Here is a 112,832-nt window from a genome sequence, read left to right as displayed (position 1 = left end):
GCCGGACACGCCGGTGACCACGGTGAACTTGTTGTGCTGGATCGCCAGCGAGACATTCTTGAGGTTGTGCTCGCGGGCGTGGGTGATCTGGATGGTGTTGGGCGCCTGCACCGGCAGGTAGCGTACGCGCGGCTCGGCGGACTTGATCGGCGCCGCATCGAGCCGGTATTCCGCCAGCGCCCGCCCGGTATGCGAACGCGGCTCGGCGATCAGGTCTTCAATCGTGCCGGCAACGAGAATCTCGCCGCCGGCGTCGCCGCCTTCCGGGCCGAGGTCGATCAACCAGTCGGCTGCGCGCATGACGTCCAGATTGTGCTCGACAACCAGCACGGTGTTGCCGGCGTCGACCAGTGCGCGCAAGGCGCGCAGCAGCTTCACGATATCGCCGAAGTGCAGACCCGTAGTCGGTTCATCGAACAGGAACAGGCTGCCTTTGGTGGAGGCTTTCTTCTTCGAGGATTTGGCCGCGTACTCGGCCAGATGCCCGGCAAGCTTGAGGCGCTGCGCTTCGCCGCCGGAGAGCGTGGGCACCGGCTGGCCGAGGGTCAGGTAATCGAGGCCGACATCCACCAGTGGCTGGATGGCGCGCACCAGATCCTTGTCACCAGCAAAGAAGTTCAGCGCATCGGCACAGGTCAGTTCCAGCACCTCGGCGATGTTCTTGCCCTGCAATTGCAGTTCGAGGATTTCGGGGCGATAGCGTTTGCCGTCGCAGTCCGGGCAGCGCAGATACACGTCGGAGAGGAACTGCATCTCGACGTGTTCGAAGCCGTTGCCGCCGCAGGTTGGGCAGCGCCCATCGCCGGAGTTGAAGGAGAAGGTGCCGGCGGTGTAGCCGCGTTGCTCCGCGTCGGGCAGGGCCGCAAAGCGCTTGCGGATCACGTCGAAGGCGCCGACGTAGCTGGCCGGGTTGGAGCGTGTGGTCTTGCCGATCTGGCTTTGATCGACCATGACAATGGCTTCGATCAGGTCTTCGCCGACAAGCTTCGCAAACGCGCCCGGTGCTTCGGTGGCTTCGCCCTTGGCCTTTTTCAGTGCGGGCCACAGCACATCCTGAATCAGGGTGGATTTGCCCGAGCCGGACACGCCGGTGACGCAGACCAAGCGTCCGAGGGGAATGGAGAGGTCGACCTTCTTCAGGTTGTTGGCGCTGGCGCCGAGCAGCTTGAGGCGCGGGGTTTTGACTTCAACTTTCTGGCGCACCAGACCGGCGTCGACCTGCTTGTGACCGCCGAGGTACTGTGCCGTGAGGGTGTCGGTGCGGGCGCGCAGTTCGTCCGGCGTGCCGTTGAAAACGATGTGGCCACCGGCAGCCCCAGGGCCGGGGCCTATGTCGACAATGCGATCTGCATTGAGCATCACTGCCGGGTCGTGCTCCACCACCACCAGCGAGTTGCCCGCGTCACGCAGGCGGCGCATCACGCCGTTGATGCGGTCGATGTCGCGCGGGTGGAGTCCGATGGAGGGCTCGTCGAGCACGAAGAGCGTGTTCACCAGCGAGGTGCCGAGTGCGGTGGTCAGGTTGATGCGCTGCACCTCGCCGCCCGAGAGCGTGCGGCTCTGGCGGTCCAGCGTGAGGTAGCCGAGGCCCACTTCACACAGGTAGCTGAGTCGCCCGCGGATTTCATTCATCACCAGATCGACCGCGTCGCCTGCGCTGCCTTCGATCTGCAGCTCGCGGAAGAAATCGCGCGCGCGTTCGATCGGCAAGCTCATCGCGTCGTGTAGCGACAGGCCGGGCAGGGCTTGCAGCTGCGCGTCGGCCAAGCGCATGCCCTTGGGGCGGAAGCGCCGCCTTTGCGTGCCGAGCGCGGTATCTGCCTGTGCTTTCGAGCCCACGCGCCACAGCAGCGAATCCGTCTTCAGGCGTGCACCGGCGCAGGCCGGGCAGTCGGTGTAGGCACGGTAGCGGCTGAGCAGCACGCGGATGTGCATCTTGTAGGCCTTGGTTTCCAGCCAGTCGAAGAAGCTGCGCACGCCGTACCAGTATTTCGGCCAGGAGCGTTGCCAGCTCTTGAACTCCGGTTCGCCTTCCATGACCCAGTGCCGATGTTCTGCGGGCAGATCGCGCCAGGCGATGTCGGTGGCCACGTCGCGCAGGCGGCACATTTTCATCAGGTCGTCCTGACATTCCTTGTAGCTCTCGCTCTGCCAGGGCTTTACCGCGCCGCCGGCCAGCGTCTTCGATTCGTCCGGCACGATCAGGCCGGGGTCGATGCCGATCACGCGGCCGAAGCCCTTGCAGGTCTCGCAGGCGCCGACGGCGGAGTTGAAGGAGAAGTTGGCCGAGGTGGGCGCGCTGTAGTGGATGTCGCACTCGGCGCAGTGCAGGTCGGCGGAGAATTTCCAGACCTGCCCGGCGGCGGCCTCGATCAGTGCTTCGCCGCCCAGATGCACCTCCAGCTTGCCGTTGCCGAGCTTCAGCGCGGCCTCCAGCGCTTCGGATACGCGAGCCGTCTCCGCATTGCCGAAGCGGAAGCGATCCACCGTCACCAGAATCCGTTTGTCATCCCCGGTGATGCGGGTGAAGCCCTGGCGCTCCAGATGGCCGTGCATTTCTTCGACCGTGAAATTCTCGGGAACCGGCAGGGGCGCGACGATGGCCAGACGCGGGTCCTCATGCTGCGGGCAGCGCGTGGCCAGCGCGGCGAGGATAGTCTGCGGTGTTTCCTTTTCGACTTTTGCGCCGCAGCCCTTGCAATACAGGTGGCTGGCGCGGGCGTAGAGCAGCTTCAGGTAATCGGCCAGCTCGGTCATGGTGCCGACCGTGGAGCGCGAGGTGCGCACCTGATTGCTCTGGTCGATGGCAATTGCCGGTGGCACGCCCTCGATGGCGTCGACCTGCGGCTTGTCCATGCGGTCGAGGAACTGCCGCGCATAGGGCGAGAAGGTCTCGACGTAGCGGCGCTGGCCCTCGGCGTAGAGCGTGTCGAAAACCAGCGAGCTCTTGCCCGAGCCGGAGGGGCCGGTCACCACCACCAGCTCACCGAGCGGGATGTCGAGACTGATGTTCTTGAGATTGTTCTGGCGAGCACCGCGAATGCGGATGCTGGCTTTGTTGTATGGATGCGACATGTCGGGGCTGGGTGGCGCTGTTCTTGTACGTCTGAATTGTGGCAGGAAGCGCCGTCTGGCGCTGCTTGAGTCCATTAATCCTGTGTATGCGCGGATTGGTCTTTTTATTTCGTAAGCGCCGCTGGCGGATTACGAAATTGAGCCCGCTTGCGGCTGCAGGTCAAATCGCCCTGCCTCTGATCAACAGTCGTGCCGCCGCAAGCCGGAACCCCGCGGGGAGCGGATCTGGCCGTATTGCCGGCACGACCGGAGGATCATTCAAATAATGTCAGGAGACTCATCGTGCAGAAAAAACTTATTGCTCTGGCTGTAGCCGGTTTGATGTCCGGCGCCGCTTTTGCCCAGACTTCCGTGACCATTGGCGGCAAGGTGGATGCCGGCTACCAGTTCGGTATGACCCAGAAGGCAGACGGCGTCTGCGGCACTTCCGGCGATTGCGGCGGTAGCACGACCGAACAGCTGACCGATGGCAGCGCTTCCACCTCGCGCATCACGATCGGCGCCAAGGAAACCATCAACAATGATCTGGAAGCCGGGGTCAGCCTTGACATGCGTTTCTCCAACTTCCATGACGGCAAGGGCGTGAACAACAGCACGACTTCGACACTGGCTGGCATCGGCGGTCTGACCTCCAACGACAAAAAAGAGGTCTACCTCAAGAGCAAGCTGCTCGGTGAGCTCCACTGGGGTGTGCAGAATGCCGGTGATGAGTTCTACGTGGCAACCAAGCCTTATATGGTCGAGCCAAAGGATACCGAACTGGTCAAGTACGGCATCTCGGGCTATCGCGCCTCCAGCCTGACCGACCGCACCACCAAGTACATCACCCCAACGCTGAGCATTGGCGATTTCCAGCTGGCTGCGATGAGCACTTACTCGTTTGGTGAGGCCCGCAAGAGTGGCGCCAGCAATGTCGATGGCACCGGCAGCGGGGATGTGTTGGCAGGCGGCATCCAGTGGAAATTCGGCAAGCTGATTGATGGCGGTTATGACCGCTGGACGCGTTACACCAGCAATGCGACGGCAGAAGACGGTTTCCACTTTCAGCGCACCTACTTCAGCCTTTTTCCGTGGGCAGGCCTGAAGATTGCGGGGGTGTATATCAACAACTCAGGCTACGCGGCGGGCAAGCCCTTCCAGGACAAGAACACTAACCTGGTGGTGTCCTACAACTTCAATGCCAAGGCCAACATCGGCTTCGGTTATTCGATCGTGCGTGATGTGGGGGACGAGCGTAACAGCGGCCATGCCTGGCAATTCGGCGGCACCTACTTCCTGAGCAAGAGCGTCTATCTGTACTCGGCGGTGACCAAGACTGACTGGGAGCGGAACCAGGACAAGATCGGTGGCAAGTTCGATGGCACAGCTTCCGGTTTCGGGACTTCATCGACGGCCAGCAAGCTGGACAGCCGCTTGACCAAGATCGGTCTGGTCAAGGAGTTCTGATCCGCACCTAGTCTGCAAAGATTCCTTCACAGTTGAATTCGGGCCTGCCTCACGGTGGGCCTTTTTTTTGTGCTCTGGCAGCGGCTTACTTGCTGAAGGTTTCCCGGGTCTTCTTGCCTACTTCCTTGCCGGCGCTGGCGGCATCGTTGCCGATCTGTTTGCCGATCTCGCCGGCGCCGTGATAGGCCTCGACGGCCGTGTCCTTCACGACCTTGGCCGCCTCCACAGCGCCGTTGGCGACTGTGCTGGCGCCCTTGGAAACCTCACTGCTGGCACTCTTGCTGCCTTCCTTTACCTCTTGTACGGAGCAGGCGGAACACAGCAGCAGGGCGAGAAGGGCTAGGGGGAATCGGTTCATGGCAAATCCAAGGATGAAGCGTTTGACGATTCAAGCATAGACGCGGCATTGAGACATGGGCAGCGGGCAGGCTGCAAGCGTGCCGGATCGACGGCTGGATGGCATTCAGCTGTGCTGATAGCGATGCAGTCGCTCATGCATGCGCGCCTGCAAGCGCCAGCGGGCGGCATCCTCAAGCATGCGGCCAGCCCACAGGTAGACGTTGGCGTCGTGAATCTGCCGGCGCAGGCTGCTCATGCGCTCCCGCTGCTCGGCCGGGTGCATGCACAGGGCTTGTTGCAGCGTGTCGGCGAAGGATTCTGTGTGGTAGGGGTTGATGCTCAAGGCCTCACCGAGTTCGCGCGCAGCGCCAGCGAAACTGGAGAGCACCAGCACGCCCTGTTCGTCGTCGCGGGCGGCAGCGAATTCCTTGCACACCAGATTCATGCCGTCGTGCAGGCTACTCACCACGCACACATCGGCGGCGCCATACAGTGCCCGCACCGCAGCTTGGTCGCGGTGCTCCACGAGTAGCGTGACCGGGGTATAGCCGGGGCGGCCGAAGCGGTTGTTGATCTGCATCGCACGGCGTGCCACGCGTTCGCTGAGCGCGGCGTAATCGGCGAGGCTGCTGCGCGTCGGGGCGGCCAGTTGCAGCAGGCACAGGCGGCCAATCCATTCTGGGTGTTTTTCAAGCAGGCGTTCGAAGGCAATGAACTTCTCCTCGATGCCCTTGGTGTAGTCGAAACGATCGACGCCGAGAATCAGCTTTTGTCCTGCTGTGATGCCCAGGGCTTCGCGGCCGAGCTGCCGTTGGTGGGCGCTGTCCGGCGTGGTGGCGGGCCAGGCGATCGAGATCGGATAGCTGTCGACCAGGGTTTCGCGGCCGGCATGGAACACGCTGGAGCGCTCGGTTTCGAGGCGCGCCTCGAGGAAGCGCTCGACCGTGGCGAGGAAGTTTTGCTGGTGGTGACGGGTCTGGAAGCCGAGGATGGTCGAGCCCAGCAGACCTTGCAAAATCTCGGTGCGCCATGGGCAGATGCCGAAGGCTTCCGGCGTAGGCCAGGGAATGTGCCAGAAGCAAAGGATAGTGGCTTCCGGCAGGCGCTGGCGGATCAGTGCCGGTACCAGGGCCAGCTGGTAATCCTGCACCAGTACCACCGGGTTGTGGCTGCGCGCTTCGGCGATCACGGCATCTGCAAAGCGCTGGTTGACCTGGCGGTAGTGCTGCCAGTCCGCCTCGCGGAATACCGGCCGCACGTGAGCCAGGTGGCACAGAGCCCAGATGCCTTCGTTGGAGAGGCCGTCGTAATAGCCGCGCACCTCTTCCTCGCTGAGCCACAGGCGGCGCAGGCGGTAATCCTGTTGTCCGGGCGGCAGCATCAGGTGGTCTGCCGCGTCGACACATTCACGGTCCGCGTTGCCGCTGCCATGGGCGATCCAGGTGCCGGAGCAGGCCTGCAGCACCGGCTCAAGCGCAGTTACCAGGCCGCTGGCGGGCTGGCGCACGAGCAGGGCGTCGCCAATGCGTTCATGGGTCCACGGTTCGCGGTTGGAAACGACCAGCAGTTCGTCTCCGTGCAGATGGCTGGCGAGCAGGCTGCGCAAGCGTTCCGCGGTCCAGTCGGCGTCGCTGTACTGACCGTGGCGGTAGTGGTCCTCCAGGTCGCGCAGACGGGTGCGCAGATCATCCATGAAGGAGCGGAATTCCGGCGGAGCGGCCAGGGTGTTGCTGGCCGGATTGAGCATTGTGCGCAGGGCCAGGTTCCAGCGCCGCCAGTTGTATTGGGTGAGGAGCACGATCAGCAAGGCGACGGTGAGCCCCATCATGAGCATGAACACCAGCAGGTATTGCTGCGACAAGCGGGTACGGCGCTCAACGAAGGCCAAATCGTGCAGCAGGACCAGATCGGCAATGTGATGCTCTTCGGTGCTGACCGGGAAGATCCCCAGCATGACCTTGCCGAGCGGCAGGGTGAGTTCCACGTTGCCGTTGCGTTGCAGGGCGTGGGCCTGGGCACAGTCGAGGTCGGTCGGAAAATCCTTGGTGCGATGCATCAGCAGGCCATTGGTGCTGCACAGGGCGATGGCGCTCAGGCGTTCGTCGCGGATGGTGCGCTCGAAGAGGGCGTGGATGCGATCCCACTGACCGTTGTCGAGCACCTTGCTGATGGTGTCGGACTGGGCATTGGCAATCAGGTTGCCGCGCAAGCCTAGATCGCGCAGAAACCAGCGCTCGGTGAGCTCTTCGGTCACGTTCATGGCCAGCCAGCCACCAAGGGCGAGGATCAGCAGCAGGGGGGCCAGCAGGCGCAGGTAGAGCCGTAAATGCATCAAGGAAGACGGGCAATGTATTTGTGGCAATACAGTACACTCGCCGGCTGTGTACCTCAACCGGAGTCATGATGAAGACCAAGCGCGTGCGCAACATCCTGCTGGTTCTGGATAGCGCGCAACCTTTCCATCGTGCCGTGATGAGCGGCGTAGGGGCTTTTGTGCGCGGCAGCGAGCTGGACTGGCGCCTGAGCATCAGCAAGCGCCTGCCGGAAGATCTGAGCGGCATGGATGGCCTCATCACGGATGCTGAAACGCCCGGACTTGAACTCGTTCTGCCTCGGATAAGCACGCTGCCGGGGGTGTTCATCGCGAGTGCTGCGAGTGCCGGACTCGCCGCTGCGGAGCCGCGGGTGTGTGCGGATAATGCGGCCATGATCGGATTGGCCATCGCGCATTTGCGGGAAAACGGGGTGCAGTACCTGGCCGGCTTTTCCCTTCTGCGTTATCAGGACATGCCCTGGGCCAGGGAGCGCTTGGAGGGCTTCCGGGCGCAGGCGGGGGCCAATCCGCGCCTGCGTGAAGCGGTTTCGCCACCGGATGGCAGTGCCACCAGCGCGCAGGATCTCGACTGGGTGCGCGCTCTGCCCACCCGCACCGGTGTAGTCGCTGTTAATGATTCGGCGGCGCGGGAGTTGCTGCAGCTGTGCGAGCAGGCGGGGCGCCAGGTTCCGCGCGACATCGCGATCGTCGGGATTGACAATGATCCGCTGGTGGCCGCCCTATCACCGCTGCCGATTTCTTCAGTGACTCAGCCTGCCGAAGAAATTGGGCGCAAGGCCGCAGAGCTGTTGCGCCGGCGCCTGCAGCGCCCGCTGGAGGCGCCGGCCGGGCTGGCCATTGCGCCGCAAGGGGTGCAACTGGCGGCAACCAGCAGCAAGGCCAGCACTCTGGTGAGTGGCGCGCTGGAATTCATCGATGCGCAACTGGGGCGCTGCATCAAGGCGCAGCAGGTGGCGGATTTCATGGGCGTGTCGCGTGCCACCCTGGAGCGCAGCTTCCTGACCCAACTGGGGGTGACCGTGCATGACGAGCTACTGCGTCGGCGCATTGCCCAGGCCAAAAGCATGCTGGCGAGGCGTGAGCTGAGCACCTCGGAGATTGCCCGGCATTGTGGTTTCCGCACCCAGCAGTACATGCACGTGGTGTTCAAACGCGAGATCGGTTTGTCTCCGGCCGAGTTCGCCCTGCATGCGCCACAGGCCGGCGAAGCCCCTGAATAAAGCGGGGTTGTTGTTCTGGTGCAACACCTTGTTGCGCCAGTTCGGGGTTTTCCCCTCCCGGCCGGCTCTCCCGAGCGCTACGAGCAATCCCCGCCAGGCATGGCTTTCAGGTGTGCCCTGACGCGATTTCAAACAGATTGCCCGGCAATAACGAAATTGAGGGGGTGGGGCGCTGCGGGTCAAATCGCCCTGACCTCTGATCAACGTCCGCCCCGCAGCCATGCCGGGGTGGCCCCGCAGGGTGCGGGGATCCAGCCATCGGCGGGGTTCGGCGAGAGAGTCATCCATTCACGTGAGGAGAAATCCATGCAGAAGAAACTCATTGCCCTGGCCGTTGCTGGCCTGATGTCCGGCGCCGCGTTCGCCCAGACTTCCGTGACCATCGGCGGTAAGGTTGATGCCGGTTATCAATTCAAGAAGACCGCCAACGCTGATACCAGCGGCGGCTCCAACGGCGGCAAGACCACCGAAACCCTGTCGGATGGCAGCGCTTCCACCTCGCGCATCACCGTCAGCGCCAAGGAAACCATCAACAAGGATCTGGAAGCCGGTGTCAGCATCGATCTGCGCTTCTCTGATTTCTTCGATGGCAAGGCCACCAACAACAGCACCACCTCCACCGTTGCCGGTGTGGGCGGCCTGACCTCCAACGATAAGAAGGCCGTGTACCTGAAGAGCAACATGCTCGGTCGCGTGCAGTGGGGCGTGCAGAACTTCGGTGACGATTTCTACGTCGCCAGCAAGCCTTACATGGTTGAGCCGAAGGATCTGGAATTCGTCAAGTACGGCATCTCCACCTACCGCATGACCGCGCTGACCAACCGTACCACCCAGTACCTGACCCCGACCCTGAGCCTCGGCTCCTTCAAGATCGGTGGCCAAGCCATCTACGCTATTGGTGATGGCCGTAAGAGCGGTGACAGCAACGTCAACAGCACCAGCAGCGGCGACGTTCTGGGCGGTGGCTTCCAGTTCGCCTTCGGCAAGGTGGTGAACGGCGGTTACGACTATGTGAGCCGTGCCAGCACCGGCGTGACCGATGCAAGCGAAGATGGCATGCGTTTCCAACGCGCCTTCGTGTCGGTGTTCCCGATCGGTGGTCTGAAGCTGGCGGGCACCTACTCCACCCAGAATGGTCGCGCTCGCGCTCTCAACACCGCCTATCAGGACAAGATCACCAACGCCGTCGTGTCGTACAACTTCAACGACAAGGCTTCCGTCGGTGTCGAGTACTCGATCGTGCGTGACGTCGGCAGCAACCGTAACAGCGGCCATGGCTGGATGATGGGCGGCGCCTACTTCCTGACCAAGAGCGTGTATGTCTACGGCGCTGTGCAGAAGAGCGACTGGGAACGCAACGAAAACAGCGTGGGTGGCTATGACGGCACCGCTGCTGGCTTCGGCGCAACCCGTTCCGCTACCAAGCGCGACGAGCGTTACACCCGCGTGGGTTTCGTGAAGGAGTTCTGATCCTTCCTCCGGAAGTGTCAAACGACTTGAAAAGGCAGCCTTCGGGCTGCCTTTTTTTCGGCTGCACGGAGAACACACATGAACACCTACGCCAGGGAAGTGCTGCTGCGGCTGATGCTGCTGGAAGAGCTGCTTGCCGTAGCGGATGACGAGGCTGGACTTGAAGCCATGCTGGCAGGGCTGAGCCGGCTTGATGAGGGGCTGTTACAACGCCTGGAGCGGGATCTCGGCCTGGTGCAGACGGCGCTGGAGCGCTGCTCGCCGGTCTGAAGAGCGCTGTTTCGGCGGGGCTTATGCGGCTATCATCGCCCCATGCCTGCTCTTGACCCGGATGCCATCCGGTTTTCCTCCAGCACAGCACCGGAAGATCCGGCGGAGCGCCTTGCCTGGCGCCTGCAATTGCTGCTCAATGCGACACGCCGGCATGCGCGTCGTCGCGAACGCGAAACCGGCCTTGGTCTACCACAGCTGCGTGCCCTGCAGTGCGTGCAGGCCCGGCCCGGGCTGGGGGTGAATGAGCTGGCGCGCGAACTCGGCCTGCATCAATCCACCGTCAGCAACATGTTGCGCCCGCTCACTATGCAGGGCTGGCTGGAGGTGCGCCGCACCGGCAGTGATCGCCGGACGGTGGCCCTGTATCTGTGCGAGCCCGATAAGCCCCTGCCTGCGCCCTGGCCTCAAGGGGGCAGCGAGCCTCTGCCAGAGGCGCTGGCGAGCCTCGATGAAGCTCTCTTGCGGCGCCTCGATGCCGACCTGGCGCGGGTCCAGGCGGCCTTGCTGGAGCTATTGCCGGAAGGCTGAGGCTCAGGCGCCGGTGTGTCCCATGGCTTCGCCCATGCGGATCGCGCCACCCGGTAGCCAGGCCGGATTGAAGCTCACGCCAGGCTGCGGGAAGAGCATCACGACGGTGGAGCCGAGCAGGAAGCGCCCCATCTCGGCGCCCTGGGCCAGACGGATATCCTGCCCGTCGTAACGCCATTCGCGCACATCCTTCACGCGCGGCGGATTCACCACGCCATGCCATACCGTGGCCATGCTGCCGACAATGGTGGCGCCCACCAGCACCAGCACAAAGGGTCCGGCCTCCCCCTCAAATACGCACACCACCCGTTCGTTGCGTGCAAACAAACCCGGCACGCCGCGTGCGGTGGTCGGATTCACCGAGAACAGCTCACCCGGCACATGGATCATGCGGGTGAGGCGGCCGGCGGCTGGCATGTGAATGCGGTGGTAGTCGCGCGGAGACAAGTAAAGGGTTGCGAAGCTGCCGTTGTCGAACTGTCTGGCGAGTTCGGCATCGCCGCCGACCAGGGCGGTGGTCGAGTAGTTGTGCCCCTTGGCCTGGAACACCTGATCCCCGGCAATCGCGCCGAACTGGCTGATGGCGCCATCCACCGGGCAGATCAGCGGTGCATCGGCCAGCGGGCGGGCATCCTCACGCAAGGCGCGGGTAAAAAATTCATTGAAGGTCGGGTAGGCCGTGATATCCGGATTGGCCGCCTCGCTCATGTTCACGCCGTAGCGGCCGACGAACCAGCGGATGACGGCACTGGTCAGCCCGCCCAGCGGTTTGCTGGCGAAGCGCCCAGCTAGTTCGGTGAGCATTTGCTTGGGCAGCAGATGCTGGGGCAGGACTTTGAGACGATCGGACATGGCAGCGGCGAGGTGAGCAGACAGGGCCGCAATTGTAGCTGCCAGGGCGCACTCAGTGCGTGCTAGTGGCGGCCTTCGAGCTACGACGGCGGCTGCTTTTGGGCGCGCTTTCCGCTGCGGCTTCTTCCGTGCCCGCCTCTTCTTCTGTCTTGGCCTTGCTCTTGGGCATCGCACCCAGCGTGGGCAGCTCGGGCTTCACGGTGTCGATCTTGTTCTCAGCCATGTAATCGTTCATTTCGCGCCAGCCGGCGAAGATGGCCGCCTTATGCCCGCCCGGATTCAGGGTGTAGCAATCCTCCAGTGCCCGCCCGGCATGCCGGCAAGCGCTGCCAATGGCCTTGCCTTCCGCCTCCTTGGCCGCTGCATCTTTGGCCGGGTCGGGAATGCCCAGTTGCTCGCAGGCGCCGAGGCTGAGCAGCAGGAGCAAAGGGAGGGTCAGGCGAGCGCGTGTCATGGCAAGGGTCCGAAAGGAGAATGTCCTGCAAGCAATAACGTCACCCGGCGGGGAGGACTTGAACCGTCCGTCACCCGGGGACCGCGCTGCGCGTTCCGGGTTTGGGAGGGGCGTGGGCGGCGCCTATAATCCGGCTCTCTGTTGTTGCTGCTTTCGGAGTTTTTCATGACCCAATTCCCCCTTCGCGCCGGCACCTTGCTGACGTCCCTCGTGCTGGCCGCAGCGGCCATGCCGGTTCATGCCGCGCCTGCCAAGGCGGCACCCGCCAAGGCTCCGGCCACCCCGGTTCAGATCGAGCTGAGCCATGGCCTCGGCGCCGACAAGGGCGCCCAGTTGCTGAAGCTGGTCGAGCGTTTCAATGCTGCCAACCCCGGCAGCACGGTGATGCTGAGCGAGCGCCACTGGAGCGAAGGTGCCCAGCCGGTGCTGAGCATCGTGGCGGAAGCGGATGAAGAGAACTTCCTGAGCGGCCCGTCGCGTTTCAAGCCCTTGTGGCAGGTCATGAAAGACGCCCGCGAGCCGCTCAATACCTTGCGTCCGGGTGACGTGAAGGTCATGGTGCCTTCCTCGCTGGACAGCGCCGGGCGCCTGCAGGCCCTGCCGGTCGCCCTGTCCACACCGGTGATGTTCTACAACGTCAAGGCACTGGAAGCGGTCGGCATCAATGGCAGCAATCTGCCGAAGAACTGGAACGACTGGCAGACCGTGCTGGGCAAGCTGGTGGCTGCCGGTCAGGCCTGCCCGATGACGGTTTCTCAGCCCGTGTCCACCCTGCTCGAAAACGCCAGCGCCTGGAATAACCAGGCCTTCGTCACGGGCGGCAAGAACGAGCAGATCGCCGTCAACGGCCTGATTCAGGTGAAGCATCTGGCCAAGATGAGCACCTGGTACAAGGCCCGCTACCTGCACTACTTCGGCCGCGGCAATGAAGGCGAAGCGCGCTTCGCCCGCGGTGACTGTGCCGTGCTGGCTGCGCCTTCCGGCGCTTACCCGACCCTCGTGCGTGAAGCTGGCTTTGAAGTGGGTGTGGGCGGCTATCCGTATCACGACGATGCCTATGGCGCGCCGCAGAATACCTGGGCGGATGGCCCGGCGCTGTGGGTGGCCTCCGGCAAATCGGCGGCCGAATACAAGCTGGCGGCGCGCTTTATCCGCTTCTGGCTGTCGGCCCAGAGCCAGGTGGAATGGCAGCTCAATTCGGGCTACCTGCCGTTGAGCGAAGCCGGCCTGCTGGCCACCCAGGCCAGCAAGCTGTTGCGTGATGAGCTGGTTGCCCAGCGCGTGGCCATCAGCCAGCTCACTTACAAGCCGGTGACCAGCTTCTCCTACGCCACTGCTTTTGCCCACCGTCGCGGTGTGCGCCGTGTTCTGGCCGAGGAAATGGAAGCCGTGTTTGCCGACCAGAAGCCGCCCAAGCAGGGCCTCGACGACGCGGTGCAGCGCATCAAGGCCGGTGAGCAGGGCTGCTGCCGCCCGCTGGCGACCATGCCGGCAGGCCAGCTGAACTGAGTCTGTTGTGCCGTTCTGAAAGCCCGGGATCGCCGCAAGGCCCCCGGGCTTTTTAACGCCTGATCTCTGCCGCGGGTACCGGCCGCGAAATCAGGTAGCCCTGCAGGTATTCGCAGCCGAGTTCGGTCAGCATGCGTGCCTGCTCTTCGGTTTCCACGCCTTCGGCCACGATCTTCATGCCCAGGCTGTGGCCCATGGCGATGATCGCGCGGACCAGGGCGAGATTGCGTTCGCTGCGTTCGATGCCGTTCACGAAGGCCCGGTCAATTTTCAGGGTCTGCAGGTGGAAGCGGGTGAGATAGCTCAGCGATGAGTAGCCGGTGCCGAAATCGTCGAGCGATACACCGATGCCCATGGCATTGACGGCGTCGATGACGCGGATCACCGTGTCGGCTTCGTCGATGAGCACCCGCTCGGTGAGTTCGATTTCCAGCTCGTCGGGCGCTGCGCCGCTACGGGCCAGGAATTCGCGCAGCAGGAGCAGGAAATCCGGATCGACCAACTGGGCGGCGGAGACGTTCACGCTCACGCAGATCGGTCCGGCGGCTTCATCAGCCCAGCTGCGAGCCTGGCGGGTGGCCTCCTGCAGCACCCAGCAACCAATCTCCACGATCAGGCCGCTTTCCTCGGCAATCGGAATGAAGCGATCCGGGCCGACGAAACCGAGTCTGGGCGTGCTCCAGCGGATCAGTGCCTCCACCTTGCTCAGCTTGCGGCTGCGCGCCTCGACGATGGGCTGATAGACGAGGCGGAACTCGTTGCGGGCGATGGCGTGCTGCAGGGCTTCGTCGATCAGCAAGGCGTCGCGGGCGAGGGTATTGAAGGCCTCCTCGAAGACTTTCAGGCGTCCGCGTCCGCTATCCTTGGCTGCGTACATTCCGGAATCGGCTGCGCGCAGCAGATTCTCCGGGTCCGTACCATGGGCGGGGCTCAGCGCGATGCCGATGCTGGCAGCCATGGCGACCCGGAAGGGCGGCAGTTCAAAGGGGTCGCGCAAATCGTCGAGGATGCGCTGGGCGAGGCGGGTGGCGGTTTCCTCCGCAGCCGCCAGATCCAGCTGGCTGGAGACGATCACAAATTCGTCGCCGCCGAAGCGGGCCAGTACATCCTCGCTGCCGGCCAGCTTGCGTAGGCGCTGGCCGACCAGACGCAGCAGCTCGTCGCCCACCGAATGTCCCAGCGTATCGTTGATGCGCCTGAAGTGATCGAGATCGATCAGCAGCACGCTGCAGGCGCTGGCGCTCTGGCCGGACAGGATCAGTGCTGTCTGCAGGTGGCGCTGCAGGGCCGGGCGGTTGAACAGGCCGGTGACCGGATCGATGTTGGCCGCCTGCACGAGCGCCTGTTCCTGCTGCTTGCGCTGCGAGATGTCGAGGATCTGGGTCAGTACGCTGAGCTGGCCCCGGATGCGGCAGGGGCTGCTGATCAGTTCCACCGGCAGGCGCTGGCCGTCGCGGATGATGTACTCATCCTCGCTGATGAGTGGGATCTGCGCGCCTGCGGCCGTCACCCGCAGGAACCATTCGTGGGCCTTAGCGGCACTGCGGCCCGAGGCAATGTCGTTGATGTTGCGCCCGAGCAGTTCCTGCGCATGCTGGCGGCCGATCAGTTGGGCGAACTTGTCGTTTGCCGCCAGAATTTCGCCGGCTTCGTTGCGGATCAGGAAGCCATTGCCCTGACCATCAATGGTGGCGCGGAACAGGGCCTGCGACTCGCGCAGCACAGCGTGGATCAGGCCGAGACTGGAGGCCGTCTTGAGCAAGAAGCCCAAGGCCAGGATCGGAGCGATCGAGTCGTTCAGCCACAAGAGCAACGGGCCGCTCAGATTCAGCATGGCGCGCAGCAGCAGCAGCAAGGCCAGCAGGTGATAGGCCCGGTCGCAGCGCCGGAGTTGCAGCGCGCTCCACAGCAATACGCCGCCGAGGCACAGGAATGCCGCGTTGCGCCCGAGGGCGGGGGAGAGGGTGGCCAGCACGAGCATCGCCGGTGTGAGTACGGCCAGCACCAGAGCGCCACGGCGCCAGTGCAACGGCAGACCGCAGAAATGCCGGGTGCCGAAACCGTAGCCGGCGATGCCCAGCACCATGCACAGCATTAGCAGGCCGCGTACGCTGGGACTGTGGAGCGCCAGTACGGGGCCGCCGAGAGTCGCCAGGCTGATCAAGATCTGGCCGCCTCCCCACAGCAGCGCGTACAGGTCTTCCCGGCGTACCAGCCATAGCACGATCAGGATGCTGCTCAGGGTGAGGTCGGCGGATAGGGAGAGGGCTGTGCTGTCCACGGTGCGGAAATAAGCTGTATCTGCCCACTAACGGCCTTTCCACCCGTTTCTGAACCGCCCTCGGCATCTGCTTACGATCTTTTGATTGTCATGTACTCGGTCTTCGACAGACTCCCAGCCAGCGTTTTACGAGAGCGTGCACCGGCACTCAGGCTTTCGATCGCCAGCCGTTGGCCAGTGCCGTGCCGGCCAGCACGATCACGCCACCGGCAAGCATCGTGAGGCTGATGTGTTCACCCAGAAACAGCGCCCCCCACAGCACGCCGAAGACCGGGATCAGGAAGGTCACGGTGAGGGTGCGAGCTGGGCCGATCTCGCTGACCAGGCGGAAGTAGATCAGGTAGGCCCAGCCGGTGCAGATCAGTGCCAGGGCTGTTACGGCCAGCCAGTCACCTGCCTGCGGCACGCTGCGTGCCGGGATCAGCAGCGCCAGGGGCAGCACGCACAAGCTGGAGGCCCACATGCTGCCGTGGGCCTGATCGAAGGATGGGATGTGGCTGGCGTGTTTCTTCGCGTAACTGGTGGCCAGCGCGTAGCACAGCGGCGCGAGCAGGGCCGCACCGGCCGCGAGTGCCGCACCATCGCTGCGCGTGCCGGCTTCGCTTCCCACGATCAGGGCCACACCGGCAAAGCCCAGGCTCAGGCCCATGGCCGCACCCCGGCTCAGCGGCGTACCGAGCCAGAAGCGGGTGACCAGCGCACCGAAGATCGGTGCGGCCGCATTGATGATGGCCAGCAGGGAGGCGTTCAGGGTCTGCGCCGCAAAGGCATAGAGCAGAAAGGGCAGGCCGGAGTTGAAAACTCCCATGAAAACATAGTGCCGCCCGTTGGCGCGCCAGTGGGCCGGCTTGTGCCAGTACAGCGCCAGGGCCAGCAGGAACACGGCTGCCAGACCCACCCGCAGGAGGATCAGCTTGCCCGGCCCGAATACCGGTACGCCGATGCGCATGAACAGGAAGGAGGCGCCCCAGATGGCGGCGAGCAGGATCAGGCGGGCGAGGTTGAGCGCAGACATGACAGGAGGCGAAGGCCGGGGAAGGCACTCACGTTAGCCGTGGTCAGTGGCTGGGGTCAATGCGGCGGAATGGCTCTTTGAGGGGGCTGCGCAGCATGCACGCAACACGTATGTGGGTGCCCCTGCAAGAGACGCAGAAACGACTTGTTCATTTTTGTAAAATAAAGTACAAATGCGAACGATTCGCAAAAACGGATCAAAAATAGAACCCGGGGTGCCAACGGTCTGTCAAAGGCCGGGCTTCGACTCCGGCAATCCCGCAGACCCTCACTCCGGAGTAGTTGCAATGCGCCCGAATTCCTTGCGTGTGTCCCGCCTTGCCCTGGCGGTCAATCTTGCGTTGATGTCGCTGGCAGCCAGCCAGTCCGTGCTGGCTCAGACCTCCCCCGCCAAAACAGACGAGAAGACTCTCGGCACGGTCCGTGTGACGGCTGACAAGCCGGTCGAGATCGAGGCCAAGAGTACCTACCAGGCCACTACCACCACCATCGGCAAGGGCAAGCAGGCGCTGCGCGACATTCCGCAGTCGGTGACGGTGGTTACCGAAAAGCTGATCGATGACCGCAATCTGGATACCCTCAAGGATGTGCTGCACCAGACCGCTGGGGTGACCTTCCTGGCGGCCGAAGGCGGCGAGGAAGACATCCGCCTGCGTGGTTTCTCGCTGCAGCAGAGTGGTGATATCTACATTGATGGCATGCGCGACCCCGGCATCTACGAGCGCGACACCTTCAACTATGACCGCGTCGAAGTGCTGCGCGGCTCGGCTTCGATGCTCTTCGGCCGTGGTTCCACCGGCGGGGTAGTGAACCAGGTCAGCAAGCAGGCTTTCCTGATGGACCAGAACGAGGTGGACTTCACCTACGGTACGGGCAATTACAAGCGCCTGGAGACTGATCTGAACATCGTCACCGGGCAGGCTTCGGCCTTCCGCCTGACCGCCATGAAGGCGGATGCAGAGAACAACGGATCGGGTTCCTCGATTGACAAGGAAGGCGCTGCCGGCAATTTCCGCTACGGGATTGGCGAACGCGATGAGTTTACCGCTTCGCTCTACTACCTGAAGAACCGCAATGGCATCAACTACGGCCTGCCCTGGCTGGCGCCGGACGCCCAGACCTCCGGGCTTGGGTTGATCGACAAGGATCCGTCCGCTTACTACGGAGTGGATAGCGATTACGCCAACAGTGACATCCTGCATGGCACCGTGGGCCATATCCACCGCTTTTCCGGTCAGGCTGAGCTGAAGACGGTTTTCCGTGCCGGCCAGTACAACCGCGACCAGCGTGCCAGCGCGGTGCGTTTTGCTGCGGCCAGTGCCCAACCTAATCGTCAATCGGTGTACGAGTCCAATATCAGCGACAACACTGTGTTGACGCGTGGCAGCAACAACAAGGCCATGGATCTGGAAGTGCAGAGCCTGCAGAGTGATTACTCGGACAAGCTCACGCTACTGGGCATGAAAAACGAGATCCTGTCCGGTGTCGATATCAACCATGAGCGCCGCAATACCTATGGTTTCGTCACCCCGGCCGGGGTCAACCTCACCAAGAGCAACACTACCCTCGGTGACGATGACGGCACTTCCGGAGTGACCGAGGAGTTGCGTCAGAAGCTGCGCAGTGCTGACTTCGACTATCTCTCCGCTGGCGCCTATTTCCAGGATCTCGTGCAGATCGCTGAAAACTGGAAGCTGCTCGGTGGTCTGCGTTACGACTACGCCAATGGCGAGTACCGGACCTGGGGCACCTCCGGTGCGACCGCCGGGACGGTCACTGCGAACCGTGGCCGTCACGACAAGATGCCGAGCAAGCGTTTTGGTGCGATGTATCAGCCGAGCGCGGCGACCTCGTTCCACTTCTCGTGGGGCACCTCGTTCAACACCTCGGGTGATACCTATCAGTACGATGCGCTGGGCAGCAACACCGATCCCGAGAAGAGCAAGAACGTTGAAGTGGGGAGCAAGCTGGAGTTCTTTGGCGGCGACATGAGCGTGCGCACTGCGCTGTTCAAGTCCACCAAGTACAACGAGCGCAATACCGACACCGACACCGTGAACGCCACCAACTACGTCCTGTCCGGCGAGCGCTACACCAAGGGTGCCGAGCTTGACCTGGCGGGTCGCATCACGCCGGCCTGGGAGGCCTACCTGTCCTACTCCTGGATCCCTGTGGCCAAGATCTCCAAGGGTGCCCTGACCGGCAGCGAGCAGGTGGGCCAGCGCCCCGGCCTGATCCCGAAGCATCAGGCTTCCTTGTGGTCCACCTACAAGGTTTCGGCTGACTGGCGTTTGGGTGCCGGTGTGGCCGGGCGGACCAAGATGTACCCGCAGTTGATCAACACCAATCAGGTCGAGGGTTATCTGACCTATGACGCGATGGTGGAATATGCGGCCACGCGCGACCTGACCCTCAAGCTCAATGGCACCAATCTGGGTAACAAGCTGTACGCGGACAACGTTTACCGTGGTCACTACATCCCCGGTAAGGGCCGCACGTTCGAGCTGACCGCGTCCTACAAGTTCTGAGTCTTATCGTTGTCGGGCCCGCCAAGTGCGGGCCCGTTTTGCTTTGTGGAGTCTCTGATGGATAAACGCAGTTTCCTGCGCAGCGCGGCCGCCATGCTCGCTGCAGCTTCCTTGCCTTTGCCTGCGCTAGCGGCCATGCCACGCCCCACCCGCCTGTTGGCCGGTTGGCGCAGCACGGTGGATCTGCCTGCGCCGCTCAGCGGCGCACCTGGCGACTATGTGGGCGTGATCGAGATCGACTGGGCGGGGGCGGCGATCCGTTTGCAATCCGTGCTGCCGGTCTCTTCGCGCGGACATGGCTTGCTCGGCCTTGCTGACGGCGGTTATCTGGCCCTGGCCTATCGCCATGGCCTGTGGGTCATGCGTGCGGATGCTCAAGGCAAGCGGGCGGCGCTGCTTGATCTGGCCGCGGAGTCCGCGCGGGTTTCCGGCGGTCATATCGAACTGGCCGCGGATGGCCAGCATTTCTTTACCAGCGAGATCGAGCCCAAGAGCGGCCAGGGTTGGGTCAGCGTGCGCAGCATTGCGACCCTCAGGAAAGTCGCAGAGTGGCCCACGCGTGGTATGGACCCGCACCAGATCACGGTCGATGCGCAAGGCATGTTGCTGATTCCCAACGGCGGGATCCGCTACACCCCGGAAGGACGCAAGGACAAGCTCGACGACATGGATTCCTCGCTGGTGCGCCTGAATCCGGTCAATGGTGAAGTGCTTGGTCAGTGGCGTCTGCGCGATGCGCGCCTGTCGATGCGTCATCTGGCCTGGAACGAAACGCCGAAGGGTGAAACCCTGCTGGGCATCGCCCTGCAGGGCGAGCATGCCGATCCCGAGCGGCGCAAGGAAGCGCCAGTGCTGGCTGTTTGGAACGGCAAGGATCTCGCCATCCCGAGCCAGTCTCCTCTTGGTGAGGGCTATACCGGCGACATCATGGCTGGCCCTGGTGGCGGATTCATTCTTAGTGCCCAGCTCTCCGGCAAGGCCTTGTTGTGGCATCCGGGCGAGGCGGCCCGCCTGACCCTGATCGGCGAGTTCTTCCGCGCCGGTGCGCTATCCGGCCCGGACGAAGAAGGCGGTTTCCTGATCGCAGGCGAGAAGGGCCCGGCGCGCTGGCATCTGCGTGAGAAAGCCCAGATGCTGGCCTGGCCGATTCCGATGTCGCCTGACAATCACTGGAAATTGCTGGAGGCCTGAGCGGATGGGGCGCGTGTCGCGGGTCTTGCTGACCGCTCTGGTGTCGCTGCTCGCTGCGTGCGCAAGTACGCCGGAGGATGTCTGGCCTGAGCGCGAGGTATCGATCTTCCAGATGCGTCTGCGCGAACCTTTCCCGCTCGTCTACAACTATCGCCTGATGGATGGCCCGCCCAAGGGGCGCCTGATCCTGCGCCTGCATGTGGATACGGCGGGTGACGTGCGTGGCGTGCGTCTGGTCCAGAGCAGTGGCCAGCCGAATCTCGATGAAGGGGCGATGCAGTCGGTCTGGAAGGCCAGCTTCCATCCTTGGCGAGTGGACGGGCAGGCCGTGCCGGTCAGTGTGATCTTGCCCCTGCAGCGCTGAGTAGCGTCCCAAAACTCAATACGGTTGGCCCTCAAGGCCGCGTTTCCGGATATCGGAGCGCGGCCTTTTGCTTGGCGGCGTGTTTCAGGCGGGAGGTCGAGCGGAATTTACACTCAAAATATATTGCGAATCGTTCTCATTTAGATATAATTCATCTCAAGCCGTACGACCTGTCTGGTTCTGCGGCTGATCCGGATACGGTCGCGCCTCTCTCTCGCGACCGGGCTGGCGGGCCGGGGGCGGTCTGCCAGCCGTGCCGGGTCATTAGCGCAAGCCAGCGGTGATTGATACCAGCCAGCCAGCGATCTTTTCTGGATAGGCGTGGACATGGCAAAGCAACACAAGAACATCGGGCGAATCGCGGCTGCGGCTGCACAAGAACAATTCAGGCTGCAGCGCATGGCGCTGGCCGTGATGTGTGCCTGGCCTCTGGCCGGCATGGCCCAGCAGACCAGTGAGCCGCAACTGGGGACGGTGGTGGTGACGGCCACCCGCTCCGAGGCGCATGCCAATGACGTGGCGGGTACGGTGACGGCGGTCACGCAGAAGCAGATCGAGCAGCACCAGGCGCGCAATCTGGCTGAGGTTCTGGCTGATGAGCCGGACGTGAGCGTGCCGTCCGACCCGCGCCGTTTTGGCGGCAGCCATGTGAACATCCGCGGGATCGAAGAGAACCGCATCTTGATGCTGACCGATGGCGTGCGCGCCGCGGATTTCCGCAGTCCCGGCACCACCAACTATGACGCCAACAACCGCGACATTCCCTTTGTGGAATTCTTCAAGCAGGTTGAAGTGCTGCGTGGCCCGGCTTCCAGCCTGTATGGCTCCGATGCGATCGGCGGCGTGCTGGGTTTCCTGACCCTTGATCCGTCTGATCTGCTCAAGGGGCGCGAATTCGCTGCTGGGGGCTCGCTGGGCTATCACAGCGTGGATAAGAGCAAGCGCGCCACGGCTTCCTTTGCGGCGGGGGGCGAGCGTTTCCAGGGCTTGTTCATGGTCGGCCATGCGCGCGGCGAGGAAACTGACAATCAGGGGAGCAGTCGGGTTCAGGGCGTGCAGCGCACTGCGCCGAATCCGCTCACTTACGAGCAGAGCAATGTGCTCGGCAAGCTGCTGTTCACGCCGAATCGCGAGCATCGCTTCAAGCTGACGCTGGAGCACAAGGAAGGCGAAACGGCGGTGGATGCGCAGCGTGTGGGGAATGGCACGAGCCTGTCCCGCATCACCACCAATACCGGCGTTGATTCGCTGGAGCGCAACCGTGTGGTGCTCGATTATGACTACATGCCGGAAGCGAGCTGGTTCGATCGCCTGTCTGCCAAGCTTTATACGCAGACCCAGACGACGGACAACCAGAACTACCAGCTGCGTACCAATACTTCCAGCTCCTGCTCGGCGACCACGGCTGGCACGACCAATTGCAGCGTCAATCAGCGCTTTGCCTACGAGCAGAGCCAGACCGGCCTGAATCTGCTGCAGGAGAAGGCTTTCACGCTGGCCGGCCTGCCGAACCAGGCGATCTGGGGGGCGGATCTGCTGCGCTTGCAGACCGAGGAATCCAAGACCGGGGTCTGGACCAATCTTGCCACTGGCGCCACCTCCACTGTGCTGGTGGGCGATAGCTATCCAAAAGCGGAGTACCCGCGCGGCCACACCGATCAGCTGGGCCTGTTTGCGCAGGATGAGATCACGCTGGGCAAATTCAAGCTCACCCCGGGTTTGCGTTATGACAGCTTCAAACTCGAGCCGGAGAGCGATCCGCTCTACAAGCGCACCGATGGTCGCGAGGCCGTCAGCAAGGAAGGCAGCCACCTGTCGCCCAAGCTCGCCGGTGTGTATAGCCTGAGCCAGGACTGGAATCTCTACGCCCAGTACCTCGAAGGCTTCCGTGGCCCGAACTATGAAGAAACCAACCGTTACTTCTACAACAGCTCGCAGCGCTACGCGGTGATCGGCAATCCGGATCTGAAGCCGGAAACCAGCCGCAGCTTTGAAGTGGGCAGCAAGTATGCCGGCTCCGCCTGGGGCAGCCAGTTCGCGCTGTATGAAAACCACTACAGCAACTTCATTGAATACACCCTGCTGCCCAGCGGCAGCGCAGAGGGGGTGGCGGGTTACTCCACCTACAAGTATCAGAACCTGTCGAAGGTGGTGATCCGCGGTGGCGACTGGCGCGGCTACTGGCAGGCTCTGCCGGCCCTGCGTCTCTCGGCGGGCCTGGCGATCACGCATGGCTACGATAAGTCGAGCGGCAAGCCGCTCAATAGCATCGAACCCAAGCGTGGCACTTTTGCGGCGATGTGGACGCCCTCGGAACAATGGGGTGCGGAATGGCGCCTGCGTGCGGCCACTGGCAAGGATCACATCGACACTTCCAGTACCAACTACTACCGCACGCCGGGTTACGGGGTGAACGATCTGTCGGCCTGGTGGCAGGTGCAGCCGCACGTGAAGCTGAATCTGGCCATCAACAACCTCTTCGATAAGACCTACTACCTGTGGAGCGATGTACGCCGCTCGGGCCTTACCGCCACCGATCCGGCGCCCGAGTTCTACACCCAGCCGGGACGCAATTTTGCCCTCAGCGTGAAGTTTGATTATTGAGATGCCTGTGTTGCTGAAGTTTCTGCGCGCCGGGCTGGCTCTGGCCAGCCTCACACTCCTCGTTGGAGTCAGCCCGGTATCCGCGGCTGTGCCGAAGGTGGCCTGGCTGACGGCTGCCCCGGCACCGGCCGGCAAGTTCGAAGTGCTCAGCCGTGCCGCGCGCGAGCAGGGCTTCGAGCTGGATGCGCGCTATCTGGAGAAACTGGATGAGGCGGGCCTGGCCCGCTTTGCCAATACGGCCGATCTGCTGATCGTGGACACGCCGCGCCCCGGCCTGCTCGAGTTCATGCTCGGCAAGCTGGGGCCGCTGTGGAGCGAGCGCAAGGCTGCGCGACTGCTGCTGGATGACGAACGGGTAGAGGCGCGTGGGCTGGATGTAGCGCTGGCCGGTGAGCTGCGCCGCTACGTGAGCAACGGCGGGCGGCGCAATCTGGAGGCCGCTGCCCAGCTGATCGCGGCGCGCGTCTTCAAGCTGCGCAGCGCCGAGGGCATTGCGCCGCTGCAGTTGATGCCGGCGGCGGCCTATTACCACCCGAAGCTGGCCGAGAGTGTCACCACGCGTGCCGACGAGGCGCTGGCGGTGTCCGGCAAGCCGGGTCAGCCGGTGGTGGGCGTCGCGATTCACCAGTCCTATGTGTCGGCCGTGGACTCGGCCTATGTGGATACGCTGGTGGCCGATATCGAGCGTCTGGGTGGCCGGGCGCTGGTGTTCTACACCCCGATGATGGTTGAGGATGCTTTCCTCAAGATGGCCGCGCCGGGCGGAAAACGCATCGTCGATGTGCTGGTGAACAACCAGATCATGTACGACGCTGGCGGGCGCCGCGCCGAGTTTGAAAAGATTGGCGTGCCGGTGATCCAGGCCATTCCCTACCGCCGGGGCGACACCGCCGACTGGCAGGCCGATCCGCAGGGCATGCGCCTGATTGATCTGCCTTTCTACCTGGTACAGAGCGAGATTGCGGGCAGCATGGATCCGCTGATCGCCTCGGCCATTGCCAAGCAGAGCGGCAAGGTTGAAGCCATCGCACCGCAGGTGCGCGCGATCGCCGCCAAGGCCATGAATCTGGCGCAGTTGCGCCGCACTGCAAACGCCGAAAAACGTGTTGCGATCCTGTTCTACAACTATCCGCCGGGCGAGAAGAACCTCTCGGCCTCTTTCCTGAATCTGCCCAAGAGCCTCGCCAACACGCTGGCTGCCATGAAGGCAGCCGGCTACCGCACCGAAACGCGGGACGAGGACGCGCTGACCCGCGATCTGGGGCGCCTGCTGACGGCTTTCTATCGTGATGACCAGCTCCAGCCGCTGCTCGACGCGGGCCTCGCGGCCTGGCTGCCGATGGCGGACTACAAGCGCTGGTTTGCCACCCAGTCGCCTGCCCTGCGCGAGCAGGTGATCGCGCGCTGGGGCGAGCCCGAGAAGAGTGCGATGGCCTATCGCTACAAGGGCGAGGCCGGTTTCGTGATTCCGCGCCTGCAACTGGGGAACGTGAGCTTCATGCCGGTGCCGCCGCGTGGCGAGCGCAAGGAAGATCACGAGGCCGCGATCTACCACTCCACCAAGGAATCGCTGAACCACTTCTACATGGCGGCCTATCTGTGGGCGCGCAGCAATCGCGATGCGCTGGTGCATTACGGCACCCACGGCACCCAGGAGTGGACGCCGGGCAAGGAACGTGGCCTGTCGATGGACGATCAGCCCTTCGTGGTGCTCGGCGATATTCCGGTGGTCTATCCCTATATTGTCGATGACGTGGGCGAGGCGCTGCAGGCCAAGCGCCGTGGCCGCGCCACCATCATCAGCCACCAGACCCCGAGCTTCCGCCCGGCCGGTCTGCACACCGAGCTGAACGCCATGCACGACCAGCTCCACACCTGGCTGCAGCAGGACGAAGGCGGTGTGAAGGAAGCCCTCAAGCGCGATCTGCTGCGTACCGGCGCGAAGATGCATCTGTTCGAGGACATGGGCTGGACGCCGGCCCGCGCCGAGGCCGACTTCGCCCAATGGATCAACGCCCTGCACGATCACCTGCATGCCCTGGCAGCCCAGCTGCAGCCTTACGGCCTGCACGCCTTCGGCCTCAACAAGTCCGACGAGCTGCGTCTCTACACGGTCATGAGCATGCTGGGCAATGACTTCTACAAGCGTGTGGAGCCTGAAGATCCGCAGGAGGTGTTTGCGGTCGATTACGAAAAACTCGCCGCGAGCAAGCCTTTTGCCCTGCTGCGCCATCACCTGATCGAGGGGGCTGCGACCCGCGAGATTCGCAACGCGGCCCTGCGTGAAGACGTGGAGCGGGCCAAGGTCCTGTGGACCAGCCTGGATGCCACGCCGGAGACCACCGGACTGCTCGCGGGCCTGAATGGTGAATTCATTCCGACCAGCACCGGCGGCGACCCGGTGCGCAATACCGATTCGCTGCCCACCGGGCGCAATCTGTACGGATTCGATCCGTCCAAGATTCCGACCAAGGCTGCCTGGGAAGCCGGCCAGCAGGCCACCGAGGCGATGCTCGTCGAATACCGTCAGCGCCATGGAAAGTACCCGCAAAAGCTCGCCTATTCGCTGTGGAGCGTGGAAACCATGCGTCACGCGGGTGTGCTCGAAGCGCAGGCCCTGGCCGCGCTGGGCGTGCGACCGAAGTGGGATCAGGGCGGCCGCCTGTCCGGCGTCGAGTTGATTCCGGCGAAGGAACTCAAGCGCCCGCGCGTGGATGTGGTGCTCTCGGCCACGGGTCTGTATCGCGACCATTTTCCGAATGTCATGAAGTGGCTGGCCGAGGCGGTGAAGCTCGCCGCCGCCCAGAACGAGCCGGACAACGCCGTGCGTGCGGCTTCCAATGCGATCCGGGCGGCGCTGGCTGGCAAAGGTTTGTCCGAAGCGACGCTGGCGACACTGGCTGATACGCGCATCTTCAGCAACCAGTCCGGCGCTTATGGCACGGGACTCAACGAAGCCACCCTGGCCTCCGACAGTTTTGCCAGCAAGGGCAAGGAGGCCGATGCCAAACTCGCCACGATGTACCTCTCGCGCATGCAATATGCGTATGGTCCGGACGAGGCAGCCTGGGGCCAGAAACTCGAAGGCGTGAATCTGTATGCCGAGAACCTGAAGGGCGTGGAGGCCGCGCTGCTGGCGCGCTCGTCCAACCTCTACGGCATGCTCACCACCGATGATCCCTTCCAGTATCTGGGCGGGCTGGGGCAGGCGGTGCGCCATCTCACCGGCAAGGCGCCAGAACTCCTGATCTCCAATCTGCGTGATCCGCGTGCGGCACGCACCGAAACGGCGGCCGGCTTTCTTGCCACCGAGCTGCGCACGCGCAACTTCCACCCGGGCTGGATCGAGGGCATGAAGGCCGAGGGTTATTCCGGCGCGCTGAACATGCTCGACTCGATCAACAACTTCTGGGGCTGGACTGCGACTTCGCCGGAGATCGTGCGCGACGATCAGTGGCAGGAATTCGCCGAGGTCTACGTCAAGGACAAGTACAAGATGGGGCTCGACAAGTGGTTCGAGCAGCACGCACCGCAGGCCCAGGCGCAGATGATCGAACGCATGCTGGAAGCCGCGCGCAAGGATTACTGGCAGACCGATGCAGCCACCCTCAAGCAGCTTGCCCAGCGTTATCAGAACCTGTCGAAGCGCTTCGACATTCATAGCGACAACGCCGCCTTCCGCGACTTCGTAGCGGCCAAGGCGCTGGCGCCCACGCCGGGCTTCGGCCTGCAGGCCACGGCAGCGGGTGCAGCTGCGCCAGCATCCCCGGCGCCGGCATCTCAGCAAGCACCCGAGCCGGTGCCGGCCCCGCCGCCGGTACAGGGCATGAAGCTCGAAAAGGTCGAGCCGCCAGCCTTGCCGCCGGCCTCGCTGGCCTGGCTGTTCGGAGGGGCCTTGATGCTCCTGGCCTTTGGCGGTGGTGCGCTGCGTAGCTTCCTGACGACTTCTTCCAACCCAGCTCTTCGCAAGGTAACTGTATGACCCCGAATCCGCTCGAAACCATGATGTATGACATCGGCCAGCTCTTTCTGCTGCCGGTGCTGCTGCTGATCGCCATCCTGTTCCTCTACGCCTTCTGGGCGCTCGGCGAGTTCTGCCTCCAGGCCTGGCTGCGCTACCGCCATCAGCCGGCCAGCGGCCGTGGCTATGCCTTGATCGCGCACGCAAAAGCCCATCGATTGCAGGATCCGGAAGCCCTCGACGTGGCGGCCCACAAGCTGCTCGAGAAGGCTCGTATCGCCACCCGCGTGGCGCCGATGTTGGGGCTGGTGGCGACCATGATCCCGATGGGCCCGGCGCTGCGTTCGCTGTCGGACGGCAATCTGGGCAATGTCGGCATGAGTCTGACCATCGCCTTCTCGGCGGTGATCCTGGCCCTGATCGCGGCCTCGATCACCTTTCTGGTCGTGGGTGTGCGCCGCCGTTGGCTGGCCGAGGAGATGGTGTGGCTGAACCAGCAACAGGTGAGTGCATGAACGCGCCCGAGGCGGTCATCGAGCAGGCTGTGGCAGCCCAGCCGGCCGTGCGCCGGGCGCGCACCTCAAGCTTCCTGCATGAGGACGAAGGCGATGACCCGATTCTGTCGGTGGTGAACCTGATCGACGTGTTCCTCGTGATCATCGCCGCGCTGCTGGTGAGCGTGGCGCAGAGCCCGGCCAACCCCTTCGGCGCCGAGAACGTCACCGTCATCAAGAATCCCGGCAAACCGGACATGGAAATCACCATGAAGGAAGGCCAGAAGATCACCCGCTACCAGGCCAAGGGCCAGATCGGCAGCGGCGATGGAGAGAAGGCCGGAGTGGCTTACCGGCTCAAGGATGGCTCGATGGTGTACGTGCCCGAGGGCACGGGCGGTGAGCCCGCAGCAGCAGTTCAACCCTGACGTTTTTTACCCGCAGTTCAATCCGCAGTGATCTCGCAGTGATCCGAAATTCCCCAAGGAGTGAGCAGATGAACAACCTGGACCCCGACTTCGCCGAAGCCCGCCCTGCTGTGCTGATGGCGGCCGCGCTGCATCTTCTGAGCTGCTCCGCCGCGCACGGCATGAGCAGCGCCAAGGCCCGCGCCCTGGTGCAGCACCTCAATACGCTTGCCGAGCGGCCGGATACCGATCCGCTGCTGGCCCGCACTTGCGATGAGCTGGCCGATGTGTGGCATCGCCTCGGTAACGAACTGGAGGCACGCAAGAATGAAGAAGCCGCCCAGCGTCGAGCCCTGGCCGAACGCGCCCAGCATGCCGTGCTGCACTGAGGAGACGCCCATGAGCACCGCACTCGCTCCCGCGCTGCCCTTGCCGCGCAACGCCTCCGCCGCAGCTTCACTGCCTGCCAGCGAAACCATCGTTTCCAGTCGCAGTCTGCTCGGTGGCGCCAGCACTCTGGTCATCGAGCATCAGGGCATGCATTACACCCTGCGTGCCACGCGCAACGGAAAGCTGATTCTCACCAAGTGAGCCAATGAATGACTGCCGCAGCCTTCTTTGCAGGATGGGGAATGCTGCGGCCATGAACATCCATCCTGCATGGCAGGGCGTGTTGACGCCCCGTCATCCACATGCCCTTTGCAAGGAGTGAAACAAATATGTCCCGTTACACCGGCCCCCGTCTCAAAGTCATGCGTGCACTCGGCGTTGATCTCCCCGGTCTGTCGCGCAAGACCATCGCCGATCGCGATCAGCGCCCCGGCCAGCACGGCGCCAAGCAGCAACGCAAGTCCGGTTACGGCCTGCAGCTGCTCGAAAAGCAGAAGCTGCGCTTCAACTACGGTCTCACCGAGCGCCAGATGCGCATCCTGGTGACCGATGCGCGGCGTTCGCGCGATTCCGCCGGCGCCAAGCTCGCCGAGCTGCTGGAGCGGCGTCTGGATAACGTGGTCTTCCGCGCCGGCTTTGCGGGCTCCATTCCGGCCTCCCGTCAGCTGGTCAATCACAGCCATGTGCTGGTCAATGGCAAGCCGGTGAACATCCCGTCCTTCCGCACCCGTGTCGGTGATGTCATCAGCATTCGCCCGAAGAGCCGCGAGCTGCTGGTGGTGAAAGCCAGTCTCGCCGATCTGGCGCTGACGCGTCCCGAATGGCTGGCTTTTGACGAGGCCAAGGCCGAGGCCACCGTCAGCCATCTGCCGGATATCGCCGACATTCCCTTCCCGCTGGAAATGCAGCTGGTGGTCGAGTACTACGCCCAACGTCTCTGATTCCGCTGCAGGGCCAAGCCGCTCGTTGGCGAGTACGCCACGCCTTGCCACTGTCAGTGGCAGGTCTTCGCGATCGGCTTGAGCCTGTAACGGAATGGGCACTCTGGCCCGTGGCGTCACGATTGGAGGACTTCTCATGTTCAGCACCCACTTCATCAAGCAGACCTTCACCACGGCCGCCCAGCCGGTGGTGCTGAAACAGGGTTCGAAGCGGCGCCGGCTGTGGGAGCTGGCCTCGCATGTGCATTGCCCGGTGATCGGGGTGTGCCTGCCCATGGCAGTGCTGCGCCGGCTGGCCGTGAAGGCCGCACCGGAGATGGCGCGGCTGGATGACTATGCCCTGCACTCGGCGGCCGTGCAGATGGGGCGTAGCCGCAACCGGCTGGCCGAATCGATTCAGGATGAGCTTGATCAACGCCACGCCACCATCGTGAAGGCACTGCGCCGCCTGCCGGATCGGGTAAGCCTGGAGGCGGCCTGGCAAGAGGCTGTGGCGGCGGGCGAAATAGCCGGCGCGCTGTGGGCCACGCTGACCCATCCGGCTTGTGATCCGATCCTGGCGGAAGTCATCAGCCAGCAGATGCACATGATCCAGCATCAGGCGGGAGCCTCGCTGCGCCTCGATATCGCGCATTACCGTGCCCTGCAGGAAGAGAACGCGGCACTCGCCCGCAGCCTGGCGACTGCTCAGCAGCGCTGTGAGCGGCAGAGCCAGGAGAAGGCTGGTGAGCTCGAGCAATTGCAGGCTCAGCTGATCCGCACGCGCAGTGAAGTCATCAGTCGTGACACCGAGCTCGGCGCGCTGCGCGAAGAACTCGAAGCCCTGCGCGCAGCGGTGCCGGATCAGGCCGCACGGCGTCGCCTGGAGCATCAGCTGATGTATCAGGAGGAGCGCAATGCGCGCCTGTGCCTTGAGAATGCCCGCCTGCGCAAGGAGCTCGACGCCGCCCTGAGTGCCCCGGCCCCCGGCGTGGCACTTGCCAGCACGAGCGTGTCGCCGGACGAAGGGGCGACGGAGGCTTCGCTGGAAGGCCATCGCATTCTCTGTGTGGGCGGCCGCGAGAATGTGGTGGTGGTCTATCGCAAGCTCATCGAGCAGGCAGGGGGCCAGTTCCTGCATCACGATGGCGGTGTGGAGGATCGCTTCGGCCAGCTCGACTCGGCGCTCGGCGCGGCTGATCTGGTGATCTGCCAGACTGGCTGCATCAGTCACAACGCCTATTGGCGCGTGAAGGATCATTGCAAGCGCACCGGCAAGCGCTGTGCCTTCGTCGAGAATCCCAGTGCGGCGGGGCTGGCCCGCGGCCTGCGCTGCCTGCTGAGCGATGCGCTTGTAGAGAGTCAGGATGAGGTCCAGACTGCAGTAAGCGGCAGCGCGATGACTGCCGGCATGCAGCAGACCTGACGGAGCCCCCTATGAACAAGAGCGATACCAAGAAAGCCATTGCCGCACTCAACCGCATCATGGAAACCGAGCTGGCGGGCGTAGTGCGCTACACCCACTACTCCTTGATGGTGTACGGCTACAACCGCATCCCGATCGTCTCCTGGCTCAAGGACAACGCTTCGGAAGGACTTGCCCATGCTCACAAGGCCGGTGAGCTGGTGACGCTGATGGGGGGCCATCCTTCGCTGAAGATTGGCGCCCTGCTGGAAACCGAGCAGCACGACATTGGCGACATCCTGCGCGAGAGCCTTGAGCACGAGAAGAACGCGCTGGCGGGCTACTACGAGCTGCTCAAGATCACCGAAGGCAAATCGGTGCTGCTCGAGGAATATGCCCGCGAGATGATCGTGGCCGAAGAGCTGCATCTGGATGAAGTGAACAAGATGCTGCGCAAGCCCGGCGACCTGGATCCCTTTCACGACGGATGATCCGCCGCCGGCTAGCGCCGCCAGCCGTCCATCAGGCTTCTGTGGCGGTCGTGAGGCCGGGTAGCTCACCCGGCGGCACCGGGCGCGAAATCAGATAACCCTGCAGGTATTCGCAGCCGAGATCGGCGAGGATGCTGGCCTGTTCTTCGGTTTCCACGCCCTCGGCAACGATCTGCATGCCAAGGCTGTGGCCCATGGCGATGATCGCGCGGACCAGCGCCAGGTTGCGTGCGTCATGCTCGATGCCGTTCACGAAGGCGCGGTCGATCTTCAGCGTGCGCAGGTGAAAGCGTGTGAGGTAACTCAGCGACGAGTAGCCGGTGCCGAAGTCATCGAGCGATGAGCCCAGCCCTCTGGCATGCAGCGCTTCGAGGACCCGGATGACAGTGTCGGCCTCTTCGATCAGCACCCGCTCTGTCATCTCGACCTCGAGCATGCTTGCGGCGGCGCCGCTGCGCGCGAGAGCGTCCTCCATCGTGGCCATGAAATCCGGATCAGTCAGTTGGGCCGCCGAGACGTTCACGCTGATGCAGCTCGGCGCTCCGACTTGTCCGGCCCAGGCGTGGGCCTGGCGCGCGGCTTCCTGCAACACCCAGGTGCCGATGTCGATGATCTGGCCACTTTCCTCGGCGATCGGAATGAAGCGGTCCGGGGGGACGAAACCCAGCGTGGGGTTTGTCCACCTCAGCAGTGCTTCAACCTTGCACAGGCGCCGGCTGCGAGCTTCCACGATGGGTTGATAGACGAGGCGGAATTCCTTGCGGGCGATGGCTTGCTGCAGGGCTTCGTCGATCAGCAGAGCATCGCGGGATTGGGCGCTCATCTGCGCTTCGAACACGCAGTAGCGATTCCGGCCAGCATCCTTGGCGCTGTGCAGGGCAGTGTCGGCGGCGCTCAACAGACTCTCGGCATCGAGCCCGTGGCTGGGGCCGAAGGCAATCCCGATGCTGGCTTTCAGGGTGATCCTGAACGGTTCGAGCGGGAAGGGCGTGGCCAGTGTGAGGAGGAGCAGGCGAGCCAAGCGATCGGCTTCTTCCGCGGCACTGGCAGGGTCCAGATCCGGCACCACGAGCACGAATTCGTCACCGCCGAAGCGTGCCAGGATGTCGTGCACCCCTTGCAGGCCCTGCAGCCGGGTGGCGACCAGACGCAACAACTGGTCACCCACCGAATGACCGAGGGTTTCATTGATGCGCCGGAAGTGATCGATATCGATCAACAGCAAGGCCGTATGCCGACCGGAGGTCGCGCTGTCTTCGAGCAACCCGCCGAGTAGCTGGCGTAGTGTGCTGCGATTGAACAGCCCAGTCTCTTCGTCGAGCATCGCGCTGCGCTGCAGCGCAGCCTCCTGAGCCTTGCGCGCCTGGATGTCGATGATCTGGCTCAGCACCAGCGTCTGACCACGATCTTCGTAGGGCACACTGATGATCTCGACCGGGATTTCCACACCATCCTCGCGCTTGTGCAGCGCTTCGTCGATGCAGGGCAGCCGCGTGCCGGGTGCGGTGACCTGGCGGAACCATTCGGCGCTCTGCTCAACGGATCGGCTGTGCGTGACGGCGGAGATGTGTTTGCCAAAAAACACTTCTGCGCTGGTCTTGCCGGTGTACTGGATCAGTTTCTGGCTGGCAAAGCGGATGATGCCGTCCGCATCGCGAATCACGAAGCCGTGGCCGAGGCCGTTCAGGGTGGCCAGAAAGCGCTCTGAGTTTTCATGCAGGACGGCGTGGATCAGCCCCAGGATCGAGCCGGTTTTCAGGATGAAATTGATCGCGAAAATCAGATCGAGACTCACATGGGTCAGGAACTCGCTGGCTAAGATCAGGTTCAGGAAGGCACGCAGCGCGAAAAAAAGGCTGACTACGAGGTAGACGTGTTTGCGCCGCGAGAGCTTCCAGGCACACCAGCCGAGCACGCCTGAGAGCGCCAGCAACTCCAGGCGATAGCTCAGGCTGGGGAGAATAAGGGCGATGCCGATCAGGAACAGGGCGTACAAGCCCCAGGTCATCAATTGCGGACGCCAGTGGATGGGGTGCGCGCAGAAATGCAGGGTTCCGGCCACGTAACCCAGCAGCCCTGCTGTGCCGGCTATGGCGATCAGCACTGCTTCCCACAGGCCTTGGATTTTGAAGCTCCAGAGGCTGACTGCTACGCCCAGCATGATCTGGCCAGCACCCCAGTAGAGCGCATGGCGATCACTGCGGCGCACCACCCACAGAAAGATCAGGATGGAGCCCAGGGCCAGATCGGCCAGCAAGGAAAGGTGGATGCCGGAATACATCGTGGGCAGGTTGTGTTCTGAGTGGGCTCGGAAAGCGTCGGATCAGACAGCTTTAGCGGCTTGGCCACTGATTTACTTGAAGAAAATCAGCTTTTGGGTCTGCTGGGCTCCTAGGGGGGCTCCGGGTGCGCGCAAAGGCCGGCCCGGGAGCACGGTTCCGCCGCCTGGCGCGGATCAGGCGTCTGCGTCCGCGGGCTTAAAAGTCAGGTGTACGGCGAGGCCGCCGAGTGTTTCCGAGCGGTCCAGGCGGATGTCGATTTCCTGGCGGGTGGCAATGGTACGCACGATGGCGAGGCCGAGGCCGCTGCCGCCAGCATCCTGCCCGCTGTGGCCGCGGCGGAAACGCTCGAACAGCACGCTGCGCTCTTCCGGGGCGATGCCGGGGCCATTGTCTTCCACGCTCAGGGCAATATGCGTCGCTTCGCGGGCGAGCTTCAGGGTCACGGTACCGCCGCGCGGGCTGTACTTGATGGCGTTGTCGAGCAGATTACGCAACAAGGTACGCAGGGCTTCGGCGTCTCCGCGCACGGTGAAGACCACTTCCGGCAATTGCTCCTGCAATTCCGCGCCCAGATCGATCTGGTGCGCCTGGGCTTGGGTCAGTACGTCGGAGAGGGCGAGCCGCGCAACCTGGGGCAGGGTGGTGATGTTGTGGCCGGGCCGAGCGGCGTCTTCCCGGGCCAGCACGAGGAGTTGCTCGACCAGCCGGGTGGCGCGGGTGATGCCGGCCAGCACGCGTTCCTGCGCAAGGGCCTTGGCTTCGGGTGACTGGGCGCGCAGCAGCCCCTGGACCTGCAGCTTGAGTGCCGCCAGCGGTGAGCGCAGCTCATGTGCAACGTCGGCCACGAATTCATTGCGGGCGCGGAATTCGGCGTTGATGCGGGTGAACAGCACATTGATCTCGTTGACGAAGGGCAGTGCTTCCTCCGGCACGCAGGCTGTACTCAGCGGTTGCAGGTCATTGGCTTCGCGCGCAGCAATTTCCCGGCGCGCCCGCCGCAAGGGGGCGAGGGTATGGGTGGTGCCCCAGGCGATCAGCAGCAGCAGCAGCGGGGCGCTGATGATGATGGGCAGGATGGTGCGCAAGGCCAGGGCTCGGGCCGTCTGGGCGCGTACGGCGAGATCGTGGGAGACCTCGATGTGGGCTCCCGGTACGTCCACTTCCAGCACTCTGAGGGTCTGCGGGCCGTCTTGGCGTTGCGAGAAGTGGCGCAGGATTTCGGGTCGCGTGCCCGGTGGGCGCTCCGTGTTCTCGGTGCGCCGGACCTTCAGCGTGAAGCAGTTGCTCTCGTTGGCTGGCAGGGATTTGCTCGGCGGCATCGGCACGATCTGGGTGGTGTCCGGCATGCTGGTGTCCGGCATGCTGCGATGCACGGCGCGGGCCATCTCGAACATGTAGAAGTCCGAAATGGTGTCGACTTCGTTCAGGGCCACGCGATAGGCGACGATGGCTTGTGCCAGGGTGGCAAGGCCGATCACCAGCGCCACGATGAGGAGCAGGCGCGTGCGGATGGAGCGGATCGGGGTCATTGCGCAGAGCCTTGTTCTTTGGGGATCAGGTAGCCGACGCCGCGTACATTCTGGATCAGCTGGGCGCCGAGTTTCTTGCGCAGACCGTGGATGTAGACCTCGACGGCATTGCTGTTCACATCATCCTTCCAGCTGAAGAGTTTTTCCTCCAGCCGGGCTCGCGACAGGATCATGCCGGGGCGCGCCAGCAGCGGCTCCAGCACGGCCCATTCGCGTGCCGAGAGCAGGACCGGCTGACCGTCGACCGTGACTTCGCGGGTGGCCGGGTTGATGCACACATTCTGGTATTCGTAGACCGGCTCGGCACGCCCGGCACTGCGCCGGAGCAGGGCGCGGATGCGCGCCAGCAGCTCGTCCAGGTCATAGGGTTTGACGATGTAATCATCGGCGCCGGCATCCAGGCCCAGCACGCGGGCCGGTACGGCATCCCGTGCGGTGACGATCAGCACCGGTACCCGCTCCTTGCGTGCGCGTAGCGCGCGCAGCAGCTCTAGCCCATCGCGGTCCGGCAGGCCCAGGTCGAGCAGGATCAGGTCGTAAGTGCCGCTGGCTAGCGCGCTGTCGGCCATGCCTGCACTGCGCACCCAGTCGACGGCATAGCCGTCGTCGCGCAGCAGATCGAGTACGGACTCGCCGATCATCAGGTCATCTTCTACCAGCAACAGGCGCATCGGTTTCTCCAGCGGGGCAAGCTTCATTATCGGCGTAGTCATGCCCGCCGTGAACGGCGACAGCCCGTGCGCGGGCACGGGCTGTGGTGGCCAGGCAGGGATCAGTTGGTGCCGCCGTCGTCGTCCAGCTGCACGCTGAGAACCTTGTCACCGGCGCCGACGGTGACATAGGCGCGGGTGCTCGGCGAGTCACCATTGCGCACCGGGTAGACCAGGGATTGGGTGCCATCCGCCCAGCGCGGGGTGGCGTCCGGCTTGCCCAGATTCTTGAGCACTTCGGTGCGGCTCTGGCCGGCGTTGATGGACTTCAGCTGTTCGGTGCTGACGCTGGCTGCCGAAGCCTGACCGGTGAGGGCCAGCAGGGAGAGACCGAGGGTGGTGATCAGCAGGGGGGATTTGATTTGCATGATGAACTCCTTGTTTTTTGGGGGAAGAACGATTGGCTGTGTGCCAGTCGATGGAGCCCAGTCTAAGGAGCAAGACTTAGCGGAAACTTAAATCTGCGGGTTTTCTGCCGAGTATGTTTTCAGTAGAACAACCAACCGGTGCGGATCGCCACACCACTCAGCACGAAGAGCACCGAGAGGGTGGTGACGGCGAGGATGTGAGCGGCCATCAGCGGCAGCTTTTCCGGGGTCAGACGCGGGATGATGCGCAGGCGCGCATTGGCGGCCACCAGCACGGTGCAGCCCAGCAGTGTCAGCTTGGTGAGAATCGCGCGGCTCAGCGGCAGATCAGTGTTCAGCCATTGCTGCGGGTTGGGCAGGAAGGTGTAGGCAAGCCACAGGCCGCTGGCAAGCTGGATCAGCAGGGCGGGCAGGCCGACACGCTCGAAAGCGCCCTCAAACTGGCGCAGGCGTTCCACCGAACGTGTGCGCATCACTTCTGGCAGCACCGCGATGGCCAGCACCAGGTGGCCGCCGGTCCACACGCAGGCGCCGAGGATATGGGCCAACAGGACATATCTGTACATCGGATTCTCTCCTTGGCACAAAGCCGCATTCAAGCACAGGTTGCGCAGTCATGCCGACGGGATGTCACTGCTGCGCGGGCAAAAAAAAGCGGCTCCGTGGAGCCGCTGTGTGTGCATGCTGCCCGGACTTACTCCGGCTGACTGACGAAGGCGATCTTGGACAGATGCGCGCGCGCTGCGGCGGCCATCACCTTGGCGACGGCGTCGTAAGGCGTGGTCTTGTCGGCCCGCAGGTGGATCTCCGGCGCGCTGGCGGCATCGGTCACCGCAGCGCCGGCAGCGCTCATGCGGGCTTCCAGTGTCGGTTGATCGAGCTTCTCACCGTTCCAGAAGATTTCTGATTCGGGCGTCAGCGCGATTTCAATGCGCTCGGCCTGGATCTTGTTTTCTTCGCTGGAGGTGCGCGGCAGCTCCACCTTCACGGCGTGGGTCAGCAGCGGAGCAGTGAGGATGAAGATCACCAGCAGCACCAGCATCACGTCGATCAGCGGCACCATGTTGATCTCGGCCATCGGAGCCGAGTTGGCTTCCTTGTTGAATCCACCGAAGGCCATCACGCGGCTCCTTGCTTGATGTTGGTGAATTTGCCGTTCTGGTTGTGCGCGCCCGTGGTGAGGTAGGCGAAGAGGTCGTGGGCGAAGGCGTCAAGGCTGGTCAGGGTCAGGCGGTTGTGGCGCGTGAAGCTGTTGTAGGCCACTACGGCAGGGATCGCCACGGCGAGGCCCAGGCCGGTCATGATCAGGGCTTCACCGACCGGGCCGGCTACTTTGTCCAGCGTGCCGGCACCACTCATGCCGATCGACACCAGCGCGCCATACACGCCCCACACCGTACCCAGCAAGCCCACGAAGGGCGCGGTGGAGCCCACCGTGGCCAGCACCGTGAGGCCATTCTCGAGCTTGGCGGTTTCCTCGTCGATCACCTTGCGCATGCTGCGGGTCAGGAATTCAGCCAGGGAACCGGCTTCGCCGAGCTTGCCACCGCCGGTGCGCTGATGATGTTCGCGGGCGAACAGCGCGTGGCTGGTGAGATGCGAGAAGGGTTCGGTGGCGCCGTGGGTGGTGATTTCGTTGCGCACTTCTTCCAGCGAGCTGGCGTTCCAGAACAGATCCACGAAACGGCCGGATTCACGACGCTGACGCCACTTTGAAATGGCCTTGGTGATGATGAAGTACCAGGACACCACCGACATCGTCAGCAGGATCACGAACAGGGTCTTGCCAAGGCCGTCAGCCTGGGCCAGGAAGTGGGCGAAGCCCAGGGTGGTTTGGGTTTGCATGATGTTGTTCTCGGAAGCGGGGAGGAGGGAAAGTTGTCAGCGATTCAGTTCAAACAGCACGGGGACGCGCACCCAGTCGACGACCGGCTTGCCGCCGCGTGAGCCGGGCGTGAAGCGCCAGTTGGAGACGGCTTCGCGCGCAGCACGGTCCAGGCGTGGATAGCCGGAGCTGGTGTCGAGTAGCACTTGCAAGGGGCGGCCATCTTCACCGACCTGCACCCGCAGTAGCACACGGCCCTGCTCGCCGAGGTTGCGGGAGGCCGAGGGATAGGCTGGCGCGGGGTTCTGCAGATAGGCCGCATCGAAGCGTGGCGCCTGCACAGGCTCCGGGCTGGGGGCGCTGACTGGTCCCGGCGCAGCCTGCGGCGCACCTGCGTCGGTGACGGCGGGTGTGGCTTCCTTTGGCGTGGGCGCCGCCTCGATGACCGGCGTATTGGCCGTGATGGGCGCCTGCGTCTGCAGCAGGGGCGGAGCAATCGTGCGCTTGACGGGTTCAACACGCTGTTGTGGCTTGGGTGGCAGAGGCTTGGGCGGCTCGGGTGCCTTCAAGTCAGGCGCCGGCGGGGCGATCAGCTCGATCTGCACGCTGCTGCCGAGCATCTGCTGGATCACCGGCTGAGCCAGGCGCAGCAGCAGAAAGCCGGCCAGCAAATGAAAGCCGATCACGACAGCCAGACTCAGACTGCGTTCCGAGAATAAAGGGCGAACGAGGGCGGGGGCGTTCATGGTTGGCGACTTTCAGCGCAGGCTGGCGCAAGAAGTTAAAACTTGTTATTGAGAATTATTCTCGTTGCGATGCGATGCGTCAAGCCCTTCCGCATCCGCCGTTGGCAGGGCGGCGGCTCGCGCCGCTGCGGGCATCCGGGGTAGAATCACGCCCCTTGATTCCCAACGCTTTTTCGATACGGCCCCGCCCATGAAAGCCGCAGACATCCGCTCCACCTTCCTGAACTTCTTCGAATCCAAGGGTCACCAGATCGTGGCCTCCAGCCCGGTGGTGCCCGGCGACGATCCGACCCTGCTGTTCACCAACGCCGGGATGAATCAGTTCAAGGACGTGTTCCTCGGCTTCGACAAGCGCCCGTATTCGCGCGCAGCCACTGCGCAGAAGTGCATCCGCGCCGGCGGCAAGCACAACGATCTGGAGAATGTGGGCTACACCGCGCGTCACCACACCTTCTTCGAAATGCTGGGTAACTTCAGCTTCGGCGATTACTTCAAGCAGGACGCCATCAAGTACGCCTGGGAGTTGCTGACCGAAGTCTTCAAGCTGCCCGCCGACAAGCTGTGGGCCACCGTGTATGCCGAGGATGACGAGGCCTATGAAATCTGGACCAAGGAAATCGGCTTGCCGCCCGAGCGTGTGGTGCGCATCGGCGACAACAAGGGCGCGCGCTACGCTTCAGACAACTTCTGGATGATGGGCGACACCGGCCCCTGTGGCCCGTGCTCCGAGATCTTCTACGACTTCGGCCCGAGCATCGCCGGCGGTCCTCCGGGCAGCCCTGATGAAGATGGCGATCGCTACACTGAGGTGTGGAACAACGTGTTCATGCAGTTCAATCGTCGCATCGACGAGAACGGCAACTACGTGATGGATCCTCTGCCCAAGCCCAGCGTGGATACCGGCATGGGCCTCGAGCGCCTCGCACGCGTGCTGCAGAACGTGGCGACCAACTACGATATCGATCTCTTCGTGAACCTGATGGCGGCCGCCAAGCGTGAAGTCGAAGCGGCGGGCGGGCAGGATGTGGACAAGGATTCGCCTTCGCTCAAGGCGATTGCCGACCACATTCGCGCCTGTTCCTTCACCATCACCGACGGCGTGGTGCCGAGCAACGAAGGCCGTGGCTACGTGCTGCGCCGCATCGCTCGTCGCGCCATTCGTCACGGTTACAAGCTCGGTGCGCGCACTCCCTTCTTCTACAAACTGGTCGACGCGCTGACTGCCGAGATGGGCAAGGCCTATCCGGAGCTGGTCGCCAAGCAGCGCCGGGTGACCGAAGTACTCAAGCAGGAAGAGGAGCGCTTCTTCCTGACGATTGCCAACGGCATGGAAATCCTCGAAACCGCGCTGGGCGATCTCGGTGGCAACAAGGTGCTCGATGGCGAGCTGGCCTTCAAGCTGCACGACACCTACGGCTTCCCGCTGGATCTGACCGCCGATGTGCTGCGCGAGCGTGGTCTGGCGGTCGACGAGGCCGGCTTCAACGCCGCCATGAATCGCCAGCGTGAGCAGGCGCGTTCGGCGGGCAAGTTCAAGATGGCCCAGGGCCTCGAATACAGCGGCGTGCCGACTGATTTCAAAGGCTACGAGAAGATCTGGGTCGAAGATGCGAAGGTTGCCGCGCTCTATGTGGATGGCAGCCCGGTGGAAGTGATCCGCGCCGGTGATGATGCGGTGGTGGTGCTGGAAACCACGCCGTTCTACGCCGAGTCCGGCGGCCAGTGCGGCGATGCCGGATGGATGATGAATGGCAAGGCCGGCTTCGGTGTGGATGACACCTTCAAGATCCAGGCTGACGTGTTCGGCCATCACGGCCGCGTTATGGAAGGCGAAATCCGCGTCGGCGACACCATCGACGCGCGCGTCAATGGCAACCGCCGTGCGGCCGTCACCCGCAACCACTCTGCCACCCACCTGATGCACAAGGCGCTGCGTGAAGTGCTGGGCAATCATGTGCAGCAGAAGGGCTCGCAGGTTGATGCCGACAAGACTCGTTTCGACTTCGCCCACAATGCGCCGCTGACCGATGAAGAGATCCGCAAGGTCGAGCAGATCGTGAACCGCGAAGTGCTCACTAATGCCGAGACCCAGGCCCGCGTGATGGGCATCGAGGATGCGCAGAAGACCGGCGCCATGATGCTCTTCGGTGAGAAGTACGGTGACTCGGTGCGCGTGCTGGATATCGGTTCATCGCGCGAGTTGTGCGGCGGCACCCATGTGGCCCGCACCGGCGATATCGGCTTCTTCAAGATCGTCATGGAAGGTGGCGTGGCGGCCGGTGTGCGGCGCGTGGAGGCGGTGAGCGGCGAGAACGCCACCAACTACGTGCTGGCCCGCGATGCAGCGCTGGGCGAAGTAGCCAGCGTGCTGAAGGCTCCGATCAGTGAAGTGCCGGCCAAGCTGGCGCAGACCCTGGAGCATGTACGCAGCCTCGAGAAGGAGATTGCCGCGCTCAAGGGCAAGCTCGCCAGCAGTCAGGGTGACGCCCTGCTCGAGCAGGCTGTTGATGTGAATGGCATCAAGGTGCTGGCGGCACTGCTCGATGGCGCTGACGTGCCTGCCTTGCGTGAAGCGGTCGACAAGCTGCGCGACAAGCTCGGCTCAGCTGCGGTGGTGATGGCCGCCGTGAATGAGGGCAAGGTCAGCCTGATTGCCGGCGTGACAGCCGACCTCACTGCCAAGGTGAAGGCCGGGGATCTGGTGAACTTCGTCGCCCAGCAAGTGGGCGGCAAGGGCGGCGGGCGTCCGGACATGGCCCAGGCCGGTGGTACTGACGCTGCCGCACTGCCGGCCGCATTGGCGGGTGTGCAGGCCTGGGTGGCGAGCAAGCTGGCCTGATGCGCAGCCTGCTCATAGCCCTGAGTTGCCTCCTTCCCTGCGCGGTTCAGGCGCAGGAGTCGGAGCGCGCGCCACTGGAAGCGCAGACGGCGAGTGGCGACAAGGTGTTGCTGCATCCGAATGGCCGCTGGGAATTCGTCGACGCAAAGAAGGCCGGGGCGGCCCGGAAAGTTGCGGAGGAATACCCGGAGAACAAGACCCGCCCGGTTGAAGCGCAGGGCGGCTTGTTCGGCGTCGGCCGCACGATCATGCCGGGCGACAAGGATTACAACCGTGGCAGCCTGAGTCCAAAGACGCGCTGAGCATCTCTTTGCATGAGTGAGCGAAAACCCGGTCAGTGGCCGGGTTTTTTCATTTCAGCAGACTTTCAAGCTCGGCGAAAACGGCGGCGTCTTCGAGTTGCGAGACTGCCTTGGGGGCTTCCAGCCAGCGCGCGCGCGGGCCGACTGGCCCCCATTGCGCCGGAGCGGGCGAAACGTCGGTCTCGGCGAAGAAACCCAGCACGCCGCCGGGGCTGGCGGCGGCGAAGTGCATCAGGCCGCTGTCCGGGAACAGGCTGGTGCGGCCATTGAAGATCAGCCCCAGCGCGGGTTTGAGCGGGCCGCGGAAGGGCACCAGCCAGGGCAGCTTGGCGTCCAGCACCGGCTGGGCGGTTTCATCGTCGCCGGGATACATCGGGTTGTCGCTCTTGCCCGGGGTCCACATGAACACCGTTTTGAGGCCCCAGGCTTCATGGAAGTGGCGCGTCCAGCGGATGATCTGCTCGGTGGTGGGCTGTTTCTTGGCGCGGCGGGCACCGAGCCCCAGGGTGAGGTAGCCGCCGGGGGCAAGGCCCTGCTCGGCCAGCCATTGCGTGGCGAAGGTCTGGGCTTCAGCCGGCAAGTGGAAACGCAGCGGCGGCAAGACCTCCGGCAGCGTGATGCCCAGTGGCGTGAGCAGATTGGCCATGCGTCGGGCTTCGTGGATCTGGCGTGGGATTTCGAGCGGATGATTGACCTTGCGGTGCGTGTTCTTCGCATCGGTGTAGGACACCAGATTGCAGCCGCCGAGCCAGGCCGCGCGCTTGATCGCGCGGTGGGAGGCATCACCATTGGCGACGATGACCCAGTCGTATTCCTCTGCACGCAGGGCCAGGGTCTGGCGCAACTGGGCGAAGGCCGCGCGCCAGTGAATGCGTCCGCCTTCCTTGACGCGCTGGTAGGAGCACACGCGGCTCACGTCCGTGTTGCCGTCGATGACCCATGCGTTGTAGGTGTTGGCCAGCACGTCGATCCGTGCGCCGGGGAAGTGCTGGCGCAACAGGGCGAACATCGGCGTAGTGAGCAGCATGTCGCCGAGCTTGTCGCGCTTGAGGATGAGGATTTTCATGAGCGGATCAGGGTCAAGTATTCGCGGGTGATGTGAGGGGCTGAGAAGCGCTCGACGGCGTCGGCGCGTACGGTGGGCGGGCTGTCGTGGAACTGGCGCATGCGCTGGGCGAGTGCAGCGGCATCACCGCTTGGCACCAGGCCTTCAGGGAAACTCTGCGACAGGATCTCGGCCGGGCCCGAGGGGCAGTCCGTGGCGATGGTCGGCACCCCCAGCGCAAGGGCTTCGACCAGCACATTGCCAAAGCCTTCGTAATTGGACGACAGCACCAGCATGCGCGCCTGCCTGATCACCGGGTAAGGGTTGGCGAGAAAGCCGCCGAGGATGACCTTGTCCTGCAGCCCGAACTGCTCGATCAGGGCGCGGATCTTCGCTTCATCCTTACCCTTGCCGAGCAGCACCAGCTTGCAGGGCAGGTCGGCTTGTGCGAAGGCTTCGAGGAGCAGATCCTGGCGCTTCTGTTTGAGCGTGAAGGCGCCGACGTGAAGGATGTAGTCCGTCGCCGGCAACTCGGCAGGCTGGGCCGCGAGCGCGCGGATCTCGTCGAAGTTGAAGGGGTTGTAGAGGGTGCGGGTGCTGCGCGGGCGTACCCGGCAGTGTTCGATCAGATCCTCGACCACGCCGGCGGATACACCGATGATCTGGCGCCGGTCGTAATCGCGCTTGAGGTGACGGGTGCGCGAGAAGCGCTTGCGCAAGCCGGCATGGCGGATGCCGTTCTGCAGTGACAGGGCGTTGTGGATCACATGATGGATGCGCGCGTCACGCAGGCCGGTGAGGATGCGGTCGATGCGCGGCAGGGCCGAGAGGATCAGATCGACCCGCCCGTCTTTCGCTTCGATGCGGGTCAGCAGGGCCTTGAAGCGGCGGCGATTTTCGAGATCGGTGAGGCCGCTGAGAAAGCGCCACTTGCCGCGCAACTGCGGCTCCAGCCGGTAGAGCGCGACGCGCGGATCGAGTTTGAACTCGACCACGTCCTCGAAGATCACGATGCTGGCCTTGTGACCCATGTTGACCAGTGCTTCAGCGAGATTCACCACCACCTTCTCGGCACCGCGACCGGTGAGGGAATCGATGGCGAGCAGGACATGGCGCACGTGTGCGTCTGGCATGGGAAATAGTCCTCCGGCAGCGGACTGAAGCGCCCGCAAGGCCGGGGATTGTAAAGTCCGGTCAGCGGAATGGGAAATCTGGCCCATAGGCTATCATTGCGCATCGCAAAAACTCCGTCGCGTCTCATGCAAGCTTCCGCTCCTGCTGTTCGTACGCTGTCTAGGCCTGAGTTCGTCGTGCTGGCCCTCTTTGCAGTGGCCTTGCCGCTGGTGGAGGCGCCGAAGAACGTGTTCTGGTTCCTGTTTCTGGTGCTGTGGTTTGTAGGCAGCATCCGCCAGCGCAATTTCGGTCAGCTCGCGCGGGGGTGGGACTGGGTCTTTGCCGCGCTCATCGTGGCGCCGGTGGCGAGCATCCTGAATACGGCCTATGCGCCGCAGTGGAAGGAAGTGGGCGACATCATCGGCTACGTGTCGCTGGGCTGGATGATCGCGCGCAGCCGGCTCGATGCGCAGCAGATCAAGTGGTTGCTGCTGTGTCTGGTGGGGGCGACCCTGCTCGGTGCGCTGCACGGCGGCTGGGTGATGGCCACTGATCCGAAGCGGATCTGGCTGCAGCTCAACTCGGTGGGGCATGTGAATCACTCCGCGCTGTACGGAGCCGGCGCTGCCGCGCTGGCGGCCGCGTGGATCGCGGCGGCCTGGCAGACGCTGGCCCGCGGCCCGCGCCTGATCGGGCTGGGCGTGGCCCTGCTGATGTTCGGCATGATGATTGCGTTTGCCAGCCGCGGCGCCCTGATCGCCTACCTGTTTGCCGTAGTCGTGCTGGTGCCGGTACTGTCTGCCGTGCGCTTGCGCACGCTTGGCCTGGTGGCGCTGGTGGCCGTCGGTCTGGCGGTTGGCGCGCAACTGCTCACGGTGCAACTGATGGGCGGACGGAACAATCAGACCGTGATCCAGAAGACCCTGGATGGTCTGCGTAGCGGCAAGCTCTCGTCCTATCGGGTAGAGACCTATCACACCGCCACCGAGATGATTCGCCAGTACCCGCTGACCGGTGTTGGTGCCGCCAACTTCAGTGCGGTTTCGCCCGAGGCCGTGCAGGCCTGGGTTGAGGCGCGCGGCGAGCCCTTCGTGCGCGACGATTACTACTTCTCCAGCCATGCTCACGGCCTGTTTACCAACACCCTCGGCGAACGTGGCCTGCTCGGCATCAGTGCCCTGCTGGCGCTGACCATCGGCTGGTCGGCTGCGCTGCTGCGTCGCAAGCCGGGCGCTGGGGCGACGCTTGATGCCCGCCTGTGCTGGGGCGCCGGCGTGGCGGGCTGGTCAGTGGTGTTCATCGGCGGGCTCTTCAACACCACCCTGCACCATGAGCATGGCATGCTCGGCATGGTCTGCCTCGGCCTGCTGCTCTCCGGAGCGCCGCTGCGCGTGAAGGCCGCGGCGTGAAGATTCTGGTCATCCGCCGTGACAATATCGGCGATCTTGTGTGTACCCTGCCGCTGATCCGGCGTCTGCGCGAGCAGTACCCGCAGGCCTGGATCGGGGCGCTGGTGACCCGCTACAACGCCGAAGTGCTGCAGGGCAGCCCGGATCTGGACGCGGTGTTCAGCTACACCAAGGCCAAGCATCTGGCGGCGGGCGAGAGTGCGCTCGGTGCAATGTGGGCGAGGCTGCGCCAGCTGTGGCAGTTGCGGCAGATGAAGCTGGATCTGGTGCTGCTGCCGGCCAGTGGCAGTCAGGCCAGCGCCCGCCGCATGGCCCGGCTGGTCGGCGCGAAACGCGTGATCGCGCAGGACGATGTGACAAGCGATCCGGCCGCGCTGCATGAAGTGCCGCGTGCCGCCAACCTGCTGCGTGCCCTCGATCTCCCCGTGACTGATCTGCCTGCCGCGCGCATTGCGCCGCGTGCCGAACTGCTGGCCGCAGCACAGGCGAAGCTTGGCGCAGGACCGGTGTTGGGTCTGCACATCAGCGCGCGCAAGCCCTCTCAACGCTGGCCGGCCGAGTACTTTGCCGAGCTGATCCGGCGCCTATATGCGACCGATCCAGCGCTGCGCTTTGCGCTGTTCTGGGCGCCGGGCGCTAGCGACAACCCGCTCCATCCGGGCGACGACGCCAAGGCACAGCAGATCATCGGGGCCTGCGGAGGCCTGCCACTGACGCCGATGCCGACCCATGAACTCAGTGAGCTGATCGCTGGCCTCGCTGCCTGTTCGCGCGTGCTGTGCTCGGATGGTGGTCACATGCACCTCGCCGCGTCGCTGGGCAAGCCGATCGTGTGCCTGTTCGGCAAGTCGGACGCCGCGCGCTGGCATCCTTGGGGCGTGCCCTATCAGCTGCTGCAGCCGGCCTCGCGGGAGGTGGGAGAGGTCACGGTCGAAGAGGTCGAGGCGGCGCTGGCAGCGTTGCCGGACGTGCTTGGGTAGGGCCGGCTTCAGCCGGCTGGGCCCGGCGCGAGGCAGGGCTCTGCGGCTTAAAGCCGCTCAGCTGAAGCCCAGCAGCACTCAGTCAATCTGGCAGGCCAGTCCCTTGAGGTATTCACCCTCCGGCACGGCCAGACCAATCGGGTGATCGGCGCCGGCCGACAGGCGATGGATGATGCGCCCGTCCACGCCGGCATCCACGGCCGCACCGGCGACGATCTGCTGGAACAATTCCTGGCCGATGCCGCCCGAGCATGAATACGTCATCAGGATGCCGCCCGGGTTGAGCAGGCGGAAGCCGAGAATGTTGATGTCCTTGTAGGCGCGTGCGGCACGCTGGGCGTGGGCTGCCGAGGGCGCGAACTTGGGCGGATCGAGCACGATCAGGTCGAACTTGCGGCCGTCCGCACGCAGCTTGCGCAGGGCCTCGAACACGTCTGCTTCCCACCATTCGGCACGTGCCGCGTCGAGCTGCGGATTCAGTGCCAGATTGCGCCTGGCGCTCTCCAGCGCGGGGCCGGATGAGTCGATCGACAGGGTGCTGGTGGCGCCACCGGCCAGTGCCTGCAGCGAGAAACCGGCGGTGTAGCAGAAGCAGTTCAGAACGCTGCGGCCCTTGGCGAGCTGGCCAGTGAGCAGGCGGTTGTCGCGCTGATCGAGGTAGAAGCCGGTCTTGTGGCCGCTCACCACATCCACTTCCATGGTGACGCCGTTCTCACGAATGGTCAGCGGCCCGGCCGGCAACTCGCCGTACACCACGCCGCTGCGCGGCTCCAGGCCTTCGAGCTTGCGCACGTCGGAGTCCGAGCGCTCATATACGCATTCACAGCCGGTGGCCTGGACTAGGCCGGCGATGATCGCCTCGCGCCACTTCTCGCCGCCGGCGCTGGTGATTTGCAGTACCACGACCTTGCCGAAGCGGTCGGCAATCACGCCGGGTAAGCCATCGGACTCACCATGGATCAGGCGCACGCCATCCTGCCCGGCCAGCTGCGGATGCACGGCGCGGCGCGCCACGCTGGCGGCCACGCGGCGCTTGAAGAAGCCATGATCAATGGATTCGTCCGCATCGAAAGTCCACATCCGGGCACGGATCTGCGAGTTGGGGGAGAAGGCCGCGCGGCCCATCAGCTGACCGCGGTCATTGAAAACCTCGACGGTATCGCCGGGCTTGGAGCGGCCAGCGAGCTTGGCTACCGAGCCGGCGAAGATCCACGGGTGGCGGCGCATCACGGAGCGCTCCTTGCCGGGGGCGAGAATCAGTTCGGCCATGGTGAACTCCTGCGGAAACCTGTCTGGAAGGGTGCGAATGCTAGCGGAAAACGCCGATGGGGGTAGTGTTCCGGCCCATGTCATCATGCGAAACCCGCTTGCTGCAAGGAAATCCCGCGATGCTCCAGCCACCGCCGATCATTGATGTGGAAGCTTCTGGCTTCGGCCGGGGGAGTTACCCCATCGAGGTAGGCTGCGTGTTGCCGGATGGCCGTACCTATTGCGCCCTGATCCAGCCCATTGCCGAGTGGCAGCACTGGGATCTCTCCGCTGAGGCTGTCCACGGTATCAGTCGCGAAGCTTTGCGCGAACATGGATTGCCGCCGCTTTCAGTGGCGATTCGCTTGAATACCCTGCTCAAAGGCCTGACTGTCTACACCGATGCCTGGGGACATGACTATGTATGGTTGGCCGCGCTCCATGAGGCCGCAGGAGTACCGCCGGCCTACCACCTGGAGCAGCTCTCGCGGATCACGCCGCAGATCGAAGCGAGGCAATGGCTTGAAGTGCGCGATGACGTGGAGCGTAGTCTGCAGGTGCAGCGCCACCGGGCGAGTGCCGATGCGCGTGTGCTGCAGATGACCTGGATGTGCGTGATGGGCAGTGCGGGGCTGAGCAACGAAGGCTGATCAGCTGGCGCCGCTTGCAGCAGGCGCCGTCATTGGTCGTGCGACCCCGGTACGAACGAAGTGTTAGCGTTCTTTGGCCGCGACCACGAAAGCGCTGGGCACTTTGCAAGTCAGTCCTTCTTCTTTGCCCGCGGATGGGCTGCATCGTAGATCTTTGCCAGATGCTGGAAATCCAGATGGGTATACACCTGTGTGCTGCGGATGCTGGCGTGGCCCAGCAATTCCTGCACCGCGCGCAGATCGCCTGAGGACTGCAGCACATGGGACGCGAAGCTGTGACGCAGCATGTGCGGATGAACATGCTGCGGTGCGCCCTTTTCGCGCGCCCAACGCGCCAGCCGGGCCTGAATCGCGCCATGCGAGAGGCGGGTGCCGCGCTGGCTGAGGAAGAGCGCGCTTTCGCCATTTGCAGCGAGCGTGGCACGCACTGCCAGCCAATTCTCGAGCGCGTTCAGCGCCTGGGTGCCGACGGGAACGCGGCGCGTCTTGTTGCGCTTGCCGAGCACGGTGACCTCGCCATCCGCGATGCTGTACAGACCATCGATGTCGAGTGCGGCGAGTTCGGCCAGGCGCAGGCCGGAGGAGTAAAGCAGCTCGAACATAGCTAGGTCGCGGATCTCCAGAGCGTCCTCTGGCAGCGCATCGAGCAGGGCGGAGGCGGCATCGACCGACAGCGCTTTGGGCAATAGCTTGCCGGCACGAGGTGGGCGGATGCCCAGCACCGGATTGCTGCTGACCTGTTCGCGGGCCAGTAACCAGCGGAACAGGCCACGCCAGCAGGAGAGGGCGCGGGCAATCGAGCGCGCCTCGAGTCCGCCAGCATGCAGCTTGGCGGCGAAGCGGCGGATGTCCGCCGGTTTCAGTTCGGCGAATGTGCGGGGCGCCGCAAAGGCATGCAGCTTGCCGAGTTCGCGGCGGTAGTTGGTGAGGGTGTGCGGACTGACACGCCTTTGCTGGGCCAGATAATCCAGCCAGGCGATGGCCTCGGCCGGCAAGATGGCTGAGGCCTGCTCGTTCATGGCATCAGCCGATCTGCTTGAGCACGGCCGCGCCGACCAGATCGCCGATGCGTTCGACGTACATGGTGCCCATCTCGGGGAAGAAGCGTTGCGGATCTTCCGAGCCCAGCGCCAGCATGCCGAAGATCTGCGCGTCACGGCGCAGCGGAATGAGGGATACCGAGCGCAGCAAAGGAGCTGCTTCGCCAAACCAGGCGAGGATTTCCTGATTCTGAGCCGCGCCACAATAGGGCTGGCGCAGGTCGGCTGCGTAGAAGCGCAGCTCTTCCGAAACCTCGATGAATTCCGGCACCGGGCGCTTGAGGATGCTGTTCCAGATGCGCAGGGCTACGTGGGGGACAGCGAAATCTTCCTGAAGGTGGTTATAGACCGCGAAGTTCACCGCCTCGAAGCTCTCGGCCTGCAGCAGGGAAAGGGTCAGGCGATGCACTTTCTCGGCGATCACATCATTCTCTTCACCGAAGCTCACCAGTTCAGCGAGCTTGCCCTGCACCTGGGCGAGCTTCTCGCGCAGGGTCAGCAACTGGCGCTCGGTGAGCGAGATGGCCTGGCCGTTCAGCGGATGCGGTACTGTGAGCTGGTTGAGGATTTCCGGATGCTCGTCAAAGAACTCCGGGTGGGCGTTGAAGAAGCTGATGATCTCTTGAGCGGTCATGGCTGGATGTCACGGGTGAGGGGTTGTGGGCGTTAGCCCTTGAAAAAAATGACCAAACCAAAAATAACGGACATGACTCCGCCGAGTCGTGTGAGGAGCAAGAACCAATCTGACGGTTCGGCATCCCTGAACTTCCAGCCTTCATTGATGAAAAAAATAAAGCGAGGGCAAAAAATCCCAATTAACCCCATCACTATCGGGAATAACGCAAACAATTGAGGGGACAGCTGATGTTTGTCCACGGTTTTCCTTTGTTGGGAGACGAATGATTTAAAGAGGCAATGAAATCTCACCGTCAAACACGCTGACTGCCGGCCCCGTCATTAGCACCGGGCTGCCAGGGCCGCCCCAGGCGATCGACAGTTCGCCACCGCGGGTCTCCACGCGTACTGGCGAGGCCAGCAACTGGCGCTGGATGCCGGCAACCACCGCAGCACAGGCGCCGGTACCGCAGGCCAGCGTTTCGCCTGCGCCGCGCTCGAACACGCGCAGGCGGATCGAGTGTTCGTCCACCACCTGCATGAAGCCGGCATTGACGCGAGCCGGGAAGCGAGGGTGGTGCTCGACGGCAGGGCCCTGCTGTTCGACCGGGGCGCTGTCGACGTCCGCCACCACCTGCACGGCGTGCGGGTTGCCCATTGACACTGCGGTGATGGCCAGCATTTCACCATTCACCTCGAGCGGCTGAACGACGGCGTCCGACTCAGAACTGAACGGAATGCGCGCAGGCTCGAAGATCGGCACGCCCATGTCGACCGTGACGAGGCCGTCGTCCGCCAGCCGTGGCTCGATGATGCCGGATTTGGTTTCGACGCGGATGGCGGTCTTGTTGGTGAGCTGTTTGTCCACCACGAAGCGCACGAAGCAGCGTGCCCCGTTGCCGCACTGTTCGACCTCGGAGCCGTCACCATTGAAGATCCGGTAACGGAAGTCCACGCCGGGCTGCTGGGCCCGCTCGACGATCAGGAGCTGATCACAGCCCACACCGAAGCGGCGGTCGCCGAGCTTCTGGGCGAGGGTTGGCGTCATCTCGACGGGCTGGTTGATCGCGTCAATTACCACGAAGTCGTTGCCGAGGCCCTGCATCTTGGTGAAAAGGAGTTTCATGGGCGGATTGTCCTGCGTTGCGGAGTTCAGTAAAACCGGGCTTCGCCTTCTGGCCGGGTCTTGAAGCGCTTGTGCACCCAGTAATACTGCTCGGGCATCTTGCGCACCTCGGCCTCGATCCAGGCATTCATGCGCGTCGTGTCCGCTTCGACATCTTCGGTCGGGAAGTCGCTCCACGGATCCTGGAATTCGCCGACGTAACCCTGCCCCCAAGGCTTCATGCGAACCACCAGCGGCACGACGGCCGCGTGGGCGAGCTTGGCGATGCGCGGCAGGCCCGGCACGGTAGCGGTCTGGATGCCAAAAAAGGGCACGAAGATCGATTCCTTCGGGCCGAAGTCCAGATCCGGCAGGTAATAGAAGGGGCGGCCGCGCTTCATGGCTTTCACCGCACCGCGGATGCCGTCCTGGCGCGAAAGCAGCTCCTGCTGGCCGAAGCGGGTGCGGCCGTGCAGCAGCATCTTTTCAACCAGTTTGTCGTTCTGCGCCGAGTACATGCTCACACAATCCATTTCCATCGCCATGCGGCTGCCAGCCATGTCGAGCCCGACGAAGTGCGGCACCAGCATCACCACCGCGCGGCCTTCGGCGTGCAGGCGCTTGATCTTGTCCACGCCCTGCAGTTCAACCAGCTTGCGGATGCGCGTTTCAGAGGCCCACCACAGCACGCCGCGCTCCAGCATTGAGCGGGCCACTGCGACGCACACACGGCGGGCGAGGCGACGCCGCTGACGGGCGGAAAGTTCGGGGAAGCACAGGCGCAGGTTGGTGTGGAGCACGCGCCGGCGCGGCACAACCAGCAGATACAGCAGCTGGCCGATGCACCAGCCCAGCGCCGCTTGCACAGGCAAGGGCAGCCAGTGGAAACACCACAGGAAAGCGAGGAACAAGCGGGTCAGGACGATCATTGGGAAGTAGAAGGTGGCGGCGTGGCGCCGGCGGGCACCTTGTAACGGTTATAGGCCCACAGATACTGGGCGGGGCAACGGCGGATCAAGGCTTCGATCTCGCGATTGATGGCGGCAGCACGCTCTTCCAGCGTGCCTTCGATCGGGCTTTGCGGCGCCAGAATGTGGAGGCGCCAGCCGCGCCCGATCACACGCTCGCCCCAGAACAGCAGTACCCGGGTGTTCTTCACCTCGGACAGGCGTGCGGCCAATGTCATCGTATAGGCGGGCTTGCCGAAGAAGGGCAGCCAGACACCTTCCCCTTTGCCTGGAGCCTGGTCCGGCAGCAGGCCAGTGGAAATGCCCTGACGCAGACCCTTGATGATCTGGCGTACGCCAGCCAGGTCGGCAGTGGCAAGTGAAAGCTGGCCGCGTGCACGCCCGGCGCGCAGGATGGGTTCCACGCTGGTCTGCTTGGGCGGGCGGTAGAGGATGGTGAGCGGCATGAACCGGCCAAGATACAGCGAGGCTATCTCGAAGCAGCCCATGTGTGGGGTCAGGGCGATCATCGCACTGCCTTCAGCCCGCATGGCCTCCACATGCTCCATGCCCTCCACTTCAAATACGTGCTGCATGACTTCTTCGAGCGGGCGCTGCCACACAAAGGGCAGCTCCAGCATCATGCGGCCGGTTTCGCGGGCATTCGTGCGGATCTCCGCAGGGGTTGGCGGGCGGCCGAGACACAGCGCGAGGTTGGCCGCTATACGCCTGCGCATGCTGCCCGAGAGCCGGCAAGCCAGCAGTCCGCCCCAGCCGCCGAAGCGGTGCAGGGTGGGCAGCGAGCAACGGCCCAGCAGGCGGAACAGAAAGGGCAGGAGGTGGTTCTGTAGCACGTGGTGGCGGGCAGGCGATAGACGCTTGCATTATAAGGTCGGCTACCTATAATCCCCAGACCGCTGAGTTAAAGACAACTTGCAGGGCGGGTGCAAGGCGCAGGCCTTGCTGACAAATTCTGCTAAAGCGTCGACCACTCGAAACCCCGGAGTCGGCCGCGCCGACGAATATCCGGGGTTTTTGATTTTGTGGAGTGCCAACATGGCCAATGATTACCTCTTCACTTCCGAGTCGGTTTCGGAAGGCCATCCGGACAAGGTCGCCGATCAGGTGTCCGATGCCATCCTGGACGCGATTTTCGCGCAGGACCCCCGCTCCCGCGTGGCGGCCGAGACCCTTTGCAACACAGGTCTGGTGGTACTGGCCGGTGAAATCACTACCAACGCCCATGTTGATTACATTCAGGTCGCTCGCGACACGATCCGTCGCATCGGCTACGACAACACCGAATACGGCATCGACTATAAGGGCTGCGCGGTCATGGTCTGCTACGACAAGCAGTCCAACGATATCGCCCAGGGCGTCGATCACGCCAATGACGACTACCTGAACCAGGGCGCGGGCGACCAGGGCCTGATGTTCGGCTACGCTTGCGACGAAACGCCCGAGCTGATGCCGGCGCCGATCTACTACGCGCACCGCCTGATGCAGCGTCAGGCTGAGCTGCGCAAGGACGGCCGCTTGCCCTGGCTGCGCCCGGATGCCAAGAGTCAGGTCACCTTCCGCTATGTGGATGGCAAGCCTGTCGAGATCGACACCGTGGTGCTGTCCACGCAGCACGCACCGGACGTATCGCAGGAAACCATTCGCGAAGCGGTCATCGAAGACATCATCAAGGCCGTGATTCCGGCCTCGTTGCTGAAGAACCCGAACTACTTCGTGAACCCGACCGGCCGTTTTGTCATCGGCGGCCCGCAGGGCGACTGCGGTCTGACCGGTCGCAAGATCATTGTCGACACTTATGGCGGTGCTTGCCCGCACGGCGGCGGCGCCTTCTCCGGCAAGGATCCTTCCAAGGTTGACCGCTCGGCAGCTTATGCTGCCCGCTATGTGGCCAAAAACGTCGTGGCGGCGGGTCTTGCGCGCGAATGTCAGGTTCAGGTTGCGTATGCCATTGGCGTAGCTAAGCCGATGAACGTGACGGTCTTCACCAATGGCACCGGCGTGATTGCTGACGAGAAGATTTCCGCGCTGGTGGCCGAGCACTTCGATCTGCGCCCGAAGGGCATCGTGCAGATGCTGGACCTGCTGCGTCCGATCTATGCCAAAACTGCTGCTTATGGTCACTTTGGCCGTTCCGAGCCCGAGTTCACCTGGGAAGCGACCGACAAGGCTGCCGCCCTGCGCGCTGCCGCTGGACTCTGAGACCAGGGAGCCCGGCTCCCGCAGCACTCAAAAGCCTGCACATGTGCAGGCTTTTTTATTTTCTGGGAGTGGTGGTCGGGTTTTCTTCCCGCAATTGCTGGGCGCGGGCAATAAAAAAGCCAGACTCAGATGTCTGGCCGGTCGGATTCCTGGAGCGGGCGATGGGAATCGAACCCACGGCTCTAGCTTGGGAAGCTAGGGTATTACCATTATACGACGCCCGCTCGGGCCGGCGATTATCCCGCAAAGCGGCGCCGGACGGAACCCCCGTGTGTGGTTTGGGACATATTCTCGAGTGCCAGGCACAGATGCTGCTCGAAGCGCTCAACGATATGACCCCAGTGCAGCGTTTCGACCCGTGCGCGACCCGCGCCTGAACATCGCTGACGCAAGGCGGCATTGCTGGCCAGCTGGCAGGCTGCAGCAATGAAGGCGGTTTCGTTGCCGCTGGGAGCGGTCAGGCCTTGTTCGCCGCTGATGATCAGTTCGGCGGCCGCCGCTTCGTGGTAGGCCACCACAGCCACGCCGCTGGCCATCGCTTCGGCGACGACGTTGCCATAAGTTTCGCTGAGGCTGGGGAACAGGAAGAGGTCTGCGCTGGCGTAGTGGCTGGCCAGATCCTCGCCGTGGCGGGCACCGGAAAACTGGTGGAGCGGGTGTTTTCTTTCGAGCGCCCTGCGTGCCGGGCCGTCACCGACCCAAACCATGCGCGCGCCGGGCTGTTGTAACTGGATGGCAGCGAAGGCGGCGGCGGCCAGGCCGAGATTTTTTTCTGGCGCAAGACGGCCGACATTCATGACAACCAGATCGTGTTCGCCTGCGCCCCACTGGCTGCGCAGCGCCTGGCTGCGCCGGGAGGGCGAAAACAGGCGGGTATCGACGCCGCGGCCGAGAACCTGTGCACCGCTGATACCGGCTTGTCGCAGCTGCTTGACCAGCGTTTCGGTCGGGGCCATGGTGACCCCTGCGCGTCGGTGAAAACCGTGCAGCCAGCGGCGCACCAGTGGCGTGAGCAGGGCCGCACCGTAGTGACGGCTGTAGCCATCGAAATGGGTGTGATAACTGGAGCTGAGTGGGAGATCTAGGGCCTCGGCGGCTTTGAGGGCAGACCAGCCGAGGGGGCCTTCGGTGACTAGATGCACAATGTCCGGGCGTTGTGCCTGCCACAGCCGGCGTAGCTGGCGCCCGGCGGGCAGACCGAACTGGAGGCCGGCATAGCCGGGCAGGGGCAGGCCAGCGACGAGAAAATCCGGCGTCGTCGGGCTTTCTTCGCGTTGGCGTGGGCGGATGATCTGAACCTGATGGCCTTGGCTGCGCAAGCCGGCGACCAGGCGGGAGATGGTCATGGCGACGCCGTTGACCTCTGGAGGCCAGGTTTCGGTGACCAGCGCAATCTGCAGAGCGGCTTTCATGCAGCCAGTTCCTGGAGCAGGGGATGGGGTGTGCGTGGGCGACGCAGGCTGCGATAAAGCTCGGCAAGGCGGGCGGTGAGGGCATGATCTGTCCAGCCACGCGCCCACTCGAGTCCGAGCTGGCGCATCTGGCGGGCGAGCTCGGGTTGCTCCAGCACCTGCACGATGGTGGCGGCGAATGCTGCGACGTTGTCTGCCGGGGTGAGGGCGCCGGAGCCGGCGGCGAGAACGTCGCGGGTGCCCATCTCGGCCAGCGCCACCACCGGCAGGCCAGCAGCCATGGCTTCGATGAGCACCAGCCCCTGGGTCTCGGTGCGCGAGGCGAAGACGAACAGGTTGGCGGCGGCATAGCAGTCCGGCAGGGCGGTGACGCGATCCATGTAGCCGATGAAGCGCACCGCATGAGCCAGGCGCATCTTGTCGACTTTCTCCTGCAACGCACGCCGGGCCGGTCCTTCGCCAGCGATCACCAGAAGCAGTTCAGGCTGGCTGCGCAGTGCGTGCGGCAGGCTTTCGATCAGGAAGTCGATGTTCTTCTCGTGTGCAGCACGGCCCACGTAAAGTGCCACCGGGCGGTCCGAAGGGATGTTGTGCTCGCGCCGGAAACGAGCTCCGTCGCCCCGGCCGAAATGGGCCAGCGGTACGCCGGTGGGCAGGATGTGCAGCGGCCGCGCTACACCATAGGCTTGCAGGCGTTCGGCGAGCGGCGATGAGGGAACGACGATGGCATCCAGCCCGTTGCACTGCTGGCGCGACACACGCCGCGCCAGACCACGCAGGCTGGCTGCGGGCAGGAAGGGCGCGTAGTGGTGCAGGTATTCCTCGAACAGGGTGTGGTAGCTCGCCACCACTGGCAAGTTACAGGCGCGGCCGGCAGCCAGCCCGGCGCCGTGTGCACAGAATGGAGTGTGGATATGAATCAGATCGCAGTCGCGCGCTGCTTCGATGGCGGCCTGACGAAACACGGAGGGCCTTACGAAACGGTCTTCCGGGTCCAGCGGCACCCTCCAGCCAGGCAGGCGCTGGATTCCCGCTTCGTCGGCCTCGTTTTCATAGCGAGGGGCGATCAGAAGGGTTTCGATGCCGCAGTGCGCGAGTTGTTCGCGGTAGGTCTGGATCGCGGTGGAGACCCCGTTGATGCGGGGGAAGTAGACGTCGGACAGCATCAGTACGCGCATGATTCAGAGGCTCTCCACGGCCAGTTCGCTGGCCTCGGTTTCGGAGCACGCGGCGCGCGCCCATTCGATGAGTTCTAGGCGCCCGTCGAGATGCTCGACGATGGCCGTGCAGCTATCCACCCAGTCGCCGCAATTGACGTAGCGCAGGCCATCGATTTCGCGAATCGCGGCCCAGTGAATGTGGCCACAGACCACGCCATCCAGGCCGCGTGTGCGGGCTGCATGAGTGACGCTGGCCTCAAAATCGAAGATGAACTGCAGGGCCGTCTTGACCTTGCGCTTGGCATAACCGGCGAGTGACCAGTAGCCGCTGATGCCCAGCTTCCGCCGCGCCCACGACAGCCACACGTTCAGCCGCACCAGCAGGTTGTAGGACACATCGCCCAGTACTGCGACCCAGCGATGGTGGCGCGTTACCTGGTCGTATTCGTCGCCATGCACCAGCAGCAGGCGTTTGCCATCAGCGGTTTCATGCACCCACTCGCGCTCGACGCGGATGTCGCCAAAGCGCATGCCGCAGTAAAGGCGCAGCGCTTCGTCGTGATTGCCCGGGATTAAGATGATTTCTTCGCCGTGACGGGCGCGGCGCAACAGTTTCTGGATCACCGTGTTATGGCTGGAGGTCCACGCCAGCGAGCGCTTCATGGCCCAGAAATCGATGATGTCGCCGATCAGGAAGACCTTATCGGCAGGGTGCTCGCGCAAAAAAGCGAGCAGGCGGTCAGCCTGGCAGGCACGGGTGCCGAGGTGGATATCCGAGAGGAACAGGGTGCGTACGCGGGACATGCGGCGCATTCTCCGCAGGCACTGTTGCAGTCTTGTGACCCCGTCTGGCGGCCGGTCGGGCAGGGGGCGCGTGATAAACTTGCGGGTGCTTCAACCAAGCTGTCCGAGGTTTCTCACCATGCTCCAGATCACCCTGAACGGCGACCGCCGCTTCCTCGCCAGTGGCAGCTCCGTGCTGAACCTGCTCGAAGAACTTGAACTGGTCGGCAAGCGCCTGGCAGTCGAGCGCAATGGCGAGATCGTTCCCAAGGGCCTGCATGCCAGCACGGTGCTGGCAGAGGGCGACGCGCTGGAAATCGTGGTCGCTGTCGGCGGCGGCTGAGCCGCGCCCGCCTCTACGCTTTCCCCAGCCTCCCGTATCTTTCAGAAAGCTCATCATGAACGACCCCCTGCTGATCGCCGGCCGTGAATACCATTCCCGCCTGCTGGTGGGTACCGGCAAGTACAAGGATTTCGACGAAACCCGCCGCGCCATCGACGCTTCCGGCGCCCAGATCGTCACCGTGGCCGTGCGCCGAGTGAACCTTGGCCAGAACGTGGGCGAGCCGAACCTGCTCGACGCACTGCCGATGAAGGATTTCACCTACCTGCCTAATACTGCCGGCTGTTACTCGGCTGATGAGGCCGTGCGTACCCTGCGCCTCGCGCGTGAGCTGCTCGATGGCCATGATCTGGTCAAGCTCGAAGTACTGGGCGATCAGACCACTCTCTTTCCGAACATGCCCGAGACCCTGAAGGCTGCCGAGACCTTGGTGCGCGATGGTTTCAAGGTCATGGTCTACTGCTCGGATGACCCCATCCAGGCCAAGATGCTCGAAGAGATCGGCTGTGTGGCCGTGATGCCGCTGGCGTCCCTGATCGGCTCTGGCATGGGCATCCTGAATCCGTGGAATCTCAAGCTGATCATTGAGCAATCGAAGGTGCCAGTTATCGTCGATGCTGGCGTAGGCACCGCATCCGATGCCGCGATCGCAATGGAGCTGGGCTGTGATGGCGTGCTGATGAACACCGCGATTGCCAAGGCACAGGATCCGGTGCTGATGGCTGGCGCCATGAAGAAGGCTGTGGAGGCCGGCCGCGAAGCTTTCCGCGCTGGCCGCATGCCGAAGAAGCTGTACTCGGCTACGCCGAGTTCGCCAACCACCGGCTTGATCGGAAGCTGAACGCCGGGAGAGATGGATGCGCTTTGTCGGCAAGCTGACGACCTGGAAGGATGATCAGGGTTTCGGTTTTATTACGCCCAATGGCGGAGGGGAACGTGTTTTTTTGCATGTAAAGGCCCTCCCCCGTGAAGCCTCACGCCCCTCGGAGGGTGAGCTATTTACCTACGAGCTGGAGCTGGACGAGCGCAAGCGTCCTCGAGCTAAGACAGTGGCAAGGGTCGGTGAAAAAGTCGTAAAGGTTCCAGATGGGCGCGGGGCGAAAGCGCCGTTGTTTGCCATGACTTTCTGCTTGTTTTTGTTGGGGGCGGTTACCACAGGGTATCTGCCTTTCACGGTAGTGCTTGTCTATGCCGCTGCTAGCTTGATCACTTTTGTTGCCTACTGGCTGGACAAAGGTGCCGCACAGGCTGGACGCTGGCGAACGGCCGAAAGCACCTTGCATCTGTTTGCGCTGGCAGGAGGGTGGCCAGGTGCGCTTGCGGCGCAGAGAGTGTTGCGGCACAAGTCCATCAAGCAGGAGTTTCAATTCGTTTTCTGGATGACCGTGTTGTTGAATTGTGGCGCTGTGGCGTACTTGTTGAGCGAGTCCGGCCAGTTTTGGTTGAAAAACATCATTGCCTGATGGTCTCCATCGCAGAGTAAAAATGACTGAAGAAAAAGATTCTCAAAGCGAGCCTAGTGGTCGCTTTTCGCGCCAGCCAATCCGCAGTTTCGTATTGCGCCAGGGACGCATGTCCGACGCGCAGAAGCGCTACATGGACGAGCTGCTGCCGCGCTATGCGATTCCTTACAAGGAAGAGCAGCTCGACTATGCCGCAAGCTTTGGCCGCTGCGCCCCGGTGGTGCTCGAGATCGGCTGCGGCATGGGCGACACCACGGCGAAGATCGCCCGCATCCGGCCGGATACCGATTTCATCGGCATTGAGGTGCACGGCCCCGGCGTGGGCAATCTGTGCAAGCTGATCGATGAACAGCAGATCACCAATTTGCGCGTGATGCAGCACGACGCCACCGAGGTTGTGCGCGACATGCTGGCGCCCGATTCGCTGGCTGGGATTCATGTGTATTTTCCGGACCCCTGGCCCAAGAAGCGCCATCACAAGCGCCGTATCCTGCAGCCGGCTTTTGTGGCGCAACTGGCCTCGCGCCTCGCGCCCGGGGGCTATCTGCACTGTGCGACGGACTGGGAAGAGTATGCCCAGTTCATGCTCGAGACGCTCTCCGCCGAGCCCTTGTTGCAGAACACGGCGGCCGACTATGCCGAGAAGCCGGACTATCGCCCGCTGACCAAGTTCGAAGCGCGTGGTTTGCGTCTGGGGCATGGGGTGTGGGATCTGGTTTTCAAACGCGTTTGAGGCCGCAAAGAATGATTCTGGGGTCCTTGCGCCTCCTTGCCGCACTGAGCGCACTGTCTGCGTCGGCACGCCGCGCCAGAAACGTTTCACTTCATTTAGCGGCCACCTCGTGATGAGCGCGCCGCTCGCTCTGCCGCCCACGCGCATCCTCGGCATTGATCCGGGCCTGCGCATCACCGGTTTCGGGGTAATCGAGCGCCAGGGTAGCCAACTGCATTACGTTGCCAGCGGCTGCATCCGCACGCCGGATGGCTCTCTGCCCGAGCGTTTGAAAGTGATCCTGGCCGGGGTGCAGGAAGTGGTTGATACCTACCATCCAGCCGAGGCTGCGGTGGAAATCGTGTTCGTGAACGTCAATCCGCAATCCACCTTGCTGCTCGGGCAGGCGCGCGGGGCGGCGATCTGCGCACTGGTAAGCCGCGATCTACCGGTGTCCGAATACACCGCGCTGCAGGTCAAGCAGGCGGTGGTCGGCTACGGCAAGGCGAACAAGGAACAGGTCCAGCACATGGTCAAGCGCCTGCTGCAGCTTGCAGGCGATCCGCAGGCGGATGCGGCGGATGCTCTGGCGGTGGCTATATCCCATGCGCATGGTGGTGCGGCGGCCGGTGGTCTGCTGGCAATGGCCAAGACTTCGCGCAAGCGGGGCGGGCGCTTGATGACGATTCCAGAGGTGAAACGCTGAGGGATGCATCTGGCTTGGCTGCCAGATTTGGACGCGAGTTGGCTTAACGCCCGAGCTCGGTGGCGAGCATGGCCGCCATGCGTTCGGCCTGGCGCAGGTAGCCGCCACCGAAGAGATTCAGATGGTTGAGGATGTGATAAAGGTTGTAGAGCGCCTTGCGCTGCTCATAACCCTCTGCGAGCGGCCAACTGGCGCGGTAGGCCGCGTAGAACTCCAGCGGAAGCCCTCCGAAAAGCTCGCTCATCGCGACATCCGTGTCGCGGTCGCCGAAGTAGCAGGCCGGGTCGAACAGTACCGGCGTGCCATCAGCCAGCGCCGCCAGGTTGCCGCTCCACAAATCTCCATGCAGCAGGCTGACCGGCGGCCGGTAATCGACAAACAGCCCCGGCGCGCGCTCTGCGATGCGCTCGCCATTGCGCTGCAGATCCCCCTTGAAGCCCTTGTTGGCGGCGAGCGCGAACTGCGGCTGGAGGCGTTTCTGCACGAAGAATTGCGACCAGTTGTCGGTTTCAAGATTGCGTTGCGGGGTGCTGCCGATGAAATTGTCCTGCGCCCAGCCGTAATGCTCGCCGGTGCACTGGTGCAGGGCGGCCAGCGCCGCGCCGGCGCGGCGGGCCGTGGCAGCGTCGCGCAGCGGGCTCATGTCCAGCCACTCCAGAAACAGGAAGGCTTGATCTGCAGCTTCACCAACCCCCAGTACGGCCGGTACCCGGATTGCATCGCAGTGGGCGAGCGCCTGAAGGCCATCGGCTTCGGCAGCGAACATCGCGGCATCGCTTGCTGGTCTGAATTTGGCAAAGACCGGGCCGGCCGGGCCATCCAGACGCAGCGCCGTGTTGATATCGCCGCCACTGACCGCGGTGATCGAGTCGATGCGAAACGCGTTGCCAAGGGCGCTTCGCACGCAGTTTTCCAGCTGGCTTTGAATGCTGGCGATGAGCGTGTTTTTCAAGATTGCTTCAACAGTGGCTCCGAGCGTTTTCTCTTAAACCAGTCTCCGGTTGTTTTTTCTACATAACGGTAAGAAATGTAGGCCAGAGGCAGTAGAAATACTGGTAGCAGCAATAGGCTTTCGGTCTGATATTTAGCAGGGGGGGCAGTGCATAGTTGTTGCCAGAGATACAGACTGTAAGAAATTTTCCCGAAAAATTGCAAGAATGGGATTGAAGTTGCGTTTTTGGCTTGTTGCAGAAAGGTTGTGTTAAACAGCGTGTTCAGATGTTCGAAAAAAAACGCAGCAACACAGCCGGCAGCGATAAATGAAATGCTTTGTGCATCGCTCTGAACTGCTTCCAATGCGACGACCACTAACGCAATTAGTGCTATTAACATCAACGCGATTGGCATGTATCTGCGAAATACGAGTAGCAATGCTGGGAATGCTAGATAAAACTGCCATTCGTAAGCCAGAGTCCAGCTGTGCCCAGCAAACCAATCGCAATCGTTAAATAGATTGCACGAGAAGCTGGCTGCTTTGATAAGACCCGATGGAGCTTGGTCTATCCAGCCAAGCAGAGACAAAATGGCAATTGTCAGCAGGTAAACTATGAATGCGGGCAGGATGCGGACTGCTCGACGAAAATAGAAGAATTTGACGCTGAAAAAACCTTGGCGATATTGGGTCAGAGCACGCCGCGTAATGACGAAGCCGCTGATTGTAAAAAACAGCATGACTCCGAGATGCGATAAAAAGATGCCGAGCTGAACAATGAGTAGCGGCAACTGGCCTGCGAATCGCCATGCCATTAGATGCCCGGCGACAACAAGGAGAATACTTGCGCCTCTCAAGCCATCTATGGCGGGGATTCGTGAATGTTCGACTGCATGTGTTTTGTGGGGGCCGTGCATCAGCAGACCGCGCCTTCTTTTGTGTAAGCGTAGGAGAAATTGGTCGGCGGCGAGGTGACCGAGAGGTGGAAGATATCGGCTTCGCTATCGTTGATGAAGCCATGTACGTTACGATCGGCAAAGCGCACTACGTCACCGGCCGCGATTGGGTGCGTCCGCTCATCCGCTAGCAGCACCGTGCCACGCCTTTCTACGGCAATCCAGATTTTCTCGGGGGATGCGTGAGTGTGGCGTTTCTGTACCGCACCCGGTGCGACCACCACGCGTGTCAGTGTGGCGCGTTCGGAGAGCGAGTTGCGTGGTGAGAGCAGTTGGGGAGACACGACTCCGGGATTGTACAGGGCCTTGAATTGTTCGATGCTCAGAAGTTCCACTGCGACCTCCGGAGAAGGAAAAGGCGGGTTATGCCCGCCTTGTATGCTTACTTCGCCAGTCGCGCTCGTGCCCGGACAATTGCCGCGCGGACCTGCTCTGGCGCGGTGCCGCCGATGTGGTTGCGCGCGGCCAGCGAACCTTCGACGGTCAGCACGCCGAAGATGTCATCACTGAGCTTTTCCGGTGCGCCCGGTACATGAGCCATGCAGGCGCGCAGTTCTTCGAGTGACATGTCGGGCAGGTCGCAGCCTTTGGTCTCTGCAGCGCGCACCGCGAGTGCAACAGCTTCGTGCGCATCGCGGAAGGCAAGGCCCTTCTTGACGAGGTAGTCGGCCAGGTCGGTGGCGGTGGCGAAGCCGAGCTTCAGGGCCTCGCGCATGTTGTGCGCCTTGACCTTGATGCCGGTAATCATGTCCGCATAGATGCGCAAAGTGTCGATCATCGTGTCGGCGGCATCGAAGATCGGTTCCTTGTCTTCCTGATTGTCCTTGTTGTAGGCCAGTGGCTGGCCTTTCATCAGGGTCAGCAGCGCGATCAGGTGGCCATTCACGCGGCCGGTCTTGCCGCGCACGAGTTCCGGTACATCCGGGTTCTTCTTCTGCGGCATGATCGAGGAGCCGGTGGTGAAGCGGTCGGCCAGATCGATGAAGCCGAAGCGCGGGCTCATCCACAGGATCAGCTCTTCCGACAGGCGCGACAGGTGCATCATGGCCAGCGCTACGGCGGCACAGAATTCGATGGCAAAGTCACGATCCGATACGGCATCCAGCGAGTTTTCGCAGACTTCGTCGAAGCCCAGCTCGCGCGCAACGAATTCGCGATCAATCGGATAGGTGGTGCCCGCCAAGGCGGCGCTGCCCAGCGGCAGGCGATTGACGCGGCGACGTACGTCGGCAAAGCGCTCGGCATCGCGGCGCAGCATTTCGCTGTAGGCCATCAGGTGGTGGCCGAAAGTCACCGGCTGGGCGATCTGCAGGTGGGTGTGGCCGGGCAGGGGGGTGGCGGCGTGCTCTTCGGCAAGATTCAGCAGATTGGTCTGGAAGTCGCCGATCAACACCAGGATGCTGTCGATTGTGTCGCGCAGCCACAGTCGGATGTCGGTAGCAACCTGGTCGTTACGCGAGCGGCCGGTGTGCAGGCGCTTGCCGGCCATGCCGATCAGCGCGGTGAGGCGCTGCTCGATATTCATGTGGACGTCTTCGCCGTCCAGCGTCCAGTCGAATTCGCCGCGCTCGATCTCGCCGAGAATCTGCGCCATGCCGCGCTCGATGTCGGACAAGTCCTGATTGCTGATGATGCCCTGCTTCGCGAGCATCTTTGCGTGGGCGAGTGACCCGCGGATATCCTGCGCAGCCATGCGGCAATCGAAGAACACCGAGGCGGTGTAGCGTTTCACCAGATCCGAGACGGGTTCGGAGAAACGACCGGACCAGGTACCGGTGGCGGATGATTTATCAGTCATAATCGCGGAATTCTTGAATCAGCTTTCGGGTTCGGGCCGCAACGAAGTGGCCCGTCAGGGCCGGTAAATAACCATGGCAGCAGCGCCGGAGAAGTCCGCAAGTATAAAGCAAGCCTCGGAGCGCTCCGCGATCCCCGAGCGCCTGCGCGTGCCTGTGCCGGATTTTCGCAATCTCGGTGCCGTGCTGAGGGTGCTGCTGGTCGGCAATGTGCTGATGCTGATTACCGTGCTGATCCGGGCGCCGGCGCTGGCGGAGATTGGTCAGACCCTGCTGATGATGGCCGGACGGGTTGAACTGCCGCTGATTCTGTTCGCGACTGCTTTGTTCGTGCTTGGCCACTGGTTGAGCCATCTGAACTGGCGTGACCTCACGCTTACTGTGGCGAGCCTGGCCCTGGCTTCGACCATCTTTTGCCAATCGTGGATCCTGCTGCCGGTGAATGCTGATGGTTATCTGCGCGGGATGATCTGGGCGCTGGCCAGCTCGATCTGTGTGATGGCCTACTTCCGCTGGCGCCAGATTGCCCAGATGCCGGCGCTGGGGGAAGCGCGGATCCTTGCGCTCACGGCGCGTATCCGCCCGCATTTCTTCTTCAACTCGATCAATGGCGTGCTCGGCGTGATCCGTTCGGACCCGAAACGAGCCGAGGAAGCACTGGAATCGATGGCCGAACTGTTTCGCGAGCTGATGCGTGATAGCCGCGAGCTGGTCACCTTGTGTGACGAAATCGAGCTTTGCAACCGCTACCTTGAATTGGAGCGCCTGCGTCTGGGTGAGCGCCTGAAAGTGAAGTGGGAGCTCAAACATGCGCCGCTCAACGCCCAGGTTCCGCCGCTCATGCTGCAACCCCTTATTGAGAATGCAGTGTTTCACGGTATAGAACCGAACCCTGAGCCTGGACAGATACTGATCCGCATTGTGCGTCGCGGCAACATGCTCGACATGCGGATCAGCAACCCCGCTCACAAGGTGGAGCGGCGGGCGACCGGCAACCGGATGGCGATGAACAACATCCGTGAGCGTTTGACCTTGTTTTTTGATCTTGAAGCAACCCTGACAACCGAAGAAACCGACGGCGAGTTCAGGGTGCGTGTCCGCATCCCACTACGAAGGGAGGAGAAGTAATGGAAGCTGCAGCAACACTGGCCGTACTGATCGTTGATGACGAAGCCCCGGCTCGCGAGCGCTTGCGCGACCTGCTGGGCGACATTGCTGCAGATCAGCCTACCCGCGTGGCCGGGATGGCCGGCAATGGCCTGGAAGCGTTGCGCATGCTTGAAACCACTGCGGTGGACGTGATTCTGGTGGATATCCGCATGCCGGCCATGGACGGCATCGAATTCGCCCAGCATGCCAGTCGCCTCAAGAATCCCCCGCGTCTGATTTTCGTGACGGCCTATGACGAACATGCGGTACAGGCTTTTGAGCTGAATGCCATCGATTATCTGCTCAAGCCGGTGCGTGCCGAGCGCCTCTCCGCTGCGCTGCAGAAGGCGCGCCAGGCTACTCCGGTGAGTCGCGAGAATATCGACACGATCGCTGAGCCACGTCGCCACCTGACCTGCAGCGAGCGCGGCAAGATCCATCTGATTCCAATTTCGGATGTGCTCTACCTGAAGGCAGAGCTCAAATATGTGACCTCCCGCACGGTGGCGCGCGAGTTCCTGCTCGAAGAGTCGCTGGTGCAGCTGGAGCAGGAGTTTCCGGATCGCTTCGTGCGTATTCACCGCAATTGCCTGGTGTCGCGTGAGGCGGTGGTTGGCTTCGAGCGCTCGGTGGGTGAGGATGGGGGAGAAGGCTACTGGAGCGTGCGTCTCAATGGCCTCGCCGAACTGCTGCCAATCAGCCGTCGTCAGTGGGCCAATGTGCGGGCTGTGTTGGGCGACTGAATGCTGCGTGCCTGTCAACGAAAACGCCGGCAGCCGCCGGCGTTTTCGTTTCTGCCCGAGAGGCGTCAGGACTTGCGCGCGCGGAGGGCCGCCGCCAGTGCGCTGCGCGCCCACGGGCGCATCCGCTCGGGCGAGTCCAGTGCTTCGTCCGGGGCTCGGTGGTAGCCCAGCTGTATGATTTTGCCGCGCGCCTCATAGCGGAATGCTTCCAGTGCCTCGCGCTCGAACTCGGCGCGGTTCTCTGCATCGGTTTTGAGATAGAGCTGATCGTCGATGACGATGGCAAAGAAATGCTCGTCACAGTAGAGGCCTGCACCGCCGAACATGCGTTTGCTGCGGATGCGGCCGAGCGGAGCGAGAAGTTCGCAGATGAAGGCCAGATAGTCGGCGGAGATGGGCATGGCTGCTAGATCCGGGCAGGCAAAAACAGTGATCTTATCCGCTGCCGGCTGGCCGTGTAGGTGGGGTTGCCGGGCAGGGTAGAAGGCTTGGTCTAAAGTAGAAAGGCCGCTCGCTGCGGCATCCTCCAACTCTCGATAAGGACAGCATCATGGCATTCAAGCTTGTGGGTATTTCGGGCAGCCTGCGCAAGGCTTCGTGCAACAGCGGCCTGTTACGCGCGGCGCAGGAGGCCTTGCCGGCCGGAGTGACGCTGGAGATTGTCGATCTCACGGATGTGCCCTTCTATAACGGCGATCTCACGGAGAAACCGGCGGCGGTTAAGCGTGTGCTGGCGCAGATCGGGGCGGCGGATGCGCTGCTGTTGGCCTGTCCTGAATACAACTATTCGGTCGCCCCGGCGCTGAAGAACATTCTCGACTGGGCTTCGCGCGAACCGAACAATGCCTTGCTGGCTGAGAAGGCGGTGGGCCTGATGGGCGCCGGTGGCGGCATGGGCACTTCGCGTTCGCAATATCACCTGCGCCAGAGCTGCGTGTTCCTGAATCTGCATCCGCTGAACAAGCCCGAGGTCTTCAGCAATGCCTTTGCTGGCGGCTTCGATGCGGCGGGCAATGTGACTGACCCGAAGATCCGTGAGCAGGTCGCAGGCCTGGTTGAGGCGCTGGTGGTGTGGGCAGGCAGGATCAAGGCCTGAGCGCACGCGCACCAGGCGCCGCCATGACACAAGGTGAAGCCTGGGTGACCCGGGGCTTCACCGGAGGGCTCAGAGCGATTCCAGCTTGATGGACTCGATCTTCACGCGGGCACCGGACTCGGCGCGCAACTGCAGGAAGGAGCGCGCATCGCCGAGGCTGGCGGTGAACACGTTGTCTCCGGTCTTCAACTCTTTCACCGGCACGCGGGCGATGACAGAGGCTTCTCCATGCGGTGACAGTGTCATCTTGGTGCTGCTGTTGTTCACGTAGATGAAGAAGTTGTCCTTGCCTTCGACCAGGCTGCTGGCTTCAGTGATCCGCAGCGTGATGCGGTAGGGCTTGCTCAGGTCGATCACGCCTTCGGGGCGGCTGGAGGCGGAGGATTCTTCTATCTTGCCGGCAGCGCCGGACACTGCGCCGAGGGTGATGCGACCATTTTCGAGGAGCAGGTTGCCGGCCTCGCTTTTCGGTTCGCCGAAGGTGATGGCGAAATAGGCTTTGGCCGGATCTCCCGGCAAGGCTTTGAAGGCCGGGGTGAAGATCTGCTCGCCGGTGAAGCGGGTATTGAGCAGGTCTGCGGAGTGGGCCAGGCCACACAGGCCGAGACCGAGGGCAAGCGCCAGTACGGTTTTACGAAGCTGCATTACAGAGTCTCCAATCATGTATCAGTTTTGTAGGCCGACGGGCGAGTCATGATCCTGTCCGCGGCGGCTCCGGCGAGGCCGTGAACCGGACTTGATGATGGAGGGATTCCCTGCTCTGAAAGGGGCCTTTCGTAAGGCTTTTGGTAACGCCCAGCGCGGCGAAGATATGCAATTGTGCTGGTTCTGGGATGAGCGGCGCGGCGTGCGGGAGCAACGGCAAAATACAGGCGGCGCGCCCCTCTTGGAAGCGACGCCGCCTGCCGTTTGCTGATGCGGGGTCGGCGCTTCAGCGCGCCGGGGGCGGTTGGCCGCCAGGGCCGCCCTTGGGCATGGCGGCCAGCGTGCCATTGAAACTCTGGCAGGTGCCGCTGAAGGTCTGACCTTCCGGCCCGGCAAAGCTGACTTCAGCGCCCTCACTCTTGCCCTTGCAGGCGGCAATGGCTTCGGGGGGCGGGCCGGGCGGACGGCCACCGGCGTGACTGGAGGCCGAACTGCTGGCGGCCTGGGTGCCGCTGCTGCTCAGCAGGGCAATGAGGAGGGCGGGGCCAAGCAAGGCTGGGAAAGGGCGCAACATGGGGATCTCCTGAGCGTGGATGACCCGCTCAGTATTGTCAGTGCGTTTTCGGCAGGCCAGCGTTTTGACCCCGGCTGCGGATTTTTTGCGGCGCTTAGCACCGGTTTTCAGATCCTGAACTGGCGCACGGTGTCAGTGAGCTCGCTCATGTTCTGGCGGGTCTGGCCGACGAGCTGGTCGAGTCCGCTGGCGTTGTGGCTGGTGGTGACGGCAGACTGGCTGACGCGTTCGATGGCCTGGGCAATGCTGTGCTGGCTTTGGCGCTGACCATCGAGGGTGGCACTGATGTCACGCATGTTGTCGAGTACGCCGGCGGCGGCGCGAGGGATTTCCGCGACTGCATCGGCTGATTCGGCGGCGCGGCTGATGCCGGCACTGACGACCTGCACGCTGCTATCCACGCTGTTGACCGCGGCTTCGCTGGCATGACGGATGCGTTCGATGAGCTGAAAGATTTCATCGGTAGAGCGGCTGGTGCGCTCGGCCAGTTTGCGCACTTCATCCGCCACCACGGCAAAGCCGCGCCCCTGTTCGCCAGCGCGGGCAGCTTCGATGGCGGCATTCAGGGCGAGCAGATTGGTCTGATCGGCAATTGCGCGGATCGCCAAGACCACTCCGGAAATTTCGTTGGCATGCTGGGCAAGGCTGCTGATGACGCTGGAGACTTCGCGCACGCTCTGGCCGATGCCTTCGAGCTGGCGCGCGGTGTCACGCACGCTGTCGGCGCCGCGCTGGGAGAGTTCGCCGGCGCTCTGGGCCGCATGCACCGCATCGCGGGTATTGGTGGCAACGATTTCGATGGCCTCGGCCGCCTCTTCGAAGCCAGCCAAGGCCTGCTGCAGCATCTGGCTCTGGTCGCTGGCGCCGCGCTGGACCTGCTCCGAGAGCTGGTGGGCGGCATCCATGCCCTGCTGTACCGCGCGTGAGGTGGCATGGGTCTGGCTGATGACCTGGCGCTGACTCACCAGCATTTGTTGCAAGGCCTGAGCCACGCTGCGCACCTCGCGGCAGCCTGCCTCCTCGATAGGCAGGGTGAGGTCGCTGCTGCTGGCAATTTCGCTGGCGCTCCGGGCCAGCTGGCGCAAGGCCGGTACGCTGCTGCGATGAACGAAGAAGGCTGCGCCGCAGAGCAGGAAGATGCCGCTGAGGGCACTGAGCAGGATGTTGCGTCGGGCGCTATCGGCGGCTTGCTGGGCGAGGGACGACTGCTCAGCGCTGCTCAGTTCGATACTGTCGGTAAGGGCTGCGAGCTGATCTTCGAGGGCTTCGAAATCGGCGTGAAAGCTGATGAGCCGGCTGTGCTGGGGATCGTCCTGTGGTTGGGCGAGGAGGGTGGTGGCGCTGGCGAGGTAGCGCTCCAGTACCGGCCGGGCCTGCTCGGCGATCGTTTGAGCAGCCGACGGCAGTTGTGCGAGATTGGTGCTGAAACCCGATTTGAGCGTCGCCGCGTGTTCGTTGAAATCCTTGCGCGCCGCCTCCAGCTCGGGGCCGCCACCGGCGTTGAGAAAGGCTTTGTAGACATCGGCACGGATGGCGTCATGCATCATGTCGACGTCGCTCTGGGTGCGGGTGAGCTTGCCGCTGTGCTGGATGGCCGTATTCGAGCCGGTCAGAGCTGTGAGGCTGGCCCAGCTGATGGCTGCGGACAGGGTGAGGATCAGCATGGCCGTGGTCACCAGGCCGGCGAGCAGGCCGGCTAGAGGGGCGGCAGCAATGGTCTTGTTCATCAGGCGGACCTCATGGTGCGAAGCACAAAGGTATAACGGCCCGCTGCCGGGCGACTTGACCGGCTTGACGGAGGGCCTGGTCGCCGTCGATGGCGCCGATGTTGGCCTCAACCAGGCCGCGCTCCAGCGACATCGTGGTGATGCAGCAGAGCTGCTTGCCGTCTAGGTCGGGGCTCGCCGGCGTGCGTAGCGCCTGCGCCTCAGGGCGGGGTGGTCTGTGCGGCGGTCAGCACGGGGCTCGCGCGTCACGCCAGGGCGGCCTGTTCCGCAGCGCGCTGGCGGGGCCTGAAAATAGGCTGGGCTGTTCAAGGCGCTACTCCGCTGGCTGGCGCGGCTGCCTGGACGGCGAGTTCGGCAAGCTTGCGGTGGGCGGCATGGGTGGCGTGGGGCAGGAGGCTGGTGAGATCGGCAGGATCGAAGCGGGCAGGATCGATCTTCTGGCCGTTGGCGAAGGAGAGCTCCACCGCGCCCGGGTTTTGATGGCAGACGCCGATCAGGAGCAGGAAGGGCATCGGGTTGCCGATGCGTGGCACCGAGCCGCGCAGGGAATCTCCATTAAGGACGAGGAAGGGCAGGGCGTTGCTGCTGTGGCGCACCGTCCAGATGTGCTCGCGTTGGTCGGTCTTCGTTTCGAATTTGGTGATCGTGTTCCAGCGTGCGATTACGGCTTCAGCGGCCGCGATCAGGCTGCGCCAGTCAAGACTGCTCTTCCACATGAATTCGTTGAGCCCGTTCATGTTTGCCTCCTGGCTTAGACGCCGCTGCGGATCTGGCGGATCTGGCCGGCCAGCTGGCTAGCCAGCGCATCCAGTGCGCGTGTGGTGGTAAGGGTGCCCTGGGCACTGCCATTGTTGGCCTCGGCCATCTGAGCAACGCGTTCGATGTTGCGGGCAATGTCGCTACTGGTCGCGCTCTGCTCGCGCAGGGCTGCCGAGATGTCTGCCACTACGCCGACCAGCCGTGCCGAGGATTGCTGGATGCTGCGCATGGCTTCGCCTGCTTCGCGGGTGAGGCCCACGCCATCAGCCACGCGGGCCACGCCTTGCTGCATGGAGCCAACGGCATCGGTGGTGCCGCGCTGGATGGTTTCGATCATGGCCGTGATTTCGAGGGTGGCACGGGCAGTGCGCTCGGCGAGCTTGCGCACTTCGTCGGCCACCACGGCGAAGCCACGCCCGGTTTCACCGGCCCGTGCGGCTTCGATGGCGGCATTCAGGGCGAGCAGATTGGTCTGCTCGGCGATCTCCTTGATGGTGCTGACGATCACGCTGATGCGCTGCGAGTTTTCAACCAGCTCGTCGATTACCACCGAGGATTGCTGCACCGCCTCGGCGATGCGGCCGATCTCGGCTTCGGTGCGGGTAGACAGCTGCTCGCCGGCGGCGGAGGCCTTGCCGGAGGCCGCTGCCATGCTTTCTGCGTCTTCGGCAAAGCGTGCGATCTCGTTGATGCCCACCGTCATCTCTTCCATGGTGGCGGCCATCGCGCCGGAGGCTTCGCTCTGGCGTGCGGACTCCTGCGATACGGCCTGGGCGCTGCTGCTCAGTTCGCGGGCCGCGGTTTCCACTGCGGCGGCGGTACTGGCCACGCGCTGGACCACGCCATCGAGTGATTCGAGCATCGCATTGAAACGCGTGGCAACTTCGCCGAGCTCATCCTGGGTGGTGTGCTCCAGACGATGGGCAAGGTCACCGGCGGCGGCGCGGCGGGTGCCATCCGTGAGCTGCTCGACGGTATCGCTGACCGCCAGATACATGCTGATGCCGATGTAGGCCAGCAGCAGCACCATGCCCAGCGCCAGCAGGTTGAGCAGCCAGAAACGCGCGGTGAGCGAGAAGCTGCGCCAGCCGATGATGCCGTCGAGCTCATCGATGACACCGTCGGCAGCCTTTTCGTCGAAGCTACGCATAGCTTTCAGGCTGGCGCTGGCGAAGTCTTCGGCCTTCATGTCACGCGAGCCGGCGAGGATGCTGCTGCGCACGCTCTCGGCGAACTGCTGGTTGGCTTCGCTGAGCGCCTTGTGGCCCGCGCTGAGTTTGGCGGCCAGGCCGCTGTCACCGCGTCCGGCGCGGCCAAGCTGTTCGGCAAGCGTGTCTTGCCCTGCGCTGATGGCATCCAGCATGGCACCCATGCGGCGCCATTCGCGGGCAAAGCCTGCTACGCCCAGCACCATGACGCCGGTGTTCCTGAGTTCGGCGAGCTGATCGCCAAGCGCCGGCAGGGTGATCACTACGGCCTCGGCAAGATAGGCGGCGCGCGGGTCCGGATCGCGCATCAGGCCGGAGGCGTCGGCCAGCTCGCGCAGGAAGGCCTGCTGGGCTTCGATCAGCGGGCGGTGGGCGGTGGCGAGCGTGCTGCGCTCGGGTGGGGTGGCTGGATCGCGGAAGGCCTGCCAGGCGCTGTCCACTTTCTTCCAGGCTTCCGCAAGGCCCAGCTCGGGGGCATCGGCAACGGCCTCGGCGAGTTCTTTGAGTGCCTGATCGGCCGCGGTGCGGCGCGCATTGGCGAGATCCTTGTGTTTGTCGTCGCCGGCTGCGAGCAGGCTCACGCCGACGTAGTTCTGGGTGGCCAGCAGGGCTGCGCGGGCTTCGTTGTGAATTTCCAGTCCGAGTTCGGCGCGCTGGGTGCTGGTGAGTGCGCTGCGCATCTCGACGGCCAGCATGAGCATGAAGTAACCCATGGTGACGACGGCGAGGGCGCCGATGAGGCCGAACTTGAGGCGGAAGTCGAGCCGCTTAAGCAGCGCGATGGCTGGGGCGAGGAGCAGGGTAAGGAATTTCATGGCGGCTTTCCTGGACGTGCTCAGGTGCGGAAGCGGCGGATGTCTTCGCCAAGGCGGGTGGACAGGCCGACCAGCTCGCGCGCGGTGTGGTTGGTGCGGGAGACCTGGGCATGGTTGGCTTCCGCCATCTGAGCCACGGCCTCTACGCTCTGGGCGATTTCGGTGCTGGCCGTCGCCTGCTCGCGCAGGGCGCCGGAGATCTCGCTGACCGAGGCCAGCACGCGGGCTGATTCGTCGCGGATCTGCTGCATGGCAGCGCCGGCCTGGTTGGAGAGGTCCACCCCGCCCTGCACGCGGCGTACGCCGTCCTGCATGGCCGCCACGGCGCGGGTGGTGCCGGCCTGGATGGCGGCTACCATGCCGCCGATCTCGGCGGTGGCGCGGGTGGTGCGCTCGGCGAGCTTGCGCACCTCGTCGGCCACTACGGCGAAGCCGCGGCCATCGTCACCGGCCCGCGCGGCCTCGATGGAGGCATTCAGGGCCAGCAGATTGGTCTGATCGGCAATTTCCTTGATGGATTTGACGATGCTGCTGATCTGGGCGGAATTGCGCCCCAGCTCGCTGATGACTTCGGAGGAGCCACGCACCGCAGCGGCGATCAGTTCCATTTCGCTGACCGTGCGCGCCACCACTTCGCCACCGCTGGCCGAGAGCTGGCCGGATTGGGCTGCCACTTCATCGGCCGCACCGGCGTTGCGCGAAATTTCGTCGATGCCGACGGTCATCTCCTCGACGGCGGCCGCCATGCTGGCGGCCGCTTCGCTCTGTTGTTCGGAGCTCTGGGCGACCTGGGCGGCCGAGCTGGCGAGGCCTTCGGCGGCACTGCCAAGCTCCTGCGAAGTGCGTTGGACCTGCTGGATGATGGCGGCGAAGGCGCCGGCCATGTGATTGAACTGGGCGGCCACGCCGCGCAGCTCGTCGTGGGCGGAGTAGGCCACGCGGAAACCCAGATCGCCCTCACCGATGTGGCGGGCGCCTTCCGAGAGCTCGCGTACCGACTGCAGGATGCTCACGAAGAGCGCGGCACCGCAGTAGAGCAGGCTCAACACCAGCAGGCTGCCGATCAGGCTGGCGATCCAGAAGCGCTCCTCGAGGCGGCTGGAGCGAGCCTGCAACTGCTTCTGCAGCACCCCGGCAAGCGGCGCGGTGTGTTCGAACTGAGCCTGGGCGGCGCTGCGGGCGCTGCCGATGAATTCTTCACTGCTGAGCGCGAAGGCGCCTTTGCGGATCTCGCGATCGGTGACCTCGAGGATTTCCGCCCAATGCGTGCGCAGCTCGCTGGCCGCGGCTTCAAGCTCGCTGCGGTTGGCGGGATTGGCATTGGCCGTGCGGGCCAGGGTATCAAGCAGGGCATCACGTGCGCGCTCGGCGTCCGTGGTGATGGCGGCCATCCGGTTCCAGTCGGCGCCCATCTCCTTGCTGCCCAGCAGCAGGGCCGAGGTGTTGCTGAGTGCGGCGAGTTGTTCGGAGGCCTGGGGCAGTTTGCGGATCAGCAGGTCAGCGATCAGCGCGGCTTCGCGGCGGTCGTCCGCGAGGAGGCCGCTGGCCTCGCCGAGATCACCGATGAAGTCCAGCAGCAGGCGGCTGAATTTGGGCTGGGCGGTTTTCACGCTCTCGGCCGTGAGCGTTGCCTCGCCGCTACGCAGCTTCTGTGCTTCGCTGCGCAGGGCAGCCCAGCGCGGGGCGAGGGCGAAGCTGTCGCCTTCCTGTTTGAGTGCATTGTCGACGGCGGCGAGAGCGGATTCCAGCGCCGCCCCCTTGGCCGCCACGCCGGCCGCGAGGCTCGGATCGCCAGCGGCTGCCCAGGCCTGCAGGCTGTACTGACGGTTAGCCTGAAGGGCCTCTGCGAGAGGCGGGTAGAGCGCCAAGGCACGCGCTTCACTGCGCGCCGCGTTGATTTCGCTGCGCATCGAGACATTCAGGCCCACCACGTAGAGGCCGGTAGTGGCTAGCGCCAGCGCCCCGAGCAGACCGAATTTCCAGATATAGCGACGGGCGTTGAGCAGGCGGATACCGGGGCCGAAGAAGGCGCGCAGGCCTCCTTCGCGGTAGGTGGCGAGGGCTTGCTGGCGCACGGCCTGGAGTTGGCCGAGCACCTGGCCTGGTTGCAGACGCAGGTGCAGGCCGCTGGCCCGGGTGGTAAGGCCGGCCGGCAAGCGTGCAGCGATGAAGCCCAGCAGAGGCTGGAAGAGCCGCTGGAGGAGGCTGAAGAGGAGTTTCAGGAGTCTCTGCATGGCATCTCTCGCGGGGCGGGTTCAACCCGTCTGGATGGGAAGCGGGGCCTGCATCACCCGCAGTGCGGCGGCATGGGCCATGGGCTTGCTGAGCACATAGCCCTGGGCTTCGTCGCAGCCGTACTCGCGCAGGCGACTGAGGGTGGCGGGGTCTTCCACGCCTTCGGCCACGACCTGCAGGCCGAGGCTGTGGGCGAGGCCGATGGTGGAGCGCACGATGATGGCGTCCTGATCGTCATGGAGCATGTCGCGCACGAAGCTGCGGTCGATCTTCAGGGCGTGCAGTGGCATGCGCTTGAGGTAGGCCAGCGAAGAGTAGCCAGTGCCGAAGTCGTCGATCGACAGGCGCATGCCGAGCTCCGCAAGGCGCTCGATGGTCTGCATGGCGCGGTCGGGGTCGGTCATCAGCGCCGTCTCGGTGATTTCGAGTTCCAGCGAGCCCGGCTGGAGGCCGTATTCCCGCAGCAGCTCGGCGAGGGCTTCGGGCAGGGTGATGTCCAGCAGATTGCGGGTGGACAGGTTGATCGAGGTGGAGATGCACAGGCCCGTTTGCTGCCACAGGGCCAGCTGGCGCACGGCGGTACGTGCCACCCACAGGGTCAGCGGGCGGATCAGTTCGCTGGTTTCGGCGAATTGCACGAATTCGCCGGGCGGAATGAACCCCAGCTTCGGATGCTGCCAGCGCACCAGCGCCTCGCAGCTGCACCAGCGCCCTTCCTGCAGGCTGTAGCGCGGCTGATAGTGGAGTACCAGTTGCTCGCTGCGGATGGCCGAGCCGAGCTCGGTAATCATGGCCAGGCGACGCGGGTTGTGGGCGTCGTGGCTGTTGTCGTAGAGGCTCACCGAGCTGGCATTGCCCTTGGCGGCATACATGGCCACATCGGCGCAACGCAGCAGGGCATGGCTGGTGCCACCATGCTGTGGATAGACCGCCACACCAATACTGGCGCCGAGCTCGATGAAGATGCCTTCGACCTCGATCGGGGTGCGCAACGCCGCAACGATGCTGCGGGCGATGTCCTGAGCCTGGTCGGCATCTGTGACCGAGCGCAGCAGGATCGCGAACTCATCGCCGCCAAGGCGTGCCAGCATTGCGTCCTCGCGTTCGATGGCGGCCTGCAGGCGGGTGGCGACGAGTTTCAGGAGCTGGTCACCGGTTCGGTGGCCCAGGGTGTCATTCACTTCCTTGAAGCGGTCCAGATCCAGCAGCATCAGGGCCAGCTGGCGCGGGCTGCCGGCGATCCAGCGCAAGGATTCGGTGGCATCGCGGTGCAGCTGGGTGCGGTTGGGCAGGCCGGTGAGCGAATCGTGGGTAGCCTGGAACTCGAGCGCCTGCACGCTGCGGGCGTTGGCCAGGGCCAGCGACACGGTCTGGCTAACGGCGCGCAGGATCTCCAGTTCGGCATCCGAAAACTCGTTGCCGCAGTCGTAGAACTGCAGGCCGATCACGCCCAGCTGCTTGTCCTGATAGACCAGCGGCAGCACGGTGAAGGAGTGGATGCCGTCGATCAGTGAGCGCTCGCGGATGGCCGGATCGATACGCTCGTCGTCTTCGACGTTGGTGCAGTGCAGGATCTGGCCCAGAGCCAGAGCCTGACCGGAGAGGCTGCGCTCGATCGGCATGCGCCGGCGAGCGGCGATTTGCGCCGGGGTGTAGCCGGTTGAGGCGATGACTTCGAAGTGCTCGCCATCTTCGTCAGCCAGATGGAAGAGGGACAGCGGTGCGCGCTGCAAGAGCTGCAGCACGCGCAGGGTTTCGTCGGCAATGGCTTCGGAGTCCGAGCTGCGGTGCAGTTGGCTGGCGAGGTTCAACACGACCTGCAGGGCCAGGTTGCGCTGCTTGAGCAGCTCGGCCGAAGTCTGGCGGATCTGCTCGGCGAGGCGGCGTTCGGTTACGTCGCGCACGATGGCGGTGACCTGGCAACGCCCGGCCAGCCAGATCGCGGACAGGCTGACCTCTGTTTCGATGCGGCTGCCGTCGGCGCGGCGATGGGTCCATTCGAACTGCTGCGGGCCGACATCGATGGCTGCCTGCAGCAGGCCCTCGGCCTTGTCATCCGAGCGCCGGCCATCTCCCTGCATTTCCGGTGAAAAGTCTGTCACCGGTTTGCCGATCAGCTCGGCACGCGGGCGCCCGAGCATCAGCTGGGCCTGGGGATTGCAGTCGGCGATGAGGCCATCGACGATGGTCAGGATGGCGTCGCCGGCGGCATCGAAAATGCTGCGATAGCTGCGTTCGCGATCCTTGAGGGTATGGAAGACCTGCAATTGGGAGAGCAGATCGGCCACCGAGATGGCCAGGAGCTGTTCGTCCCGGCTCCACAGGCGCGGGCTGCCCAGATGCTCCAGGCAAAGCACCCCGGCCAACTGACCGGCTTCGTGGAGGGTGGCTTCGAGGCAGGCGCCGATGCCAAGCGGGCGCAGATGGCCCGGATAGCGCTCCTGCACACGCTGGTCGTTGGCGGCATCGGGCACGTCGAGCAGGCGTTCTTCATCGAGCACGCCGAAGTAATGCGGAAATTGCGCTGCCGGCAGGCTGGCGCCGGACTCGAAACCCTGGCGGTCGGTACGGAACAGCAGCTGGCAGACCAGTTCGTGGCGGTCCGGCGACATCCGCCAGACGCTCGCGCGCCCCACTTCCAGCACCTCGGCGAGGGTGGTCGTGACATTGCGCAGCGCACTGTAGAGATCGCCGCTCCACAAATGCTCGTCCTTGGCCAGCCGGATGAAGGCGGCCTGCAGGCGATTGCTCAGCTTGTCGAAGGAATCGGTGGCGGGATGCATGCTGCCGCTTGGCTCTGTCTGTATGCGTTTGTCGGGGCGAAACGGGCCTACAGGCAGGAGTAACGGCAGAGACGGCGAAAACTGGAGGGGCTCAGCCCTCCTGGAGGGCGCGGGTGATGAAGTGCCTGGCGACCTGCGGGCGCGGCACGCGACACTCCTCAAACCAGTTGCGCACGTCCTGATCCAGCCCGATGCCGTGCATGAAGTTGTAGATGGCTTTCGACAAGGCCCGGCCCAGAAGGGCGTGATCGACGCTGCTGGGGTCGATGAAGGCGATGTCGTTGTTGGCGAATGTGCCCTTGGGGCGGGGGATCAGGCGGATGCCGTAGTCCTCCGGGTGCTGGCCGACCGGCGAGTGCACGGTGCAGGAGAAGCGGTGGAAGAAGCCGGACTGGATGCAGCCGGCGGCAAATAGTTGGCGCACGTACTCAAGGGCGTCGACCGTGTCCTGCACCGTCTGGGTGGGAAAACCGTACATCAAGTAGGCGTGCACCAGGATGCCGGCCTCGGAAAAGGCATGCGTGACGCGTGCCACCTGCTCGACCGAGACGCCCTTCTTCATGAGCTTCAGCAACCGGTCCGAAGCGACTTCCAGCCCGCCCGAGATGGCGATGCAGCCGCTTTGCGCAAGCAACTCGCAGAGTTCGGGGGTGAAGCTCTTCTCGAAGCGGATATTGCCCCACCAGGTGATGGCGAGATTCCGCCGCAACAGTTCTTCGGCCATGGCGCGTAGGGCTTTGGGCGGCGCGGCCTCGTCCACGAAGTGGAAGCCGCTCTGACCGGTTTCGGCGATGATGGCTTCGATGCGGTCCACCAGGGTGCTGGCATTGGCGGCCTCGTAGCGCGAGATGTAATCCAGGCTCACGTCGCAGAAGCTGCATTTCTTCCAGTAGCAGCCGTGGGCCACAGTCAGCTTGTTCCAGCGCCCGTCTGACCACAGCCGATGCATCGGGTTGAGCATGTCCAGCACCGACAGGTACTGGTCGATCGGCAGGCCGTCCCAGGTGGGCGTGCCGACTTCGTTGAAGGGCACGTCCAGCTCGGGGAAGTTCACATAGCGGACCCGGCCCTCCGTGCGCAGGAAGGTGCGTACCAGGCGCTCCTGCGAGCGCTGGCCGGCAAGATGATCGAAGAGCGCGAGGGTCGGGCGCTCGCCGTCATCGAGGGTGATGAAGTCGAAGTAATCGAAGACGCGTGCTTCGCTGAGTTCGCGCAGTTCGGTATTCACATAGCCGCCGCCGAGCACCACGGTGATGGCCGGGTCATGGGCCTTGATCGTCTGGGCGATGCGGAAAGCCCCGTACACCGAGCCCGGGAAGGGCGTGGAGATCAGCACCACCTGTGGCGCATGGCGGGCTAGTGCCTGCAGGGTCAGGCTTTGCAGGGTCTGGTCGATCAGGTTCAGCGGTGCGGCCAGCGCGGCAGCCAGCGGATCGAAGCTGGCGGCGGACTGGGCGATCGATTCGGCGTAGCGCACGAATTCGAAACGTTCATCGACGGCCTCGCGCAGTACATCGGCCAGATCGTTCAGGTACAGGGTCGCAAGGTGGCGGGCGCGGTCCTGCAGGCCCAGCGAGCCGAAGGCCCAGCCGAGCGGATCTTCGTCTTCCTCAACGAGGTATTCGTTGAGGGCGTTGAAGCGTGCTCCCTCGGGCAGCAGCATGCGGCCGCAGATGCGGAAGGCCAGGGTCGAGTCGCGTCCCTGCAGGAAGGCGATCACCGGATCGATGGTGGCTGCGTAAGCGGCGAAATGTTCGAGGAAAAAGGTGGTCGCCGCGCTGCGCTGCTTCACCGGCAGGCGCTGCGCCACGCTGCGAATCTCTTCCAGTCCCGTGCGCGAGAACAGGCGCAGCACCAGAGCGATGGCCAGATCCTCCTGCGCCGCTGTGATTCCCTGCTGGCGCAGGAAGCCGGTGAGGTAGGCGGTGGAGGGGTAGGGCGTATTGAGCTGGGTCATCGGCGGGATGACGGACAGCACGCGGAGCGGAGAGACAGACATCGGCAGGGCGGCAGGGGGCGGAGACGCCATTCTACGTTGCTCCCGGCCGCCTTCCCCGGCGGGTGTTGTCAGCCGGCCTGACGTTTGGCAACGGTCGGGGTGATGCGCAAGGCCAGTTCGCTCTCGATTTCGTGGGCGGTGCCGCAATGCGAGCAGACGAAACGCGAGTGCAGGCGGCCGTGCCCGCCCTGATCGGCGGGGGCGCGCTGGGTCTGGCGGGCGGCTTCGGCAGCGGATTGCCTGAGTACCGCTTCAGCGTCCGCGAGGCGCTGCTGAGCAACTTCCAGGCGCTCGAAGCCGGAGCGGTGCATCCAGTCTTCAGGAAAACTGGGTTTGGCAGCAGGCTTCGGCGGTGCAGCGGCTGGGCGGGGCGGCGGCAGATTGGGCGGCTGCAGCACCGGAGCGAGCTGGCTTGCGAACGCCGGCTGGTTCTGCAGGCCATCCATGGCTTCGACGCTGACGAGCATGCCCAGAGTTTCAAGGGTTTGCTGGTAGAGCAGGGCGGCGGCGGCATCGAGCCCCTGTTTGAGGGTTACGCGCTGGCCGGAGAAAATCTGGATGGTCTGGCTAGCGCTCGCACCGAGACGCAGCTTGGCCTGGGTCATCACATCCGTCCGGTTCAGGCCTGCTCGCAACCGCCCCTCGAACACGATGCGAAACTGTTTGTTCATGCGCCTCTCCGTTGTTTTTGTGGGTGCTGCGATGGGGCTTACAAGACTAGCGGAGAGGGGCCTTGTTCGGGGAGGAAACAAAACCTAACGGGCCTTAAAACGGCCACAGGTGTGAATTAAGTCGCGCCCTGAGCGGCGCCGTGGGCTTTGGCTGCCTGCTCGCCGAGCAGCACCTGCCCCTGCAGGGTGTGGGCGTGGCCACAATGCGGGCATTGCACGCTGCCACTGAGTGTCAGCCCGGCCGTTGCAGACTTGGCGGCGGAGGCTTGCTGCACCGTGACCGTCATGGGCGATGCGGCGGGCTCCGGGCGCGGCGTGGCGGCCGGGGCCAGTGCCGGCGAGGAAATCACCACTGGGGTTTCCTCGCTACTGTTGCCATTGAGCAGGGCTTCCGCGCGGGCGAGGTTCAGGTGGGTGCGGGCGAAGTCGGCAAACCCGGTCTCGCTCAGCCAGCCTTCGGTGCGGGTCGCACGCTCGGCAAAAGGCTCATTCTTCGCAGGCTGGGGCTTGGCAGGCTGGGTTGCGGCAGGCGTCGGCGGGGTTGGCTCTTCGGGTTTGACGACCGGCACCGGAGGCTGGGCCGGCGTGAGCGGCGCGATTTCTTGCGGAATCCGCGAGGCTGCAGGGGCTTCCAGCGTGACATCAAGGCCCAGTTCCTGCAGCTTGTGCAGGTAGCCCAGCGCAGACGGCTCGTCGAGATCCTTTTTAAGCACCAGCGGGCGTCCCGAAAACATTCGTACGAGCTGCTCCGGCGTGGCCTTGAGTCGCTCGCGAGCGTGTCGGCGCACCAGGTCTAGCGAGAATCCGGGCAGGATGCCGCCGCTGAACACGATGCGAAAGACGCCAGACATACTTAACTCCAATTGTAGGTGTTTGTCCTACTTTACCAAGAACTGCGGACTCCGCGTGAAACTAAATGTGTCTTTACAACTCACTGTTTTGGCAGCGCTTATTGCTCACTGGCAGGCAAACTGATGTGGGGTGAGAATTTCGCCCGATGCACCGAGAAGAAGGCGCGCACATTGCGCACATTGGCGTCGGTGGCGAACAGACGGCTTGCGGCGGCCTGATAGGCAGGCATGTCCGCCACTTGCAGGATCAGCACGAAATCAGGCCCGGAGCTGACTCGGTAGCACTGCTGCACGGCACTGTCGGCCACGGCCCGTGCCTCGAAGGCGGCGAGGCGCTCTGCGGCCTGCTGGTCCAGGGTGAGTTCGACGATGGCGGTGAGGCCGGCCCCCAGTTTTTCCGGCGACAGGATGGCCACCCGGCTTTCGATGATGCCGGTGTCGATCAGGCGCTTGACCCGCCGCAGGCAGGTGGCTGGCGAGATATGGACGCGCTCGGCCAGAGCCTGATTGGTCAGCGAGGCATCGAGTTGCAACTGGGCGAGGAGGCGAAGATCGGTAGCGTCCATGAGAAGGGGTGAAATAAAATTTCACGAAAAGTTGTTTGTGAAATTTTATTCTACTTATTGGATAATTATGCAAGCTTGTTTTGTTCTGGCTTGTCTAGCATTCAGTTCATCTCATTCTTCCCGAAGTGGAGCTTTTCATGTGTGGCATCGTCGCAGCTGTCGCCCAGCGCAATATCGTGTCCATCCTTGTCGAGGGTCTCAAGCGCCTCGAATACAGGGGCTATGACTCCTGCGGCGTGGCTGTGCATCAGGATGGCGCCCTGCGCCGGGCGCGCTCCACCTCGCGGGTGGCCGAGCTGGATGCCCTGATCCACGAAGACAAGGTCGAAGGTTTTACCGGCATTGCGCACACCCGCTGGGCAACCCATGGCGTGCCGGCGGTGCGCAACGCACATCCGCATTTCTCGCGCGAGCGCATCGCCCTGGTGCACAACGGCATCATCGAGAACCACGACGAGCTGCGTGCCGAGCTGCGCGCCAAGGGCTACGAGTTTGCCAGCCAGACCGATACCGAAGTGATCGCTCACCTGGTTGATCATTGCTATGACGGTGATCTCTTCGCTGCCGTGAAACAGGCCATCGTGCAGCTCAAGGGGGCCTATGCGATTGCCGTGTTCTGCCGCGACGAGCCGCATCGCGTGGTGGGCGCGCGTGCCGGTTCGCCCTTGATTCTCGGCGTGGGTGAAGGCGAGAACTTCCTTGCTTCAGACGCCATGGCACTGGCTGGCGTCACCAACCAGATCGTGTATCTCGAAGAGGGCGATGTGGTCGATATGCAGCCCGGCAAGTTCTGGATCGAGGCGCGCCAGGGCGAGGGAGCGCAACTGGGTTTCGTGCGTGTCGAACGCGAAGTGCGCACGGTGTATGCCCACTCCGGTGCTGCAGAGCTGGGGCCTTATCGCCACTTCATGCAGAAGGAGATTTTCGAGCAGCCGCGCGCGATTGGCGACACCCTGCAAGGTGTGGAACATATCAGTCCGGAGCTCTTTGGCGACGGTGCCTACAAGGTTTTCAAGGACATCGACTCGGTGCTGATTCTTGCCTGCGGCACCAGCTATTACGCCGGCTGCACCGCTAAGTACTGGCTCGAATCGATTGCCGGCATCAGCACTCAGGTGGAAATCGCCAGCGAGTACCGCTATCGCGACAGCGTGCCGAATCCGCGCTCACTGGTGGTGACGATTTCCCAGTCTGGCGAAACCGCTGACACTATCGCGGCACTCAAGCACGCGCGCAGCCTCGGCATGGAGCACACGCTCACCATCTGCAACGTATCGACCAGCGCCATGGTGCGCGAATGCAAGCTGGCCTACATCACGCGTGCCGGCGTCGAGATTGGAGTGGCCTCTACCAAGGCTTTCACCACCCAGCTGGCTGGTTTGTTCCTGCTGACCCTGGCCATTGCCCAGACCCGTGGGCGCCTCAGCGATGCGCAGGAGGCCGATTACATCCGCCAGATGCGTCACCTGCCGGTCGCGCTGCAGGCGGTGCTGGCGCTTGAGCCGCAGATCATGAGCTGGAGCGAGGCCTTTGCGCGCAAGCACAACGCTCTTTTCCTGGGGCGTGGCCTGCACTACCCGATCGCTCTGGAAGGTGCCTTGAAACTCAAGGAAATTTCCTACATCCACGCCGAGGCCTATCCGGCCGGCGAGCTCAAGCATGGCCCGCTGGCGCTGGTGGATGCCGAGATGCCGGTGGTGACGGTAGCGCCGAACGATGCGCTGGTCGACAAGCTCAAGAGCAATATGCAGGAAGTGCGCGCGCGGGGCGGCGAGCTCTATGTCTTCGCCGACGCTGACTCACGCATCGAGAGCGAACCCGGTGTGTACGTCATCCGCATGCCCGAGCACTACGGCGCTCTGTCGCCTATCCTGCACGTGCTGCCGCTGCAGCTCCTGGCCTACCACACCGCCTGTGCCCGCGGCACGGACGTGGACAAGCCGCGCAATCTGGCCAAGAGCGTAACGGTGGAGTAATCAGCGCAGGCCGATGTCGAAGTACACCACTTCGGCACCGACCTCGGTCGGCGAGTAGCCGAAGGCGATGCGGCCCCGCAAGGGCAGGTCCGCTTCGCCACGGCGCAGCACCACTTCGTTGCCGGCATCGTCGACCATGAAGGTGCCGTTGGTACTGGTGTCGATCAGCACGAAATGGTTGTGCCGCCACTCGATGCGGGCGTGATGGCGCGAGGCGCGGCGATCGGCGATGACCAGATCGTTGCCTTCCTCGCGGCCTGCCAGCACCACTGGCTGGTTGTCCGAGACCGACAGGGTATTCTTGTTGTGGCGCAGCATCAGTGAAGTGCGCTGAGGCGCTGTGGCGGCCTGGTTGAAGACCGGCGACTGGCTGTGCGGGGCCGTGTCAAAAGCGTGCTGATCCAGGGCTAGTGAGGTGGAGGTCGGTGCGAAAGCTTCGCCCACGCTGGGCGCGGCGGCCGGCGTGTGACCCGGACGGAAAATGTAGGCTTGCTGGGCAAAGCCGGCAACCTGTTCCGGGGAAAGCTGGCTACGCACGTTGTCGGGCATGGCGTTGGCACCCTCGCTGCTGACCAGGACCTGATCCGCAGGGGCCAAGGCAACCAGTTTGCGGGCATCGGCAATGACTGCATCGGCTGGTTGCTGGCTCATGGTATCCAGATTGCCGGCATGAATCGCTACCTGCACCGAGAGGGCTACGCCGGAGACCGGCGGCAGCTGCTTGACACGTGCGCGCAGGTCAAAGGCTGCCAGGGCGGCATTCTCGCCGCGCGGGAAGTGGGCGATCAGGGTGCGGCCGTCGGCCTGCACGATGTAGCCGCGGTAGGCGTCTATGGAGCGCTCGGCGCGGTTGCGGCAGCGCTCGACGGCGCGTTGGGTTTCCACTGCGCCCAGTTTGCCGAGCAGCGGCGCATCGCCGGTGACTTCGGCGATGAGCACGCAGGTATCAGGAGTGGGCTGGCTGGTCATCGCTCTGGAGACTCCAAGGGTTTGCAGTTCGGGTGTCAGGGCTGGCTTGATTCCAGAATACGGTGCTTGCACCGCTTGCCGCCAGCGGCGAAACGGGAAGATCAGGCGCGTCGAAAGCGATGTCGCCCTCGCCAATCACGGCATCGCGGGTCAGATCCTTGAAGCCGAACAGTGCATTATCCGCCAGATGGCTGGGCACGACGTTCTGCAAGGAGGTTGCGATCGATTCGATGCGTCCTGGGAAAATGCGATCCCACTCGGCCAGCTGGGCCTTGATCAGCTTGCGTTGAGCGTTCTCCTGCGAACCGCACAGGTTGCAGGGGATGATCGGGAAATCCATGGCGCGCGCGTACTTGGCCACATCCTTCTCGGCACAGTAGGCCAGCGGGCGGATCACCATGTGCTGGCCGTCGTCCGACAGCAGTTTGGGTGGCATGGCCTTGATCTTGCCGCCGAAGAACATGTTCAGGAACAGGGTTTCGATCAGGTCTTCGCGGTGGTGGCCGAGCGCAATCTTGGTGGCACCCAGTTCCCGGGCCGTGCGGTAGATGATGGCGCGGCGCAGGCGCGAGCACAGCGAGCAGGTGGTTTTGCCCTCTGGGATCTTTTCCTTGACGATGGAATAGGTGTCCTCGGTGACGATGCGATATTCCACGCCCAGAGATTCGAAGTAGCGTGGCAGCACGTCCTCCGGGAAGCCGGGCTGGCGCTGATCGAGGTTCATCGCGATGATGCGGAAACTCACCGGCGCGCGTTCGCGCATGGCCATCAGCAGGTTGAGGAGCGCGTAGGAATCCTTGCCGCCGGAGCAGCACACCATGACCACGTCGCCTTCTTCAATCATGTTGAAGTCGGCAATGGCCTGGCCGATAGCGCGGCTAAGGCGTTTCTTCAGGCGCTGGGCGGTGTTCGAAAGATCTTCGACGGCGATGCGGGACTGGATGGTTTCCACGGTGCGATGCTTGCTGCTGGACAAGTTCTGATTATATCGGTGCGCTCCGCCTGACCGGGGTGACCCCGATCACACTCGCGCAGATATTGCCTTGTTCCACGCAGGCTGGTACGCCGGCCGGCCCGGGTTTCGGGCGTTCCGTCTGAAAGCGGTTCAGCTTTCGCTGCGCCGACCCACCTGGATGCCCAGTTGTTTGAGCTTGCGGTAGAGGTGGGTGCGCTCCAGCCCGGTTTTCTCGGCCAGGCGGGTGATGTTGCCGTCTTCGAGTTGCAGGTGGTGCTCGAAATAGATGCGTTCGAAGGTTTCACGCGCCTCGCGCAGCGGCAGATCCAGCGGCAGGGCGAGCGCTGCACTGGAGGCGCGGGAGACGAAGCGCACGACCTCATCGGCATTGATCTCGTCTTCCAGAGAACCAAGGGCCAGCGAGCGCACGGCGGCCTTCAGCTCGGGAAAGCCGCCGCCCCAGGGGCTGTTGCGCAGCGCGTTGAGTGCGCCGGTAGACAGGGTGCGTACCGGCACATCACCGGTTTCTGCCAGGTGCTGGAGGAGCTGGGTGACCATCTCGGGCAGCTCATCCTTGAGCTCCAGCAGCGAGGGCGGCACCAGCGACACTTCAAACAGGCGACGGACCAGTAGCGGATCCCAGCCTTCCGTGAGCAGTTCGTCGGCCGTGCGCGAGCAAGCGGCGAGCAGGCGTTGATCGTGTTTTTCGAGGCGATCGAGGGCGAAGGCGAGGTTCTTCTGCTGGGCGCGATTGAGCAGGCTCAGGTCTTCGATGAAGAGCATGCCGCCACGCGCGGCTTCAAGGTTCTGGATTTCGATCGGCTGGCCGAAGCTGCCCAGGTCCAGCCAGGGGCTGCCCGCTGCCTGCAGGCTGCGGGCGCACAGTTCGGCCAGCGAGCCGGCGCCCACGCGTAGCAGCAGTACACGGCTCTTCTGGCAGAGCTGATCAAGGCGACGACGCAGATCGCGCAGCGGCGTGGAGCGGGTGAAGGCGTTCAGTGTGAGGTGAGTCTGGGCCTTGCTGGGCTGGCGCTGCAGGCCACGCTTGACGGTGGCAAGGAGCTTTTGCAGGGCAATCGGCTTTTCGAGAAAGTCCAGGGCACCGAAGCGGATCGCTTCCACCGCGGTATCGATGGTGCCGTGGCCGGACATCATGATCACCGGCATCGACAGCAGGCCGGAGGCCGCCCATTCCTTGAGCAGGGTGACGCCGTCAGTGTCCGGCATCCAGATGTCCAGCAGAACCAGATCCGGCCGTGCCGCCTGGCGGGCACTGCGGGCTGCCGTGGCATTTTCGGCAAGGATCACGTCGTAACCCTCGTCGCAGAGAATCTCCCGCAACAGTTCGCGGATACCGATTTCGTCGTCAACAACCAGAATCTTTGCCATAGGTTCGGAGACTACCAGAGCAGGGTCAATTTGTTGTCGTTTCGCCCGGCGGCGTGGCGTCGAGCTTGGCCAGTCGCAGGCGCAGTTTTACTTCGGCACCGCCCTCGGGGCGATTGGCGATGAAAATCTCGCCACGGTGTTCCTCGATGATCTTGCGCACGATGGCCAGCCCCAGGCCCGAGCCGCGCGGCTTGGTGGTGACATAGGGCTCCATGGCGCGGCTGAGGATGTTGGGCGGGAAGCCACTGCCGTTGTCACGCACCACCAGCTCCACGCGCTTGCCATCCAGGCGAGTGACCAGTTCAACCAGCGGGGCCGTATGCTCGGCCACGGCATCCTGCGCGTTCTGTAGCAGGTTGTGGATGACCTGGCGCAACTGGCTGGCATCAGCCTGCACCAGGGGCAGGCCGCTAGCGAGGATCGGGCCGATCGGCACGGGCGCGGCCTCATACAGCATCAGCACTTCGCGCAGCAGGGCATTGAGATCCAGCGGGGCGAGCTGCGGCGCCGGTAGCCTGGCGTAGTCACGGAAGCCATTGACCAGGTTCTTCATGGCCTCGACCTGATTCACGATGGTCTGGGTGGAGCGATCGAGGAAGGCCCGGTCGGTGTCGCCCAGGCGGTCGGCCAGCTTGTGCTGCAGGCGTTCGGCGGAGAGCTGGATCGGCGTGAGCGGGTTCTTGATTTCGTGGGCCAGGCGGCGCGCCACTTCGGCCCATGCTGCGTTGCGTTGTGCCGAGATGAGCTCGGAAATGTCGTCGAACACCACCACGAAGCCGCCCGTGCTCTCGGGAAGCTGCGAGCCGTGCAGCAGCAAGGTCTGCACCGAGCCTTCGCCATGGGTGATTTCCAACTGACGGTGCCAGTCTGCCTCATGTTCGGCAAAGCCTGCCAGCACCGCATCGCGGAAGCTCACGTGGGTCTGCCATTCGGCCAGGGGCACGGCTTCGAAGCCGATCAGATCGTCCTGCAGGATAGCGGTGGCTCCGCGGTTGGCTGCGCGCAGCTCGCCTTCGCTCGAGAAGGCCAGTACGCCGGCCGAGAGGTTGGCGAGCACGCTTTCCAGATAGGCCCGTGCGGCGTCGACAGCCGAGCGGCTTTTCTCGGCCAGCGCCCGCGCATCCTGCAACTGGCGGGTCATGCGGTTGAAGGATTGAGTCAGTACGCCCAGCTCGTCGCGGGCCGGCAAGGCTTGGCGTGGCGAGAGGTCGCCTGCCGCCACGGCTTGGGTGCCTTCGGCGAGGATCAGCAAGGGGGCCGAGAGTGAGCGCGCAAACAGGAAGGCTACTGCCATGGCGGCGAACATGGCCAGCAGCAGAGCCAGGGTTAGGGTCACGAGGTAAATGCTCTTGAGGCCCTGACGAGAGAGCAGCAGTTCCTGATAGTTGCGGTGCAGTTCCTGGATCTGGTCGGCGCTGTGGGCGAGTGCTTCCGGTACGGCGGCACGCACCTGCAGCAGCAACGGGTCGACCTGCAGGAAGCGGCTCGGCACCGGTACGACCACACGCATCACGAGTTTTTCGCCCTCTCCTTCAACGGCGCGATACCCCATCGATTGACGGGCTTGGCGCAGCTGAGCGGTGGCCGGTACGTCGGGCACCAGGCCGCCCTGCGCCGCGCCCGTGGAGCTGACGACGCGCCCGCTGGTGGTGAGGAGGGTGATCTCGTCGGCATCGAGACGCTCGCGCAGGCGGATCAGTGCCGGCAGGCTGGGTGGGGTGAGCTGGTCGCCGAGCTCCAGGGCGACGTTGCGACTGCGTTCGGCCAGCTGGTCGAGCAGAGCATCCAGCGCGCTGCGACCGAGGGTGATGCCGGACTCCAGGGCCGAGTCGACGCGCACGTTGTACCAGGACTCGATCGAGCGCACCGCGAACTGCACCGAGATCACGTAGATCAAGGTGCCGGGAGCAATCGCGAGCAGCAGGAACATGCCGATCAGCTTGAGCTTGAGGCGGGAGCCGAACTGGCGCGAGCGGTATTCGATCCACAGCTTGCGCAGCTGCAGGCCGACCAGCACCGCGAGCGCCACGGCCAGCGCAATGTTCAGCCCCAGCAGGACCGGATAGTTGTGGGCAAAGAGTGAGGAGTTGGCGCCTGCCGAGGCCAGCAGGAAGAGCAGGATGGCGCCCAGCGCGAGCACGACAATGAGCAGTCGCCTCATCGCGGATCAGGCCCTTGAGCAAGGAAATTCCACTGCACCCAGCCGGTCGAGACATCCAGCTCGCGATTACCGAAGACTACGACCTGAAAGGGCTTGGGCAATTGGGACATGTCCAGCCGGAAACGCAGCGAGGCTTTGTAGGTCTCGCCGGGCGTGAGGCGGTTGCGGTCGATCACCGACCAGTTGCGGATCGATAGCAGGGCGCGCAGGGCATCCTCGAAGCTGCCGAAGCTGCGGTGGATGCTGCCTACCGAGAGGCGATACTGGCGGGTGAGGGCGTGATAGGAGAGGCGAAAGTCCAGATTCCGTTCGACCACGCTCTCATCGAGCCAGTACCAGCGTGTGCGGGTCAGGGTGAATTCAGCCTGGAATGGGATCGAAACCCCGCTGGCGATCATTTCCTCCAGGCGCGGATTGGCCTGCATCTCGAGCGACGCATTGACCACATACACCTGATCGACCGGGACGATTTCCTGGAAGCGGAAGTCCAGACCCTTGCCGGCCGCCTGCGCGGCCGGCGCGCAGAGCATCATGAAGATCAGCAACCACAGCTGGCGCAGCAGAGACATGACGGCAGCCCTCGTCCCGAGCTGACGCTCAGGCGCTTTTCTCCAGCAGGGCGAAGTAGAAGCCGTCATGTTGCGCGGTGGGCAGCCAGTGTCTCTCGAATGTACCGTCCGGCAGGCGGGCGCGGCGGCAGTCCTTGTGGCGGGCGGCGAAGCGGGCGACCTGCCTTCCGTTCTCCTCTTCGAAGACGGAACAAGTGAGATAAAGCATTTTCCCGCCCGGCGCCAGCACTTGCCACAGGGCCTCGAGGATTTCGGCCTGAACCGTTGCAAAACCCGCAATGTCTTCCTCGCGGCGCAGCCACTTGATGTCCGGATGGCGACGCGCTACGCCCGAGGCGGAGCAGGGCACGTCGGCGAGGATGCGCTCGAAGGGCTGGCCGTTCCACCACTCGTCGAGATGGCGGCAGTCGGCCGTGCGGACTTCGGCAGAAAGACCGAGGCGGGCAAGGTTGTCGCGCACGCGCTGGCTGCGCTTGTCTTCCACATCCAGCGCCAGCAGGGCGATGTCTGCGGACTCAAGCAGGTGAGCGGTCTTGCCGCCGGGGGCGGCGCAGGCGTCCAGCACGCGCTGACCCGCGGCGAGATCCAGCAGCGCGGCCGCTTGCTGGGCGCCCCAGTCCTGCACCGAGACGCGGCCTTCGGCAAAGCCGGGCAGGCTGGCAACTGGCCGCGGTGTGTCGAGCTGAAGAGCCAGTGGGGCGAGTTCGGTGAAGGTGATTGCGGCCTCTGTGAGCTCGGCGCGGCAGGCGTCTGCGCTGCTGCGGCGCGGATTCACGCGCAGGCTCATCGGTGGGTGGGTGTTGTTGGCGGCCAGCAGGGCCTGCCAGTGCTCCGGATGCTGACGCTGTACGGCCTTGATCCACCAGGCGGCATGACGCCAGTGCGCGGTGGGGTCGGCATCGGCGGCGGCAAGCAGAGCGGCCCATTGACGTAGCGCGTTGCGCAGCACGCCATTGACCAGCGCCTTGAGGCGCCCCTCGGCGAGGCGGGCGGCGGCTTCAACAGCCTGATCGACGACGGTGTGGGCGGTGTCCGGCCGGGTTTCGAGGCGGTAGAGGGCAAGCAGCAGCAGAGCTTCGATGCGTGGCTCTTCAAGCGGCTTGCTGAGCAGCTTGGCGAGAATGAAGCTGCCGCGCCCGCAGTCGCGCAGGGTGCCGTAGAGCAGATCCTGCACTGCGCCGCGGGTCGCCGGCAGCAGGTCCGGGTAGGCTTGCCACAGGCCCAGCAGGCCGTCGTTCAGCGCATAGCCCTTGAGCACGGCGGCAAGGCCATCGCTGGCAACCAGCAAGGCTTCGCCGAGCGTGCCGGCGGCCAGTGGTGGCAGGGCCGGGCCGCGTGGGCGGTGATCACGGGCAGGTGGGGTGTTACGGGAGTCCTGCGTGGGGCGGGAGCGGGCGGGGCCACGGCCGGTGGCCGGGTGGGCGCCGGTGCGGCGCGGGAAAGGTTTCTTGTCCATGCCCGGATTGTACGGGTTCGGCCCTGCGGATGCGGGAGACGAAGCGCTTGCAGCGCCTCAGGGAGCGCAGCGAGGGTGCTGGATCGCTGCGCTCAAGCCGGTCAGCGCTTCAATTCCTTCACCATGCCGGCAAATTTCAGAGGATCGGTGCTGGCACGGCGGGCGTCTTCCACGCTGACCTTGCCGGCCGTGATGAGGCGCAGCAGATCATCGTTCATGGTGTGCGAGGAGGCGTTGCGCTCCAGGCTCTGGATATCCAGCAGGCCGCGGATGCCGCTGAAGTTGGCGCTGCCGATGAGATGGGCGGCTTCCTGGTTTACCGTGAGGCATTCGGTGGCGAGCTGGTAGCCGTCACCCGCCGTGTTTGGCAGCAGGGCCTGGCACAGCACGCCCCGCAGGCTGCTCGCCAGCGTCTGGGCCTGGGCTTCGCCGTTGCCGAGGAGACGCAGCATCTTCTGCAGTCCCAGTTCGGTGGAGCGCGCGTGCAAGGTGGCGAGGACCAGCGGCCCGGCTTCCGACAGGGCCAGGGCTTCCTGCGCGGTGGCCGCATCGCGGATCTCGCCGATCAGGATCACGTCCGGGCGCTCGCGCAGGGCATCCAGCGCGCCGAGGTAATAGCTCGCAACGTCGCCGTCGGTGCCGACCTCGCGTTGGGTGATGATGCTCTTCCTCTGCGGAATCAGGGTTTCGACCGGATCCTCGATGGTGATGATATGGCCCGGGCGGGTTTTGTTGATCTCGTCGAGCAGGGACGCGATGGTGGTCGACTTGCCCTGGCAGGTGTCGCCAACGATCAGCACCAGTCCGCTGGTGAACTTGGCGAAGGCCTGGGTGTTGGGGCGCAGGCCGAGGCTGGCGAGCGGCAGCGGCTCGGCCGGGAAGCGGCGGATCACGCAGCCCAGGCGTTTGCGGGCGTGGAAGGAAAAGCAGTTCACGCGCAGGCGGGCGCTGTAGAGATCTTTGGCACGGTCGAAAGCGCGCTCAAGAATGCGTTCTTCCCAGGCTGGCTCGATCACTTCGAAGAATTCTTCAAGCTCCTGGCCGGTGACCGGAATGTCTGACACGGCCACCAGGCGCTTGGGCTGACGCAGCATGACCGGGCTGTTCTGGTGAATGATGATGTCGGAGAACACGATCTCCGAATTGAGCAGGCTGAGGATCTGCTCGATCAGCGTGCCCGAGCCTGGGTAATCGAGATTCTCGGTCGGCGATAGGGTTTCGATCAGCGAATGATGGGTCTGGTCCATGGCGTGCCCCGGCGGTAATTTTGTTCGACCCGAATCCTTGCCCGAGCGGGCAGGAATTGCAAGCGTCGGGTGATGGAAGTAACCAGGCCCCAGTCGCGTTTGCGTCTGGGGCCTGGGTGCGTGAGGCGGCGTGTTCGAGCTTGCTTAGCCGCTATTGCGCAGACCGGCCGCCACGCCGTTAATGGAGAGCAGGATGCCGCGACGCACGCGGTCGTCCTTGTCGCCTTCACGGTAACGGTGCAGCAGCTCGACCTGAACGTGATTGAGGGGGTTCAGGTAGGGCAAGCGGTTGCGGATCGAGCGGGCCAGCAGCGGATTGCCTTCAGTGAGTTCCTTCTGACCGGTGATGGCCAGCAGCACTTCGAGGGTGGACTCCCATTCGGCCTTGATGCGCGTGAAGATGGCGTCGCGCAGCGAGGCGTCCTGTACCAGTTCGGCATAGCGCGAGGCGATCGCCAGATCGCTCTTGGAGAGCACCATGTCCATGTTGGCGAGCTGAGTGGCGAAGAAACTCCATTCCTTGTACATCGACTGCAACTGGGCCATGCCGGCGTCGCCGCGCTTGGCAAGGAAGGCCTTTACGGCCGAGCCGAACCCGAACCAGCCCGGCAACATCACGCGGGATTGCGCCCACGAGAACACCCAGGGGATCGCACGCAGGTCTTCGATGGCCGTGCTCTTTTTGCGCGAGGCCGGGCGCGAGCCGATGTTCAGGTTGGCAATTTCCGAGATCACGGTGGACTCCCAGAAATAGGTTTCAAAGCCCGGGGTTTCGTAGACGAGGTGACGATAGGCCTTGAAGGCTTCGTCCGACAGCTCGTCCATGACGGCCAGGTAGTCGGCGCAGGGCGCGGCTTCCGGGTGGGCCAGCAGCGTGGCTTCGAGGGTGGCGGCGGCCAGCACTTCGAGGTTGCGGCGGCCCACTTCCGGGTTGGAGTACTTGGAGGCGATGACTTCGCCCTGCTCGGTGAGGCGGATCTGACCTTGTACCGCGCCGCCCGGCTGGGCGAGGATGGCCTGATAGCTCGGGCCGCCACCACGACCGACCGAACCGCCGCGGCCATGGAATAGGCGCAGGCGCACGCCATGGCGCTTGAAGACCTCGATCAACTGGATTTCGGCCTTGTAGAGTTCCCAGCCGGAGGTGAGGAAGCCGCCGTCCTTGTTGGAGTCCGAGTAGCCAAGCATGCATTCCTGAGCTTCGTCGCGTGAGGCGACGAGCTTGCGGAAGACCGGGATGCTGAAAATACGGTCCATGATGCCCGGGGCGTTCTGCAGGTCGCCAATGGTTTCGAACAGCGGGATCAGGTTGACGTCCAGAGTGCCGGCGGCCGGGTTCAGTAGACCGACCTCCTTGAGCAGCACGGCCAGCTCCAGCATGTCAGAGACGCCGTCGGTCTTGGAAATGATGGCGTTCTGCACGCAGCATTTGCCGTAGATGCGGTGCGATTCGGCAATGGCGCGGAAGATCGCCAGCTCACCGGTGGTCTCTTCGGAATACTGCACGCAGGGCGAGGACAGTGGGCGAGAGGTGGCGAGCTCCTGCAGCAGGATGGCGATGCGGCCTTCTTCGTCTTTTTCCAGATACTTCGTGCCGGGGTGCGCGGCTTCGAGCAGTTCGGCCACGCTGCGCTCATGCACGTCGGAGTTCTGGCGCACGTCGATGCTGGCCAGATGGAAGCCGAACACCGAGGCAGCGCGCTGAAGCTCACGCAGCTTGCCGTGGGCGAGGGCGGGCGAGCAGTACTTGAGCAGGGAGTTGTGGATGATGTCCAGATCCGTGCGGAAAGTTTCGGCATCCGGATAAGGCTCGGCAGCGGCACCGGGCTGGCGGCCTATCGGCTGGATACCCAGTTTCATGGCGGTCGCCCACAGGCGTGCGTGGATGCCACGCATGGCGCGGCGGTAGGGCTCATCCTCGGTGTGCGCACTCTTGTAGGGCGAGCGTTCGGCCAGAGCGACCAGCTCCGGGCTTACGTCCACCAGCCCGCTGGAAAGCGAGAGGCGGTTGCTGAGGCGGCTGCTTTCCTCGATGTAGAAATTGAAGGCGACTTGGGACTGCAGTTGCAGCGCGCGGCGCAGGATGTCGGCGGTCACGAAGGGGTTACCGTCGCGGTCGCCGCCAATCCAGCTGCCCATGCGCAGGAAGGAGGGCAGATCGAAGTGCTCACCGCTCTGGCTGCGCGCGGAAAGCTGATCTTCGAGGCGGGCATACAGCTTGGGCAGCTCGCGCAGGAAGGTGTAGTCGTAGAAGGACAGGCCGTTGGCGATTTCGTCGACGACTGACAGCTTGGTCAGGCGCAGCATGCGCGTTTCCCACAGCAGCAGGATTTCGCGGCGCAGGGATTCTTCGTTTTCCTCTTCCTCTTCCGGAGTGAGGGCCACGCGGTCGCGCTCGTCGAGCAGCTGGGCGATGCGCAGCTGGCAGTTGAGGATGGACTTGCGCTGCACTTCGGTCGGGTGGGCGGTCAGCACCGGGCGGATCATCGCCGTGTCGAAGAACTCCTTCAGACGCGCGTCATCGATGCCGGCTTGGCTGGCGAGGGTCAGGGCGTGAGCCATGCTGCCCTCGCGTGGTGCGGAGCCCGCCCGCAGGTGGGCACGCGAGCGGCGGATGTGGTGCTCGTCTTCGGCAATGTTCGAGAGCTGTGAGAAGTAGCTGAAGGCACGCACCACATTGAGGGTGTTTTCGTGCGCCACTTCCTTCAGCATGGCCTCCAGCTCTTGGCGGGCGTCACTGTCGTCATCGCGGTGGAAGCGCACCGAGGTCTGGCGGATGCGTTCGATGAGACCGAAAACGTCGACGCCTTCCTGGGCGCGCACAGTATTGCCGAGGATGCGCCCGAGCATACGGATGTCGTCGCGGAGCGGGGTGTCCTTGTCCTGATCGGTGAGGGGGGCGTGATTGTTCATGCTGGCTCTGAGGGCTAAAAAGCTGTTTTTCTGGGCGGACTGCAGAATATAGCAGCCCGGCGGCCCGCCCGGGCAGCCGTGCTAACATCCTTGCTAGTGTTTATAAGCAAGAGCCGTTCCGCCGGCTCAGACCGTCAGAGCGACTATGCAACTGATCACTGTCACGTTTGAGCGTGTTTTCGATATTCGCCGTGAGCGACGTGGTGGTCGTATTACAAGACCTGTCACGGAGTTCAGTTTTGAAACGACGGACAAGGATTGCCCGCTTGCCGTGATGGTGCCGGGCTGGCCTGAACTTGTTTCAGGCATGACGGTGACTACGCTGCTGCGCAATCAGGGCGACTGGCGTTCTCTGGCCGGCTGGGTAAATCTTCGTACCGGTGAAATTGCGGCCCGCTCGTATGGACGCGAGCTGGTGTTCGGACTGGCTTTTTGCTGCCTGTCTGTAGCGAGTTGGTTTCTCGTGTATGGAGCTGGTGCAGCAGGCTCTATCTCGGCAAACAGGATTGGCGCTCAATGCTTGGTGTGGGTATTCGCGCTACTCGGAATAGTTGAGCTGGTGCTCGCGTTTCGGTTCTACCGGGACCGCCGTCTTCTCAAGAAAGTTGTGCTGTCTTCCGGAGTCCAGAAATGACTATTGCCCCTACCCGCATCGTCATTGCCACCCGCGAGAGCCGCCTGGCCTTGTGGCAGGCCGAGCATGTCAAAGCCCGTCTTGAAGCGACCTGGCCCGGCTGCGTGGTGGAGCTCCTGGGCATGACTACGCGCGGCGATCAGATTCTCGACCGCTCGCTGTCCAAGGTCGGCGGTAAGGGCCTTTTCGTGAAAGAACTGGAGCAGGCGCTGGCCGATGGCCGTGCCGACATCGCGGTGCACTCCATGAAGGATGTGCCGGCGCAGATGCCCGAGGGCTTCGCCCTGATCGCCACGCTGGAACGCGAAACACCGCTGGATGCCTTCGTCTCGAACCGCTACGAAACCCTTGCCGACATGCCGCCGGGCACCGTGGTCGGCACCTCCAGTCTGCGCCGCGAGGCGCAGCTGCATGCCCAGCACCCGTATCTGGGCGTGCTGCCGCTGCGTGGCAACCTCGATACGCGCTTGAAAAAGCTCGATGAAGGCCAGTACGACGCGATCATCCTCGCCGCTGCCGGCCTCAAGCGCCTGGGGCTGGGCAATCGGATCCGCAGCGTGCTCAGCAGCGAGGATAGCCTGCCGGCCGCTGGCCAGGGCGCGCTGGGCATCGAGGCGCGGGCTGACCGGCCCGAAGTGGCTGCCTGGCTGGCGCCGCTGGTCGACCCGGTCACCACCGTATGCGTTTCTGCCGAACGTGCGCTGACGCAAGCCCTGCAGGGCGGTTGCGACGTGCCGATCGGTGCCTTCTGCGAGCCGCAGGCCGATGGCCGACTCTCCATGCGCGCTTTCGTGGCGACGCCGGACGGCGCGCAGATCGTGCGTAGCGCAGGTGAGGCGCCAGCTGCCGAGGCGGAAGCGCTGGGCCAGCGTCTGGCTGCGGACTTGTTGGCACAAGGCGCGGCTGCGATTCTCGCCTCTTTGCGCGAATGAAGCCGCTGGCCGGGCGCTGCATCGTCACTACCCGCCCGGCCGCGCAGGCCGCCGTGCTGGGGCGCGAGTTGCAGGCGCTGGGCGCTGAAGTGCTGAACTTCCCGGTGATTGCCATCGCGCCCGCCGATCCGGCGCCGCTGCAGGCACTTGACTTGGCTGGCTTCGAGCTGGCTTTCTTTGTGTCGGCGAACGCAGTCGAGCAGGCTTTTGCGATCAGGCCGCGTGCACAGTGGCCGGCCAGTCTGCGGGTGGCGACGGTGGGACCGTCCAGCGCGCGGGCCCTGAGGGATCACGGCTGCAGCGAGGTCATCGTGCCGGCACAGGGCTTCGATAGCGAAGCCGTCCTGGCCCTGCCCGAGTTTCAGGCGGCGGCCATTGCCGGCCGGCGTGTGCTGGTGCTGCGCGGCGAGGGCGGGCGCGAGTTGCTGGCCGACACCCTGCGTGAGCGCGGGGCTGCTGTTGAACAGGTCTGCGTTTATCGGCGCAGCTGTGCCGCGCTGGATCCCGCCCCTTTATGGGCGCGTTTTGCGCGCGGCGAGCTGAGCGCACTGTTGTTTACGGCCAGCGAAGGTTTGCGTTTCTTCCTTGAAATCACAGGCGAGGAGGGCTGTGCGATGCTCGCCGGCCTGCCCTGTTTTGCCCCGCATCCACGCATCGCAGAAGCCTTGCGGGCGGCTGGGGCTACGCAGGTCGAGCAGACCCTGCCGGGCGATGCCGGCCTGCTGGAGGGCCTTGCGGCCTTTTTTGCTGCCCCTTCTGACTAAGCCCGCAGAGGGGCCTATCGGTTAAGATTCGGTCATGGAAAACCAAGTCCTCCCTCCGCAGCCTTCCGCGCCCGAAGCGAAGCATCGCAGCGGCCCGCGCTGGAACCGTATCTACACTTCTGCAGCCGTCGCTGCGCTGGCCTTGCTGGGCTGGCTGGCTTACGACACACGCCACGATCTGGCGAGCGTGCAGGCCGAATTGCAGCAGCGCGTGGCCGAGGGCGACAAATCTGCTCAGGAGGCCCGCACGCTGGCGCGCCAGGGGCTCGAACAATTGGAGCACGCGCAAGGTCGCATCACCACCCTGGAAGCGCGTTTGCATGAATCCGAAACCCAGTACGCCTCGGTCGAGGCCTTGCGAGCCGAGTTCGCCCGCATGCGCGACGAGCGTGCGCTGGACGAAATTGCCTTGGCCATCGAGATCGCCGTGCAGCAACTGCAGTTTGCCGGCAACGTACCAGCAGCCCTGAATGCACTCAAGGCTGCCGATACCCGTCTGGCTTTGCTCGATCAGAGTCGTTACCTGCCGCTGCGCAAGCTGGTCACGCGCGACATCGAAACCCTCAAGACCCTGCCGGGCGCAGACACTGCCAGTGTGGCCCTGCAACTGGAAACCATCATTGCGCGGGTCGACAGCTTGCCGCTGGGTTTCGAGCGTCAGGTGCCACCGCCGCCCAAGGCCGTCAAGGCACCGGCCAAGAAGACCGCATCCTCTTCCAGTGCGGACGCCGCAGCGTCGGCACCGCTTTCCAGCCCGAATGCCTTGATGAGTCTGCTGGTTGATCTGTGGCAGGACTTCCGCGGCCTGATCCGCATTGAGCGCCTGGATCGCCCGGATCCGGCCCTGCTGGCCCCCAGCCAAGCGGCCTATCTGCGCGAGAACCTGCGTCTGCGCCTGCTTTCGGCTCGGGTGGCACTGCTCCAGCGCGAGGGCAAACTGTTTGCCGAAGACATGCAGCAGGCGAGCCTCTGGCTCAAGCGCTATTTCGATCTTGAAGCGCCCGCAGTGGCCGGCACGGCCGAGGAACTGGCCCGCATCGCGCAGGCGCGTCCGGGTGTTCAGCTTCCCGCACTTGAGGACACGCAGGCTGCCCTGCGTGCGCTCAAGTCCGGCAGCAAGCGCTGAGGTCCGCCATGCGTGCACTGACCTGGCTGATCGGACTCTTCGCGATGGCCGTGGGGATCGTCCTCGCGGCGCGTTACAACGAGGCCTACGCCCTCTTCGTGTGGCCGCCCTACCGCGTGCAGGTGTCCATGAACCTGCTTCTGCTGCTGCTGTTGGTGGTTTTCTTGCTGAGTTACCGGGTGGCGCGGATTGCCGTGCGCGCCGTTGAACTGCCGGGTGAGGTCAATGTGTGGCGCAAGCAGCGCCGCCGTGAGCAGGCCCAGAACGCCTTGGCTGAAGCCGAGCGCTTTTATCGCGAAGGGCGTTACGGTCAGGCCTTCCGCTCGGCTACCCATGCCTATGCCGGCCTGCCGCAGCCGGGCCTCGCGGCCTTGCTGGCGGCGCGGGCGGCGCATGCCATGCGCGATTTCGAGCGGCGCGATACCTGGCTTGCCCACGCGGCCGCGCATGATCGTGAAATCCGCCTGGCGCGCTTGATGACCGAGGCCGAGCTGGCGATTGCCGACCGCCGCTTTGAAGATGCGGCCAGCAGCCTTGAAGGCTTGCGTGCCCGTGGCCATCGCCATCTCGCCGCGCTGCGCCTGTCGCTGCAGGTCGAGCAAGGGCGCGGGCGCTGGCCAGAGGTGGCGCGCCTGGCGCGCACCCTGCACAAGCATGGCGCGCTGACGGCAGAGCAGACGGCTCCGCTGTTGCGCCGCGCCCAGCTTGAGCAATTGCGCGAGGCAGAGGGTGATCTGAACGCCCTGGAACGCGTCTGGCAGGGAGTTCCGGATGCAGAGCGACGCGACGCGGGCTTCTTGTTGCGCGCTGTACCACACCTGATCGGCGCAGGGGATGACAAGCTCGGCGTGGCTGCCATCGAGGACGCCCTCAAGCATGATTGGGAGCCCGAGCTGGCAGCGCTGTATGGCCGTTGCCAGAGTAAGGATCTGCGCGCCCAGCTGGCTACTGCTGAAGCCTGGCTCAAGCAGCATCCGGAAGATGCCAGCCTGCTCCTCGCGCTGGGGCGTTTGTGCCTGCGTGCCCAGTTGTGGGGCAAGGCGCAGAGTTACTTCGAAGCGTCCTTGTCGCAGCAGGCTTCGCGCGCAGCACATCTGGAGCTGGCGCGGCTGGCCGAGCGCCTTGAGCGCAAGGAAGTGGCCGAGCGCCACTATCGCGAAGCCGCTGTGCTGGGGGCCTGAGCATGTCCGGTATTCCGCGTCGCCTGAATCTTTCCGTGCAATATGCCCTGTCCGCCGAGGGTTTGCCTGAGCGCAGCCAGTTGCGCGGCTGGATCCGCGCGGCCGAGCCGGGCGCGGCCCAGCTTACGGTGCGTTTTGTTGATCGCGAAGAGGGGCGCGGCCTCAATGCCGAGTATCGCGGCAAGGATTACGCCACTAATGTGCTGTCTTTCCCCTATGAGCAGGAGCCAATCCTGACCGGCGATCTGGTGCTGTGCTGGCCGGTGGTGGTGGAAGAGGCTGCCGCGCAGGGCAAGCCGGTGGAGGCCCATTGCGCCCACCTGATCGTGCACGGCGTGCTGCACCTGCAGGGCTGGGAGCATGAAGAGGATGCCGAAGCCGAAGAGATGGAGCAGGAAGAGCGCACGATTCTTGCTGAGCTGGGCTATCCCGATCCTTACGCCAATGAAGAGAAGTGACGAGCACCGAGGACTGAGGACTGAGTGGACATTTTCCTCGGCTGTGCCGATGCATGTTTTTACCCAGCCCTCAGTCCTCGTTCCTCAGTCCTGACAAGAAATGGACCCTTCCAGTAGTCGCCCCAGTATCCTTGAACGCCTTTCCTCCCTGCTTACGCGTGAGCCGGACGACCGCGAGGCTTTTGTAGACCTGCTTCACTCGGCGCATGAGCGCAAGCTCTTCGATGCTGACGCCCTCAGCATCATCGAGGGGGCACTGCAGGTGGCCGACATCCCGGTGCGCGAAGTGATGGTGCCGCGTGCGCAGATGGATGTGGTGCATATCGAGCAGAGCTTCGACGAGATCCTGGATATCGCCATCAGCACAGCCCACTCGCGTTTTCCGGTGGTGGGCGAGAATCGTGACGATGTGCTCGGCGTGCTGCTGGCCAAAGATCTGTTGCCGGCTTTGCGCCAGGACGACTTCAACCTGCCCGGCCTGATCCGGACCGTGGCCTTCGTGCCGGAAACCAAGCGCCTCAACGAACTGCTGCGTGAATTCCGGGTCAGCCGCAATCACATGGCCATCGTGGTCGACGAGTACGGCGGTGTATCCGGGCTGGTGACCATCGAGGATGTGCTGGAACAGATCGTGGGCGATATCGAAGACGAGTACGACTTCGATGAGCATTCCGACGATATCGTGGCAGTGCCCGGCGGGCGCTGGCGCGTGAAGGCGCTGACGGCGGTGGATAGCTTCAACGAACGCTTCGGCAGCCAGCTCGAACGCGATGGTGTGGACACCCTTGGCGGCCTGGTGCTGCAGCATTTCGGCCGCGTGCCAGCGCGCGGCGAGATGATCGAGATCCGCGGCTTCCGCTTCAAGGTGCTGCGCGCTGACCGTCGCCGGGTCTACACCCTGCTGGCTGAGCCTTTGCCGGCACCGGACGGCGTGGGCGGCTAGGTTCTGAGATCATGACGAATGCTCCCCGGATGGCGGCGAATTACGCGGAAGAATTGTTTGCTTCAGGCTTTTTCTGCGCGGAGAGCGTCTTGCTTGCGCTCGCACGCGCGCAGGGCATTGAAAGTGATGTGCTGCCCAGGATAGCCACGGCCTTTTGCAGTGGTATGGCACGTACCTGTGGGACCTGCGGCGCCCTGACCGGAGCCATGATGGGAATCGGCCTTGGCTCGGGCCGTACGGCCCAGACGGATTCTGTGCAGGCCACCTACGAAGCGACCCGGCAACTCATCAACGCCTTTGAGGCCGAATTCGGTTCAAGGGATTGTCATTCCTTGCTGGGGTGCGATCTTGGAACACAGGAAGGGCAAGCCACCTTTCGTCAGGATCGGCTTGGCCGGAAGTGCGCGGAATACACGCGCCGGGCAACTGAAATCGCCGTAGAAGTCCTCAACCAGACCGCTGCCTGAGTCTTCGGGCAAGCGAGCATCCATGCGCCTGTCACACGCCAGCGCGTAGAATCGCCGCGGCTTCTTCCGGGTACGTCACCATGTCCTTTCTGATTGCTTTGCTGGCCGGTGCCGCTAGCGTGCTGGCCTATGCGCCCTTCGAACAGTTCTGGCTGATGCCGCTGAGCTGGGGCGTGCTGTATTTCTTCCTGCGCCAGCCGGATCTGCGACCCGGGCGGGCTTTTCTCACCGGTTGGGCCTGGGGCAGTGGCGCCTTGTTTGCCGGCCTGTGCTGGCTGGTGGTGGCGCTCAACCGCTTCGGCGGCCTCTCCGCGCCGCTTGCCGTATTCCTGATCCTGCTCTTCTGCTGCGCACTGGCGCTGTATCCGGCCTTGCTCTCGGCGCTGTTTGCTCGCCTGCGCCCCGCGCATTGGGTTGGTCGGGTTGTGCTGATGGCAGCGTGCTGGACGCTGTGTGAGCTGCTCCGTGGCCAGGTGTTTCCCGCTTTCCCGTGGCTGGCGATTGGCTATACCCAGACGCCTCCGAGCCCGCTGGCGGGCTGGGCGGCCGTGCTGGGCGTGTATGGCATGACCTTTCTGCTGGCCGCCACGGCCGCGTTGCTGGTGGAGGCCTGGCGTGAGCCTGTGCTGCGCCGGCGGGCACTGGCCTGGGCGCTGCTGCCCTGGCTGGCTGGGGCCGGCCTGCGCCAGATCGAGTGGAGTGCCCCGGTCGGGGCGCCCGTCAGCGTGTCACTGATCCAGACCAATGTGGCGCAGGACCAGAAGTGGCGCGCCGACACCCTGATGGCTCAGCTGCAGCTCAATGCCGAGCTGTTGGCGCGCTATCCAGCCCGGATCATGGTGCTGCCCGAGAGCAGCCTGCCGCTGTTTGTAGACCAGTTGCCGCAAGGCTTTCTTGAGCATATCGAGCAGCAGGCACGGGGCGCTGGCGGCGATGCGATTCTCGGCGTGTTCACCAGCGATGCAGCGGGCGGGGTCTTCAACAGCGCAATCACGCGCGGCTCCAGTGCGCCCCAGCAGTACAGCAAAAATCATCTGGTGCCCTTCGGCGAATTTCGCCCCTGGGGCTTTGGCTGGTTCTTCGATCTGGCCAACATTCCGATGGCCAACCAGACCCCTGGCGGTGATCACCAGCCCTTGCTGGAACTGGCCGGCCAGAAAGTGGCCATGAACATCTGCTATGAGGACGTGTTCGGCGAAGAGCTGCGCCGCGCACTGCCGGAGGCCACGCTGATGCTGAACATCTCGAATCTGGCCTGGTACGGCGATTCGCATGCCCAGCCGCAGCATCTGCAGATGTCGCGAATCCGCGCGCTGGAGTCGGGCCGGCCACAGTTGCGTTCGACGAATACCGGCATGACCGCCATCGTGCTGCCTGATGCCACAGTGAGTGCCGTGCTGCCGGCCTTCACTCAGGGCGCACTGCAAGCTGAGGTGCGTGGTTACCAGGGCGTGACCCCCTTCGTGCTGCTGGGCGACTGGCCAATCTGGCTGCTCGTGTGGTTGGTGTTGCTGGGAGCGTTGATCCGGAAACGTCGGTTGGGCTGAGCGAGCCTATCTGGCGGCCCCGAACTCGGCCGAGAAATCGTCCCACCAGCGAGGGTCGGAAAGTGGTGGTGCGAACCCCGAGAGTTCTGGGTTTTCAAGCCGGAAAAGCCGGCGTCCGGCCAGTGGCAGATCGCGAAGCACTTCGCGTTTGTACGCCCTGTAGAGGCGTTCGAACTCTCCTGTTGCGGCTAAACGCTGTAGACCATCCCGGATGCGTTCGGCCATCTTTTCACCGGTCGGTGTGCGTGGCACAAAGTAATAGCGCGCAAGCGGATAGAGTAGGGCTAGGTGTTTCTCTATCGTCAAGCCCGGCACCGTTTCACGTCGGCTGATCCACTCGGCTTGGATCTCGTTCGCTCCGCGTGAAAACAGTTCGAAGCGATTGGCCTCCAGCCCCTTGAACAGTCCCTCGAAGCTGTCTGTTGCAACCACCTCAAGGCCGTTGTGGCGAAGGATCGTTGTGTCTGTCCAGCTTGGTCGTTGCCCGATTCTGAAGCGCCGCAGCATGTCCAGATTCTTCACCTTCTCAAGGGCCGCCTGTTGGTGCTCCATGATGAGGAAAAGGCGAAGACCGAGCAGCCCCTTATCCAGTGGTAAGGGGATAGCCAGAAGCTTCTGCTCCAGCGCCCGGCTTGTGCCCGGTGCAAAGATGTTGACGCGCTCCCCTCCGGACTCCAGCTCCAACTGGATGCGCTGATAGTTCATCGGTACCGGGAAGGCTTCTAGCGTGTACTCACCGTATTGGCTCCGATTGCTTTCCAAGATGGCCGCAAGCAGCCGCCAGTAATAGACTTGGCGTTGATCGTCTGCGTTTTCCGGTGCCGGGTAGGTGAAACGCATTGGATCCGCTGCAGCAGTCGCAGCAGTCGCAAGCATCCAGAGCAGCAGGATCCGTAGCAAGTGGCGAAGTGGAGAGGGCATTTTCAGCGCCCCGTCCGATTCGATGGAGCCAGTTCGGGCGCGAGATCGTCCCACCAGAGCTTGTCGTTGAGCGGTGGTGCCTTGTCGGAGAGCTGGGTGTTGGTGAGGCGGAAGACCTTGCGGCCGGAGAGATCCAGATCCGCCAGCACCAGCTTCTTGTAGGCCTGATAGCGGCGCTCGAACTCGCCGGACTTGGCCAGGCGGCGCAAGCCGTCCTCGATGCGCTCGGCCATTCTCTCGCCATCCTTGTTGCGCGGCACGAAGAAGTAGCGTGGCATCGGATAGGCCAGCACGAACTTCTTCTCGATCGTGAGGCCGGGGATCTTGTTCTTGTGGGCCAGCCATTCGGCGTGAATCTCGATGGCACCGCGCGAGAAGAGGTCATAACGGCGTACTCCCAGCATCTGGAACAGGCCCTCATAGTTGTCGGCCAGCACCAGCTTGAAGTTGTTATCGCCGAGGATTTTTGTGTCGGTCCACACCGAAGCCTGGCCGATCGTGAGCTGCTTGAGCTCCTCCAGCGTCTGCATGTTGTCCAGTCTGGCCTGGGTTTCCGGCATGACCAGAAACATCCGGTAGCCGAGCAAGCCCTTGTCCAGCGGGATCGGAATCGCGCGCAGGCGCTCTTCAAGCTCCAGATTGGTGGCGCGTGAAACGATATTGATGCGCCCCTTCTCGCCGGCCTCGACTTCGGCTGCCGCGCGCTGGAAATTCATCGGCGTGCCGTAGGGCATCACTTTGTAGTCACCGTACTTGCTGCGGTTGGACTGCAGGGCGGCCTCGAGGATCTCCCAGTAATAAGTGTGACGCTTGTCGGAGGTGTTCTCCGGTGGTGGATGAATGAAGCTCATCGGCTCGGCCGCCTGCGCTGGCAAGGCCGCGTTCAGCAGGCAGCTCAGCAGCAGGCACAGCGCGCTGACTTTCATCCTTGTCTCCTCCTCATCGCGGGCAATCCACTATAGCCAAACTTGCGGGCCTGCCAAGCAGGGCTTGCCTTTAGGGTCTGTTGGCAAGCATTCACCGGATCGCGAATGCTTGCCAAAAGACCCCAAGCCGACGCTTGCCTGTAAAATCCCCGCTTTCGTATCCGCTGCAGGCGCGGCCGCTCCGGTCGCCCCCCTCACATGAACGCCAAACCAAGTTTTCAGGACATCATTCTCAAGCTCCAGTCCTACTGGGGCAGCCAGGGCTGCGCACTGCTGCAGCCCTACGACATGGAAGTCGGCGCCGGCACCAGCCACACCGCCACTTTCCTGCGCGCCATCGGGCCGGAGCCCTGGCGCGCCGCCTATGTGCAGCCGAGCCGCCGTCCCAAGGATGGCCGCTACGGCGAGAACCCCAACCGCATGCAGCACTACTACCAGTTTCAGGTGGTGCTCAAGCCGGCCCCTGCCAATATTCTCGACCTCTACCTAGGCTCGCTTGAGGCCCTCGGCTTCGATCTGAAGAAAAACGATGTGCGCTTCGTTGAAGACGACTGGGAGAACCCCACGCTGGGCGCCTGGGGGCTGGGCTGGGAAGTGTGGATGAACGGCATGGAGGTGACCCAGTTCACCTATTTCCAGCAGGTCGGCGGTATCGACTGCAAGCCGATCACCGGCGAGATCACCTACGGCATCGAGCGTCTGGCCATGTACCTGCAAGGCGTCGAGAACGTCTTTGATCTGGTGTGGACCACCTGGGAAGAGAATGGTCAGACCCGTGTGTTGAAGTACGGCGACGTGTTCCACCAGAACGAAGTCGAGCAATCGACCTACAACTTCGAGCACAGCGATGCCGAATTCTTGTTCACCGCCTTCGGTGCGCACGAAAAGCAGGCCAAGCACCTGATGGAAGCCAAGCTCGCGCTGCCCGCCTACGAGCAAGTGCTCAAGGCCGCACACACCTTCAACCTGCTGGATGCGCGTGGCGCCATCTCGGTCACCGAGCGCGCTGCCTACATCGGCCGCATCCGCAATCTCGCCCGTAGCGTGGCCGCCTCGTATCTGGAAAGCCGTGAGCGTCTGGGCTTCCCGATGGCCCCTAGGGAATGGGTCGCCGACCTCCCGAAGAAGGAGGAGAAATAATCATGAACAAGAATCTGCTCGTAGAACTGTTTGTTGAAGAATTGCCGCCCAAGGCACTCAAGAAGCTTGGTGAATCCTTCTCCGCCGTGCTGGCCGACAGCCTCAAGGCGCAAGGCCTCGCTGCTGCCGATGCTGCCGTCAGCTCCTTCGCTTCACCGCGCCGTCTGGCCGTTCAGGTCGCCGCTGTGGCCGATAAAGCCGCCGACAAGCCCGTGTCGCAGAAGCTGATGCCTGTCTCGGTCGGTCTGGATGCCAATGGCGCCGCCACCCCGGCGCTGCTCAAGAAGCTGGCCTCGCTGGGCGCTGATGAATCGGCCGTGGCGAATTTGAAGCGCGTGGGCGAAGGCAAGGCCGAAACCCTGATGTTTGATTCTGTGCAGCCGGGCGTGGCGCTGGCCGCCGGCCTGCAAAAGGCACTGGAAGACGCACTGGCCAAGCTGCCGATCCCCAAGGTGATGGGTTATCAGCTGGCCGATGGCTGGAGCACGGTAAGCTTCGTGCGCCCGGCGCACAAGCTGATCGCTTTGTATGGTGCGGATGTCGTCGACATCTCCGTGCTGGGCCTCAAGTCCGGTCGCGAAACCTTGGGCCATCGTTTCGAAGCCGCCCAGCCGGTGGTGGCTATCCGCGACGCCGACAGCTATGCCGAGCAACTCAAGAACGAGGGCTCCGTGATCGCCTCGTTTGCCGAGCGCCGCGCCGAGATCGTGCGCCAGCTCGCAGCGGCCGCAGCCAAGGTCGGCGGTGGCGTGAAGGCCATCGAAGACGAAGCCCTGCTGGATGAAGTGACCGGCCTGGTCGAGCGCCCGAATGTGGTGATCGGTCAGTTCGAGACCGAATTCCTCGCTGTGCCGCAGGAATGCCTGATTCTCACCATGAAGGCCAACCAGAAGTATTTCCCGCTGCTGGATGCAGCAGGCAAGCTGACGAACAAATTCCTGATCGTCTCCAATATCGCCCCGGCGGACGCCAGCGCGGTGATCCAGGGTAATGAGCGGGTGGTGCGCCCGCGTCTCGCAGATGCCAAATTCTTCTTCGATCAGGATCGCAAGAAGAGCTTGGCCTCGCGCGTCGAAGGCCTTGGTAAGGTCGTGTATCACAACAAGCTTGGCACTCAGGGCGAGCGCATCGAACGCGTGCGCGCGATTGCCAAGGCGATTGCCGGCAAGCTGGGCGTGGATGCGGCGGCGGCCGATACCGCCGCACAACTGGCCAAGGCGGATCTCTTGACCGACATGGTCGGCGAATTCCCCGAGCTGCAAGGCATCATGGGTGGCTACTACGCCCGCCACGACGGCCTCGGCGAGACGATTGCCGACGCAGTGGAAGATCACTACAAGCCGCGCTTTGCCGGTGACGATCTGCCGCGCAACGAAGTGGGCTTGGTGGTGGCGCTGGCCGACAAACTGGAAACGCTGGTTGGCCTGTTCGGTATCGGCCAGCTGCCGACCGGCGACAAAGATCCGTTCGCGCTGCGTCGTCATGCGCTGGGCGTGATCCGTATGCTGATCGAGCGCGATCTGCCGTTGTCGCTTGAAGCATTGGTCAAGGACTCTGCTGCTGCATTCGGCTCTTTGATTACTGACGCCTCGGCTGCGCTGTCCGAGTTTATCTTCGACCGCCTCGCAGGCAGCCTGCGCGAGCAGGGCTACTCGGCGCAGGAAGTCGACGCCGTGCTGGCTCTGCGGCCGCAACGCCTCGGCGACATTGCCAAGCGTCTGGCTGCCGTGCGTGCCTTCGCGGCGCTGCCGGAAGCGGCTGCGCTGGCTGCGGCCAACAAGCGCGTCGGCAACATCCTGAAGAAAATCGAAGGCGAACTGCCGAGCACCGTTACGCCGGCCTTGCTCGCCGAAGAGGCCGAGAAGGCCTTGTTCGCCGCGCTGGGCTCGATTGCCCCGCAGGCGAATGCCGCCTTCGATTCGGGCGATTACACCGCATCCCTGCAGGCCCTGGCGGCACTGCGTGGCCCGGTTGATGCTTTCTTCGATGGTGTAATGGTCAATGCCGAAGAGGCTGCGCTGCGTGCCAATCGCCAGGCCTTGCTGAACCAGTTGTATGGCCTGATGAATCGCGTGGCGGATCTTTCGAAGCTGTCGGCGTAATGCAATGACGGGGCGGGCGAGGAGTGTGCGAGCACTGCGCCCACTCCTTTCTGCCCGATGTGTTGAACGGGAAGCGGGCGAAGCCGGGCCGGGATCGATCCCCTCCTGATTCTCCCTTTCCCCTTCTCTTCAACCCTCTTCCCGGAGAGCCAAGTGAAACTGATCATTCTCGACCGTGACGGTGTCATCAACATCGATTCCGCCCAGTTCATCAAGTCGCCGGAGGAGTGGAAGCCGATTCCCGGCAGCCTTGAAGCGATTTCCCGCTTGGGCGAGGCGGGCTACAAGATCGTGGTGGTCACCAACCAGAGCGGTGTCGGGCGCGGCCTCTTCGACATGGATACGCTCAACGCGATCCACGACAAGATGATCAAGTGCCTTGCCACCGTGGGCGGGCGCATCGATGCGATTTTCTTCTGCCCGCATCCGGCGGATTCGCCCTGCGATTGCCGCAAGCCCAAGCCCGGTATGTTTCAGCAGGTGGCTGAGCGCTTCAATATGGACCTCAAGGGCGTGCCGGCCGTGGGTGACAGCCTGCGCGATCTGGTGGCCGGCCAGGCGCTGGGCTGCACGCCCTATCTGGTGCTGACCGGCAAGGGCAGCAAGACCGCCCTCGATCCTGAGCTGCCGGTGGGGACCAAGGTCTTCCCGGACCTCTCCGCCGTCGCCAATCACCTGCTCGGATACAAGGCCTGATGCTGAACCTGTTGCGCTCACTGGTTTTTGCGCTGTTCCTGCTCTTTGTTTTCCTGCCCTTCACCGGTTTTGTGGCCCTCACGCGCTGGATGAGCCTGCGCCAGCGCTACGACTTCGTGACCGGCTGGAATGCCCGCTACACCCTCGGCGCCTTTCGCCGCCTTCTCGGCATCACCCATCGCGTAGAGGGCCTGGAGAACATTCCGGCCGAGCCGGTGGTGTTTCTCGCCAAGCATCAGTCGGCCTGGGAAACCCTGGCGCTGGCGGCTTTCCTGCCGCCCTCGGCGTATGTAGCCAAGCGCGAACTGCTACGCATCCCCTTCTTCGGCTGGGGGATGGCTCAGATGCCGATCGTGACCATCGACCGCAGTGCCGGCAAGGATGCTTTGCGCCAGGTGGTGGAGCAGGGGGGCGCCTTGATGAATGAGGGCTATTCGGTGGTGATCTTCCCGGAGGGCACGCGCACCGCGGTGGGTGGGCAGCGGCGTTACAAGATCGGCGGCGCCACGCTGGCGGTGGAGACGGGCCGCAAGATCGTGCCGATTGCGCATAACGCTGGTGAGTTTTGGCCGCGCAATGCCTTCGTCAAGCGTCCCGGGGAAATCACCGTGAGCATCGGCCCCGCCATTGATACGGCCGGCCGTAGCGCCGAGGCCGTGAATGCCGAGGCGGCTGCCTGGATCGAGGGCGAGATGCATCGCCTCTTCCCGCAGCACTATCGTCAGTCGCTTGGCAGCAAGCGCGAAGCGGCCCGGGTCGCCCATTGATGGAGCTGCAGCGCACCGCCCAGAGTACGACCGGCGCGGAACAGCGCACTCTCCGGCTGGGGCCGCGCGAGATCGTATTCACCTTGCGCCGCAGTGCGCGCCGCACGCTGGGCATGCAGATCGACCGGCGCGGGCTTACTGTGACCATCCCGCTGCGTGCCAGCCTGCGCGAGACCGAAGCCTTCATGCGCGAGCGTGCGGCCTGGATCGTCGAGAAGCTCGATGAGTGGGCGCAGCGCCAGCCGCCATCCTCCGTGCAGATCAGTGACGGTATGCAACTGCCGGTGTTTGGCGAGCCCTGCACGGTGCACTGGACGGCCGGTGCCAACCGCACGCGCTGGGTGGAAGGCTATGCGCGGCGCGAGCTGCATCTGCATCTGCGCCGTCATGAGGATGCGCCGCGCCTGCTCCTGCGCGGCCTGCAGGAGTACGCCCTGCCGTACTTTGCCGGCCGCCTCGATGAGTATGTGTATCTGCTCCAGCGCACTTACCCTGAGATCCAGCGCCCGCCCTTGTCTCTGTCGAACGCTCGCACGCGCTGGGGCAGCTGCTCAAAGCTCTCCGGCATTCGCCTCAACTGGCGCCTGATCCATCTGCCACGACCGCAGATTGATTACGTGGTGGCGCATGAGGTTGCGCATCTGGTGGAAATGAACCACTCGCCGCGCTTCTGGCGCCTGGTCGGCGAACTCAAGCCCGACTACGAGCGCGACGAAGCGGCGCTCAAACAGGCTCACCGCGTCATTCCGGTGTTCTGATTCACGGGAGCCCTGCTCCCCACTTTCAAGGAGTTACATATGCGCGTACTGCACACCATGATCCGCGTTGGCGATCTGGATCGCTCGATCAAGTTCTACACCGAAGTGCTGGGCATGAACGTGATTCGCACTTCGGATCACCCCGAAGGCAAGTTCACCAACGTCTTCGTTGGTTATGGCAGCGAAGCGGACGGTGCGGTCATCGAGCTGACCTACAACTACGGCGTGGAAAGCTATGAGCTGGGCACCGGCTTTGGCCATGTGGCGATTGCGGTGGAGGATGCCTATGCCGCCTGCGCCGAGATCAAGGCCCGTGGTGGTGTGGTGACGCGAGAAGCCGGCCCGATGAAGCATGGCACGACCGTGATCGCCTTCGTGCAGGATCCGGATGGCTACAAGATCGAGCTGATTCAGCGCGGTACGCTCTGAGTCTTGCCTCGCTGATTCGCCCAAAGAGAAAGCCCCGCACGCGGGGCTTTCTCTTTGGTGGAGCTGGATTCAGGCCGGCCGGCGGATCTGCTTGTATTCCGTGCTGCCGGGACGGGTGTAGCGATGCAGGATGAAGTCGGCCAGCACCACATTGCCGGCGTTACCGCTGCTGTTGTGGCTATCGCTCAAGCGCTCGGCGAGGAACAGCCGGCCGAGCAGGGTGCTGCGCCAGGCTTCGCCGCCCGCAAGCTGATAGAAACGGGTGCGTTCCAGATGCGCACCCCGCAGCAGGCGGATCGCCTCGCGCGGCGGCCGGGCCATGATGGTGGCGAGCGTCATGCTGTTGAGCACGACGGTGTCCAGCGCGTCATAGAAAGCACGGGTTTCCTGGCCGCTGAAGGATTCGTAGTAGCGATGCCAGTCCTGCGGATGCAGCGGGATCAGATCAGTTTGCGGTTTGGTCAGCCAGTACAGGTTCCAGGCCACGGCGTCCTGGTACTTGTACATGAGGCGGAAAATGCAGTGCTCGGTGCCCGGAATGGCGTAGTACTCCGGTGAGCGCGGGGCATACATCAGGGACCCGTTCCAGAATTTCATGGTGCTTCTCCAGCAGCGGCGGCAAAACTGCCGATCTTGTCCGGAGTAACGGGCGGTGACGGGCGAGCTTGAGTGCGGGAAAGCCTGGGCTTTGTAAAACTTGGTGCCTCAGCTACGGGGATGGAAGTGCACCGGCGTGCTTTCAGCCGGTTTTTCGCAGCCACCACAACTGCCGCAGCCGCTGTTGCAGGCTGCCGGGCTG

General features: G+C 63.7%; 103 protein-coding genes and 1 tRNA gene (2 of these 104 cut by a window edge). 48 read left to right on the top strand and 56 right to left on the bottom strand.

Translation table 11 applies throughout. The features are described from left to right. Positions 1 to 3,075 carry the 5' portion of an excinuclease ABC subunit UvrA gene (gene uvrA, locus C0V76_RS08625; protein ID WP_101941986.1) on the bottom strand. It extends 2,556 nt beyond the left edge of the window, so 3,075 of the gene's 5,631 nt are visible here — the first part of the coding sequence; its start codon is at positions 3,073 to 3,075; the stop codon falls past the left edge of the window. Between the two features lie 282 nt (positions 3,076 to 3,357). Here uvrA and C0V76_RS08620 point away from each other — a divergent pair, with 282 nt between their 5' ends. Further along, positions 3,358 to 4,521 carry a porin gene (locus C0V76_RS08620; protein ID WP_101941985.1) on the top strand — a complete coding sequence of 388 codons (1,164 nt, stop codon included), beginning with the start codon at positions 3,358 to 3,360 and terminating at the stop codon, positions 4,519 to 4,521. An 85-nt stretch (positions 4,522 to 4,606) separates the two neighbouring features. Here the strand turns inward: C0V76_RS08620 and C0V76_RS08615 are convergent, their stop codons facing one another. After that, positions 4,607 to 4,879, bottom strand: a complete 273-nt coding sequence (locus tag C0V76_RS08615; protein WP_101941984.1) for a hypothetical protein — start codon at positions 4,877 to 4,879, stop codon at positions 4,607 to 4,609. A gap of 105 nt (positions 4,880 to 4,984) precedes the next feature. Further along, entirely contained in the window at positions 4,985 to 7,192 is a 2,208-nt protein-coding gene (locus C0V76_RS08610) for a trehalose-6-phosphate synthase (protein ID WP_101941983.1), read from the bottom strand. Between the two features lie 68 nt (positions 7,193 to 7,260). Between C0V76_RS08610 and C0V76_RS08605 the strand changes: the two genes are divergently transcribed. The 4 genes from C0V76_RS08605 (at position 7,261) to C0V76_RS08590 (ending at position 10,686) form a co-directional block, all read left to right on the top strand. Next, positions 7,261 to 8,415 carry a substrate-binding domain-containing protein gene (locus tag C0V76_RS08605; protein WP_101941982.1) on the top strand — a complete coding sequence of 385 codons (1,155 nt, stop codon included), beginning with the start codon at positions 7,261 to 7,263 and terminating at the stop codon, positions 8,413 to 8,415. Between the two features lie 306 nt (positions 8,416 to 8,721). Continuing rightward, the gene (locus C0V76_RS08600; RefSeq protein WP_158239183.1) at positions 8,722 to 9,885 is read left to right on the top strand and encodes a porin; all 1,164 of its coding nucleotides are present in this window, start codon (positions 8,722 to 8,724) and stop codon (positions 9,883 to 9,885) included. 78 nt (positions 9,886 to 9,963) lie between these two features. Beyond that, positions 9,964 to 10,155, top strand: a complete 192-nt coding sequence (locus C0V76_RS08595; protein WP_101941980.1) for a hypothetical protein — start codon at positions 9,964 to 9,966, stop codon at positions 10,153 to 10,155. A 42-nt stretch (positions 10,156 to 10,197) separates the two neighbouring features. Further along, positions 10,198 to 10,686, top strand: coding sequence for a MarR family winged helix-turn-helix transcriptional regulator (locus C0V76_RS08590; RefSeq protein WP_101941979.1), 489 nt, complete (start codon positions 10,198 to 10,200; stop codon positions 10,684 to 10,686). Positions 10,687 to 10,689: 3 nt separating this feature from the next. Here C0V76_RS08590 and asd read toward each other — a convergent pair whose 3' ends face one another. Together asd and C0V76_RS08580 are read right to left on the bottom strand one after the other, a co-directional pair. Beyond that, complete coding sequence (asd, locus tag C0V76_RS08585; RefSeq protein ID WP_101941978.1) at positions 10,690 to 11,538, bottom strand: archaetidylserine decarboxylase; 849 nt, start codon at positions 11,536 to 11,538, stop codon at positions 10,690 to 10,692. A gap of 52 nt (positions 11,539 to 11,590) precedes the next feature. Further along, on the bottom strand, positions 11,591 to 11,992 hold the full coding sequence (locus C0V76_RS08580) for a hypothetical protein (RefSeq protein ID WP_101941977.1): 402 nt from the start codon (positions 11,990 to 11,992) through the stop codon (positions 11,591 to 11,593). A gap of 165 nt (positions 11,993 to 12,157) precedes the next feature. Between C0V76_RS08580 and C0V76_RS08575 the strand changes: the two genes are divergently transcribed. Continuing rightward, positions 12,158 to 13,501, top strand: coding sequence for an extracellular solute-binding protein (locus tag C0V76_RS08575; protein WP_101941976.1), 1,344 nt, complete (start codon positions 12,158 to 12,160; stop codon positions 13,499 to 13,501). Between the two features lie 52 nt (positions 13,502 to 13,553). Here C0V76_RS08575 and C0V76_RS08570 read toward each other — a convergent pair whose 3' ends face one another. Together C0V76_RS08570 and C0V76_RS08565 are read right to left on the bottom strand one after the other, a co-directional pair. Beyond that, the gene (locus C0V76_RS08570; RefSeq protein ID WP_101941975.1) at positions 13,554 to 15,782 is read right to left on the bottom strand and encodes a bifunctional diguanylate cyclase/phosphodiesterase; all 2,229 of its coding nucleotides are present in this window, start codon (positions 15,780 to 15,782) and stop codon (positions 13,554 to 13,556) included. A gap of 148 nt (positions 15,783 to 15,930) precedes the next feature. Beyond that, the gene (locus C0V76_RS08565) at positions 15,931 to 16,797 is read right to left on the bottom strand and encodes a DMT family transporter (RefSeq protein WP_101941974.1); all 867 of its coding nucleotides are present in this window, start codon (positions 16,795 to 16,797) and stop codon (positions 15,931 to 15,933) included. A gap of 286 nt (positions 16,798 to 17,083) precedes the next feature. Here C0V76_RS08565 and C0V76_RS08560 point away from each other — a divergent pair, with 286 nt between their 5' ends. The 12 genes from C0V76_RS08560 to C0V76_RS08505 all read left to right on the top strand — a co-directional run bounded on the left by C0V76_RS08560 (position 17,084) and on the right by C0V76_RS08505 (position 31,551). Further along, the gene (locus C0V76_RS08560; protein ID WP_101941973.1) at positions 17,084 to 19,324 is read left to right on the top strand and encodes a TonB-dependent siderophore receptor; all 2,241 of its coding nucleotides are present in this window, start codon (positions 17,084 to 17,086) and stop codon (positions 19,322 to 19,324) included. A gap of 57 nt (positions 19,325 to 19,381) precedes the next feature. Beyond that, the gene (locus C0V76_RS08555; RefSeq protein WP_101941972.1) at positions 19,382 to 20,515 is read left to right on the top strand and encodes a DUF1513 domain-containing protein; all 1,134 of its coding nucleotides are present in this window, start codon (positions 19,382 to 19,384) and stop codon (positions 20,513 to 20,515) included. A gap of 13 nt (positions 20,516 to 20,528) precedes the next feature. Continuing rightward, the gene (locus C0V76_RS08550) at positions 20,529 to 20,879 is read left to right on the top strand and encodes an energy transducer TonB (protein ID WP_158239182.1); all 351 of its coding nucleotides are present in this window, start codon (positions 20,529 to 20,531) and stop codon (positions 20,877 to 20,879) included. A 327-nt stretch (positions 20,880 to 21,206) separates the two neighbouring features. Then, positions 21,207 to 23,483 (top strand): TonB-dependent hemoglobin/transferrin/lactoferrin family receptor, encoded by a 2,277-nt coding sequence (locus tag C0V76_RS08545; protein WP_101941970.1) that lies wholly within the window; start codon positions 21,207 to 21,209, stop codon positions 23,481 to 23,483. 1 nt (position 23,484) lies between these two features. Further along, complete coding sequence (gene cobN, locus C0V76_RS08540) at positions 23,485 to 27,465, top strand: cobaltochelatase subunit CobN (protein WP_101941969.1); 3,981 nt, start codon at positions 23,485 to 23,487, stop codon at positions 27,463 to 27,465. Further along, positions 27,462 to 27,959, top strand: coding sequence for a MotA/TolQ/ExbB proton channel family protein (locus C0V76_RS08535; RefSeq protein WP_101941968.1), 498 nt, complete (start codon positions 27,462 to 27,464; stop codon positions 27,957 to 27,959). The genes cobN and C0V76_RS08535 overlap by 4 nt, the downstream gene beginning before the upstream one ends. After that, positions 27,956 to 28,366: a DUF2149 domain-containing protein gene (locus C0V76_RS08530; protein ID WP_101941967.1), complete on the top strand. Its 411-nt coding sequence runs from the start codon at positions 27,956 to 27,958 to the stop codon at positions 28,364 to 28,366. The genes C0V76_RS08535 and C0V76_RS08530 overlap by 4 nt, the downstream gene beginning before the upstream one ends. A gap of 68 nt (positions 28,367 to 28,434) precedes the next feature. Further along, positions 28,435 to 28,734, top strand: a complete 300-nt coding sequence (locus tag C0V76_RS08525) for a hypothetical protein (protein ID WP_101941966.1) — start codon at positions 28,435 to 28,437, stop codon at positions 28,732 to 28,734. A 10-nt stretch (positions 28,735 to 28,744) separates the two neighbouring features. Next, on the top strand, positions 28,745 to 28,936 hold the full coding sequence (locus C0V76_RS08520; protein WP_216821697.1) for a hemin uptake protein HemP: 192 nt from the start codon (positions 28,745 to 28,747) through the stop codon (positions 28,934 to 28,936). Positions 28,937 to 29,064: 128 nt separating this feature from the next. Further along, a complete protein-coding gene (gene rpsD / locus C0V76_RS08515; protein WP_101941964.1) occupies positions 29,065 to 29,676 on the top strand; it encodes a 30S ribosomal protein S4 in 612 nt (203 codons plus the stop codon). A gap of 136 nt (positions 29,677 to 29,812) precedes the next feature. Then, positions 29,813 to 31,081 carry a DUF2325 domain-containing protein gene (locus C0V76_RS20205; protein ID WP_254048211.1) on the top strand — a complete coding sequence of 423 codons (1,269 nt, stop codon included), beginning with the start codon at positions 29,813 to 29,815 and terminating at the stop codon, positions 31,079 to 31,081. Between the two features lie 11 nt (positions 31,082 to 31,092). Further along, positions 31,093 to 31,551 (top strand): bacterioferritin, encoded by a 459-nt coding sequence (locus tag C0V76_RS08505; protein WP_101941963.1) that lies wholly within the window; start codon positions 31,093 to 31,095, stop codon positions 31,549 to 31,551. 31 nt (positions 31,552 to 31,582) lie between these two features. On the opposite strand, the gene C0V76_RS08500 is transcribed toward C0V76_RS08505, so the two are convergent. The 8 genes from C0V76_RS08500 to C0V76_RS08465 form a co-directional block, all read right to left on the bottom strand. After that, positions 31,583 to 33,832, bottom strand: a complete 2,250-nt coding sequence (locus C0V76_RS08500) for a bifunctional diguanylate cyclase/phosphodiesterase (RefSeq protein WP_101941962.1) — start codon at positions 33,830 to 33,832, stop codon at positions 31,583 to 31,585. A 174-nt stretch (positions 33,833 to 34,006) separates the two neighbouring features. Further along, entirely contained in the window at positions 34,007 to 35,362 is a 1,356-nt protein-coding gene (locus C0V76_RS08495) for an ATP-binding protein (protein WP_101941961.1), read from the bottom strand. Next, positions 35,359 to 36,033 (bottom strand): response regulator, encoded by a 675-nt coding sequence (locus C0V76_RS08490; RefSeq protein WP_101941960.1) that lies wholly within the window; start codon positions 36,031 to 36,033, stop codon positions 35,359 to 35,361. The genes C0V76_RS08495 and C0V76_RS08490 overlap by 4 nt, the downstream gene beginning before the upstream one ends. Before the next feature lie 101 nt (positions 36,034 to 36,134). Then, positions 36,135 to 36,440, bottom strand: a complete 306-nt coding sequence (locus C0V76_RS08485) for a hypothetical protein (protein ID WP_101941959.1) — start codon at positions 36,438 to 36,440, stop codon at positions 36,135 to 36,137. A gap of 119 nt (positions 36,441 to 36,559) precedes the next feature. After that, positions 36,560 to 37,006, bottom strand: coding sequence for a CopD family protein (locus tag C0V76_RS08480; RefSeq protein ID WP_101941958.1), 447 nt, complete (start codon positions 37,004 to 37,006; stop codon positions 36,560 to 36,562). Positions 37,007 to 37,134: 128 nt separating this feature from the next. After that, the gene (locus C0V76_RS08475) at positions 37,135 to 37,560 is read right to left on the bottom strand and encodes a biopolymer transporter ExbD (protein WP_101941957.1); all 426 of its coding nucleotides are present in this window, start codon (positions 37,558 to 37,560) and stop codon (positions 37,135 to 37,137) included. After that, entirely contained in the window at positions 37,560 to 38,285 is a 726-nt protein-coding gene (locus C0V76_RS08470; protein ID WP_101941956.1) for a MotA/TolQ/ExbB proton channel family protein, read from the bottom strand. The genes C0V76_RS08475 and C0V76_RS08470 overlap by 1 nt, the downstream gene beginning before the upstream one ends. Positions 38,286 to 38,321: 36 nt before the next feature. Continuing rightward, on the bottom strand, positions 38,322 to 39,011 hold the full coding sequence (locus C0V76_RS08465) for an energy transducer TonB (RefSeq protein ID WP_101941955.1): 690 nt from the start codon (positions 39,009 to 39,011) through the stop codon (positions 38,322 to 38,324). 190 nt (positions 39,012 to 39,201) lie between these two features. On the opposite strand from C0V76_RS08465, the gene alaS reads away from it, so the two are divergent. Together alaS and C0V76_RS08455 are read left to right on the top strand one after the other, a co-directional pair. Next, on the top strand, positions 39,202 to 41,850 hold the full coding sequence (alaS, locus tag C0V76_RS08460) for an alanine--tRNA ligase (protein WP_101941954.1): 2,649 nt from the start codon (positions 39,202 to 39,204) through the stop codon (positions 41,848 to 41,850). Beyond that, positions 41,850 to 42,152: a hypothetical protein gene (locus C0V76_RS08455; protein ID WP_173893980.1), complete on the top strand. Its 303-nt coding sequence runs from the start codon at positions 41,850 to 41,852 to the stop codon at positions 42,150 to 42,152. Before alaS ends, C0V76_RS08455 begins: the two co-directional genes overlap by 1 nt. 49 nt (positions 42,153 to 42,201) lie before the next feature. On the opposite strand, the gene C0V76_RS08450 is transcribed toward C0V76_RS08455, so the two are convergent. Further along, positions 42,202 to 43,218, bottom strand: a complete 1,017-nt coding sequence (locus C0V76_RS08450; protein ID WP_101941953.1) for a glycosyltransferase family 9 protein — start codon at positions 43,216 to 43,218, stop codon at positions 42,202 to 42,204. Further along, on the bottom strand, positions 43,215 to 44,330 hold the full coding sequence (locus C0V76_RS19560) for a glycosyltransferase (protein ID WP_158239181.1): 1,116 nt from the start codon (positions 44,328 to 44,330) through the stop codon (positions 43,215 to 43,217). Before C0V76_RS19560 ends, C0V76_RS08450 begins: the two co-directional genes overlap by 4 nt. 177 nt (positions 44,331 to 44,507) lie before the next feature. Here C0V76_RS19560 and C0V76_RS08435 point away from each other — a divergent pair, with 177 nt between their 5' ends. Together C0V76_RS08435 and C0V76_RS08430 are read left to right on the top strand one after the other, a co-directional pair. Further along, entirely contained in the window at positions 44,508 to 45,719 is a 1,212-nt protein-coding gene (locus C0V76_RS08435; RefSeq protein WP_158239180.1) for an O-antigen ligase, read from the top strand. After that, the gene (locus C0V76_RS08430) at positions 45,716 to 46,699 is read left to right on the top strand and encodes a glycosyltransferase family 9 protein (protein WP_101941950.1); all 984 of its coding nucleotides are present in this window, start codon (positions 45,716 to 45,718) and stop codon (positions 46,697 to 46,699) included. Before C0V76_RS08435 ends, C0V76_RS08430 begins: the two co-directional genes overlap by 4 nt. A gap of 78 nt (positions 46,700 to 46,777) precedes the next feature. On the opposite strand, the gene C0V76_RS08425 is transcribed toward C0V76_RS08430, so the two are convergent. Then, on the bottom strand, positions 46,778 to 47,968 hold the full coding sequence (locus tag C0V76_RS08425) for a class I SAM-dependent rRNA methyltransferase (RefSeq protein ID WP_101941949.1): 1,191 nt from the start codon (positions 47,966 to 47,968) through the stop codon (positions 46,778 to 46,780). 119 nt (positions 47,969 to 48,087) lie between these two features. Here C0V76_RS08425 and C0V76_RS08420 point away from each other — a divergent pair, with 119 nt between their 5' ends. After that, a complete protein-coding gene (locus tag C0V76_RS08420) occupies positions 48,088 to 48,597 on the top strand; it encodes a hypothetical protein (protein WP_101941948.1) in 510 nt (169 codons plus the stop codon). A 110-nt stretch (positions 48,598 to 48,707) separates the two neighbouring features. Here C0V76_RS08420 and xerC read toward each other — a convergent pair whose 3' ends face one another. Genes xerC through C0V76_RS08390 form a run of 6 tightly spaced genes read right to left on the bottom strand, consistent with a single transcriptional unit; the run spans position 48,708 to position 53,158 of the window. Beyond that, on the bottom strand, positions 48,708 to 49,616 hold the full coding sequence (gene xerC, locus C0V76_RS08415; protein ID WP_101941947.1) for a tyrosine recombinase XerC: 909 nt from the start codon (positions 49,614 to 49,616) through the stop codon (positions 48,708 to 48,710). A 4-nt stretch (positions 49,617 to 49,620) separates the two neighbouring features. Further along, positions 49,621 to 50,271 (bottom strand): DUF484 family protein, encoded by a 651-nt coding sequence (locus C0V76_RS08410; RefSeq protein WP_101941946.1) that lies wholly within the window; start codon positions 50,269 to 50,271, stop codon positions 49,621 to 49,623. Positions 50,272 to 50,303: 32 nt separating this feature from the next. After that, entirely contained in the window at positions 50,304 to 50,513 is a 210-nt protein-coding gene (locus tag C0V76_RS20440) for a DUF6199 family natural product biosynthesis protein (RefSeq protein WP_101941945.1), read from the bottom strand. Positions 50,514 to 50,541: 28 nt separating this feature from the next. Then, positions 50,542 to 51,378, bottom strand: coding sequence for a diaminopimelate epimerase (dapF, locus tag C0V76_RS08400; RefSeq protein WP_101941944.1), 837 nt, complete (start codon positions 51,376 to 51,378; stop codon positions 50,542 to 50,544). 26 nt (positions 51,379 to 51,404) lie between these two features. Continuing rightward, a complete protein-coding gene (locus C0V76_RS08395) occupies positions 51,405 to 52,277 on the bottom strand; it encodes a lysophospholipid acyltransferase family protein (RefSeq protein ID WP_254048216.1) in 873 nt (290 codons plus the stop codon). 5 nt (positions 52,278 to 52,282) lie between these two features. Further along, the gene (locus C0V76_RS08390; protein WP_101941942.1) at positions 52,283 to 53,158 is read right to left on the bottom strand and encodes a lysophospholipid acyltransferase family protein; all 876 of its coding nucleotides are present in this window, start codon (positions 53,156 to 53,158) and stop codon (positions 52,283 to 52,285) included. 202 nt (positions 53,159 to 53,360) lie between these two features. Between C0V76_RS08390 and metK the strand changes: the two genes are divergently transcribed. Beyond that, the gene (gene metK, locus C0V76_RS08385; RefSeq protein ID WP_101941941.1) at positions 53,361 to 54,524 is read left to right on the top strand and encodes a methionine adenosyltransferase; all 1,164 of its coding nucleotides are present in this window, start codon (positions 53,361 to 53,363) and stop codon (positions 54,522 to 54,524) included. A gap of 150 nt (positions 54,525 to 54,674) precedes the next feature. Here metK and C0V76_RS08380 read toward each other — a convergent pair. The 4 genes from C0V76_RS08380 to C0V76_RS08365 form a co-directional block, all read right to left on the bottom strand. Further along, positions 54,675 to 54,748 (bottom strand) — tRNA-Gly (locus C0V76_RS08380). A gap of 12 nt (positions 54,749 to 54,760) precedes the next feature. After that, on the bottom strand, positions 54,761 to 55,936 hold the full coding sequence (locus tag C0V76_RS08375) for a glycosyltransferase family 1 protein (RefSeq protein ID WP_101941940.1): 1,176 nt from the start codon (positions 55,934 to 55,936) through the stop codon (positions 54,761 to 54,763). Further along, positions 55,933 to 57,114, bottom strand: coding sequence for a glycosyltransferase (locus tag C0V76_RS08370; RefSeq protein WP_173893979.1), 1,182 nt, complete (start codon positions 57,112 to 57,114; stop codon positions 55,933 to 55,935). The genes C0V76_RS08375 and C0V76_RS08370 overlap by 4 nt, the downstream gene beginning before the upstream one ends. Before the next feature lie 3 nt (positions 57,115 to 57,117). Continuing rightward, a complete protein-coding gene (locus C0V76_RS08365; protein WP_101941938.1) occupies positions 57,118 to 57,900 on the bottom strand; it encodes a UDP-2,3-diacylglucosamine diphosphatase in 783 nt (260 codons plus the stop codon). Positions 57,901 to 58,018: 118 nt separating this feature from the next. On the opposite strand from C0V76_RS08365, the gene thiS reads away from it, so the two are divergent. From thiS to ruvC, 5 genes are all read left to right on the top strand, one after another. Beyond that, positions 58,019 to 58,222, top strand: a complete 204-nt coding sequence (gene thiS, locus C0V76_RS08360; protein ID WP_101941937.1) for a sulfur carrier protein ThiS — start codon at positions 58,019 to 58,021, stop codon at positions 58,220 to 58,222. A 55-nt stretch (positions 58,223 to 58,277) separates the two neighbouring features. After that, positions 58,278 to 59,063: a thiazole synthase gene (locus C0V76_RS08355; RefSeq protein WP_101941936.1), complete on the top strand. Its 786-nt coding sequence runs from the start codon at positions 58,278 to 58,280 to the stop codon at positions 59,061 to 59,063. Positions 59,064 to 59,079: 16 nt separating this feature from the next. After that, on the top strand, positions 59,080 to 59,685 hold the full coding sequence (locus tag C0V76_RS08350; RefSeq protein WP_101941935.1) for a DUF1294 domain-containing protein: 606 nt from the start codon (positions 59,080 to 59,082) through the stop codon (positions 59,683 to 59,685). 22 nt (positions 59,686 to 59,707) lie between these two features. Next, positions 59,708 to 60,418, top strand: a complete 711-nt coding sequence (gene trmB, locus C0V76_RS08345; RefSeq protein ID WP_101941934.1) for a tRNA (guanosine(46)-N7)-methyltransferase TrmB — start codon at positions 59,708 to 59,710, stop codon at positions 60,416 to 60,418. Between the two features lie 112 nt (positions 60,419 to 60,530). Further along, complete coding sequence (gene ruvC / locus C0V76_RS08340) at positions 60,531 to 61,103, top strand: crossover junction endodeoxyribonuclease RuvC (RefSeq protein ID WP_101941933.1); 573 nt, start codon at positions 60,531 to 60,533, stop codon at positions 61,101 to 61,103. 43 nt (positions 61,104 to 61,146) lie between these two features. Here ruvC and C0V76_RS08335 read toward each other — a convergent pair whose 3' ends face one another. Genes C0V76_RS08335 through argH form a run of 4 tightly spaced genes read right to left on the bottom strand, consistent with a single transcriptional unit; the run spans position 61,147 to position 64,788 of the window. After that, the gene (locus C0V76_RS08335) at positions 61,147 to 62,055 is read right to left on the bottom strand and encodes a fructosamine kinase family protein (protein WP_101941932.1); all 909 of its coding nucleotides are present in this window, start codon (positions 62,053 to 62,055) and stop codon (positions 61,147 to 61,149) included. After that, a complete protein-coding gene (locus C0V76_RS08330) occupies positions 62,052 to 62,951 on the bottom strand; it encodes an acyltransferase (protein ID WP_101941931.1) in 900 nt (299 codons plus the stop codon). The genes C0V76_RS08335 and C0V76_RS08330 overlap by 4 nt, the downstream gene beginning before the upstream one ends. After that, complete coding sequence (locus C0V76_RS08325; protein WP_101941930.1) at positions 62,951 to 63,325, bottom strand: cupin domain-containing protein; 375 nt, start codon at positions 63,323 to 63,325, stop codon at positions 62,951 to 62,953. Before C0V76_RS08325 ends, C0V76_RS08330 begins: the two co-directional genes overlap by 1 nt. Before the next feature lie 47 nt (positions 63,326 to 63,372). Beyond that, positions 63,373 to 64,788, bottom strand: coding sequence for an argininosuccinate lyase (argH, locus tag C0V76_RS08320; protein ID WP_101941929.1), 1,416 nt, complete (start codon positions 64,786 to 64,788; stop codon positions 63,373 to 63,375). Positions 64,789 to 64,861: 73 nt separating this feature from the next. Here argH and C0V76_RS08315 point away from each other — a divergent pair, with 73 nt between their 5' ends. Beyond that, a complete protein-coding gene (locus C0V76_RS08315) occupies positions 64,862 to 65,914 on the top strand; it encodes a sensor histidine kinase (protein ID WP_101941928.1) in 1,053 nt (350 codons plus the stop codon). Further along, the gene (locus C0V76_RS08310; protein WP_101941927.1) at positions 65,914 to 66,678 is read left to right on the top strand and encodes a LytTR family DNA-binding domain-containing protein; all 765 of its coding nucleotides are present in this window, start codon (positions 65,914 to 65,916) and stop codon (positions 66,676 to 66,678) included. Before C0V76_RS08315 ends, C0V76_RS08310 begins: the two co-directional genes overlap by 1 nt. Positions 66,679 to 66,743: 65 nt before the next feature. On the opposite strand, the gene C0V76_RS08305 is transcribed toward C0V76_RS08310, so the two are convergent. Continuing rightward, positions 66,744 to 67,079 (bottom strand): TfoX/Sxy family protein, encoded by a 336-nt coding sequence (locus C0V76_RS08305; RefSeq protein ID WP_101941926.1) that lies wholly within the window; start codon positions 67,077 to 67,079, stop codon positions 66,744 to 66,746. A 149-nt stretch (positions 67,080 to 67,228) separates the two neighbouring features. Here C0V76_RS08305 and C0V76_RS08300 point away from each other — a divergent pair, with 149 nt between their 5' ends. After that, on the top strand, positions 67,229 to 67,774 hold the full coding sequence (locus tag C0V76_RS08300) for an NADPH-dependent FMN reductase (protein WP_101941925.1): 546 nt from the start codon (positions 67,229 to 67,231) through the stop codon (positions 67,772 to 67,774). Positions 67,775 to 67,843: 69 nt separating this feature from the next. Here the strand turns inward: C0V76_RS08300 and C0V76_RS08295 are convergent, their stop codons facing one another. The 11 genes from C0V76_RS08295 to C0V76_RS08245 form a co-directional block, all read right to left on the bottom strand. Next, positions 67,844 to 68,419, bottom strand: coding sequence for a hypothetical protein (locus C0V76_RS08295; RefSeq protein WP_101941924.1), 576 nt, complete (start codon positions 68,417 to 68,419; stop codon positions 67,844 to 67,846). A 286-nt stretch (positions 68,420 to 68,705) separates the two neighbouring features. Beyond that, positions 68,706 to 68,993: a hypothetical protein gene (locus C0V76_RS08290; protein ID WP_101941923.1), complete on the bottom strand. Its 288-nt coding sequence runs from the start codon at positions 68,991 to 68,993 to the stop codon at positions 68,706 to 68,708. 107 nt (positions 68,994 to 69,100) lie between these two features. Continuing rightward, positions 69,101 to 70,720 (bottom strand): methyl-accepting chemotaxis protein, encoded by a 1,620-nt coding sequence (locus C0V76_RS08285; protein ID WP_101941922.1) that lies wholly within the window; start codon positions 70,718 to 70,720, stop codon positions 69,101 to 69,103. A 305-nt stretch (positions 70,721 to 71,025) separates the two neighbouring features. Continuing rightward, positions 71,026 to 71,457, bottom strand: a complete 432-nt coding sequence (locus C0V76_RS08280; RefSeq protein ID WP_101941921.1) for a hypothetical protein — start codon at positions 71,455 to 71,457, stop codon at positions 71,026 to 71,028. 14 nt (positions 71,458 to 71,471) lie between these two features. Next, positions 71,472 to 73,502, bottom strand: coding sequence for a methyl-accepting chemotaxis protein (locus C0V76_RS08275; RefSeq protein WP_101941920.1), 2,031 nt, complete (start codon positions 73,500 to 73,502; stop codon positions 71,472 to 71,474). Positions 73,503 to 73,522: 20 nt separating this feature from the next. Next, a complete protein-coding gene (locus tag C0V76_RS08270) occupies positions 73,523 to 75,736 on the bottom strand; it encodes a methyl-accepting chemotaxis protein (protein WP_101941919.1) in 2,214 nt (737 codons plus the stop codon). Between the two features lie 21 nt (positions 75,737 to 75,757). Further along, positions 75,758 to 78,520, bottom strand: a complete 2,763-nt coding sequence (locus C0V76_RS08265; protein ID WP_101941918.1) for an EAL domain-containing protein — start codon at positions 78,518 to 78,520, stop codon at positions 75,758 to 75,760. A 91-nt stretch (positions 78,521 to 78,611) separates the two neighbouring features. After that, positions 78,612 to 80,519: a radical SAM protein gene (locus tag C0V76_RS08260; protein ID WP_101941917.1), complete on the bottom strand. Its 1,908-nt coding sequence runs from the start codon at positions 80,517 to 80,519 to the stop codon at positions 78,612 to 78,614. A gap of 68 nt (positions 80,520 to 80,587) precedes the next feature. Further along, positions 80,588 to 81,190: a hypothetical protein gene (locus C0V76_RS08255; protein WP_101941916.1), complete on the bottom strand. Its 603-nt coding sequence runs from the start codon at positions 81,188 to 81,190 to the stop codon at positions 80,588 to 80,590. Positions 81,191 to 81,306: 116 nt separating this feature from the next. After that, the gene (locus C0V76_RS08250) at positions 81,307 to 82,041 is read right to left on the bottom strand and encodes a hypothetical protein (RefSeq protein WP_101941915.1); all 735 of its coding nucleotides are present in this window, start codon (positions 82,039 to 82,041) and stop codon (positions 81,307 to 81,309) included. 98 nt (positions 82,042 to 82,139) lie between these two features. After that, positions 82,140 to 82,607 carry an Lrp/AsnC family transcriptional regulator gene (locus C0V76_RS08245; protein ID WP_101941914.1) on the bottom strand — a complete coding sequence of 156 codons (468 nt, stop codon included), beginning with the start codon at positions 82,605 to 82,607 and terminating at the stop codon, positions 82,140 to 82,142. A gap of 137 nt (positions 82,608 to 82,744) precedes the next feature. On the opposite strand from C0V76_RS08245, the gene glmS reads away from it, so the two are divergent. Continuing rightward, positions 82,745 to 84,583 carry a glutamine--fructose-6-phosphate transaminase (isomerizing) gene (glmS, locus tag C0V76_RS08240; RefSeq protein WP_101941913.1) on the top strand — a complete coding sequence of 613 codons (1,839 nt, stop codon included), beginning with the start codon at positions 82,745 to 82,747 and terminating at the stop codon, positions 84,581 to 84,583. Here the strand turns inward: glmS and C0V76_RS08235 are convergent, their stop codons facing one another. The 8 genes from C0V76_RS08235 to ppc all read right to left on the bottom strand — a co-directional run bounded on the left by C0V76_RS08235 (position 84,584) and on the right by ppc (position 96,242). Next, positions 84,584 to 85,552, bottom strand: a complete 969-nt coding sequence (locus tag C0V76_RS08235) for an FHA domain-containing protein (protein ID WP_101941912.1) — start codon at positions 85,550 to 85,552, stop codon at positions 84,584 to 84,586. Beyond that, entirely contained in the window at positions 85,530 to 86,504 is a 975-nt protein-coding gene (gene ttcA / locus C0V76_RS08230) for a tRNA 2-thiocytidine(32) synthetase TtcA (protein WP_254048210.1), read from the bottom strand. The genes C0V76_RS08235 and ttcA overlap by 23 nt, the downstream gene beginning before the upstream one ends. A 153-nt stretch (positions 86,505 to 86,657) precedes the next feature. Then, positions 86,658 to 87,896: a sigma-54 dependent transcriptional regulator gene (locus C0V76_RS08225; RefSeq protein WP_101941910.1), complete on the bottom strand. Its 1,239-nt coding sequence runs from the start codon at positions 87,894 to 87,896 to the stop codon at positions 86,658 to 86,660. A 25-nt stretch (positions 87,897 to 87,921) separates the two neighbouring features. Beyond that, on the bottom strand, positions 87,922 to 90,057 hold the full coding sequence (locus tag C0V76_RS08220) for an ATP-binding protein (RefSeq protein WP_101941909.1): 2,136 nt from the start codon (positions 90,055 to 90,057) through the stop codon (positions 87,922 to 87,924). Beyond that, positions 90,054 to 90,626 (bottom strand): DUF4390 domain-containing protein, encoded by a 573-nt coding sequence (locus C0V76_RS08215; protein ID WP_158239179.1) that lies wholly within the window; start codon positions 90,624 to 90,626, stop codon positions 90,054 to 90,056. The genes C0V76_RS08220 and C0V76_RS08215 overlap by 4 nt, the downstream gene beginning before the upstream one ends. A gap of 28 nt (positions 90,627 to 90,654) precedes the next feature. Next, positions 90,655 to 92,082, bottom strand: a complete 1,428-nt coding sequence (gene rsmB, locus C0V76_RS08210; protein ID WP_101941907.1) for a 16S rRNA (cytosine(967)-C(5))-methyltransferase RsmB — start codon at positions 92,080 to 92,082, stop codon at positions 90,655 to 90,657. A 101-nt stretch (positions 92,083 to 92,183) separates the two neighbouring features. Continuing rightward, positions 92,184 to 93,329, bottom strand: coding sequence for a type IV pilus twitching motility protein PilT (locus C0V76_RS08205; protein WP_101941906.1), 1,146 nt, complete (start codon positions 93,327 to 93,329; stop codon positions 92,184 to 92,186). 144 nt (positions 93,330 to 93,473) lie between these two features. Beyond that, positions 93,474 to 96,242: a phosphoenolpyruvate carboxylase gene (ppc, locus tag C0V76_RS08200; RefSeq protein WP_101941905.1), complete on the bottom strand. Its 2,769-nt coding sequence runs from the start codon at positions 96,240 to 96,242 to the stop codon at positions 93,474 to 93,476. Positions 96,243 to 96,387: 145 nt separating this feature from the next. On the opposite strand from ppc, the gene C0V76_RS08195 reads away from it, so the two are divergent. From C0V76_RS08195 to lnt, 9 genes are all read left to right on the top strand, one after another. Further along, a complete protein-coding gene (locus C0V76_RS08195; RefSeq protein WP_101941904.1) occupies positions 96,388 to 96,876 on the top strand; it encodes a hypothetical protein in 489 nt (162 codons plus the stop codon). After that, positions 96,873 to 97,808 (top strand): hydroxymethylbilane synthase, encoded by a 936-nt coding sequence (gene hemC, locus C0V76_RS08190; protein WP_101941903.1) that lies wholly within the window; start codon positions 96,873 to 96,875, stop codon positions 97,806 to 97,808. The genes C0V76_RS08195 and hemC overlap by 4 nt, the downstream gene beginning before the upstream one ends. Then, complete coding sequence (locus tag C0V76_RS08185; protein ID WP_101941902.1) at positions 97,805 to 98,572, top strand: uroporphyrinogen-III synthase; 768 nt, start codon at positions 97,805 to 97,807, stop codon at positions 98,570 to 98,572. The genes hemC and C0V76_RS08185 overlap by 4 nt, the downstream gene beginning before the upstream one ends. A 34-nt stretch (positions 98,573 to 98,606) precedes the next feature. Next, a complete protein-coding gene (locus tag C0V76_RS08180; protein WP_101941901.1) occupies positions 98,607 to 99,698 on the top strand; it encodes a uroporphyrinogen-III C-methyltransferase in 1,092 nt (363 codons plus the stop codon). Between the two features lie 8 nt (positions 99,699 to 99,706). After that, the gene (locus tag C0V76_RS08175) at positions 99,707 to 100,879 is read left to right on the top strand and encodes a heme biosynthesis HemY N-terminal domain-containing protein (RefSeq protein WP_101941900.1); all 1,173 of its coding nucleotides are present in this window, start codon (positions 99,707 to 99,709) and stop codon (positions 100,877 to 100,879) included. 2 nt (positions 100,880 to 100,881) lie between these two features. Then, positions 100,882 to 101,337, top strand: a complete 456-nt coding sequence (ybeY, locus tag C0V76_RS08170; protein WP_101941899.1) for an rRNA maturation RNase YbeY — start codon at positions 100,882 to 100,884, stop codon at positions 101,335 to 101,337. A gap of 100 nt (positions 101,338 to 101,437) precedes the next feature. Then, a complete protein-coding gene (locus C0V76_RS08165) occupies positions 101,438 to 102,280 on the top strand; it encodes an HlyC/CorC family transporter (RefSeq protein ID WP_101941898.1) in 843 nt (280 codons plus the stop codon). Between the two features lie 11 nt (positions 102,281 to 102,291). After that, entirely contained in the window at positions 102,292 to 102,747 is a 456-nt protein-coding gene (locus tag C0V76_RS08160; protein WP_101941897.1) for a C-GCAxxG-C-C family protein, read from the top strand. Between the two features lie 80 nt (positions 102,748 to 102,827). Next, positions 102,828 to 104,294 carry an apolipoprotein N-acyltransferase gene (lnt, locus tag C0V76_RS08155; protein ID WP_101941896.1) on the top strand — a complete coding sequence of 489 codons (1,467 nt, stop codon included), beginning with the start codon at positions 102,828 to 102,830 and terminating at the stop codon, positions 104,292 to 104,294. A 6-nt stretch (positions 104,295 to 104,300) separates the two neighbouring features. On the opposite strand, the gene C0V76_RS08150 is transcribed toward lnt, so the two are convergent. Next, positions 104,301 to 105,134 (bottom strand): hypothetical protein, encoded by an 834-nt coding sequence (locus tag C0V76_RS08150; RefSeq protein ID WP_143707377.1) that lies wholly within the window; start codon positions 105,132 to 105,134, stop codon positions 104,301 to 104,303. 83 nt (positions 105,135 to 105,217) lie between these two features. Further along, positions 105,218 to 106,141 (bottom strand): hypothetical protein, encoded by a 924-nt coding sequence (locus tag C0V76_RS08145; protein WP_101941894.1) that lies wholly within the window; start codon positions 106,139 to 106,141, stop codon positions 105,218 to 105,220. A 198-nt stretch (positions 106,142 to 106,339) separates the two neighbouring features. Between C0V76_RS08145 and glyQ the strand changes: the two genes are divergently transcribed. The 6 genes from glyQ (at position 106,340) to gloA (ending at position 112,033) form a co-directional block, all read left to right on the top strand. Next, complete coding sequence (gene glyQ / locus C0V76_RS08140; RefSeq protein WP_101941893.1) at positions 106,340 to 107,281, top strand: glycine--tRNA ligase subunit alpha; 942 nt, start codon at positions 106,340 to 106,342, stop codon at positions 107,279 to 107,281. Positions 107,282 to 107,283: 2 nt separating this feature from the next. Then, a complete protein-coding gene (gene glyS / locus C0V76_RS08135) occupies positions 107,284 to 109,383 on the top strand; it encodes a glycine--tRNA ligase subunit beta (RefSeq protein WP_216821696.1) in 2,100 nt (699 codons plus the stop codon). Between the two features lie 153 nt (positions 109,384 to 109,536). Then, entirely contained in the window at positions 109,537 to 110,079 is a 543-nt protein-coding gene (gene gmhB, locus C0V76_RS08130) for a D-glycero-beta-D-manno-heptose 1,7-bisphosphate 7-phosphatase (protein WP_101941892.1), read from the top strand. Between the two features lie 2 nt (positions 110,080 to 110,081). After that, on the top strand, positions 110,082 to 110,846 hold the full coding sequence (locus C0V76_RS08125) for a 1-acyl-sn-glycerol-3-phosphate acyltransferase (protein WP_101942229.1): 765 nt from the start codon (positions 110,082 to 110,084) through the stop codon (positions 110,844 to 110,846). Next, positions 110,846 to 111,604: a M48 family metallopeptidase gene (locus C0V76_RS08120; RefSeq protein WP_101941891.1), complete on the top strand. Its 759-nt coding sequence runs from the start codon at positions 110,846 to 110,848 to the stop codon at positions 111,602 to 111,604. The genes C0V76_RS08125 and C0V76_RS08120 overlap by 1 nt, the downstream gene beginning before the upstream one ends. 39 nt (positions 111,605 to 111,643) lie before the next feature. After that, positions 111,644 to 112,033, top strand: coding sequence for a lactoylglutathione lyase (gloA, locus tag C0V76_RS08115; protein ID WP_101941890.1), 390 nt, complete (start codon positions 111,644 to 111,646; stop codon positions 112,031 to 112,033). A gap of 69 nt (positions 112,034 to 112,102) precedes the next feature. Here the strand turns inward: gloA and C0V76_RS08110 are convergent, their stop codons facing one another. Then, a complete protein-coding gene (locus C0V76_RS08110; RefSeq protein ID WP_101941889.1) occupies positions 112,103 to 112,630 on the bottom strand; it encodes a hypothetical protein in 528 nt (175 codons plus the stop codon). A 108-nt stretch (positions 112,631 to 112,738) separates the two neighbouring features. Beyond that, on the bottom strand, positions 112,739 to 112,832 hold the 3' end of the coding sequence (locus C0V76_RS08105) for a DUF6587 family protein (protein WP_101941888.1). 158 nt of this gene lie beyond the right edge of the window; the window shows 94 of its 252 coding nt (coding positions 159–252); the start codon falls outside the window, past its right edge; it ends in the stop codon at positions 112,739 to 112,741.

Origin of the sequence: Uliginosibacterium sp. TH139 (assembly GCF_002855595.1) — a bacterium.
Classification (GTDB): Bacteria; Pseudomonadota; Gammaproteobacteria; order Burkholderiales; family Rhodocyclaceae; genus Uliginosibacterium; species Uliginosibacterium aquaticum.
This window is presented reverse-complemented; position numbering and strand designations above follow the sequence as displayed.

Bases quoted from the DNA above. Each gene is read 5' to 3' on its own strand.
- C0V76_RS08615 (WP_101941984.1), bottom strand. From the start codon at position 4,879: ATGAACCGATTCCCCCTAGCCCTTCTCGCCCTGCTGCTGTGTTCCGCC.
- C0V76_RS08610 (WP_101941983.1), bottom strand. From the start codon at position 7,192: ATGCATTTACGGCTCTACCTGCGCCTGCTGGCCCCCCTGCTGCTGATC.
- C0V76_RS08605 (WP_101941982.1), top strand. From the start codon at position 7,261: ATGATGAAGACCAAGCGCGTGCGCAACATCCTGCTGGTTCTGGATAGC.
- C0V76_RS08600 (WP_158239183.1), top strand. From the start codon at position 8,722: ATGCAGAAGAAACTCATTGCCCTGGCCGTTGCTGGCCTGATGTCCGGC.
- C0V76_RS08595 (WP_101941980.1), top strand. From the start codon at position 9,964: ATGAACACCTACGCCAGGGAAGTGCTGCTGCGGCTGATGCTGCTGGAA.
- C0V76_RS08590 (WP_101941979.1), top strand. From the start codon at position 10,198: ATGCCTGCTCTTGACCCGGATGCCATCCGGTTTTCCTCCAGCACAGCA.
- asd (WP_101941978.1), bottom strand. From the start codon at position 11,538: ATGTCCGATCGTCTCAAAGTCCTGCCCCAGCATCTGCTGCCCAAGCAA.
- C0V76_RS08580 (WP_101941977.1), bottom strand. From the start codon at position 11,992: ATGACACGCGCTCGCCTGACCCTCCCTTTGCTCCTGCTGCTCAGCCTC.
- C0V76_RS08575 (WP_101941976.1), top strand. From the start codon at position 12,158: ATGACCCAATTCCCCCTTCGCGCCGGCACCTTGCTGACGTCCCTCGTG.
- C0V76_RS08565 (WP_101941974.1), bottom strand. From the start codon at position 16,797: ATGTCTGCGCTCAACCTCGCCCGCCTGATCCTGCTCGCCGCCATCTGG.
- C0V76_RS08560 (WP_101941973.1), top strand. From the start codon at position 17,084: ATGCGCCCGAATTCCTTGCGTGTGTCCCGCCTTGCCCTGGCGGTCAAT.
- C0V76_RS08555 (WP_101941972.1), top strand. From the start codon at position 19,382: ATGGATAAACGCAGTTTCCTGCGCAGCGCGGCCGCCATGCTCGCTGCA.
- C0V76_RS08545 (WP_101941970.1), top strand. From the start codon at position 21,207: ATGGCAAAGCAACACAAGAACATCGGGCGAATCGCGGCTGCGGCTGCA.
- cobN (WP_101941969.1), top strand. From the start codon at position 23,485: ATGCCTGTGTTGCTGAAGTTTCTGCGCGCCGGGCTGGCTCTGGCCAGC.
- C0V76_RS08535 (WP_101941968.1), top strand. From the start codon at position 27,462: ATGACCCCGAATCCGCTCGAAACCATGATGTATGACATCGGCCAGCTC.
- C0V76_RS08530 (WP_101941967.1), top strand. From the start codon at position 27,956: ATGAACGCGCCCGAGGCGGTCATCGAGCAGGCTGTGGCAGCCCAGCCG.
- C0V76_RS08525 (WP_101941966.1), top strand. From the start codon at position 28,435: ATGAACAACCTGGACCCCGACTTCGCCGAAGCCCGCCCTGCTGTGCTG.
- C0V76_RS08520 (WP_216821697.1), top strand. From the start codon at position 28,745: ATGAGCACCGCACTCGCTCCCGCGCTGCCCTTGCCGCGCAACGCCTCC.
- rpsD (WP_101941964.1), top strand. From the start codon at position 29,065: ATGTCCCGTTACACCGGCCCCCGTCTCAAAGTCATGCGTGCACTCGGC.
- C0V76_RS20205 (WP_254048211.1), top strand. From the start codon at position 29,813: ATGTTCAGCACCCACTTCATCAAGCAGACCTTCACCACGGCCGCCCAG.
- C0V76_RS08505 (WP_101941963.1), top strand. From the start codon at position 31,093: ATGAACAAGAGCGATACCAAGAAAGCCATTGCCGCACTCAACCGCATC.
- C0V76_RS08500 (WP_101941962.1), bottom strand. From the start codon at position 33,832: ATGTATTCCGGCATCCACCTTTCCTTGCTGGCCGATCTGGCCCTGGGC.
- C0V76_RS08495 (WP_101941961.1), bottom strand. From the start codon at position 35,362: ATGACCCCGATCCGCTCCATCCGCACGCGCCTGCTCCTCATCGTGGCG.
- C0V76_RS08490 (WP_101941960.1), bottom strand. From the start codon at position 36,033: ATGCGCCTGTTGCTGGTAGAAGATGACCTGATGATCGGCGAGTCCGTA.
- C0V76_RS08485 (WP_101941959.1), bottom strand. From the start codon at position 36,440: ATGCAAATCAAATCCCCCCTGCTGATCACCACCCTCGGTCTCTCCCTG.
- C0V76_RS08480 (WP_101941958.1), bottom strand. From the start codon at position 37,006: ATGTACAGATATGTCCTGTTGGCCCATATCCTCGGCGCCTGCGTGTGG.
- C0V76_RS08475 (WP_101941957.1), bottom strand. From the start codon at position 37,560: ATGGCCTTCGGTGGATTCAACAAGGAAGCCAACTCGGCTCCGATGGCC.
- C0V76_RS08470 (WP_101941956.1), bottom strand. From the start codon at position 38,285: ATGCAAACCCAAACCACCCTGGGCTTCGCCCACTTCCTGGCCCAGGCT.
- C0V76_RS08465 (WP_101941955.1), bottom strand. From the start codon at position 39,011: ATGAACGCCCCCGCCCTCGTTCGCCCTTTATTCTCGGAACGCAGTCTG.
- alaS (WP_101941954.1), top strand. From the start codon at position 39,202: ATGAAAGCCGCAGACATCCGCTCCACCTTCCTGAACTTCTTCGAATCC.
- C0V76_RS08455 (WP_173893980.1), top strand. From the start codon at position 41,850: ATGCGCAGCCTGCTCATAGCCCTGAGTTGCCTCCTTCCCTGCGCGGTT.
- C0V76_RS08450 (WP_101941953.1), bottom strand. From the start codon at position 43,218: ATGAAAATCCTCATCCTCAAGCGCGACAAGCTCGGCGACATGCTGCTC.
- C0V76_RS19560 (WP_158239181.1), bottom strand. From the start codon at position 44,330: ATGCCAGACGCACACGTGCGCCATGTCCTGCTCGCCATCGATTCCCTC.
- C0V76_RS08425 (WP_101941949.1), bottom strand. From the start codon at position 47,968: ATGGCCGAACTGATTCTCGCCCCCGGCAAGGAGCGCTCCGTGATGCGC.
- C0V76_RS08420 (WP_101941948.1), top strand. From the start codon at position 48,088: ATGCTCCAGCCACCGCCGATCATTGATGTGGAAGCTTCTGGCTTCGGC.
- xerC (WP_101941947.1), bottom strand. From the start codon at position 49,616: ATGAACGAGCAGGCCTCAGCCATCTTGCCGGCCGAGGCCATCGCCTGG.
- C0V76_RS08410 (WP_101941946.1), bottom strand. From the start codon at position 50,271: ATGACCGCTCAAGAGATCATCAGCTTCTTCAACGCCCACCCGGAGTTC.
- dapF (WP_101941944.1), bottom strand. From the start codon at position 51,378: ATGAAACTCCTTTTCACCAAGATGCAGGGCCTCGGCAACGACTTCGTG.
- metK (WP_101941941.1), top strand. From the start codon at position 53,361: ATGGCCAATGATTACCTCTTCACTTCCGAGTCGGTTTCGGAAGGCCAT.
- C0V76_RS08375 (WP_101941940.1), bottom strand. From the start codon at position 55,936: ATGAAAGCCGCTCTGCAGATTGCGCTGGTCACCGAAACCTGGCCTCCA.
- C0V76_RS08370 (WP_173893979.1), bottom strand. From the start codon at position 57,114: ATGCGCGTACTGATGCTGTCCGACGTCTACTTCCCCCGCATCAACGGG.
- C0V76_RS08365 (WP_101941938.1), bottom strand. From the start codon at position 57,900: ATGTCCCGCGTACGCACCCTGTTCCTCTCGGATATCCACCTCGGCACC.
- thiS (WP_101941937.1), top strand. From the start codon at position 58,019: ATGCTCCAGATCACCCTGAACGGCGACCGCCGCTTCCTCGCCAGTGGC.
- C0V76_RS08355 (WP_101941936.1), top strand. From the start codon at position 58,278: ATGAACGACCCCCTGCTGATCGCCGGCCGTGAATACCATTCCCGCCTG.
- C0V76_RS08350 (WP_101941935.1), top strand. From the start codon at position 59,080: ATGCGCTTTGTCGGCAAGCTGACGACCTGGAAGGATGATCAGGGTTTC.
- trmB (WP_101941934.1), top strand. From the start codon at position 59,708: ATGACTGAAGAAAAAGATTCTCAAAGCGAGCCTAGTGGTCGCTTTTCG.
- ruvC (WP_101941933.1), top strand. From the start codon at position 60,531: ATGAGCGCGCCGCTCGCTCTGCCGCCCACGCGCATCCTCGGCATTGAT.
- C0V76_RS08330 (WP_101941931.1), bottom strand. From the start codon at position 62,951: ATGCACGGCCCCCACAAAACACATGCAGTCGAACATTCACGAATCCCC.
- argH (WP_101941929.1), bottom strand. From the start codon at position 64,788: ATGACTGATAAATCATCCGCCACCGGTACCTGGTCCGGTCGTTTCTCC.
- C0V76_RS08315 (WP_101941928.1), top strand. From the start codon at position 64,862: ATGGCAGCAGCGCCGGAGAAGTCCGCAAGTATAAAGCAAGCCTCGGAG.
- C0V76_RS08310 (WP_101941927.1), top strand. From the start codon at position 65,914: ATGGAAGCTGCAGCAACACTGGCCGTACTGATCGTTGATGACGAAGCC.
- C0V76_RS08305 (WP_101941926.1), bottom strand. From the start codon at position 67,079: ATGCCCATCTCCGCCGACTATCTGGCCTTCATCTGCGAACTTCTCGCT.
- C0V76_RS08300 (WP_101941925.1), top strand. From the start codon at position 67,229: ATGGCATTCAAGCTTGTGGGTATTTCGGGCAGCCTGCGCAAGGCTTCG.
- C0V76_RS08295 (WP_101941924.1), bottom strand. From the start codon at position 68,419: ATGCAGCTTCGTAAAACCGTACTGGCGCTTGCCCTCGGTCTCGGCCTG.
- C0V76_RS08290 (WP_101941923.1), bottom strand. From the start codon at position 68,993: ATGTTGCGCCCTTTCCCAGCCTTGCTTGGCCCCGCCCTCCTCATTGCC.
- C0V76_RS08285 (WP_101941922.1), bottom strand. From the start codon at position 70,720: ATGAACAAGACCATTGCTGCCGCCCCTCTAGCCGGCCTGCTCGCCGGC.
- C0V76_RS08280 (WP_101941921.1), bottom strand. From the start codon at position 71,457: ATGAACGGGCTCAACGAATTCATGTGGAAGAGCAGTCTTGACTGGCGC.
- C0V76_RS08275 (WP_101941920.1), bottom strand. From the start codon at position 73,502: ATGAAATTCCTTACCCTGCTCCTCGCCCCAGCCATCGCGCTGCTTAAG.
- C0V76_RS08270 (WP_101941919.1), bottom strand. From the start codon at position 75,736: ATGCAGAGACTCCTGAAACTCCTCTTCAGCCTCCTCCAGCGGCTCTTC.
- C0V76_RS08265 (WP_101941918.1), bottom strand. From the start codon at position 78,520: ATGCATCCCGCCACCGATTCCTTCGACAAGCTGAGCAATCGCCTGCAG.
- C0V76_RS08260 (WP_101941917.1), bottom strand. From the start codon at position 80,519: ATGTCTGTCTCTCCGCTCCGCGTGCTGTCCGTCATCCCGCCGATGACC.
- C0V76_RS08255 (WP_101941916.1), bottom strand. From the start codon at position 81,190: ATGAACAAACAGTTTCGCATCGTGTTCGAGGGGCGGTTGCGAGCAGGC.
- C0V76_RS08250 (WP_101941915.1), bottom strand. From the start codon at position 82,041: ATGTCTGGCGTCTTTCGCATCGTGTTCAGCGGCGGCATCCTGCCCGGA.
- C0V76_RS08245 (WP_101941914.1), bottom strand. From the start codon at position 82,607: ATGGACGCTACCGATCTTCGCCTCCTCGCCCAGTTGCAACTCGATGCC.
- glmS (WP_101941913.1), top strand. From the start codon at position 82,745: ATGTGTGGCATCGTCGCAGCTGTCGCCCAGCGCAATATCGTGTCCATC.
- C0V76_RS08235 (WP_101941912.1), bottom strand. From the start codon at position 85,552: ATGACCAGCCAGCCCACTCCTGATACCTGCGTGCTCATCGCCGAAGTC.
- C0V76_RS08225 (WP_101941910.1), bottom strand. From the start codon at position 87,896: ATGGCAAAGATTCTGGTTGTTGACGACGAAATCGGTATCCGCGAACTG.
- C0V76_RS08220 (WP_101941909.1), bottom strand. From the start codon at position 90,057: ATGAGGCGACTGCTCATTGTCGTGCTCGCGCTGGGCGCCATCCTGCTC.
- C0V76_RS08215 (WP_158239179.1), bottom strand. From the start codon at position 90,626: ATGTCTCTGCTGCGCCAGCTGTGGTTGCTGATCTTCATGATGCTCTGC.
- rsmB (WP_101941907.1), bottom strand. From the start codon at position 92,082: ATGGACAAGAAACCTTTCCCGCGCCGCACCGGCGCCCACCCGGCCACC.
- C0V76_RS08205 (WP_101941906.1), bottom strand. From the start codon at position 93,329: ATGGACCAGACCCATCATTCGCTGATCGAAACCCTATCGCCGACCGAG.
- ppc (WP_101941905.1), bottom strand. From the start codon at position 96,242: ATGAACAATCACGCCCCCCTCACCGATCAGGACAAGGACACCCCGCTC.
- C0V76_RS08195 (WP_101941904.1), top strand. From the start codon at position 96,388: ATGCAACTGATCACTGTCACGTTTGAGCGTGTTTTCGATATTCGCCGT.
- hemC (WP_101941903.1), top strand. From the start codon at position 96,873: ATGACTATTGCCCCTACCCGCATCGTCATTGCCACCCGCGAGAGCCGC.
- C0V76_RS08185 (WP_101941902.1), top strand. From the start codon at position 97,805: ATGAAGCCGCTGGCCGGGCGCTGCATCGTCACTACCCGCCCGGCCGCG.
- C0V76_RS08180 (WP_101941901.1), top strand. From the start codon at position 98,607: ATGGAAAACCAAGTCCTCCCTCCGCAGCCTTCCGCGCCCGAAGCGAAG.
- C0V76_RS08175 (WP_101941900.1), top strand. From the start codon at position 99,707: ATGCGTGCACTGACCTGGCTGATCGGACTCTTCGCGATGGCCGTGGGG.
- ybeY (WP_101941899.1), top strand. From the start codon at position 100,882: ATGTCCGGTATTCCGCGTCGCCTGAATCTTTCCGTGCAATATGCCCTG.
- C0V76_RS08165 (WP_101941898.1), top strand. From the start codon at position 101,438: ATGGACCCTTCCAGTAGTCGCCCCAGTATCCTTGAACGCCTTTCCTCC.
- C0V76_RS08160 (WP_101941897.1), top strand. From the start codon at position 102,292: ATGACGAATGCTCCCCGGATGGCGGCGAATTACGCGGAAGAATTGTTT.
- lnt (WP_101941896.1), top strand. From the start codon at position 102,828: ATGTCCTTTCTGATTGCTTTGCTGGCCGGTGCCGCTAGCGTGCTGGCC.
- C0V76_RS08150 (WP_143707377.1), bottom strand. From the start codon at position 105,134: ATGCGTTTCACCTACCCGGCACCGGAAAACGCAGACGATCAACGCCAA.
- C0V76_RS08145 (WP_101941894.1), bottom strand. From the start codon at position 106,141: ATGAAAGTCAGCGCGCTGTGCCTGCTGCTGAGCTGCCTGCTGAACGCG.
- glyQ (WP_101941893.1), top strand. From the start codon at position 106,340: ATGAACGCCAAACCAAGTTTTCAGGACATCATTCTCAAGCTCCAGTCC.
- glyS (WP_216821696.1), top strand. From the start codon at position 107,284: ATGAACAAGAATCTGCTCGTAGAACTGTTTGTTGAAGAATTGCCGCCC.
- C0V76_RS08120 (WP_101941891.1), top strand. From the start codon at position 110,846: ATGGAGCTGCAGCGCACCGCCCAGAGTACGACCGGCGCGGAACAGCGC.
- gloA (WP_101941890.1), top strand. From the start codon at position 111,644: ATGCGCGTACTGCACACCATGATCCGCGTTGGCGATCTGGATCGCTCG.
- C0V76_RS08110 (WP_101941889.1), bottom strand. From the start codon at position 112,630: ATGAAATTCTGGAACGGGTCCCTGATGTATGCCCCGCGCTCACCGGAG.